Annotated in this window: 107 protein-coding genes and 2 tRNA genes (1 of these 109 only partly in view); 56 read left to right on the top strand and 53 right to left on the bottom strand. The window is 70.2% G+C overall.

Features of this window, described 5'->3' with window-relative positions:
* Window positions 1–479, top strand: partial view of a carboxylesterase/lipase family protein gene (locus ACFSKW_RS36630; RefSeq protein ID WP_379577807.1) — the final stretch only. It extends 904 nt beyond the left edge of the window; 479 of the gene's 1,383 nt are visible here — the last part of the coding sequence; its start codon lies off the left edge, out of view; its stop codon occupies window positions 477–479.
* On the opposite strand, the gene ACFSKW_RS36625 is transcribed toward ACFSKW_RS36630, so the two are convergent.
* Window positions 457–1,383 carry an alpha/beta hydrolase gene (locus ACFSKW_RS36625; protein WP_379577805.1) on the bottom strand — a complete coding sequence of 309 codons (927 nt, stop codon included), beginning with the start codon at window positions 1,381–1,383 and terminating at the stop codon, window positions 457–459. The two genes, ACFSKW_RS36630 and ACFSKW_RS36625, sit on opposite strands and share 23 nt — an antisense overlap.
* Window positions 1,384–1,429: 46 nt before the next feature.
* Here ACFSKW_RS36625 and ACFSKW_RS36620 point away from each other — a divergent pair, with 46 nt between their 5' ends.
* The 6 genes from ACFSKW_RS36620 to ACFSKW_RS36595 all read left to right on the top strand — a co-directional run bounded on the left by ACFSKW_RS36620 (window position 1,430) and on the right by ACFSKW_RS36595 (window position 10,696).
* Window positions 1,430–1,999, top strand: a complete 570-nt coding sequence (locus ACFSKW_RS36620) for a TetR/AcrR family transcriptional regulator (protein ID WP_379577803.1) — start codon at window positions 1,430–1,432, stop codon at window positions 1,997–1,999.
* Window positions 1,996–4,314: a glycoside hydrolase family 3 C-terminal domain-containing protein gene (locus tag ACFSKW_RS36615; RefSeq protein WP_379577801.1), complete on the top strand. Its 2,319-nt coding sequence runs from the start codon at window positions 1,996–1,998 to the stop codon at window positions 4,312–4,314. Before ACFSKW_RS36620 ends, ACFSKW_RS36615 begins: the two co-directional genes overlap by 4 nt.
* A complete protein-coding gene (locus ACFSKW_RS36610; protein ID WP_379577799.1) occupies window positions 4,301–6,367 on the top strand; it encodes a hypothetical protein in 2,067 nt (688 codons plus the stop codon). The genes ACFSKW_RS36615 and ACFSKW_RS36610 overlap by 14 nt, the downstream gene beginning before the upstream one ends.
* 9 nt (window positions 6,368–6,376) lie before the next feature.
* A complete protein-coding gene (locus ACFSKW_RS36605; protein WP_379577797.1) occupies window positions 6,377–7,486 on the top strand; it encodes a PucR family transcriptional regulator in 1,110 nt (369 codons plus the stop codon).
* 95 nt (window positions 7,487–7,581) lie between these two features.
* Window positions 7,582–8,982, top strand: a complete 1,401-nt coding sequence (locus tag ACFSKW_RS36600; RefSeq protein WP_379577795.1) for a carboxylesterase/lipase family protein — start codon at window positions 7,582–7,584, stop codon at window positions 8,980–8,982.
* Window position 8,983: 1 nt separating this feature from the next.
* Window positions 8,984–10,696: a glycoside hydrolase family 3 protein gene (locus ACFSKW_RS36595; RefSeq protein ID WP_379577793.1), complete on the top strand. Its 1,713-nt coding sequence runs from the start codon at window positions 8,984–8,986 to the stop codon at window positions 10,694–10,696.
* A 41-nt stretch (window positions 10,697–10,737) separates the two neighbouring features.
* Here ACFSKW_RS36595 and ACFSKW_RS36590 read toward each other — a convergent pair whose 3' ends face one another.
* Both ACFSKW_RS36590 and ACFSKW_RS36585 read right to left on the bottom strand, forming a co-directional pair.
* Window positions 10,738–11,697 (bottom strand): alpha/beta hydrolase, encoded by a 960-nt coding sequence (locus ACFSKW_RS36590; RefSeq protein WP_379577791.1) that lies wholly within the window; start codon window positions 11,695–11,697, stop codon window positions 10,738–10,740.
* Between the two features lie 20 nt (window positions 11,698–11,717).
* Complete coding sequence (locus tag ACFSKW_RS36585; RefSeq protein WP_379577789.1) at window positions 11,718–12,326, bottom strand: TetR/AcrR family transcriptional regulator; 609 nt, start codon at window positions 12,324–12,326, stop codon at window positions 11,718–11,720.
* A gap of 50 nt (window positions 12,327–12,376) precedes the next feature.
* Between ACFSKW_RS36585 and ACFSKW_RS36580 the strand changes: the two genes are divergently transcribed.
* A complete protein-coding gene (locus ACFSKW_RS36580) occupies window positions 12,377–14,836 on the top strand; it encodes a family 78 glycoside hydrolase catalytic domain (protein ID WP_379577787.1) in 2,460 nt (819 codons plus the stop codon).
* A 24-nt stretch (window positions 14,837–14,860) separates the two neighbouring features.
* On the opposite strand, the gene ACFSKW_RS36575 is transcribed toward ACFSKW_RS36580, so the two are convergent.
* Both ACFSKW_RS36575 and ACFSKW_RS36570 read right to left on the bottom strand, forming a co-directional pair.
* Window positions 14,861–15,238: a hypothetical protein gene (locus tag ACFSKW_RS36575; RefSeq protein ID WP_379577786.1), complete on the bottom strand. Its 378-nt coding sequence runs from the start codon at window positions 15,236–15,238 to the stop codon at window positions 14,861–14,863.
* Window positions 15,239–15,276: 38 nt separating this feature from the next.
* Window positions 15,277–15,675 carry a winged helix-turn-helix transcriptional regulator gene (locus tag ACFSKW_RS36570; protein ID WP_379577784.1) on the bottom strand — a complete coding sequence of 133 codons (399 nt, stop codon included), beginning with the start codon at window positions 15,673–15,675 and terminating at the stop codon, window positions 15,277–15,279.
* A gap of 121 nt (window positions 15,676–15,796) precedes the next feature.
* On the opposite strand from ACFSKW_RS36570, the gene ACFSKW_RS36565 reads away from it, so the two are divergent.
* Both ACFSKW_RS36565 and ACFSKW_RS36560 read left to right on the top strand, forming a co-directional pair.
* Window positions 15,797–17,182: an MFS transporter gene (locus ACFSKW_RS36565; RefSeq protein ID WP_379577783.1), complete on the top strand. Its 1,386-nt coding sequence runs from the start codon at window positions 15,797–15,799 to the stop codon at window positions 17,180–17,182.
* The gene (locus ACFSKW_RS36560) at window positions 17,179–17,658 is read left to right on the top strand and encodes a pyridoxamine 5'-phosphate oxidase family protein (protein WP_379577781.1); all 480 of its coding nucleotides are present in this window, start codon (window positions 17,179–17,181) and stop codon (window positions 17,656–17,658) included. Before ACFSKW_RS36565 ends, ACFSKW_RS36560 begins: the two co-directional genes overlap by 4 nt.
* Before the next feature lie 220 nt (window positions 17,659–17,878).
* Here the strand turns inward: ACFSKW_RS36560 and ACFSKW_RS36555 are convergent, their stop codons facing one another.
* Window positions 17,879–18,610, bottom strand: a complete 732-nt coding sequence (locus tag ACFSKW_RS36555; RefSeq protein ID WP_379577780.1) for a hypothetical protein — start codon at window positions 18,608–18,610, stop codon at window positions 17,879–17,881.
* A 161-nt stretch (window positions 18,611–18,771) separates the two neighbouring features.
* Here ACFSKW_RS36555 and ACFSKW_RS36550 point away from each other — a divergent pair, with 161 nt between their 5' ends.
* Window positions 18,772–19,596, top strand: a complete 825-nt coding sequence (locus ACFSKW_RS36550) for an NAD(P)H-binding protein (protein WP_379577778.1) — start codon at window positions 18,772–18,774, stop codon at window positions 19,594–19,596.
* Here ACFSKW_RS36550 and ACFSKW_RS36545 read toward each other — a convergent pair.
* The 5 genes from ACFSKW_RS36545 to ACFSKW_RS36525 are packed head-to-tail and all read right to left on the bottom strand — an operon-like array spanning window position 19,593 to window position 23,925.
* Complete coding sequence (locus ACFSKW_RS36545) at window positions 19,593–20,189, bottom strand: energy-coupling factor transporter transmembrane component T family protein (protein ID WP_379577776.1); 597 nt, start codon at window positions 20,187–20,189, stop codon at window positions 19,593–19,595. The two genes, ACFSKW_RS36550 and ACFSKW_RS36545, sit on opposite strands and share 4 nt — an antisense overlap.
* Window positions 20,186–20,860: an energy-coupling factor ABC transporter ATP-binding protein gene (locus tag ACFSKW_RS36540; protein ID WP_379577775.1), complete on the bottom strand. Its 675-nt coding sequence runs from the start codon at window positions 20,858–20,860 to the stop codon at window positions 20,186–20,188. The genes ACFSKW_RS36545 and ACFSKW_RS36540 overlap by 4 nt, the downstream gene beginning before the upstream one ends.
* A complete protein-coding gene (locus ACFSKW_RS36535) occupies window positions 20,861–21,964 on the bottom strand; it encodes a thiolase family protein (RefSeq protein WP_379577773.1) in 1,104 nt (367 codons plus the stop codon). It lies immediately after the preceding gene.
* A gap of 1 nt (window position 21,965) precedes the next feature.
* Window positions 21,966–23,315 carry a class I adenylate-forming enzyme family protein gene (locus ACFSKW_RS36530; protein WP_379577772.1) on the bottom strand — a complete coding sequence of 450 codons (1,350 nt, stop codon included), beginning with the start codon at window positions 23,313–23,315 and terminating at the stop codon, window positions 21,966–21,968.
* Between the two features lie 7 nt (window positions 23,316–23,322).
* Complete coding sequence (locus ACFSKW_RS36525; RefSeq protein WP_379577770.1) at window positions 23,323–23,925, bottom strand: biotin transporter BioY; 603 nt, start codon at window positions 23,923–23,925, stop codon at window positions 23,323–23,325.
* A 171-nt stretch (window positions 23,926–24,096) separates the two neighbouring features.
* Between ACFSKW_RS36525 and ACFSKW_RS36520 the strand changes: the two genes are divergently transcribed.
* On the top strand, window positions 24,097–24,456 hold the full coding sequence (locus ACFSKW_RS36520) for a hypothetical protein (RefSeq protein ID WP_379577768.1): 360 nt from the start codon (window positions 24,097–24,099) through the stop codon (window positions 24,454–24,456).
* 243 nt (window positions 24,457–24,699) lie between these two features.
* Here the strand turns inward: ACFSKW_RS36520 and ACFSKW_RS36515 are convergent, their stop codons facing one another.
* The 3 genes from ACFSKW_RS36515 to ACFSKW_RS36505 form a co-directional block, all read right to left on the bottom strand.
* Window positions 24,700–25,086, bottom strand: a complete 387-nt coding sequence (locus ACFSKW_RS36515; RefSeq protein WP_379577766.1) for a hypothetical protein — start codon at window positions 25,084–25,086, stop codon at window positions 24,700–24,702.
* Window positions 25,087–25,188: 102 nt separating this feature from the next.
* Window positions 25,189–25,593 (bottom strand): DUF4267 domain-containing protein, encoded by a 405-nt coding sequence (locus tag ACFSKW_RS36510; protein ID WP_379577764.1) that lies wholly within the window; start codon window positions 25,591–25,593, stop codon window positions 25,189–25,191.
* A gap of 80 nt (window positions 25,594–25,673) precedes the next feature.
* A complete protein-coding gene (locus ACFSKW_RS36505) occupies window positions 25,674–26,189 on the bottom strand; it encodes a TetR/AcrR family transcriptional regulator (RefSeq protein WP_379577762.1) in 516 nt (171 codons plus the stop codon).
* Between the two features lie 74 nt (window positions 26,190–26,263).
* Between ACFSKW_RS36505 and lpdA the strand changes: the two genes are divergently transcribed.
* The 6 genes from lpdA (at window position 26,264) to ACFSKW_RS36475 (ending at window position 30,812) form a co-directional block, all read left to right on the top strand.
* A complete protein-coding gene (gene lpdA / locus ACFSKW_RS36500; RefSeq protein ID WP_379577760.1) occupies window positions 26,264–27,643 on the top strand; it encodes a dihydrolipoyl dehydrogenase in 1,380 nt (459 codons plus the stop codon).
* 114 nt (window positions 27,644–27,757) lie between these two features.
* Window positions 27,758–28,090, top strand: a complete 333-nt coding sequence (locus tag ACFSKW_RS36495; RefSeq protein WP_379577758.1) for an MmcQ/YjbR family DNA-binding protein — start codon at window positions 27,758–27,760, stop codon at window positions 28,088–28,090.
* 179 nt (window positions 28,091–28,269) lie between these two features.
* Window positions 28,270–29,067: a phosphotransferase gene (locus ACFSKW_RS36490; RefSeq protein WP_379577756.1), complete on the top strand. Its 798-nt coding sequence runs from the start codon at window positions 28,270–28,272 to the stop codon at window positions 29,065–29,067.
* Window positions 29,064–29,924, top strand: a complete 861-nt coding sequence (locus ACFSKW_RS36485) for a phosphotransferase enzyme family protein (protein WP_379577754.1) — start codon at window positions 29,064–29,066, stop codon at window positions 29,922–29,924. Before ACFSKW_RS36490 ends, ACFSKW_RS36485 begins: the two co-directional genes overlap by 4 nt.
* Window positions 29,921–30,397, top strand: a complete 477-nt coding sequence (locus tag ACFSKW_RS36480; protein ID WP_379577752.1) for a GNAT family N-acetyltransferase — start codon at window positions 29,921–29,923, stop codon at window positions 30,395–30,397. Before ACFSKW_RS36485 ends, ACFSKW_RS36480 begins: the two co-directional genes overlap by 4 nt.
* Window positions 30,398–30,419: 22 nt before the next feature.
* Window positions 30,420–30,812, top strand: a complete 393-nt coding sequence (locus tag ACFSKW_RS36475; RefSeq protein ID WP_379577750.1) for a hypothetical protein — start codon at window positions 30,420–30,422, stop codon at window positions 30,810–30,812.
* A 36-nt stretch (window positions 30,813–30,848) separates the two neighbouring features.
* On the opposite strand, the gene ACFSKW_RS36470 is transcribed toward ACFSKW_RS36475, so the two are convergent.
* The 3 genes from ACFSKW_RS36470 to ACFSKW_RS36460 form a co-directional block, all read right to left on the bottom strand.
* A complete protein-coding gene (locus tag ACFSKW_RS36470; protein WP_379577748.1) occupies window positions 30,849–31,175 on the bottom strand; it encodes a DUF742 domain-containing protein in 327 nt (108 codons plus the stop codon).
* 89 nt (window positions 31,176–31,264) lie between these two features.
* Entirely contained in the window at window positions 31,265–31,567 is a 303-nt protein-coding gene (locus tag ACFSKW_RS36465; protein WP_379577746.1) for a barstar family protein, read from the bottom strand.
* Window positions 31,564–31,983 carry a guanyl-specific ribonuclease gene (locus tag ACFSKW_RS36460; RefSeq protein ID WP_379577745.1) on the bottom strand — a complete coding sequence of 140 codons (420 nt, stop codon included), beginning with the start codon at window positions 31,981–31,983 and terminating at the stop codon, window positions 31,564–31,566. The genes ACFSKW_RS36465 and ACFSKW_RS36460 overlap by 4 nt, the downstream gene beginning before the upstream one ends.
* Window positions 31,984–32,034: 51 nt before the next feature.
* Here ACFSKW_RS36460 and ACFSKW_RS36455 point away from each other — a divergent pair, with 51 nt between their 5' ends.
* On the top strand, window positions 32,035–32,922 hold the full coding sequence (locus tag ACFSKW_RS36455; RefSeq protein WP_379577743.1) for an EamA family transporter: 888 nt from the start codon (window positions 32,035–32,037) through the stop codon (window positions 32,920–32,922).
* Window positions 32,885–33,496 (top strand): GntR family transcriptional regulator, encoded by a 612-nt coding sequence (locus tag ACFSKW_RS36450; protein ID WP_379577742.1) that lies wholly within the window; start codon window positions 32,885–32,887, stop codon window positions 33,494–33,496. Before ACFSKW_RS36455 ends, ACFSKW_RS36450 begins: the two co-directional genes overlap by 38 nt.
* On the opposite strand, the gene ACFSKW_RS36445 is transcribed toward ACFSKW_RS36450, so the two are convergent.
* Window positions 33,493–35,667 (bottom strand): right-handed parallel beta-helix repeat-containing protein, encoded by a 2,175-nt coding sequence (locus ACFSKW_RS36445; protein WP_379577740.1) that lies wholly within the window; start codon window positions 35,665–35,667, stop codon window positions 33,493–33,495. The genes ACFSKW_RS36450 and ACFSKW_RS36445 overlap by 4 nt on opposite strands.
* 259 nt (window positions 35,668–35,926) lie before the next feature.
* On the opposite strand from ACFSKW_RS36445, the gene ACFSKW_RS36440 reads away from it, so the two are divergent.
* From ACFSKW_RS36440 to rfbD, 5 genes are all read left to right on the top strand, one after another.
* Window positions 35,927–36,277, top strand: a complete 351-nt coding sequence (locus ACFSKW_RS36440) for a hypothetical protein (protein WP_379577738.1) — start codon at window positions 35,927–35,929, stop codon at window positions 36,275–36,277.
* Window positions 36,278–36,518: 241 nt separating this feature from the next.
* Window positions 36,519–38,057 (top strand): sugar transferase, encoded by a 1,539-nt coding sequence (locus ACFSKW_RS36435; RefSeq protein ID WP_379577737.1) that lies wholly within the window; start codon window positions 36,519–36,521, stop codon window positions 38,055–38,057.
* Window positions 38,057–39,124: a glucose-1-phosphate thymidylyltransferase gene (locus tag ACFSKW_RS36430; protein ID WP_379577735.1), complete on the top strand. Its 1,068-nt coding sequence runs from the start codon at window positions 38,057–38,059 to the stop codon at window positions 39,122–39,124. The genes ACFSKW_RS36435 and ACFSKW_RS36430 overlap by 1 nt, the downstream gene beginning before the upstream one ends.
* Entirely contained in the window at window positions 39,121–40,089 is a 969-nt protein-coding gene (rfbB, locus tag ACFSKW_RS36425) for a dTDP-glucose 4,6-dehydratase (RefSeq protein WP_379577733.1), read from the top strand. Before ACFSKW_RS36430 ends, rfbB begins: the two co-directional genes overlap by 4 nt.
* Window positions 40,086–40,943 (top strand): dTDP-4-dehydrorhamnose reductase, encoded by an 858-nt coding sequence (rfbD, locus tag ACFSKW_RS36420; protein WP_379577731.1) that lies wholly within the window; start codon window positions 40,086–40,088, stop codon window positions 40,941–40,943. The genes rfbB and rfbD overlap by 4 nt, the downstream gene beginning before the upstream one ends.
* Here the strand turns inward: rfbD and ACFSKW_RS36415 are convergent.
* The 6 genes from ACFSKW_RS36415 to ACFSKW_RS36390 all read right to left on the bottom strand — a co-directional run bounded on the left by ACFSKW_RS36415 (window position 40,933) and on the right by ACFSKW_RS36390 (window position 48,258).
* Window positions 40,933–41,679 (bottom strand): FkbM family methyltransferase, encoded by a 747-nt coding sequence (locus tag ACFSKW_RS36415; protein WP_379577729.1) that lies wholly within the window; start codon window positions 41,677–41,679, stop codon window positions 40,933–40,935. The two genes, rfbD and ACFSKW_RS36415, sit on opposite strands and share 11 nt — an antisense overlap.
* Window positions 41,680–41,995: 316 nt before the next feature.
* Complete coding sequence (locus ACFSKW_RS36410) at window positions 41,996–43,630, bottom strand: outer membrane protein assembly factor BamB family protein (RefSeq protein ID WP_379577727.1); 1,635 nt, start codon at window positions 43,628–43,630, stop codon at window positions 41,996–41,998.
* A gap of 61 nt (window positions 43,631–43,691) precedes the next feature.
* Window positions 43,692–44,813: a hypothetical protein gene (locus ACFSKW_RS36405; RefSeq protein WP_379577725.1), complete on the bottom strand. Its 1,122-nt coding sequence runs from the start codon at window positions 44,811–44,813 to the stop codon at window positions 43,692–43,694.
* Entirely contained in the window at window positions 44,773–45,999 is a 1,227-nt protein-coding gene (locus ACFSKW_RS36400) for an MATE family efflux transporter (protein WP_379577723.1), read from the bottom strand. Before ACFSKW_RS36400 ends, ACFSKW_RS36405 begins: the two co-directional genes overlap by 41 nt.
* A gap of 65 nt (window positions 46,000–46,064) precedes the next feature.
* Window positions 46,065–47,087, bottom strand: coding sequence for a hypothetical protein (locus ACFSKW_RS36395; RefSeq protein ID WP_379577721.1), 1,023 nt, complete (start codon window positions 47,085–47,087; stop codon window positions 46,065–46,067).
* Between the two features lie 61 nt (window positions 47,088–47,148).
* Window positions 47,149–48,258, bottom strand: a complete 1,110-nt coding sequence (locus ACFSKW_RS36390; RefSeq protein WP_379577719.1) for a glycosyltransferase family 4 protein — start codon at window positions 48,256–48,258, stop codon at window positions 47,149–47,151.
* 94 nt (window positions 48,259–48,352) lie between these two features.
* Between ACFSKW_RS36390 and ACFSKW_RS36385 the strand changes: the two genes are divergently transcribed.
* Together ACFSKW_RS36385 and ACFSKW_RS36380 are read left to right on the top strand one after the other, a co-directional pair.
* A complete protein-coding gene (locus tag ACFSKW_RS36385) occupies window positions 48,353–49,438 on the top strand; it encodes a DUF1972 domain-containing protein (protein ID WP_379577717.1) in 1,086 nt (361 codons plus the stop codon).
* Window positions 49,435–50,310 carry a phosphotransferase gene (locus ACFSKW_RS36380; protein ID WP_379577716.1) on the top strand — a complete coding sequence of 292 codons (876 nt, stop codon included), beginning with the start codon at window positions 49,435–49,437 and terminating at the stop codon, window positions 50,308–50,310. Before ACFSKW_RS36385 ends, ACFSKW_RS36380 begins: the two co-directional genes overlap by 4 nt.
* Here ACFSKW_RS36380 and ACFSKW_RS36375 read toward each other — a convergent pair whose 3' ends face one another.
* Entirely contained in the window at window positions 50,311–51,219 is a 909-nt protein-coding gene (locus ACFSKW_RS36375; RefSeq protein ID WP_379577714.1) for a sulfotransferase, read from the bottom strand.
* Window positions 51,220–51,362: 143 nt separating this feature from the next.
* On the opposite strand from ACFSKW_RS36375, the gene ACFSKW_RS36370 reads away from it, so the two are divergent.
* The 4 genes from ACFSKW_RS36370 (at window position 51,363) to rfbC (ending at window position 59,439) form a co-directional block, all read left to right on the top strand.
* Window positions 51,363–52,586: an O-antigen ligase family protein gene (locus ACFSKW_RS36370; RefSeq protein WP_379577712.1), complete on the top strand. Its 1,224-nt coding sequence runs from the start codon at window positions 51,363–51,365 to the stop codon at window positions 52,584–52,586.
* A gap of 148 nt (window positions 52,587–52,734) precedes the next feature.
* Window positions 52,735–54,303, top strand: coding sequence for a PQQ-binding-like beta-propeller repeat protein (locus tag ACFSKW_RS36365; protein WP_379577710.1), 1,569 nt, complete (start codon window positions 52,735–52,737; stop codon window positions 54,301–54,303).
* A gap of 320 nt (window positions 54,304–54,623) precedes the next feature.
* Complete coding sequence (locus tag ACFSKW_RS36360; RefSeq protein WP_379577708.1) at window positions 54,624–58,760, top strand: LamG-like jellyroll fold domain-containing protein; 4,137 nt, start codon at window positions 54,624–54,626, stop codon at window positions 58,758–58,760.
* A gap of 82 nt (window positions 58,761–58,842) precedes the next feature.
* A complete protein-coding gene (gene rfbC / locus ACFSKW_RS36355; protein ID WP_379577706.1) occupies window positions 58,843–59,439 on the top strand; it encodes a dTDP-4-dehydrorhamnose 3,5-epimerase in 597 nt (198 codons plus the stop codon).
* 51 nt (window positions 59,440–59,490) lie between these two features.
* Here rfbC and ACFSKW_RS36350 read toward each other — a convergent pair whose 3' ends face one another.
* From ACFSKW_RS36350 to ACFSKW_RS36340, 3 genes are all read right to left on the bottom strand, one after another.
* Window positions 59,491–60,534: a 2-oxoacid:ferredoxin oxidoreductase subunit beta gene (locus tag ACFSKW_RS36350; RefSeq protein ID WP_379577704.1), complete on the bottom strand. Its 1,044-nt coding sequence runs from the start codon at window positions 60,532–60,534 to the stop codon at window positions 59,491–59,493.
* Window positions 60,527–62,362, bottom strand: coding sequence for a 2-oxoacid:acceptor oxidoreductase subunit alpha (locus tag ACFSKW_RS36345; protein WP_379577702.1), 1,836 nt, complete (start codon window positions 62,360–62,362; stop codon window positions 60,527–60,529). Before ACFSKW_RS36345 ends, ACFSKW_RS36350 begins: the two co-directional genes overlap by 8 nt.
* A 236-nt stretch (window positions 62,363–62,598) precedes the next feature.
* Entirely contained in the window at window positions 62,599–63,975 is a 1,377-nt protein-coding gene (locus ACFSKW_RS36340; RefSeq protein ID WP_379577700.1) for a polysaccharide deacetylase family protein, read from the bottom strand.
* A 150-nt stretch (window positions 63,976–64,125) separates the two neighbouring features.
* Here ACFSKW_RS36340 and ACFSKW_RS36335 point away from each other — a divergent pair, with 150 nt between their 5' ends.
* The 9 genes from ACFSKW_RS36335 (at window position 64,126) to nuoH (ending at window position 72,694) form a co-directional block, all read left to right on the top strand.
* A complete protein-coding gene (locus tag ACFSKW_RS36335) occupies window positions 64,126–64,497 on the top strand; it encodes an NADH-quinone oxidoreductase subunit A (RefSeq protein WP_379577698.1) in 372 nt (123 codons plus the stop codon).
* Between the two features lie 130 nt (window positions 64,498–64,627).
* Window positions 64,628–65,377, top strand: a complete 750-nt coding sequence (locus ACFSKW_RS36330) for a LuxR C-terminal-related transcriptional regulator (RefSeq protein WP_379577696.1) — start codon at window positions 64,628–64,630, stop codon at window positions 65,375–65,377.
* Between the two features lie 319 nt (window positions 65,378–65,696).
* Window positions 65,697–66,593: a LysR family transcriptional regulator gene (locus ACFSKW_RS36325; RefSeq protein WP_379577694.1), complete on the top strand. Its 897-nt coding sequence runs from the start codon at window positions 65,697–65,699 to the stop codon at window positions 66,591–66,593.
* Window positions 66,594–66,814: 221 nt separating this feature from the next.
* Window positions 66,815–67,270, top strand: a complete 456-nt coding sequence (locus tag ACFSKW_RS36320) for a carboxymuconolactone decarboxylase family protein (RefSeq protein WP_379577692.1) — start codon at window positions 66,815–66,817, stop codon at window positions 67,268–67,270.
* Between the two features lie 193 nt (window positions 67,271–67,463).
* Window positions 67,464–68,228, top strand: a complete 765-nt coding sequence (locus ACFSKW_RS36315; RefSeq protein WP_379577690.1) for an SDR family oxidoreductase — start codon at window positions 67,464–67,466, stop codon at window positions 68,226–68,228.
* Window positions 68,229–68,239: 11 nt separating this feature from the next.
* Entirely contained in the window at window positions 68,240–69,550 is a 1,311-nt protein-coding gene (locus tag ACFSKW_RS36310) for an FAD-binding oxidoreductase (protein ID WP_379577688.1), read from the top strand.
* Window positions 69,551–70,411: 861 nt separating this feature from the next.
* Window positions 70,412–70,936: an NADH-quinone oxidoreductase subunit B gene (locus tag ACFSKW_RS36305; protein WP_431903358.1), complete on the top strand. Its 525-nt coding sequence runs from the start codon at window positions 70,412–70,414 to the stop codon at window positions 70,934–70,936.
* Window positions 70,933–71,748 carry an NADH-quinone oxidoreductase subunit C gene (locus ACFSKW_RS36300; protein ID WP_379577686.1) on the top strand — a complete coding sequence of 272 codons (816 nt, stop codon included), beginning with the start codon at window positions 70,933–70,935 and terminating at the stop codon, window positions 71,746–71,748. The genes ACFSKW_RS36305 and ACFSKW_RS36300 overlap by 4 nt, the downstream gene beginning before the upstream one ends.
* Window positions 71,741–72,694 carry an NADH-quinone oxidoreductase subunit NuoH gene (gene nuoH / locus ACFSKW_RS36295; RefSeq protein ID WP_379577684.1) on the top strand — a complete coding sequence of 318 codons (954 nt, stop codon included), beginning with the start codon at window positions 71,741–71,743 and terminating at the stop codon, window positions 72,692–72,694. Before ACFSKW_RS36300 ends, nuoH begins: the two co-directional genes overlap by 8 nt.
* Before the next feature lie 206 nt (window positions 72,695–72,900).
* Here the strand turns inward: nuoH and ACFSKW_RS36290 are convergent, their stop codons facing one another.
* Window positions 72,901–74,082, bottom strand: coding sequence for a serine/threonine-protein kinase (locus ACFSKW_RS36290; protein ID WP_379577682.1), 1,182 nt, complete (start codon window positions 74,080–74,082; stop codon window positions 72,901–72,903).
* 208 nt (window positions 74,083–74,290) lie between these two features.
* On the opposite strand from ACFSKW_RS36290, the gene ACFSKW_RS36285 reads away from it, so the two are divergent.
* From ACFSKW_RS36285 to htpX, 7 genes are all read left to right on the top strand, one after another.
* The gene (locus ACFSKW_RS36285; RefSeq protein WP_379577680.1) at window positions 74,291–75,388 is read left to right on the top strand and encodes a 4Fe-4S binding protein; all 1,098 of its coding nucleotides are present in this window, start codon (window positions 74,291–74,293) and stop codon (window positions 75,386–75,388) included.
* Window positions 75,388–75,957 (top strand): NADH-quinone oxidoreductase subunit J family protein, encoded by a 570-nt coding sequence (locus tag ACFSKW_RS36280; protein ID WP_379577678.1) that lies wholly within the window; start codon window positions 75,388–75,390, stop codon window positions 75,955–75,957. Before ACFSKW_RS36285 ends, ACFSKW_RS36280 begins: the two co-directional genes overlap by 1 nt.
* A complete protein-coding gene (gene nuoK / locus ACFSKW_RS55020; protein WP_435192856.1) occupies window positions 75,957–76,421 on the top strand; it encodes an NADH-quinone oxidoreductase subunit NuoK in 465 nt (154 codons plus the stop codon). Before ACFSKW_RS36280 ends, nuoK begins: the two co-directional genes overlap by 1 nt.
* Window positions 76,418–78,454: an NADH-quinone oxidoreductase subunit 5 family protein gene (locus ACFSKW_RS36270; protein WP_379577676.1), complete on the top strand. Its 2,037-nt coding sequence runs from the start codon at window positions 76,418–76,420 to the stop codon at window positions 78,452–78,454. The genes nuoK and ACFSKW_RS36270 overlap by 4 nt, the downstream gene beginning before the upstream one ends.
* Entirely contained in the window at window positions 78,451–79,986 is a 1,536-nt protein-coding gene (locus ACFSKW_RS36265) for a complex I subunit 4 family protein (RefSeq protein ID WP_379577674.1), read from the top strand. The genes ACFSKW_RS36270 and ACFSKW_RS36265 overlap by 4 nt, the downstream gene beginning before the upstream one ends.
* Before the next feature lie 217 nt (window positions 79,987–80,203).
* Entirely contained in the window at window positions 80,204–81,778 is a 1,575-nt protein-coding gene (locus tag ACFSKW_RS36260; RefSeq protein ID WP_379577672.1) for an NADH-quinone oxidoreductase subunit N, read from the top strand.
* 94 nt (window positions 81,779–81,872) lie between these two features.
* The gene (gene htpX, locus ACFSKW_RS36255) at window positions 81,873–82,724 is read left to right on the top strand and encodes a zinc metalloprotease HtpX (protein ID WP_379577670.1); all 852 of its coding nucleotides are present in this window, start codon (window positions 81,873–81,875) and stop codon (window positions 82,722–82,724) included.
* Window positions 82,725–82,773: 49 nt separating this feature from the next.
* On the opposite strand, the gene ACFSKW_RS36250 is transcribed toward htpX, so the two are convergent.
* The 3 genes from ACFSKW_RS36250 to ACFSKW_RS36240 all read right to left on the bottom strand — a co-directional run bounded on the left by ACFSKW_RS36250 (window position 82,774) and on the right by ACFSKW_RS36240 (window position 86,151).
* The gene (locus ACFSKW_RS36250; protein WP_379577668.1) at window positions 82,774–83,331 is read right to left on the bottom strand and encodes a hypothetical protein; all 558 of its coding nucleotides are present in this window, start codon (window positions 83,329–83,331) and stop codon (window positions 82,774–82,776) included.
* A gap of 1,227 nt (window positions 83,332–84,558) precedes the next feature.
* The gene (locus ACFSKW_RS36245) at window positions 84,559–85,134 is read right to left on the bottom strand and encodes a pyridoxamine 5'-phosphate oxidase family protein (RefSeq protein ID WP_379577666.1); all 576 of its coding nucleotides are present in this window, start codon (window positions 85,132–85,134) and stop codon (window positions 84,559–84,561) included.
* Window positions 85,135–85,152: 18 nt separating this feature from the next.
* Window positions 85,153–86,151, bottom strand: a complete 999-nt coding sequence (locus ACFSKW_RS36240; RefSeq protein WP_379577664.1) for a TolB family protein — start codon at window positions 86,149–86,151, stop codon at window positions 85,153–85,155.
* Between the two features lie 64 nt (window positions 86,152–86,215).
* On the opposite strand from ACFSKW_RS36240, the gene ACFSKW_RS36235 reads away from it, so the two are divergent.
* Entirely contained in the window at window positions 86,216–87,703 is a 1,488-nt protein-coding gene (locus ACFSKW_RS36235) for a hypothetical protein (RefSeq protein ID WP_379577663.1), read from the top strand.
* Between the two features lie 202 nt (window positions 87,704–87,905).
* On the opposite strand, the gene ACFSKW_RS36230 is transcribed toward ACFSKW_RS36235, so the two are convergent.
* The 10 genes from ACFSKW_RS36230 to ACFSKW_RS36185 form a co-directional block, all read right to left on the bottom strand.
* Window positions 87,906–88,334: a MaoC family dehydratase gene (locus tag ACFSKW_RS36230; RefSeq protein WP_379577661.1), complete on the bottom strand. Its 429-nt coding sequence runs from the start codon at window positions 88,332–88,334 to the stop codon at window positions 87,906–87,908.
* A gap of 1 nt (window position 88,335) precedes the next feature.
* Complete coding sequence (locus ACFSKW_RS36225) at window positions 88,336–88,785, bottom strand: MaoC family dehydratase N-terminal domain-containing protein (protein WP_379577659.1); 450 nt, start codon at window positions 88,783–88,785, stop codon at window positions 88,336–88,338.
* 466 nt (window positions 88,786–89,251) lie between these two features.
* On the bottom strand, window positions 89,252–89,416 hold the full coding sequence (gene rpmG / locus ACFSKW_RS36220; RefSeq protein ID WP_106397297.1) for a 50S ribosomal protein L33: 165 nt from the start codon (window positions 89,414–89,416) through the stop codon (window positions 89,252–89,254).
* Between the two features lie 70 nt (window positions 89,417–89,486).
* Window positions 89,487–89,560: transfer RNA gene (locus tag ACFSKW_RS36215), tRNA-Met, on the bottom strand.
* 179 nt (window positions 89,561–89,739) lie between these two features.
* Window positions 89,740–89,812, bottom strand: a tRNA-Thr gene (locus tag ACFSKW_RS36210).
* Between the two features lie 51 nt (window positions 89,813–89,863).
* Complete coding sequence (locus ACFSKW_RS36205; protein WP_379577656.1) at window positions 89,864–90,064, bottom strand: transposase; 201 nt, start codon at window positions 90,062–90,064, stop codon at window positions 89,864–89,866.
* Window positions 90,065–90,422: 358 nt separating this feature from the next.
* Complete coding sequence (locus tag ACFSKW_RS36200; protein WP_379577655.1) at window positions 90,423–90,866, bottom strand: C40 family peptidase; 444 nt, start codon at window positions 90,864–90,866, stop codon at window positions 90,423–90,425.
* A gap of 29 nt (window positions 90,867–90,895) precedes the next feature.
* The gene (locus ACFSKW_RS36195) at window positions 90,896–91,909 is read right to left on the bottom strand and encodes a GH25 family lysozyme (protein ID WP_379577653.1); all 1,014 of its coding nucleotides are present in this window, start codon (window positions 91,907–91,909) and stop codon (window positions 90,896–90,898) included.
* 166 nt (window positions 91,910–92,075) lie between these two features.
* The gene (locus ACFSKW_RS36190; RefSeq protein ID WP_379577651.1) at window positions 92,076–92,738 is read right to left on the bottom strand and encodes a response regulator; all 663 of its coding nucleotides are present in this window, start codon (window positions 92,736–92,738) and stop codon (window positions 92,076–92,078) included.
* Window positions 92,735–93,943 carry a sensor histidine kinase gene (locus ACFSKW_RS36185; protein ID WP_379577649.1) on the bottom strand — a complete coding sequence of 403 codons (1,209 nt, stop codon included), beginning with the start codon at window positions 93,941–93,943 and terminating at the stop codon, window positions 92,735–92,737. Before ACFSKW_RS36185 ends, ACFSKW_RS36190 begins: the two co-directional genes overlap by 4 nt.
* A gap of 318 nt (window positions 93,944–94,261) precedes the next feature.
* Between ACFSKW_RS36185 and ACFSKW_RS36180 the strand changes: the two genes are divergently transcribed.
* Window positions 94,262–95,800, top strand: a complete 1,539-nt coding sequence (locus ACFSKW_RS36180) for an alpha/beta hydrolase (protein ID WP_379577648.1) — start codon at window positions 94,262–94,264, stop codon at window positions 95,798–95,800.
* Between the two features lie 35 nt (window positions 95,801–95,835).
* Here ACFSKW_RS36180 and ACFSKW_RS36175 read toward each other — a convergent pair whose 3' ends face one another.
* From ACFSKW_RS36175 to ACFSKW_RS36165, 3 genes are all read right to left on the bottom strand, one after another.
* Entirely contained in the window at window positions 95,836–96,090 is a 255-nt protein-coding gene (locus ACFSKW_RS36175) for a GNAT family N-acetyltransferase (RefSeq protein WP_379577647.1), read from the bottom strand.
* Window positions 96,087–96,377, bottom strand: coding sequence for a GNAT family N-acetyltransferase (locus ACFSKW_RS36170; RefSeq protein WP_379577645.1), 291 nt, complete (start codon window positions 96,375–96,377; stop codon window positions 96,087–96,089). The genes ACFSKW_RS36175 and ACFSKW_RS36170 overlap by 4 nt, the downstream gene beginning before the upstream one ends.
* 165 nt (window positions 96,378–96,542) lie before the next feature.
* Window positions 96,543–97,358 (bottom strand): alpha/beta fold hydrolase, encoded by an 816-nt coding sequence (locus ACFSKW_RS36165; RefSeq protein WP_379577643.1) that lies wholly within the window; start codon window positions 97,356–97,358, stop codon window positions 96,543–96,545.
* Between the two features lie 264 nt (window positions 97,359–97,622).
* Between ACFSKW_RS36165 and ACFSKW_RS36160 the strand changes: the two genes are divergently transcribed.
* Window positions 97,623–98,984, top strand: coding sequence for an SUKH-4 family immunity protein (locus tag ACFSKW_RS36160; protein WP_379577641.1), 1,362 nt, complete (start codon window positions 97,623–97,625; stop codon window positions 98,982–98,984).
* 63 nt (window positions 98,985–99,047) lie between these two features.
* Here the strand turns inward: ACFSKW_RS36160 and ACFSKW_RS36155 are convergent, their stop codons facing one another.
* Together ACFSKW_RS36155 and ACFSKW_RS36150 are read right to left on the bottom strand one after the other, a co-directional pair.
* Window positions 99,048–100,067, bottom strand: coding sequence for an FAD-dependent oxidoreductase (locus ACFSKW_RS36155; protein ID WP_379577640.1), 1,020 nt, complete (start codon window positions 100,065–100,067; stop codon window positions 99,048–99,050).
* A gap of 15 nt (window positions 100,068–100,082) precedes the next feature.
* Entirely contained in the window at window positions 100,083–100,547 is a 465-nt protein-coding gene (locus ACFSKW_RS36150; RefSeq protein WP_379577638.1) for an SAM-dependent methyltransferase, read from the bottom strand.
* Between the two features lie 124 nt (window positions 100,548–100,671).
* Between ACFSKW_RS36150 and ACFSKW_RS36145 the strand changes: the two genes are divergently transcribed.
* Complete coding sequence (locus tag ACFSKW_RS36145) at window positions 100,672–103,491, top strand: helix-turn-helix transcriptional regulator (RefSeq protein ID WP_379577636.1); 2,820 nt, start codon at window positions 100,672–100,674, stop codon at window positions 103,489–103,491.
* Here ACFSKW_RS36145 and ACFSKW_RS36140 read toward each other — a convergent pair.
* Window positions 103,488–104,210 (bottom strand): hypothetical protein, encoded by a 723-nt coding sequence (locus ACFSKW_RS36140; RefSeq protein WP_379577634.1) that lies wholly within the window; start codon window positions 104,208–104,210, stop codon window positions 103,488–103,490. The two genes, ACFSKW_RS36145 and ACFSKW_RS36140, sit on opposite strands and share 4 nt — an antisense overlap.
* 294 nt (window positions 104,211–104,504) lie before the next feature.
* On the opposite strand from ACFSKW_RS36140, the gene ACFSKW_RS36135 reads away from it, so the two are divergent.
* Entirely contained in the window at window positions 104,505–105,161 is a 657-nt protein-coding gene (locus ACFSKW_RS36135; protein ID WP_379577632.1) for a class I SAM-dependent methyltransferase, read from the top strand.
* 10 nt (window positions 105,162–105,171) lie between these two features.
* On the opposite strand, the gene ACFSKW_RS36130 is transcribed toward ACFSKW_RS36135, so the two are convergent.
* A complete protein-coding gene (locus ACFSKW_RS36130) occupies window positions 105,172–105,912 on the bottom strand; it encodes a GbsR/MarR family transcriptional regulator (RefSeq protein ID WP_379577630.1) in 741 nt (246 codons plus the stop codon).
* 255 nt (window positions 105,913–106,167) lie between these two features.
* Here ACFSKW_RS36130 and ACFSKW_RS36125 point away from each other — a divergent pair, with 255 nt between their 5' ends.
* Together ACFSKW_RS36125 and ACFSKW_RS36120 are read left to right on the top strand one after the other, a co-directional pair.
* Window positions 106,168–107,154, top strand: coding sequence for a hypothetical protein (locus ACFSKW_RS36125; RefSeq protein ID WP_379577628.1), 987 nt, complete (start codon window positions 106,168–106,170; stop codon window positions 107,152–107,154).
* Between the two features lie 46 nt (window positions 107,155–107,200).
* Window positions 107,201–108,376 (top strand): serine hydrolase domain-containing protein, encoded by a 1,176-nt coding sequence (locus ACFSKW_RS36120; RefSeq protein ID WP_379577626.1) that lies wholly within the window; start codon window positions 107,201–107,203, stop codon window positions 108,374–108,376.
* 97 nt (window positions 108,377–108,473) lie between these two features.
* On the opposite strand, the gene ACFSKW_RS36115 is transcribed toward ACFSKW_RS36120, so the two are convergent.
* Entirely contained in the window at window positions 108,474–108,935 is a 462-nt protein-coding gene (locus ACFSKW_RS36115; RefSeq protein WP_379577624.1) for a VOC family protein, read from the bottom strand.
* Window positions 108,932–109,519 carry a DinB family protein gene (locus ACFSKW_RS36110; protein ID WP_379577622.1) on the bottom strand — a complete coding sequence of 196 codons (588 nt, stop codon included), beginning with the start codon at window positions 109,517–109,519 and terminating at the stop codon, window positions 108,932–108,934. The genes ACFSKW_RS36115 and ACFSKW_RS36110 overlap by 4 nt, the downstream gene beginning before the upstream one ends.
* 62 nt (window positions 109,520–109,581) lie before the next feature.
* On the opposite strand from ACFSKW_RS36110, the gene ACFSKW_RS36105 reads away from it, so the two are divergent.
* Window positions 109,582–110,580: a helix-turn-helix transcriptional regulator gene (locus ACFSKW_RS36105; RefSeq protein WP_379577620.1), complete on the top strand. Its 999-nt coding sequence runs from the start codon at window positions 109,582–109,584 to the stop codon at window positions 110,578–110,580.
* Window positions 110,581–110,767: 187 nt separating this feature from the next.
* Here ACFSKW_RS36105 and ACFSKW_RS36100 read toward each other — a convergent pair whose 3' ends face one another.
* Both ACFSKW_RS36100 and ACFSKW_RS36095 read right to left on the bottom strand, forming a co-directional pair.
* Window positions 110,768–111,064: a winged helix-turn-helix domain-containing protein gene (locus tag ACFSKW_RS36100; RefSeq protein WP_379577618.1), complete on the bottom strand. Its 297-nt coding sequence runs from the start codon at window positions 111,062–111,064 to the stop codon at window positions 110,768–110,770.
* Window positions 111,064–111,501 carry a hypothetical protein gene (locus ACFSKW_RS36095; RefSeq protein WP_379577616.1) on the bottom strand — a complete coding sequence of 146 codons (438 nt, stop codon included), beginning with the start codon at window positions 111,499–111,501 and terminating at the stop codon, window positions 111,064–111,066. Before ACFSKW_RS36095 ends, ACFSKW_RS36100 begins: the two co-directional genes overlap by 1 nt.
* A gap of 60 nt (window positions 111,502–111,561) precedes the next feature.
* On the opposite strand from ACFSKW_RS36095, the gene ACFSKW_RS36090 reads away from it, so the two are divergent.
* Window positions 111,562–111,801 (top strand): hypothetical protein, encoded by a 240-nt coding sequence (locus ACFSKW_RS36090; protein WP_379577615.1) that lies wholly within the window; start codon window positions 111,562–111,564, stop codon window positions 111,799–111,801.
* The last annotated feature ends 207 nt before the right edge of the window (window positions 111,802–112,008 follow it).

Raw genomic sequence — 112,008 nt, 5'->3', positions numbered from 1 at the left:
CGCCCACGGGGAAGCTCGAAAAGATCACCTGGCTGCACCTGCTGGCCGCCCGGCTGAGGTTCAAGGTGCCGCGCAAGGAGGTGGCGGCTCTCCGCCGCGCCCGTCCGGGGGCGGGAAGCGGGGAGCTCCTCGGCGAGCTGACCACGGACCTGCTCCTGCGCAGGCCGATGCGCGCCCTGGCCGACGCCCGCGGCGCCCGGACCTGGATGTACGAGTTCGCGTGGCGCTCGCCTGTCCACGACCTCGGCGCGGCGCACGCGGTGGAGCTCAACTACGTCTTCGACACGCTCGGCACCCCGGAGGCGGAGGCGATCTGCGGGGCTGACCGCCCGCAGGAGCTCGCCGATCTGATGCACGGGGCGTGGGTGCGCTTCGTCAGGGAAGGCGAGCCAGGCTGGCCCGCCTGGGACGAGGGCCGCCCGGTGATGGTCTTCGACTCGCCGGGCGGCGGCGTGCTCAGGCCTTCAGACTCGCCCTGACGGAGTCGAGCAGCGTCTCCCGCCACTCGCGGGCGATGGGCAGGAGCGCGGTGAGCCCGTGCGAGCCGTGCACCTGCCCCTCGAACTCCCTGTACGTCACGGACACGCCGAAGGACCGGAGCCGTTCGGCGTAGCGGCCGCCGTCGTCGGCCAGCGGGTCGCACTCGGCCGTCAGGATGACCGCGGGCGGCAGCCCTGTGAGGTCGCCGGCGTGCAGCGGGGAGACGAGCGGGTCGGTGGGGTCGTGGTCGCCGAGATAGTTCTCGACGCACCAGCGGATCTCCTTACTGGTCAGCACGTATCCCTCGGCGTACGTGCCGATCGAAGGGGAGGACAGCGTGAGGTCGAGCGCGGGGATCTCCATGATCTGCAGGTCCAGTGCGGGGCCACCGCGCTCTCGCGCCAGCAGGGCGACGGCGGCGGCGAGGTTGCCGCCCGCGCTCTCGCCCGCGACACCCAGCCAGCCGGGGCCGAAGCCCTGCGCTGCCGCCCACTCCAGGGCGCGGTAGCAGTCGTCGACATGGGCGGGGAAGCGGTGCTCGGGCGCCAGCCGATAGTCGACGCTGACCACGGTGACGCCGGTGCCCGCGGCGATGGTCCTGCAGCGCGTGTCGGTGTCGTCGGGGTGCCCCGACCACCAGCCGCCGCCGTGGTAGAAGACCAGCGTGCCGGTGCTGTCCCGCGCCGGGCGGTAGATCCGAGCGCCGATGCCGTCCGGCGGGATGGTCACGTCGCGGACCTCCGCCACGGCGGGCGCGGGTTCGACGTAGCGGGTGTAGGGGCGTTCCTCGGCGGACCTCTCGCGCTGGGCGCGCCGCCGCTCGGCGACGGCGATCTCGCGGTCGGGCGCGGGCAGCGAGGCGTACATCTCGAGCAGGGGGGCGAGCAGTGGATCGAGTGCCATAACAAAAACCTACCAACTGATAGGTGGTTTTGTTAGCCTGGATTTCATGGCCGCACGAAAGCCCTCCACCGCGGGCGTCGCCCGCAGGGAGCAGATCCTCGCCTCAGCCCGCGAGCTGTTCAGCCGCAAGGGCTACAGAGGGGCCTCCCTGCGCGACGTGGCCGCCCAGGTGGGGCTGACGCTCGCGGGTGTCCTGCACTACTTCCCCTCCAAGGAGGACCTCCTGGCCGCCGTACTGCAGCAGCGCGACGACATCGACATTCCCTGGTTCGAGGCGAGATGGGAGGAGATGGGCAGCTTCCGCGAGGCGACCCGCGAGCTGATGATCCGCAACATGGAGACGGCGGGCGTCATGCGGCTGTTCGTGACCCTCTCCGCCGAGGCCGGCGACCCCGAGCACCCCGCCCACGACTTCTTCAAGCAGCGCTACCGCACCAGCCGTGAGCTGTTCTCCGCCAAGCTCGCCCAGGCCAAGAGCAGAGGCGAGGTCGACGCCAGGGCCACGGGGCCCGTGCTCATCGCCGTACTCGACGGGCTGCAGACCCAGTGGCTGCTCGAACCCGACTTCGACCTGCTCGCCTCTCTCGACGCCTACCTGGACACGATCGCGCCGTGAACGACCTGACCATCGCCGAAAAGGCGTCGCTGACCTCCGGCGCCTCCCTCTGGACCACCAAGACCGTCGACCGCGTCGGCCTCCCCTCGATCACGCTGAGCGACGGCCCCCACGGGGTGCGCCGCCAGATCGTCGGCGGAGACCATCTCGGCATCGGCCAGAGCATCCCCGCCACGTGCATGCCGCCCGCCGTCGCCCTCGGCTCCTCATGGGACGCCGATTTGCTGCGCGGGGTGGGCGCCGCCCTCGGGACCGAGGCCCGCTCGCTGGGCGTGCAGGTACTGCTCGGCCCCGGCATCAACATCAAGCGCTCCCCGCTGTGCGGCCGCAACTTCGAGTACCTGTCGGAGGACCCGCTGGTCAGCGGCGTGCTCGGGGCAGCGCTCGTCGACGGCCTGCAGTCGCGGGGCGTCGGCGCGGCGCTGAAGCACTTCGCCGCCAACAACCAGGAGACCAACAGGCTGCGGGTCAGCGCCGAGGTGGACGAGCGCACACTGCGCGAGATCTACCTCGCCGGATTCGAGCATGTGGTGAGGCACGCCAGGCCGTGGACCGTGATGTGCGCCTACAACAAGGTCAACGGCGAGTACGCCTCCCAGAACCACTGGCTGCTCACCGAGGTCCTGCGCGAGGAGTGGGGGTTCGACGGCCTGGTCATGTCCGACTGGGGCGCGGTCGACGACCGGGTCGCGGGGGTGCGGGCGGGGCTCGACCTCGAGATGCCCACCTCGGGAGGCATCACCGACGCGCAGCTCGTCGAGGCGGTGCGGGACGGGCGGCTCGATCCCGAACTGCTGGACCTCGCGGCCCGGCGGGTGATCGCCCTCGTCGAGCGGGCACGCGAAGCCCAGCCCGACGCGGTACGGCCGGCACCCGCGGGCGCCTCCCGGTTCCCGCACGCGGGCACGCCGGCCTTCACGAAGGCCTACGCTGACGCGCAGGCGGGAGGCGGCGTCGCGATCGCCGTCGAAGGCGCGGAGGAGCATCACCGGCTGGCGCGCGAGGTCGCGGGACAGTGCGCGGTCCTGCTGAAGAACGACGGCGTGCTGCCGCTCACCCCCTCCGCCTCCGTGGCGGTCGTCGGCGAGCTCGCCCGCACCCCCCGCTACCAGGGCGCGGGCAGCTCGCAGATCATCCCCACCAGGCTCGACGACGCGCTGACCGAGCTGCGCGCCCTCGCCCGGACCGACCTCCCCTTCGCCCCCGGCTACCGCCTCGACGGGGGCGAACCCGACCAGGCGCTCCTGGACGAGGCGCGTGCTGTGGCGGAGGCGGCCGACGTCACCGTGGTCTTCCTCGGCCTGCCCGAGGGCGAGGAGTCGGAAGGCTACGACCGCACCCACCTCGACCTGCCCGCGGGCCAGCGCGCGGTGCTCGACGCGGTGACCGCTACGGCCACCAGGACGGTCGTCGTGCTGTCCAACGGCGGCGTGGTGGCGGTGTCGGAGTGGGACGCGAACGTGGCCGCGATCCTGGAGGGCTGGCTGCTCGGCCAGGCGGGCGGCGGCGCCGTCGCCGACATCCTGTTCGGCGTCGTCAACCCGTCGGGACGGCTCGCCGAGACGATCCCGCTGCGCCTGGAGGACACTCCCAGCTATCTGAACTTCCCCGGCGACCCAGACGAGGTGAGGTACGGCGAAGGCGTCTTCGTCGGCTACCGCTACCACGACGCCGTCAACGGCGAGGTCAGCTACCCGTTCGGCCACGGCCTGTCCTACACGAGCTTCGCCTACTCCGATCTCGCGGTCTCGGTGCGGGGAACCGACGAGGAGATCGAGGTCGAGGTCGCGGCGCTCGTCACCAACACGGGCGGCAGGCATGGGCGCGAGGTGGCGCAGCTGTACGTGTCGGCGCCGAGCGCGACGGTGCGGCGACCGGTGCGCGAGCTGCGCGGGTTCACGAAGGTCGCCCTTGAGCCGGGGGAGAGCGCAGAGGTCCGCTTCACCCTGACGTACCGTGACTTCTCCTTCTTCGACGTCGTCGGGGGCCGGTGGGTGGCCGAGCCGGGCACGGCGCGCGTCCACGTGGGCGCCTCCTCCAGGGACCTGCGGCTGTCGGCCGAGGTCACGCTGGACGTGGCGGGCAGGCGCCCGGTGCTCACGCCCGACTCGCCCCTCGGCGACTGGTTCGCCGACGCGGCCGGCCGTACGGCGCTGCTGGGCTGGATGCGGGAGCCCTCGCGCTTCCTCACCGACGACTACGTCAAGACGATCGGCTCGATCCCGCTGAGCCGGCTGGCCAGGTTCCCCGGCTCGAAGATCGACCCCGACGGCCTCGACGAGCTGGCGGCGAGGGTGCGCGATGATCGACCGTGAACGCCTGGTGCGCGGACACAACGTCGTCGTGACCGCGTGGCACCCCTCGTCCACGCTCAGCGTGGGCAACGGCGACTTCGCCTTCAACGTGGACGTCACGGGGTTGCAGACCTTTCCCCGCGAGCACGAGCTGCTGCCGAGGCCGGCCATGGTGACCGACGAGCAGGGGGTCAGGCGGCTGCCGGTGCGGGAGTTCGATCTGGACGACTTCCCCGTTCCGCTGGGCACCCGGTCCACCTGGGGCTGGTACTCCACGGAGCCCGGCGGGCCGTACACGCTGGAGGAGGCTTCCACCGGCTACCGGACCAGGCGCGGCGAGGTGCGCTACCCCGATGGCCTCGGGCCGCGGCCGGAGGCGGCGGCCTGGCTGTACGCCAACCCGCGCAGGCTCGACCTCGGCAGGCTGGGCCTCGACTTCGCCGGCAGGCGAGTGGGGCTCGAGGATCTGGAGGCCACGCGGGTCGAGCTCGACCTGTGGACGGGGTGCGTGCACGCCCGCTTCGAGGTCTTCGGCAGCCCTGTCGAGGTGTGGACGGTCGTCCACCCCGGCCGTGACGTGGTGGCCACCAGGGTGGAGTCGCCGCTGCTGCGTGACGGGGGGCTACGGCTCAGGGTGTCCTTCCCCGAGCAGGGCGACCCGCTGGTGAAGGGCGAGCGGCTGGTCGAGAAGACCGTGTACGGCCGGGCGTCGGCCGAGCGGACGGTCGGCGACGCCCGCTACGTCGTGCGGGTGGCGACGGACGGCGAGGTCGGGCCCGAGCTCGTGATCGGCGCCCAGGGCCCCGCGCTCACCGCCACGGTCGCCTTCGGCACCACGCGCGCCGGCCGTCCGCCCGCCTTCGAGGAGGTCCGGGAGTCGGCCGCCGCGCACTGGCGCGACTTCTGGTCCCGCGGCGCCGCCGTCACCTTCGAGGGCAGCGCCGACCCACGCGCGCACGAGCTGGAGCGCAGGATCATCCTGTCGAGGTACCTCACCGCCGTCCACTGCGCGGGAGTGATGCCGCCGCAGGAGTCGGGACTGGTCCACAACTCGTGGGGCGGCAAGTTCCACCTGGAGATGCACTGGTGGCACGCCGCGCACTTCGCCGTGTGGGGCAGGCCCGACCTGCTCGAAAGGAGCCTCGGCTGGTACGGGGAGATCCTGGGCGCGGCCCGTGGGACCGCGCGGCGGCAGGGTTACGCGGGAGCCAGATGGCCCAAGCAGGTCGGTCCGGACGGCCGCGAGTCGCCGAGCGACATCGGCGCGTTCATCATCTGGCAGCAGCCGCACCCCATCTACTACGCCGAGCTGCTCAGGCTGAACGGCGACGACCCCGGCGTGCTCGAGCGGTACAAGGAGATCGTCTTCGAGACCGCCGCTTTCATGGCCGACTTCGCCGAGGAGGACGGCGGTGCCTACCATCTGGGCCCTCCGGTCGTGCCCGCGCAGGAGACCTACTACCCGGGCAGGGCCCGCACCGCCGACCCGACGTTCGAGCTGGCCTACTGGCACTGGGCGCTGGGCGTCGCGCAGCGCTGGAGGGAGCGGCTCGGCATGGACAGAAGCCCCGAGTGGGACGCCGTCATCAACGACCTGGCCAGGCCGACGGTGCGCGACGGGGTCTACGCGGCGGTGGCCGTCGAGCCGTACACGGTCACCGACGACCATCCCTCGATGCTGATGGCGCTCGGCTTCGTCCCGTGGACCCCGCTGATCGATCGGGAGACGATGGCCGCGACCTACGACGACGTGCTCGCGCGCTGGGACTTCTCCAGCACCTGGGGCTGGGACTACCCGGTGCTCGCCATGTGCGCCGCCAAGCTCGGACGGCCCGCGGCGGCGGTCGACGCCCTGCTCATGGACACCTACAAGAACCACACGCCGGCCGGCGGGCACGTGCCGCAGTTCCCCGGAGGGCTGAGCGTCTACCTGCCCGCCAACGGCGGCCTGCTCGCCGCCGTGGCGATGATGGTGAAGGAGGACGGCTTTCCACGCGACGGCACCTGGCGGGTGCTCCACGAGGGGTTCGGCGGCTTCCCCGCCGACGCGGCGCCCTGTGCCCCCGCACAGTAGCTCCCCGCCATGGCGTACCCGTTGATGGCACGGCTCGCCACCGAGCTGTTGCGGGACGTGCCTGGACTGACCGACAGGGTCTTCGCCGCCATCGTGGCCGAGGACGAGACCTACGCCGCCCTCGCGCCCGAACGGCTGGCCGAGGTCAAGGAGCACAACAGGCGCAACATCCTGGCGCAGCTCACGGACCTGATCGAGCAGCGCCCGCCGTGCACGGAGGCGTCGAGGGAGACCGCCCGGCTGCGCGCGGCGCAGGGCTTCCCGCTCGGCGCGCTGCTGCACGCCTACAGGATCGGGTTCAGGGTGCTCTGGGAGAGCCTGGTCGAGCGGGCCACGGCCGACCCCGGCTACCCGGTGGACACGCTGGCCACCTCGATGACCACGATCTGGACGCTCGTCGACGCCTACTCGGTGGCCGTGACCGAGAGCTACAGAGAGACCATGGTCGAGCTGACCAGGCACGACGAGAGGCAGCGGCTCGTCCTGCTCGACGTGCTCATCGAGGGAAGGGTGAACGACTGGACGGCGCTCGACGGCAGCGCGCAGGCGCTCGGCCTGCCGGCCAGGGGCCCCTACCTGTGCGTGGTGGCCGACCTGGGCACCACGATGCCGAGGGGGAGCGCGTGGCGGCTGCGCACCGACGACCAGGTGGGCGTGCTGTCGGCGCGCTCGTTCGAGGGGCTGAAGGGCAGGGTGGGGGTCAGCCCGCCGTACGAGCGGCTGACCGAGACGGCGGCGGCGCTGCGGCTGGCCATGCTGGCGCGGGCCAGCCTGCCCGAGGGCGTCGCGGGCGTGGCGACCGTGGACGCACGGCCCGTCGGCGCGCTCCTTGCCGCCAGCCCTGACCTGGCCGAACGGCTGGCCGGCACCGTCCTGGGGCCGCTGCTCGGCAGGCGTGACACCACCCGGCTGCTGGAGGCGCTCGAGACGTGGCTGGAGACCGGCGAGTCCACCGCCGACCTCGCCAGGCGCCTGTACTGCCACCGCAACACCGTGCGCAACAGGCTGGACAGGGTCGAGCAGCTCACCGGCAGGTCGCTGGAGCGTCCCGAAGACGTGGCGGCCCTGTACACGGGCGTGCTCGCGCTGCGGCTGAGCGGTTGTGCCGCCGCACAATAGGGCGGCCGGAAGCTGCGTCGCGCGCCTAGTGACTCCAGAACATCATTTCAGCAGGATCTGGGGCATACCCACGTCCACCGACCGAGGCGCGTCTGATGATCGTTGACACCAGGTACGGCAAGCTGCGCGGGCGGATCGAGGGCGACGTCGCGGTCTTCCGCGGCGTGCCGTACGCGGCGCCGCCCTTCGGCGACCTGCGCTTTCGCGCGCCCCAGCGGCCCGAGCCCTGGGAGGGGGTGCGGGACGCGCTGGAGGACGGCCCGACCGCGCCCAAGCGCCCCTACCCGCCGCCGCTCGACGCGATCCTCCCCGAGGTCCGGATCGAGGGCGAGGACTGCCTCAACCTGAACGTCTGGACCCCCGACCTTTCCGGGCGGCGGCCGGTCATGGTGTGGGTGCACGGCGGGTCCAACCGCAACGGCTCCAACTCCGTGCCCGTCTACGACGGCGGCGCGTTCGCCCGCAGCGGCGTCGTGCTGGTGTCGATCAACTACCGGCTGGGCGTGGAGGGGTTCTGCAGCTTTCCCGACGCGCCGGAGAACCGCGGCCTGCTCGATCAGGTGGCGGCGCTGGAGTGGGTGCGCGACAACATCGCGGCGTTCGGCGGGGACCCCGGCAACGTGACGCTGTTCGGCGAGTCGGCGGGGGCGATCGACATCGCGGCGCTGCTGGCCGCGCCGTCGGTCGCCGGGCTGTTCAGCCGCGCGATTCTGCAGAGCGGCCCGCCCGCGGCCGGCACCCGGGAGGAGGCCAGGAAGACCACCGCGATGATCGCCAAACGGCTCGGCGTGCCTGCCACGGCCGCCGCCTTCGCCGCCGTCGACCTCGAGCGGCTGCTCGACGCGCAGGTGGAGGTGGCGCGCAAGAGCTCGTTGATGGGCGGGCCAGGGTTCGGCCCCGTGCTGGACGGCGAGCTGCTCACCGGGCTCGACCTCGACCCGGACAAGCCAGTGATCTTCGGGCAGACCAGCGAGGAGTACCGGCTCTGGTTCGTGCCGACGGGCCTGGCCGCCCGGCTCAAGCCGTACATGGTGCGATTGGCGCTGCTGAAGCTGCGGGTGCGCGGTGGGGTGCTCAAGGGCTACCGGGCGCTGCACCCGCGGCTGTCGCCCGGCGAGGCCTTCGGCCTGCTCCTGACCGACCACCTGCTGCGCGTGCCGCTCAGGAAGCTGGCCGAGACCCGGCCCGAGGGCCGCACCTGGCTGTACGAGTTCGCCTGGCGCTCGCCGGCCCACGAGCTCGGGGCCGCGCACGCGATGGAGCTGCCCTTCGTGTTCGCCACGACGGACACGCCCGAGGCGCAGCTCATGACCGGACGCGAGACGCCGTCCTCGCTGACCGACGCCATGCACGGGGCGTGGGTGCGCTTCGCCGAGACCGGCGACCCCGGATGGCCCTCCTGGTCCGAGCCGGCCAGGCCGACGATGGTGTTCGACGAGGACAGCCGCGTGGTCGGGGACCACGCGGCCGACGTGCACGCGCTGTGGAGGCGATGAGATGCGTTACAGGGACCCCGACCTCTCGGTCGAGGAGCGGGTCGCCGACCTCCTGCCCAGGATGACGCTGGAGGAGAAGGCAGGGCTCATGTTCCACACGCTCGCGGTCATCGGCGACTATCCCGACGGCGCCCACTTCCCCTCGCTGGAGGAGATGGTCGGCGAGCGGCACATGAACCACTTCAACCTGTACGGCACGCACGCCGCCGGTGACATCGCCCGCTGGCACAACCTGCTGCAGGAACGGGCAAGGGCCACCAGGCTCGGCATCCCCGTGACGCTGTCGACCGACCCCAGGCACGCCTTCACCCAGAGCGCGGCCGCGTCGATGCGGGCGGGCGCGTTCTCGCAGTGGCCCGAGCCGCTCGGCCTGGCCGCGATCGGCGACGCCGCCCTGGTGCGCAGGCACGCCGACATCGTGCGCAGGGAGTACTGCGCGGTGGGCATCAGGGTCGCTCTGCACCCGCAGATCGACCTGGCCACCGAGCCTCGCTGGTCGCGCATCTCCGGCACGTTCGGTGAGGACGCCGCGCTCACCTCCACACTGGTCACCGCCTACCTGGAGGGTCTGCGCGGCGGGCCGCGCCTCGGCCCGCGCAGCGTGGCGGCGATGGTGAAGCACTTTCCTGGAGGCGGCCCGCAGAAGGACGGTCTCGACCCGCACTACGCCGACGGCCGCGAGCAGGTGTATCCGGGTGGCAGGTTCGACCACCACCTGGAGCCGTTCCGCGTCGCGCTGGCGGCGGGCGCGACCCAGGTCATGCCCTACTACGGCATGCCGGTCGGCACCGACTACGAGGAGGTCGGCTTCGGCTTCAACCGCGGCGTCGTCACCGGGCTGCTCAGGGAGCGGCTCGGGTTCGACGGCATCGTCTGCACCGACTGGACGCTGGTCACCGACAGGGTCGTCTTCGGCGAGGCGGTGCCGGCGCGGGCCTGGGGCGTGGAACACCTGAGTCCCGCGGAGCGCGCGCTGAAGATCATCGAAGCGGGCGCCGACCAGCTCGGTGGCGAGCACTGCACAGAGCTGGTCGTCGAGCTGGTCAGGAGCGGCAGGGTCGGCGAGGACAGGATCGACGCCTCGGTACGGCGGTTGCTGCGCGAGAAGTTCACGCTCGGCCTGTTCGACCACCCCTACGTGGACCCGGACGCGGCCGAGGAGATCGTCGGCAACGCCGTCTACCGGGCGGAGGGCGCGGCGGCGCAGCGCGCCGCCGCGACGCTGCTCAAGGGGCCGCTCCCGACCGGCGGGGCGAGCAAGGTCTACGCCGAGGGGCTGGCGGCCGACCTCGCGTCATGGGGTGTGGAGGCGGCCGGGAGTCCCGGCGCGGCCGACCTGGCGGTGCTCAGGCTCGACGCACCGTACGAGCGGCGCTCCGGCTGGTACGAGTCGCTGTTCCGCGGCGGCCGGCTGGACTTCCCCGCGGAGCGGCTGGCCGAGATCCTGGCGCTGCTCGACGCGGTGCCGACCGTGGTCGTGATCGGCCTGGACCGGCCCGCGGTCATCCCCGAGATCGCCGAGCGGGCGGCCGCGCTGGTGGCGGTCTACGGAGCAGGCGACGACGCCGTGCTCGACGTCGTCTTCGGGCGGGCCACACCGAGGGGGCGCCTGCCGTTCCAGCTTCCGCGCTCGATGGCGGAGGTGGAGGCGGGCCGCCCTGACGTGCCCCAGGAGAGCGCGGATCCGCTGTTCCCCTTCGGCGCGGGCCTGTAGAGGTACCGGGGAGGGACGCCCCGCCCTCCCCGGTACCGGTCCTAACCGGGGACGGGCGCGATCAGCGTGCCCGCGAACGCCCTCCTGAGCACCCCCGCCCGCATCTCGTGCACCAGCGTGGCGGACACGGTGCCGGGCGCCATCCAGCCGCCGTGCGGATGGGCGAGCAGCCGTACGGCGGCCGCCGCCACGCCCGCCTTGTGCAGCCTGGCCAGGTACCGCTCCCCGTGCGCCCGCACCGGGTCGTGCTCGCACACCACCAGGACGGCGGGCGGCAGCCCCGACAGGTCGGGGGCGTGCAGCGGTGAGACGTAGGGATCGCGCGGATCGCCGTCGGCGCCCAGGTAGTAGGCGGCGAACCGCAGCAGGTCCTCGCTCGTCAGGTTCGCGAGCCCGCCGTCCTCCTTGTTGCCCTCGGGCGTGAGGTCGAGCGCGGGCGCGTCGAGCTGCTGGAAGATCGGCAGGGGCAGCCCCCTGTCCCTGAGCAGGAGGCAGAGCGCGGCCGTCAGGTTGCCGCCCGCGCTGGCGCCGCCGAGCGCGACCCTGCGCGCGTCGAGCCCGAGCTCGCTCGCGTGGTCGAGCAGCCACAGGTAGGCCGCCAGGCAGTCCTCCAGCGGGATCGGGTAGGGGTGCTCGGGAGCCAGCCGGTAGTCCACCGACGCCACCGCGCACGGCACCAGGCTCGCCAGCGGGCCGCACTCGACCTCACCGGTGTCGATGTCGCCCTTGAACCAGCCGCCGCCGTGCAGGAACACCAGCAGCGGAGCGGGCTCGGCCAGGCCCTTCGGCCTGGTCAGCCTGACGGTGATCTCGCCGCCCTCGACCGGCACCCTGTGCTCGTCCACCAGAAGCGAGGGGTCGTGCGGCGGCGCGAGCAGCATCATCGTCGCGTTGGACCCGCGGCGCTGCGCGTCGAGGTCGTCGGGAGCGGCGGGTGGTAGACCGGCCGCGAGCGCGGCCAGCCTGGCGTAGACGTGGAGAAGCGGCGGATCGAGGTGCATGGGGGTGCTCCCGTCGTGGTTCACCGGCCGAGGGGGGTTCCCACGGCCGCCAGGTCGCCCTCCAGCGACCTGGCGTAGGACTCGATGGCGTCGACCAGATCGACCTCGTCGGGGTCGAGCAGCCACTGGGTGGCCAGCCCGTCGAGGGTGGCCAGAATCTCCGCCGCCTTGCGGGCGGGCACGATGTCGGCCCTGATCTCGCCGCGCTCCTGGCCGACCGCGAGCGCGTCGGCGAGAAGCGCGCGCATCTCCCTGTAGCGGTCGCGGAAGAATGCGTGGGCGGGGTCGCCCTCGTCCAGGTTCTCGGCGAGCAGCACGGCGAAGAGTTTGGTCAGCCCGCGTTCCGCCCTGTTCCTGTGGGCGTAGGCGGGCATCTCGCGGATGGTGCCGAGCCCCCCGATCGAGGTCACCTCGCGCGCGTAGTCCATGCTGCGCGAGTCACGCCACTCGATCACCGCTCTGAGCAGGCCTTCCTTGTTGCGGAAATGGTAAAGGAGGCCGGGCTCCGTGATGCCGACGCGGGCCGCGATCTCCGTCATGCCGGTGCCGCGGAAGCCTTTTCTCGCGAACATCTCGGCGGCGACTCCCGCGATTTCCTCGCGTCGCCCCGAACCTCTTCTCTGTGCCATGCAAGGCATCCTAGATTAATCACTTACTAAGTTGTAAGTAAGGAGCAGGTATGAGGGTTTCCCACATCCGCGCCGAGCATCTCGACGAGCCGTTCGGGATCGGCGTGCCCGACCCGAGGCTGTCGTGGACCACCGAGGTGGAGGGTCCGTGGCGGCAGACCGCCTACGAGGTCGAGGCGCGGGGCGAGCGGGTGGCGGTCGAGTCTGACGCGTCGGTGCTCGTGCCGTGGCCGTTCGCGCCGCTGGCGTCGAGGGAGCGGGTGACCGTACGGGTGCGCGTGCGCGGAGGGCACGGCTGGTCGGCGTGGAGCGATGCCCAGGTCGTGGAGGCAGGACTGCTGTCCGCGCGGGACTGGTCGGCGCGGTTCGTCGCTCCCGGAGCGGGGCGGGACCTGCTGAGGTGCGAGTTCGACGCCCGGCCTGGCCTGACGCGTGCCCGCCTCTACGTCACCGCGCTCGGGGTCTACGAGGTGGAGCTCAACGGCGAGCGGGTCGGCGCCGACGTGCTCGCGCCCGGCTGGACCAGCTACGGGCACCGGCTGCGCTACCAGACCTTCGACGTGACGGACCTGCTGGCGGAGGGGCGCAACGCGATCGGCGCGATGCTCGGCGAGGGCTGGTACAAGGGCCGTATCGGCTTCGCAGGAGGGAAGGCCGGCTACGGCGACACGGTGGCGCTGCTGGCCCAGCTCGAGCTCGTCCACCCCGGCGGAGAGGTCGAGCGGGTGGTGACGGGCGCGGACTGGCTGGCCGCGAGCGGGCCGATCACCTTCAGCGGCATCTACGACGGGGAGGTCCACGATGCCGGGCGGGAGCGCGACGGCTGGTCGAAGCCGGGGCACGACACCGAGGGCTGGGCCCCCGCCGAGCTCGTCGAGCGCGACCTGGCCACCCTGACCGCGCCCACGGGCCCCGCCGTCCGCCGCGTCGAGACGCTCGCCGGCGAGCGCGACGGCGTGATCGTCGACTTCGGCCAGAACCTCGTCGGCCGCCTCAGGATCACCGCCGAGGGACGCGCGGGCGAGCGGGTCGTGCTCAGGCACGCCGAGGTGCTGGAGAACGGCGAGCTGTGCACGCGCCCGCTGCGGACCGCCGCGTCCGTCGACACCTACACGCTGCGCGGCGGCGGCCAGGAGACGTGGGAGCCGCGCTTCACCTTCCACGGCTTCCGCTACGCCTCCGTCGAAGGCCCCGTCACCGACGTGCGCGCGGCCGTCTGCCACACCGACATGGCGCGCACGGGCTGGTTCGAGTGCTCGGACCCGCTGCTCAACCGCCTGCACGAGAACGTCGTGTGGAGCATGCGCGGCAACTTCCTCGACCTGCCGACCGACTGCCCGCAGCGCGACGAACGCCTCGGCTGGACCGGTGACCTGCAGGTCTTCGCGCCCACCGCGGCCTTCCTCTACGACTGCGCGGGACCGCTCACCTCGTGGCTCGCCGACCTGGCCGCCGAGCAGGCCGAGGACGGCGCGCTGCCGGTCGTCGTGCCGAACGCGCTCGGCCCGAAGGCCGTCTTCGCCGCCGCGGGCTGGTGCGACGCCGCCGTCATCGTGCCGTGGACGCTGTACGAGAGGTACGGCGACGCCGGCATCCTCCAGACCCGGTTCGACAGCATGCGCCGCTGGGTCGACCACGTGGCGGCCCTGGGCGAGGACTACACGAACGGCTACCAGTTCGGCGACTGGCTCGACCCCTCCGCGCCGCCCGACAGGCCCGGCGACGGCAGGACACCCAAGCGGCTGGTCGCCGCCGCCTACCACGTCCGCTCCGCCGATCTGGTCGCCATGGCCGCCGACGTGCTCGGCCGCGACGCCGAGCAGGACCGCTTCGCCACCATGGCGGCCAGGGCGCGCGAGGCCTTCGTCCAGGAGTTCGTCACCGAGGAGGGGCGTATCCTCGGCGACTCGGCCACGGGCTACGCGCTGGCCGTCCGCTTCGGCCTGCTGCCCACCAGGGGGCAGCGCGACCGGGCCGGGGCGCGGCTCGCCGCGCTCGTCGAGCGGGAAGGGCACAGGATCCCCACGGGCTTCCTCGGCACGCCGCTGCTGTGCGACGCGCTCGCCGACACCGGCCATCTGGACACCGCCTACCGGCTGCTCACCCAGCGGGAGTGCCCGTCGTGGCTGTACCCCGTCACCATGGGGGCCACCACCGTATGGGAGCGCTGGGACAGCATGCTCCCCGACGGGTCGGTCAACCCAGGCGAGATGACCTCCTTCAACCACTACGCGCTCGGGGCGGTCGCCGACTGGATGCACAGGACCGTCGCGGGGCTGGCCCCCGCGGCGCCCGGCTACCGCAGGCTCGCGGTGGCCCCGCGGCCAGGGGGCGGGCTGACGTGGGCGAGGGCCCGGCTGCGCACGCCGTACGGCATGGCGGAGACGGGCTGGTCGCTGGACGGCGGGCGGCTGGTCGTGGAGGCCGTGGTCCCGCCGAACACGACGGCGCTGGTCACCCTGCCGGGCCGGGCGCCCGTCGAGGTCGGCTCGGGGCACCACCGCTGGTGAGCGGGCGCGGGGTGCTCCGCGTGGTCAGGAGGAGGCGCGCTTGTCCTCGACGTGGACGATCGTCAGCTCGTGCCCGTCCTGGTCGCGCTTGCCCCGCCCGAACAGCCCGACCGTGAGGTCGTCGCGGGCGTCGAGCTCGTCCTCCGCGACGTAGGTGAGGATGTCGGGGTGGTGGCTCGTCACGGCCCACCCCGGCGCGTCGTCGAGGTCGATCGTGGTGAAGTTGCCCGCGGGTGTGCCCGCCTGCACGGGGCCGTACCGGCTCAGCAGCTCCTTCGCCTGCTCGGCGAGGTCGTCGGCGGGCTCCATCAGGATCACGCAGGTGCCGTTGGCGAACAGCGCCCAGGACTTGGCGGGGTGCAGGAGCTGCCGCCAGGTCGTGATCACGCTCTCGTGGGTCATGGCGAGCCACACTAGCGATCACCTCCGACAGATTTGATCTAGGAGGCGCCGAGCAGCCGCTCCTCGGCGGCGACCTTCGCGTCGTAGGCGGACCGGGCGGCCGCGATGTGGTTCTGGTGCTCCTCGGTCCAGACGACCAGCGTCTTGATCGCCTCGTGCAGGGTGGTGCCGAGCGGGGTGAGGGCGTAGTCGACGCGCGGCGGGACCACGGGATGGACCGTCCGCTGGACGAGGCCGTCGCGTTCGAGCTGCCGCAGCGTCACGGTCAGCATGCGCTGGCTCACGCCGTCGATCTCGCGGCGGAGCTCGGTGAAGCGCATGGTGCGGCGTTCCAGAAGGGCGATCACGAGCAGCGACCACTTGTCGGCGATCCTGTCGAGGATCTGACGGACCTCGCAGTCGGCCCGCGTGTCCCACTGGATCACCTCGTCGTCCATGGTTCCGCAGCAGTAACTCGGTGCCTTTGAAGTGCCGTCTTCCATGGTTTCCCATGGTGACGCATGATGCTCTCAGTTACAAGAAGGAACCGACATACCTTTCCATACCTAGGGGTTCGTCATGTCTGCCGTCATTCCGTCGCCTCCGCTCGAGCGGATGACACCGCGCGCGTGGGGCATGCTCTTCGTCCTGTGCGGCGCGATCTTCCTTGAAGGCATCAACGTCGCCATGCTCAACGTGGCCCTGCCCGCGATCAGGACCGACCTCGGCCTGTCCACCGGCGAGCTGCAGTGGGTGATGAGCGCCTACGTGCTCGGCTACGGCGGGTTCATGCTGCTGGGCGGGAGAGCCGCCGACCTGTTCGGGCGGCGCAGGATGTTCCTGTCGTGGCTCGCGGTCTTCCTCGTGGTCTCGGCGGTGGGCGGCATGGCCGCCGAGGGGTGGATGCTCATCGCGGCCCGGTTCGTCGCGGGGGTCGCGGCGGCGGTGATGACGCCGGCCGGCTTGTCGATCATCACGACCAGCTTCGAGGAGGGCAGGCAGCGCAACCAGGCGCTGCTGGTCTACTCGGGCACCGCGGCCGGCGGGTTCTCGCTCGGGCTGGTGCTCGGCGGCCTGCTCGCCGAGGTCGACTGGCGGTGGGTGCTGTTCGCGCCTGCCCTGCTGGCGCTGGTGATCCTCGTGGCGGCGGTGCCGATGATCCCGAAGGCCGACCAGCGCAGGCCGCAGGGGCAGCGGGTCGACCTGGCTGGAGCGGTCACGGTCACCGGCGCGATCATGCTGCTGGTCGTCGGCGTCGAGCGCGCCACCCACGTGGGTCCCGGCATGACGGCGGCCACGATCGCCGCGGGGCTGGCGCTGTTCGCGGCCTTCATCGTGATCGAGCGCAGATCCCCCCACCCTCTCGTACGGCTCGGCATCTTCCGCTCGGGGCCGCTGCTGCGCGCCAACCTCGCCGGGCTGCTGTTCTCGGCCGGGTTCTTCGGCTTCCAGTTCGTCGCCGTGCTCTACCTGCAGGAGCTGCGCGGCTGGACCTCGCTCGAGACGAGCCTGGCCATGCTGGCCATCGGCGCCGACGCCGTCCTCGCGCCGACCCTGACGCCCAGGCTGGTCAACCGCTTCGGCAACGCCAAGGTCATCCTGTACGGCCTGCTGCTCGCCGCGCTGTCCTACGCGCTGTTCCTGCCCGTCGGCATGGACTGGACCTACGCCGCCATGTTCCCCACGATGATCATCCTCGGTGTGGCGTTCGCGCTCGCCTACGGCCCGCTGACGATCGTCGCCACCGACGGCATCGACGAGAGCGAGCAGGGACTCGCCGGCGGCCTGCTCTACACCTCCTTCCAGTTCGGGGCCGCGCTCGGCCTGGCCGCCACCACCGCCGTCATCGTCACCTCGCAGGACCTCGCCGACAGCTACAGATCCGCCCTCGTCGTGCCGCTCGTCGCGGCAGGGCTGGCCGCCGCGGTCAGCGCCTTCGGACTCAGGAAGGGAAGCACCCGATGACCACCGCCTTCACCGACATCGAGCAGGAGTTCAACGCCTTCGTCGGCTCGATCGTGTACTCCACCATGGTCACGGTCGACGCCGCCAACCGGCCGCGCACCCGCGTGCTCATCCCCGTCTGGGAGAACGTCGACGGTCAGCCCCTCGGCTGGTTGGCCACCTACAAGACGCCCGTCAAGGCCGCCCACCTGGCGGGGAACCCGAACACGAGCTTCTCCTACTGGTCGCGAGGCAACGACTCCGTCGCCGTCGACGCCGTCGCCGCGTGGGTCGACGACCTGGAGACCAAACGTCACGTGTGGGATCTGTACCGCAGGACCAGTCCCAGGGGAGCGGGCTACGACCTGGGGAACTTCTGGCGCTCGCCGTCCGACCCGAAGCTGCACGTCCTGCGGCTGGAGCCGTACAGGATCCAGGTCATCCGCGGCATGGACCTGCGCGGCAGGATCTGGCGGAAGAGTCCCGCGCTGACCTAGCGCGCGGGTCCTCCACGACGACCTGGGCCCCGTGGTGCGGGCCGCGGGCCGGGGTTCCTCGGGCACGTCGACCCGAGCCCCGTGCGCCCGGGCCGCGGGCCTGGGTTCCTCGGGCACGTCGACCCGAGCCCCGTGCGCCCGGGCCGCGGGCCTGGGTTCCTCGGGATCCCAGGGGATGCGGGCCGGAGCCCTGGTGCACGTCGCGCGGGCCGCGTGGGCGTCAGCCCGAGACGCCCACGAGGAAGGCGACGGGAACCAGCGCGACGGTCAGCACGAGGGCCCACCACTTCGGGGCGGAGGCCTCCCTGAGGACCGTGACGCCGAGAGGGACCAGCGCGACGGCCAGGCCGAGCAGGGCGACCAGGGAGATCGGGTCGCTGCTGCCCTTGAGGACGCCCAGCGGCAGCCCGGCCGCCAGGGCGAGGGCCACGCAGCGGACCATGCCCGCCGCGCCCGCGCCGAACGCCTTCGCCCGGAAGGCGCCGACGGCCAGCACGATCCAGCCGGTCATGATGCAGACGTTGACGGCCTTGAAGACGTGGAAGGCGCCGTAGGTGGTCGCGACCGCCTTCTGGGCGGCGGGCAGGCCCAGCGCGTCGACCAGCTGAAAGGCGAGGTGGCTGACACCGGCATGGAAGACCCGGCCGAACAGGCCGAGGATCACCAGGGCGGCCCCCCAGCGGGCCCAGCCGGGGTGGGCCGTGCCGATCCTGCGGGCCACGGAGGTGACCGCGGGCCACAGCAGCACGGTCCCTGCGGAGAACAGGCTGTAGGAGAGGACCATCCGGCCCGGCTCGGCGGCGTAGGCGGCGAGCTGGCCGGGGAAGAAATCGGTCTCGCCGAGCCGCGCGAGCACGCCGGCGATGAGCAGCGCCGGCCCGAGCAGGAGGCCGGCGGCCTCGACCCAGGGACCGGGGAGCGTCCGACGGGCGGTGTGGTCGGTCGTCGTCATGGTGGATATTGAATCGGCGCAGGCAGCGGGGCACAGGGGCGCTAGGACGAGAGTCGGGGGTAGACCTGGCACTACCCCGCGGTCCTAGGCCGAAAGTCCGACGGCGGGATCGGTCCGGTGGCCAATGCCCTGGCGGGCGCGGGCACGTAGCGTCCACGGCTATGACGTTTCTCGTAACAGGCGCGACCGGCAAGGCCGGCCGGCACGTGGTCGGCCACCTGCTGCGGGAGGGCGTGCGGGTCAGGGCGCTGACCCGCGACCCTTCGAGGGCGAACCTGCCCGAGCAGGTGGAGGTGGTCCGCGGTGACCTCACCGACCCCGCCACCCTCGGGCCCGCGCTGGACGGCGTGACCGGTGTGCACCTGCTGACCGTGGGCGGCGACGACTACGCCACCCTGACGACCGGCCCCGAGATCGTCGAGCTGGTCAGGAAGGCGGGCGTCCGGCGGGTCGCGCTGCTGTGGAACGGGCAGGTGGGCCCGGTGGAGAAGGCGTTCGAGTCGAGCGACCTTGAGTGGACCAGGCTGGAGGCCGTCGACTTCATGAGCAACACGCTCGGCTGGGCCGAGCACATCAGGACAGAGGGCGTCGTGCGGGAGCCGTTCGCGGACGTGCCCGGCGCCATCGTGCACGAGGCGGACGTCGGCGCGGTCTCCGCGAGGGTGCTGGTCGACGGCGGGCACGGCGGCAGGTCCTACACGCTGACGGGCCCCGAGACGTTCACGGCCCGCCAGCGGCTGCGGGCCATAGGCGACGCGCTCGGCAGGGACCTGGAGTTCGTCGAGCTGACCGAGGAGCAGGCGCGCGAACGCTGGCGGCAGGCGGGCTACGGCGAGGAGCTCATCGAACTGCTGGCGAACTGGCAGGGCAATCCGCCGCCGCAGTCGTACACGGTGGTGCCGACGGTCGAGGAGATCACCGGGCGCCCGCCGCGCACGTTCGCCACGTGGGTGGCCGAGCACGCGGCCCGATTCCGGCCGAACTAGTCGTCCAGGCCGCGGGCGCTCAGGGCCTCGCCCAGGGCGTCCGCGTGCCGCAGGGCGCTGACCACCAGGGGGACGGCGAACGCGCGCATGCTCCACGAGACGCCGCGCGCCCGCTGCGCCTCCCGCACCCTGGTGGCGAGCTCCGAGATGACAGGAACGCTGCGCACGGTCAGCGACAGCAGCAGCGAGACGCGGAACGGGTCGATCCCGAGGGCGCGCAGCGGGCCGAAGCAGCGCTCCAGGAAGGACATCATGTCCGCGAACCTGGTGGTGAGCGTGATCAGCCCCGCCAGGGCCACGGCGAGGACGACGCGCAGCGTGGAGGAGACCGCCCCGTAGAGGTCGACCAGCACGAACTGCATCACGAACAGCACCGCCGCGAACCAGCGCAGCGGTTTGATCTGCGCCCACGCGGCCGCGGGGCCCACCCCCGCGACGGCGTAGAGCAGCACGACCAGCGTCGTGAAGGCGCCGAGCGCGACGGGCGCGCCGAGCAGGAGCAGCGTCGTGCACAGCACGGCCAGGCCCAGCAGCTTCGCGCCCGCGGGCAGCCGGTGCAGAAGGGAATCGCCCGGCACGTAGAGCCCGATCAAGACATGAGCTTCCTGTAGTGGTCGATCGCCGCCTGCGGCGGAGAGTCGGCGACGACGCGGCCCTGGTCCAGCACGATGACGCGATCGAAGGAGTCCAGCAGGCCCAGGTCGTGGGTGACGACGACGACCTGCTGGGGAAGGCGGCCCAGCAGGTCGGCGACCTGGCGGGAGTGGCGCAGGTCCAGCAGCGTGGTCGGCTCGTCCATGATCAGAATCTGCGGGTCGAGCACCAGGACCGCGCACAGGGCCAGCAGCTGCTTCTGCCCGCCGGACAGCTGGTGGGCGGGATGGTCGGCGTGGTCGGCCAGGCCGTACCTGGCCAGGACCTCGCGCACCCGCTCCTCGACCTCGGCGCGGGACAGGCCCTTGCGGCGCAGCGAGAACGCGACGTCCTCCGCGACGGTCGGCATCACGATCTGCGCGTCGGGGTCGGTGAACAGGAACCCCACGTCGCGCCTGATGCGGGCGGCGTGGCGGCGCGTGTCGAGGCCGAGGACGGTGACCTCGCCCGAGGAGGGCAGGGCCAGGCCGTTGATCAGGCGGGCGAGCGTGCTCTTGCCCGAGCCGTTCGCGCCGACGACGCCGATCCTGCGCTCAGGCAGCGTCAGCGTCAGGTCGGACAGCACCTCGCGCTCGCCGAGCGTGACGTTGACACCGGTGAACTGGATCATTCACACCACCTCGAACAGGGCCGCGACGCCCATCCCGCCGCCGACCGCCGCGGTCGCCAGTCCCAGAGTCCCCGAGGGCGCGCCCGAACGCACGAGCCTGGTGAACAGCCTGGTCACCACCACCGCGCCGGTCGCGCCCCACGGGTGGCCGAGAGCGAGGGCGCCGCCGTCGGCGCAGACACGGTCCAGGTCGGCCTCCAGAGCGTCGGTCACCGCGAGGACCTGCGCGGCGAACGCCTCCACGATCTCCACTGCGGCGATCTCCTCCATGGTCACTCCGGTACGGCTGAGCACCCGCCGTACGGCGGGCACCGGACCCCAGCCGGGCAGCGCGGGGTCGCACCCGGTGACCGCGCCTGCCTTCAGCCGCAGCCCCGGCATCCCGGCACGCAGCCGCTCCGGCACGACGGCGACGGCCGCCGCGCCGTCGCTGATGGGCGAGGAGTTGCCCGCGGTGACCGTGCCGCCGGGCACGAAGGCGGCCGGCAGCCGCGCGAGCGTCTCCCTGCGCAGGGCGCGGGGCCGCTGGTCGGCGAGCCTGCCGTCGATCTCGACGAGCTCCTGGTCGAAGCGGGCGGCGACGGCTCTGGCGTGGCTGCGGTGGGCGTAGTCGTCCTGCCGCTCCCTCGGCACGCCGCGCGCGGTGGCGAGGGCTTCCGCGGCAGGCCCCATGTCGGGGTCGGGGTGGCCCGCCGGCGCGAACGGCGCCCGCTGGTACGGCTCGGCCGCGCCGCGCATCGTGCGCAGCGGCGCCGTCGACGCGCTCTCCACGCCACCGGCGATGACCAGGTCCGCCTCGCCCGCGCGTACCGCCTGCCCCGCCAGCAGGATCGCGGCCAGGCCGCTGCCGCACTGGCGGTCCACGGTGACACCGGGCACCTCGTGTCCCAGGCCCGCGGCGAGCGCCGACACGCGGGCGAGATTGCCGCCCGCGCCCATGCAGTTGCCGAGCACGACGTCGTCGACCCGCAGGTGCGGGACCTCTCCCGCGACCGCCGCGATCACGGGCGCGGCGAGCTGGTCGGCCGTCAACGACTTGTAGGCGTGTCCCGCGGTGCCGATGGGGGTACGGCGGGCCGCCACGACGACAGGCTGTTCGATCATCTCAGACGAGCCGCCTGATCTGGGGATCGCCGCCGGCCAGCCGGGCGGCGACCAGGCCGCGCGCGGGCTTGCCCGTGGGGGTGCGAGGCAGATCGCCCACCGCGTACCAGCGTCTCGGCCGCTGCGCCGCGTCGAGCCGGCCGCGCGCGACCGCTTCGAGCGCCGCACGCGGGGGCGGCGACCCCTCCAGCACCGCGGTCACGACCGAGCCGAGCTGGGGGTGTGGCGAACCGATGACCACGATGTCCCTGACGCCGGGCACGTCGCGCAGCACGGCCTCCACATCCTCGGGAACCACGGTCGCGCCACCGGTCTGGATCGCGCCGTCGCCGCGCCCGCGCAGCCGCAGCGGCCGCCCAGGCTCGTACGGCTCGGCGAGGTCGCCGACGCTCATCCAGCCCGCGCCGTCCGTCTTCATCGGGCCCTTCGCCCCCGCCACGTACCCTTCGGCCAGCCACGGCGACCGGGCCCACACCTCGCCGTCGCGTACCTGGATCTCGACCTCGGGAAAGGGCCGCAACCCTGTGCCGTCGGCGTCGGCGGCGACGAACGACATCTCCGTCGCGCCGTAGTACGACACGACCCTGACACCGGCGCGCGCGGCCATCTCGCGCGCGTGGGGAGGCAGCGCCGCGCCGCCGACCATCGCGGTGCGCAGCGGGCCGCCGACCTCCTCCAGCACGTCGAGCACGGCGGGCAGCCGGTGGGGGACGAGATGGACGACCGTGGCCCGCCTGAGCTGGACGGTCAGCGAGCCGGGTGACCACCGTCCTGGGACGACGACCGTCGCCCCGGCCGCCAGCGCGTGGACGGCGGCGAAGCCGTACAGAGAGGAGACCAGCGGGCCGGGCACCAGCACCACGTCGTCGGCGCCGATGCCCGCCAGGGCGCTGACGTGCGGGAAAGAACCCGCCCACGACCTGCGGGTACGCACCACGGCGCGGGGGCTTCCTGTGCTGCCCGAGGTCAGGCACGCCCACACCAGGTCGTCGCCGTCGGGCTCCACGGTGATCCCCGGGGTGATTTCCGCGGTGCCCCCCGCGGCCCCGGTGGCCGGCAGGGGCGTGTCGACGTGCAGGTCGACGGGGAGCGTGGCCGCCACCCTCGCGCGCTGGTCCCCGTCGCACAGCAACGGCGTGGCGCCCGCCAGGTCGGCGGCGAGCACGGCGACGAGCTGGTCGACGGGGTCGCTCAGGGTGATCGCGACCAGTCCCTTGCCCTTGACAGGAAGGGGCCTGGCGAGCACTTCCCGCCAGAGCTCGGCGTAGGTGAGGGAACCTCCTGGGCCGCACAGCGCCGGCTGGTGAGGGCGTTCGAGAGCATGGCGCTGGACCTGTGCGGCGACGGGCATGCTGAGCTCAACCGGCCTTGACGCGCTCGCGGTGGACGGCGGGGATCGCGTCGGGGTAGGCCCGCTGTGTGCCGCGTGTCACGATCGACGCGAGAATCGCCTTGGCCACGTCGCCGGGCACGAACGTCAGGCTGAGCAGCGCCGCCTTGCTGAGCGGCAGCCCCGTGATGGCGGCCTGGACCGGGATGCCGAACAGGTAGATCACGCCGACGCCGCCCGCGAGGCACGCGACGAGCAGCCGGAAGATGCCGGGCGACCTGCCGCCGCGCTCGACGATCCACCCGGTGAGGGCCGCCCCTGGAATCCACCCGAGCAGGAAGCCCACCGAGGGGCTGGTGAACACGCCGAGCCCGCCGCGACCGCCCGCCAGCAGCGGCAGGCCCGCGGCCACCAGCAGGATCAGCACCGCGACCGCGAGAGCGCCGCGCCACGACCCGAGGATCGCTCCCGCGAGCATCACGCCGAACGTCTGCAGCGTGATGGGGACGGCGTTGCCGAAGACGTTGAGCGCGCCCGGCAGACCGAGGACGGCGATCAGCGCGGCGAACACGCTGATCCTGGCGAGGTCCCCGGTCGGGAACCTGCGGCGGCTGGGGGATTCATTCATCATGCGTCTGATCCCACACCAGGACGTCTGGGTTCAAGCATGGAGAGATCCCACAACATTCTTGGTGTTCGTCTGAGCAACAAGGACGTGACAACGGTACCTGGCCCACTGACATGCGTGGTTTCCTCCGGCGTGGGTAGTTGCAGGGTCCCGTCGTCTGGAGGTGTCGCCGTCATGTCCGAACCGAACGGACTCGTCGAGTCCCTCAGGGAGCGCATTGGCAAGGAAGCGGACTCCCAGGCGCACCGGGCCGCGCGGGGCATCCGCCAGTGGGCCGACGAACTGGCCGCGGCGACCGCCGACGGCGAGCCCGGCTCGCCCGTGGACGCGGCGGTCCAGGAGATCGCGGACGCGGGGCAGCGGGCGGCCGACTATCTGGATCGGCGGGGATTCGCCGGAATCGCACAGGATGTGGGGGAGTTCGCCAGGAAGCGCCCCGTGCTCTTCGTGGCCGGGGCGGTCGCCCTGGGCTTCCTCGTCCGGAAGCTGCTCAAGCCCTCCCGGGAGAAGACCACGCCTCCCGAGGAGCCCTGAGAGAGCCCCGGGGCGGACCGCGGCGAGAGCAGCGAGGGAGGCGTTCCTCGCCGGGGCGGACCAGTGCGGCGAGCGGTGGGGGAGGCCTTCTTCCGAGGTCGGTTGGTGCGCGAGAGCGGTGAGGGAGGGTTTCCTGCCGAGGTCGACCGGTGCGGCGAGAGGGTTCTCGCTCGCGGAGATCGGTTCTTCCCCGTCGCCTGCCTGCCCGACGACCTGGAGAACGGCCACGCGAAGCTGATCAGGTCAGCGGTCGAACCAGCCCCTGACGCCCCGCAGCGCTAGGAGCACGAGCACCGCGACCGCCATGAACAGGTGAGGGTTCACCACGTCGCTCGCCCGCACGCCGTACAGGAACGGCGGGAGGACCTGCGCGCCGACGGTGAGCACCTCGACGGTGATCGCGGCGATCCACACCCATTTACGCCGGGAGCGCCACTTCGCCACGAGAAGGATCAGCGTGGCGGTCATCACGAGTGACGGGAGGAAGAGGATCAGCCCGATGCCGGTGCCGAGGAGCCCCGCCAGGAACAGCAGGCCGATGCAGCCCAGGGCGGACTGGACGGCCACGATCGCTCTGGTGACGGCCGCCACGGCGGGCATCCGGTCGGCTAACTGATCGGAGTCGGTCACCTCGACAGCTAAGCATGCCGCCGCCCAGTGGGAAACCCGGTGATCTCAGGCGTCGCGCGGCTGGGTGGGACTGTCAGGTGTTGCGCTGGGCGGGAGCGGGCGTCAGGCGCCACGCGGCTGGGTGGGAGCGGGCTGGGGGCGGGTGGCGCGGAGGAGGAGGGCGCCGGTCAGGGCGACGATCACGGCGGTGCCGCCGTGCATGAGGTACGCCAGGGCGGGCACCCCGTGCCGGCTGAGGACCACGACGGCGTCGCCGAGGGGGATGAAGGCCATCGCGAGCATCGTGAAGCCGAGACCGCGACGCTGGCCGGCGATGAGGAGAGTGAAGATCACGAGCCCGCTGCCCAGGTCGCGGACGCCCTTGACCAGGAGGAACGCGCTGTCCGACGGGACGAGGGGGAGGCCGAAGCCGGCGGCGATGGACTGCGGGTCGATGAGGTAGTTGACGCCGATGTAGCTGATGAACAGGCCGCCGAGGATGGCGAGGACGGTGGCGAGACGCGACATGACGGCACTCCGGTTGTTAGTTATTGGTCACTAAGTTTTATGGGCATGTGCCGGCCCTCCCGTGGGAGGCGGACAGGCGATCAGGGGGCGAAGTCGGACCAGACGCGATGGTCGGGGGGGAAGCCGAGCGACACGAGCGTGTTGATGAGCATGCCGTACGACATGAAGAAGGTGGTCTCGTGCACGTCGGCGCCGAGCAGCAGGTGCATGGAGTCCCACCAGTCCTCCCACACCTTGCGGATCTCCGCGCCGAACTCGTCCTCCATCGAGGCGACGGCCACGTAGACCTGCATCTGCATGAGCAGCATGTCGCGGTCCTTGATGAGCTCCTTGTAGGCGCCGGCCATCGACATGTGCGGGTCGCCGGATTCGCCGGCCTCCTCCAGTGTCCTGCGGGTCTCCGACAGGCAGCGGGTGGCGGCGGCCAGGAAGATGGCCTGCTTGCCGGGGAAGAGCCGGAAGAGGTACGGCTGGCTGACCCCGACGCGGCGGGCGATCGCCTCGGTGGAGGTGCCGTGGTAGCCGCCGCGCGCGAACTCGGAGATCGCGGCGCGGATGACGCTCTCTCGCCGTTCCTCGGCGCTCATCCTGACCATGAGAGAAAGTTAGTGGCCAATCACTAACGGGGTCAAGTTCGGCTCATCCCGTGCCGTCCAATAGTGTCCGGGTCATGAGCACTCACTTCGACGTTGTCGTCCTCGGCGCGGGGCCCGGGGGATACACGGCGGCGGTCCGCGCCGCCCAGCTCGGCCTTCGCACGGCCGTCATCGAGGAGAAGTACTGGGGCGGCGTCTGCCTGAACGTGGGCTGCATCCCCTCCAAGGCGCTGCTGCGCAACGCGGAGCTGGCGCACATCTTCACCAAGGAAGCCAAGACCTTCGGCATCAACGGCGAGGTGACCTTCGACTACGGCGCCGCCTTCGACCGCAGCCGCAAGGTCGCCGACGGCCGCGTCAAGGGCGTCCACTTCCTGATGAAGAAGAACGCGATCACCGAGTTCGACGGTCGTGGCACCTTCAGGGACGCCAGCACCATCGAGGTGAACGGCGAGACTGTCACCTTCGACCACTGCATCATCGCCGCCGGCACCACGACCAAGCTCATCCCCGGCACCACCCTGTCGGAGCGCGTGGTCACCTACGAGGAGCAGATCCTCACCGAGGAACTGCCCGGCAGCATCATCATCGCGGGCGCGGGCGCCATCGGCGTCGAGTTCGCCTACGTGCTGCACAACTACGGCGTCCAGGTGACGATCGTGGAGTTCCTCGACCGGATGGTCCCCCTGGAGGACGAGGAGGTGTCGAAGGAGCTGGCCAAGCGCTACCGCAAGCTCGGCATCGACGTGCTCACCTCGACCAGGGTCGACAGCATCGAGGACACCGGCTCCTCCGTGAAGGTGACGGTCACCAAGGACGGCGCGCAGCAGGTGCTCGAGGCCGACAAGGTGCTGCAGGCGATCGGCTTCCAGCCGCGGGTCGAGGGCTACGGCCTGGAGAACACCGGCGTCAAGCTCACCGACCGCGGCGCCATCGAGGTGGACGGGCGCGGCCGTACCAACGTGCCGCACATCTTCGCCATCGGCGACGTGACGGCCAAGCTGATGCTGGCGCACGCGGCCGAGTCCATGGGCGTCATCGCGGCCGAGACGATCGGCGGCGCGGAGACCATGGAGCTCGACTTCGTGATGATCCCGCGCGCGACCTACTGCCAGCCGCAGATCGCCAGCTTCGGCTTCACCGAAGCGCAGGCGCGCGACCTGGGCTACGACGTGAAGGTCGTCAAGTTCCCCTTCACCGCGAACGGCAAGGCCCACGGGCTCGGCGACCCCCAGGGCTTCGTGAAGATCGTCGCCGACGACACGCACGGCGAGCTGCTCGGCGCCCACCTGATCGGGCCCGAGGTCACCGAGCTGCTGCCCGAGCTGACCCTGGCCCAGCAGTGGGACCTCACCGTCCACGAGGTCGCGCGCAACGTCCACGCGCACCCGACGCTGGGCGAGGCGGTCAAGGAGGCGATCCACGGCCTCGCGGGCCACATGATCAACATGTGACGACCGCGCCGGACGCGTCCCGGGGCTCCGAGGGGCGCGTCTCGCGCTTCGAGGGCGCGCCCCTGGCTTTGAGGGCGCGCCCGAACTGTCGGTGCTGTCTGGTTACATCGGAGCATGGGTGTGAGCGTCGAGGAGTTCCTGCGGATCGTCATGCGGCTGCCCGAGGTGTCGCAGTACGAGAGCGCCGGCTACAGCGGCTTCAAGGTGGCGGGCAAGGGGTTCGGCTACCTGTGGGAGGAGACCGAGACGGTCGGGCTCAAGGCCCTCGTGGAGGAGCAGCTCGCGCTGGTGGCCGAGCGGCCCGAAGTGTTCGAGGTCCAGTTCACCGCGGGTCGGTTCGGCTGGGTCGTGGTGCGGCTGGCCGGCATCGAGGCCGACGAGCTGGCCGAGATGGTCCTCGAGGCCTGGTCGCTGTCGGCCCCCAAGCGCCTGCTGACGTCCGTCTGACGAGCACGGCCATGTGAAGGCCGGAGCTCAGGATCCTGTGGCGCCGGCACGGATGTCGAACGCGCGCCCGCAGGCCACGCCGGTCGTAGCGGGGTCGCGTGGGCACCGCGATGCTGGGGGAGCGTGGACATCGGGTGGCGGCACGGCCCCCTAAACCATTCGCCCCGGTTCCTGATCTCGTGATCTACTTCGAGGCCGTGGAAGTGACGCAGGGCTGGGACAGCGTGGCGGCGTTGGTCGACGACAGGTGGATCGAGCGGCGGCCGCGCAGGCCCGAGGTGGTCGAGCTGCTGATGATGGAGACCGCCGTGATGCCGTGGCTGGCTCCACAGCTCCCGATGAAGGTCCCCGTCCCGTGGGTGGTCTCCGCGGATCCGCTGGTCGTCAGGCACGAGGCGGTTTCCGGCGGCCCGGTGGGCGAGCTGACGGCCGCCCATGGCCGCGCGATCGGCGGGTTCCTGAGGGCCCTCCACCGGGTGGACGTGGCGGAGGCGATCGCACGCGGCCTGCCGGGCAGGGCGACGGTGGAGCGTGAGGCCTTCATGGCGCGCTTTCGCGAGGTGGTGCTGCCGATGGTCGCCGACCGGGACCTGGCGACGGCGTTGCTCGACAGTGTCGGCGGGTTGCCCGCCGACACCGTGGTCCACGGGGACCTCGGCCCTGAGCATCTGCTGGCGGAGGAAGGCGAGCTGACCGGCGTGATCGACTTCTCCGACGCCCATGTGGGGGACAGGGCGCTGGACCTGTCCTGGATCCTGTACGGCACGTCCCGCGTCTTCGCCGACGCCGTCGCCGACGAGTACGGCGTGAGCGAGCAGGAGCGTGACCGCGCGCTCGTCTGGCACCGGCTGGGCCCGTGGCACGAGGTCCTGCACGGCCTCGACACCGGCGATCCTTCGAGCGTCGAGGCCGGGTTGAAGGGAGTGGCGGAGCGTCTCGCGCTCGGATCCCGGTCGGCGGGGCGGGGCGCCCTGTGACGGCCGACCACGCCGCGGTCTTCGAGCGGTTCGGCATCCCGGCGCAGGAGTCGGTCTATCCCTACGCGCCGGTCTTCCAGGGCGTGGTCGGCGGGCGTCCCGTGGCGGTGAAGCGCACCCATGACGCCGAGGCGATGGGCCGGTGGGTGCGCAGGCTCAGGGAGCTGGGGGTGCCCGTGGTGACGCCGGTCGCGGGGCCGTACGAGATCGGGGACGCCACGTGGGTGGCCTACCCGTGGGTGGAGGGCCGCGGCTACGAGGGGACGCGGGCCGATGTGGCTGCGGCGGGCGACCTGCTCGGGCGGCTCCACGCGGCGGGCACCAGGGAGGGGCTCAAGGACTTCGAGTGGCCGGACCATGACGCCGCCTCGGTCCAGGAGGACGTCGACGGGCTCGCGCCGTACACGGACCGGTTCGAGCAACTGCTGCGGGACTTCATGACGACGACGCTGCCCGCCGTCCGGGACGCGGACCTGCCGGTGGCCGAGGTCAGCATGGACTTCAAGGCCGCGAACCTCGTCTACTCCGGCGACGGCCCGGTGCTGGTCGACCCGGACAACGGTGAGCGCGCCCCGCGGCTGCTCGACCTGGCGCTGGCGGCGCTGCTATTCCACAACGACCTGGAGGGCGAGCCCGCCCGGCTGTTCACGGAGCAGGAGTGGGCGGTCTTCCGCGACGCCTACCTGGCCAGGGTGGAGCTCACCGAGCGGGAGCGCGCGGTGTGGCCGACGGCGCTGCTGTACATGATGCTGGAGTGGGGCGTGTGGACGGCGATCAACGGTGAGTGGCAGGTCGGCAGGCATGCGCGCTTCCTCGCCGATCTGCTGAGCACGGATCTGGGGAGGTTCACGCTGTGAGGTTGCGCGGGTGGACGAGCGGTGACGCCGCCGCGGTGCTGGAGGCCTTCAGGGCGGAGGACATGCGTACCCAGTCCGCCGAGCCGATCGCGACGGAGGACGACGCGGTCCGCTGGATGGAGAGCTGGGCGGCAAGAGGTCACGCCTTCGCCGTCGTCCTGGACGACGAGGTGGTGGGCAACGTCGCCGTCACCAGGATCGACGGGCACGGCAACGGGTGGGTCTCCTACTGGACCACCGCCCGCGCCCGTGGCAGGGGTGTGGCCGCGCGGGCCGCGAACCTGCTGGCGGAGTGGGCGTTCGAGGAGCGCGGCCTGTACCGGCTGGAGCTGGGGCACCGGGTGACCAACCCCGCCTCGTGCAGGGTCGCGGTCAAGGCGGGCTTCCTGCCCGAGGGGGTGGAGCGCGGAAAGCTCGTCTACGACGGGGTTCGTCACGACGTCGAGCGGCACGCTCGGCTGGCCACCGACTGATCCGCTCCTCTACCCTCAGGCTGTGGACAGCGAGAGCCGGGCGGCGGCCGGCCTGCTGGCGGCCATGAGCCGGGCGGCGGCCGCGTTCGACGAGCTGCGCCATCCCTTCGTCAGGCGCGAGCCGCTGACCTACTTCCAGCCGGGCGGGTGGACGACGGGCGTGCTGTTCACGCTGCCCGACGGGAGAGCGGTGCGTTTCTCGGTGTCCTTCGCCCACTCCGAGACGTTCTTCCACGTCAGCGGCGAGGCGATGGTGGAGGAGCGGGCGCTGGTCGAGCTGCCGACCAGGAGCGCGGAGAACGTCCACGAGGCGTTGGCGATGCTGGAGGAGCAGGTGGGGGAGGTCGTCTCGCCGGCTCGGTGGCTGCTCGAGCAGCTCATGGAGGAGATCGCGGAAGAGGTCACCGAGTTCTGATGGCGGCGGGCGCGTCTCGGCGGATCGCGGAGGTGGTCACAGGGATCTGAGGCCCTGCAGCACGTCACGCAGCACGTCGACGTCCTCGGCGGCGTGTCGTACGGTGACCAGCTGGCGCTCGCGGAGATCGCCGAGCAGGACGCGGACCACGCCGACCGACAGCCCGGTGGCGGAGGCGACCTCGGCGACGGAGACGGGGTTGCGGCAGGCGGCGAGCACTCTGAGGTATTCGGGGGTGAGGCCCGCCGACGGCGAGGGCACACCGGTGGCGGCCACGATGGCGATGAGGTCGAAATCCTCGCCGGTCGGGCGGGTGCGGCCGCGCGTCATCATGTACGGCCGGACTAACCAGTCTTCACTCATTCCTCGCCTCCGGGAAGCGGTCAACAGTAGCAACCTCTGACCCGTCGGGGACAGTATCGGCGGGCCGTCCGCTCGCCGACAAGCAGGGGTCAGCGGGACCGCAGGACGACGGAGAGATGGGCGTCGCCTTCGGCTCCGTCGGCCACCGCGTCGGCCAGCACGACGGCGATGGCGTCGTAGGCGGTGGCGTCGGCGGCGCGCAACGCGCCGGGGTTCGACCAGATGAGCACGTGCTCGCCGGGGGGAAGCCACGACAGGTCGGTGAGGCTGTCGTAGAGCGCGTCGAGGTTGTAGCCGAAGTAGGAGGGGAACTCCAGGGCGGAGGCGATCGCGGTCATCACCCCGTCGGAGCTGTCGAGTCGCGCTCCGTCGATCCGGTGCTCGAATCTCATCGCTTCACGTCCACGGCGACGAAGGACCGGTAGTGGTCGCCCGTGTAGTAGAGCTCGTCGACCCCGGCTCCGGTGACGAGCCGCCGCGCGCCCCTGCCGGGCGAGCCTGGGGTCGGCACCGTGTACTCGTGGTAGTAGCCGCGTTTCTGCTGCGGCAGGATGCGCTCGCGGTTCTGGAAGACCACGCCGTCGCGCCGGTAGGGGAACGGCCCGTCGCTCTGGATGAGCCGCCAGGTCTTGGTCGCCTCAGGGGGGAGCGAGGAGAGCGCCTTCTCTGGCAGCGCCGCCGGGGCGAGCGAGGGCAGGGACTCCTCGGGCGGTGCCGTGGGTGCGGAGGCGGCGCCGCAGCTCCCGATGAACGTTCCGATGGCGAGCGGGACCGCCGCGATGCCCCTGAGATTCACCTCACGTGACATACCCGGACAAATGACTGGACGAACCTTGTCTAGTTGTCAGACAATCCTTCTATGAAGAACGTCCTCGTCGCCGCGGTCCTCTGGGGCACGGCCGGCACGGCAGGATTGCTGATCACCGCCGATCCGATCTCCGTCGCCGCGGCTCGCCTCGTCTTCGGCGGGCTCGTGCTGGCCTTCATGGTCAGAGGAGTGCGGATCACGCCCGCCCTGCTGCTGGGCGCGGTCGCCGTGGCCGCCTACCAGCTGTGCTTCTTCGCCGCGGTCAGCCGTACGGGAGTGGCCATCGGCACGGTCGTCGCGATCGGCAGCGGCCCCGTCTTCACCGGGCTGCTGTCCCGGCAGTTCTCCGCGCGCTGGGCCGCGGCGACGGCCGCCGCCATCGCGGGATGCGCCGCGTTGATCGCCGGCAGCGGTGCCCGGGCGGGCGACCAGGTCGTCGAAGGCGTGCTCCTCGCCCTGCTCGGCGGCCTGATCTACGCCTTCTACGCGGTCACCGCGGCCCGCGCGATCAACGCGGGCGCCCCGTCCGACGGCGTGATGGGCGTCATGTTCGGCGGCGCCGCCGCCGTCATGCTGCCGATCCTGATCGCGACGGGTCCCGGCTGGCTGGCCGAGCCGCGCAGCCTGCTCGCCGCGCTCTACCTCGGCCTCGGCACCACGGCCCTGGCCTACTTCCTGTACGGCAGGGGCCTGCGCACCACCCCCGTGTCCACCGCGGCCACCCTCGCCCTCGCCGAACCCGCGGTGGCCGCGCTGCTCGGCCTGGTCGTGCTGCACGAGACGCTGAGCCCTGTGTCATGGGGCGGGCTGGTGCTCCTGGGCGTTAGCCTCGTGGCGGTGGCCGTCCCGGCGCGTAAGCCGACCAGGGAAGGACGGCCGGTGTCAGAAGGGGAGCCGATCAGTGCTGAGGCCGGTGTCGACGGTCAGCGCGCTCGCTGACGCGCTGCGGCAGCGGGTGCTGTCGGGCGAGATCGATCCGGGCACGCCGCTGCCCGAGCAGGAGCTCGCCGCCCTCTACGGCGTCGCCAGGCCCACGGTCAGGGAGGCGCTGGCCGTGCTCGTGCACGAGGGGCTGCTCAGGCGCGAGCGCAACCGCAGCGCCTACGTCCCCGAGGTGACGATCGACGACCTCGACGACCTGATGTTCGTCCGCAGGCCGCTGGAGGACCTGATGGCGCGCTCGCTCGCGGGTCGCCGGGTGCCCGAGGCGGAGGCGGCGCTGGAGCGGATGGCCGCCCTGCCGGACGACGCGCCGTGGTCGGACGTGGTGGCCGAGCACATGGCACTGCACGCGGCGCTGATCGACGCGGTCGGCAGCCCGCGGCTGGTCAGGCTGTACGGAGCCCTGGCCGCGGAGACGCGGCTGGGGCTCGTCAGGCTGCGCAGGGTGTACGAGGACCGCGACCGGCTGGTGGCCGAGCACCGCGCACTTCTTGACGCGATAGCGGGCGGCGACGCACAGTCTGTTGTCAAGGAGCATCTCGGACATTCCTGGGGCGCCACGACGGACTAGGCGGCGGGTCTCACGTAGAAGGCGATGTCCTCGTAGCGCCAGCCGTCGGCGATCGCGGCGTCGCGAGCGGACGTGTCGGTCGTGTAGTGGTGGTAGGCGCGTTTCTGCAGGCGGTGGACGGCCACGAGTCCGGGTCCTGGCGCGGCCGCGGCGTAGAAGGCGACGGCTCTCGCGTGGTAGCCCCACTGCGCAACCGCGCTCTCACGCTCGGTCGCGCTCGTGGTGAAGAGCAGGTCGCCTGTCGTCGGATGGGCGAGGCGGTAGACCGGAGCGAGCGCGGGTCCGCGCCGGTGGGAGGCGAGGAACCCGACGCCGAGGTCTTCGAACCCCTGGAACGTCGCGGCCTGTTCGGCCTCCTTCCTGTCGAGCGTCATCAGCACGCGGCCATCGTCCGGATGGCTGAGGAGGAGCACCGTCCTGTCCAGCACGCCGGTGCCGGAAGAGGTCCTCCTGCCGGAGGAGGGGTCGGTGGGTTCCGGGGTGGCCTCCGGTCTGGTCTCCTCGCCGTTCGAACCTGGCCATCTGAGCGCGCCGAGAGGCGGTCGAGCGCCCGCCTCCACACCCACGGCGGCGGCGACGTCCTCGGGTAGCGGCAGGCCGCCGGTGGCCGCCGCACTGTCCGGACGGACCCGGTAGCCGTCCTTGCCGATGAAGTAGGTCTGCGCGCCCTCTTGGTAGAGTCCGTGCCTTTCCCGGCCCGTTTCCGCGAACGCCGGCAACGTCGGATAGCCGGCGTCGCCGCCGTCTTGGAGCGCCCATGTGACCAACTGCGACGGGCTTGCCGCGTCCGCCCTGTAGTAGCCGTTGTGGTCCATCTGGCTGACGGGGATCATGCCGTCGGCCCCCACCCGCTTGCCGGACGATCGCTCGTTGGCGTCGATCGTCTCGACAACGGTCTCGCCGCCCGCCCGCGCGGCGAAGATGTTGTTGACGAGGGTGACATCCGTGGTGTCCCACGTCACTCCGCGGTCGAGAGCCTCCTTGCCGGGACAGTTGTCGGAGCTGCACCGGTCGGCGTGTGGCCGGGGATCCTCGGCGATCAGCAGGGTCTGGGCGTTGTCCGCGAGCGTGTTGTTGTAGACGCGGACCTGGTTGGAGCCGCTGATCTTGAGGCCGTACTGCCCGTTGCCCGTCATCAGGTTGGAGGCGATGAGCCCGCGCGAGGAGACCTCGTAGTACAGGCCGTGCTTGCTGTTGTTCCTGGCCAGGTTCCGCACCATCGTGACGTTCTCGCAGGACAGGTCGCACCAGAACCCGGCGCCGAGGTTGCCGTCGAAGACGTTGTCCCTGATGATCGCGTTGCGCAGGTAGGTCGCCTTCACACCGGCGCCTGCGAGGCTGCGCGCCGATTCCAGGCCGGTGCGTTCCAGGTTGTTGCCGATGACGCGGTTGCCGTCGAAGGTGAGATCGCCGGCCTGGTAGGAGAGCACCCCGTTCGAACCGTTGTAGGAGATCTCGTTCCCGCTGAGTCGCATGCCTGAGGCGTTCGCGACGATGCCTGCGGCCGCGTTCAGTGTGATCGTGTTGTCCTCCAGGATGACACCGTCGGCCTGGGCGATGACGGCCGCAGGTTGCTTCCGGTAGTCCTGGCTGGTGGCGTAGTGCGTGAAACCGAGTCCTCGAACGACGGAGTGCTCGGATCCGGGCAGGAACTGGACGGCGTAGCGCCGATCGGAAACCTCTATCGACTGCCCGGCCGGGTCGCTGCCGACGTAGAGCGCGTTGCGCGCGCTGTCGGAGTAGAACGTTCCCACCCGCAGGTGCTCACGGTCGGCTACCTGCCGCATGGGCTTGCCGTTGAGGAACACCATCGCGGGGTCACCGGCCAGCTCGTTGCCCTGCGTGATGTCGGACGGATAGACGCAGGCCTTGAGATCCGCTCCGGGCCGGCAGATGTCCGGGTTCCAGCCGTCCAGCCGCCAGGCATGGCCGTCCTGAACGAACCGGTGCGGCTCTATCACGGAGCTGCCCTTGAGCCAGACCTCCTCACCGGAGTAGGCCTCCAGCGTCACCGGCTTGGAGATGCCGCCGAGCGACTCGCGGTAGTCGCCGGCGCGTAAGACGATCGTCGTCATCGTGCCGGCCTGGGCCCGGCTGAGGGCCTCGGTGGCGGTGCGGAGGGGCCGTTCGACTGTTCCGGAGTTCGAGTCGTCCCCGTCCACGGCGGACACGAAGATCTTGGTGGCGGCAGACGGTGCCGCGCTCGACGTGCCGGCACAGCTGGAGGCCGTCAGTATGGCAAGAAGGCCTATCGCCACTTTTCTATAACAAAGCGTCATGTCACCCTCATACCTATAAAAGCGGTTGGCCGTGCATGGAAGCGCTGAACCTGTCGGCTCGGAGATGGCAAGCGCCGGGCGAGGTGCTTCCAGACATTCTGCGGTGTTGGTCCCTTGCGGGAAACACCCCGATGTCGCAAGAATCGCGCCCATGCACGGCAATGCAGTGCCGGAGTCCTACGTGTACGTCACTGAGGAGGGCGTGGCCCGCCACTATTCCGACGGCAGCGTCGAGGCGCTGGCGTGGGAAGACGTCGTCGAGGTGCGGGTTGCCTCCGAATCGGAGTCCGAGGTCCTCTACATCCTTCTCGATCGCGACGGGGAAGGGTGCGTCGTGCCGCGATCCGCTACCGATGCCAGTTTCCTGGCGCGTCTCCGCTACTTGCCGGATTTCGATCTCGATCGGTTGCTCATCGCATCTGAGGCGGCCAGGGACGGGGTCGTGATCGTCTGGCGGAGTCCTGAGCCGCCCTCGTCGCTGCCGGACCTGGAGTACGACTAGTCACCATCGAGGCGACTCCCCTGTTGTCAAGGGCGATGATTGCCAGGGCCCGTGATAGGCCTTTCGATGGAGATGCGGCCATCACTGTTGCCCCTGTTGCGGCTGCTGCGGGTGAGGTCGGCGCCCTCGGCTGATCACGCGGTGCGTCCGGGATGTCAAGACCATCACTTATCAACGTACATGGCCAGATCTGGACGCCCACGTTGCCTTCCGATTAACACCGAAGGTCTGGATTCTATGGATGATCCGGATTGAGGGGCATTTGCTGTCAACCGGCGTGGTTTCTGGGACGTCTGTTGTGCATGGGGCGGGGCGAGTGCAGCGAGGGGCAATGGAAACGGCCGTATACGGAACAGTGGTCTCGGCAGAACAGGAGCACGGACGTGCATGGTTTCGTCGCTATGTCAGGACGGCGCTGTTCGGTGATCTCGGGTGCGTGGCAGTCGGGCTGAGTAGCGTATCGGCGATCAGAGGACTCGCCGGGCACCTGACGCCCGCGGAAATCGGGTTGGCCGCGCTCCTGATGGCGTGCTGGCCGGTGGCCATCGCGGCCACCGGCGGTTACGACGAACGCTATCTCGGCGACGCGCCCGACGAGTACCGCAAGGTCTTCCAGGCGGCCGCGGCGCTGGCCTCACTCGTCGCGATCATCGCCTATGCCACGCAGACGCCGGTGGCACGCGGGTACGTCATAGCCGGGCTGCCGCTGGCCGCGGGCGCGAACCTCCTCTTCCGCTACCGGATGAGAAAGCGGCTGCACCAGCGCCGTTACGAGGGCGAGTGCATGCGGCGGGTACTCGTCGTCGGACATTGGACGGCCGCGCTCGAACTCCATCGTCAGCTGAGCAGGGAGCGCTATCACGGGATGCGCATCGTCGGCGCATGCGTGCCCACCCTGGCCGAACCGGAGGTGCCGCACCAGTTCGACGGCTTTCCCGTGCTGGGCGACTTCAAGAACGTTCCCGAGGTGGTAGCCCAGGTGGGCGCCGACACCGTGGCCGTGCTCTCGTGCCCCGAATTCGACGGTATCGCGCTGCGGCAGCTGGCGTGGCGTCTCGAGGAGCGGGACACCGATCTCTACGTCGCCTCCGCGCTCATGGAGGTGGCCGGTCCTCGGATCAACATCCGCCCTGTCGCCGGCCTCCCGTTGTTACACGTCGACCACCCCGATCTTCGAGGCGGCCGATGGCTCGTCAAGAGCGCGTTCGACAAGGTGATCGCCGCTTCGGGTCTTCTGCTCCTGATGCCGATCTTCGCGGTCGTCGCGCTGGTCATCAGGGCCGCGAGTAGGGGGCCTGCGCTGTTCCGGCAGACCAGGGTGGGCAAGGACGGCAAGGAGTTCACCGTTCTGAAGTTCAGAACGATGGTTTCCGACGCGGAGAAGATCAAGGCGAGCCTGCGCGAGCTGAACGAGAGCGACGGCCTGCTTTTCAAGATTAGGAACGATCCAAGGATCACCCCCGTCGGCGCGTGGTTACGACGCTGTTCCCTGGACGAACTCCCGCAGCTGGTCAACGTCTTACGCGGGGACATGTCGCTGGTCGGCCCACGCCCTCCCTTGCCGGAGGAAGTGGCCAAGTACGGGGACGATGTCCGACGCCGGCTGCTGGTCAAGCCTGGCATCACCGGCTTATGGCAGGTGAGCGGACGCTCCGATCTCAGCTGGGAGGAGTCGGTACGGCTCGACCTGCGTTACGTGGAGAACTGGTCACTCATCCTCGATCTTCAGATCCTCTGGAAGACCTGGCCCGCGGTCACCCGCGGTGAAGGGGCGTACTGATGAAAGCTCTGGTGCTGGCCGGAGGATCGGGCACTCGGCTGCGGCCGATCACGCACACGTCCGCCAAGCAACTGGTTCCCGTGGCGAACAAGCCTGTTCTCTACTATGCCCTGGAGTCCCTGGCCCAGGCCGGAATAACCGAGGTCGGCATCGTGGTGGGCGACACGCACGCCGAGATCGAGTCCGCGGTCGGTGACGGCTCGCAGTTCGGCCTGTCGGTCACCTACTTGCGGCAGGAAGCGCCGCTGGGGCTGGCGCACGCGGTGATGACCGCTCGCGAATACCTCGGCGGCGACGACTTCGTCATGTATCTCGGCGACAACTTCATCGTGGGCGGCATCGAGGATCTGGTGAGCAGGTTCAGGGAGGAACGGCCCGCGGCGCAGATCATGCTGACCAAGGTGGCCGAGCCCGAGCAGTTCGGCGTGGCCGAACTCGACGTGGACGGCCGTGTCGTCGGCCTGGAGGAGAAGCCCGCCGTGCCGAAGAGTGACCTGGCGCTGGTGGGTGTCTACCTCTTCACTCCGGCGGTGCACGAAGCGGTGGGCGAGCTGAAGCCGTCATGGCGTGGCGAGCTGGAGATCACTGATGCCATCCAATGGCTCCTCGACAGGGGGCACAGGGTCGAGTCCACGATCATCTCCGGCTACTGGAAGGACACAGGTAACGTCACGGACATGCTGGAAGTGAACCGGTTGGTGCTGGAATCTTTGGAACCGGAGGTTGCGGGAAGCGTGGATTCCACCAGCCAGCTCATCGGTCGCGTGGTGGTCGAACCGGGGGCGGTGGTACGCGGATCGCGCATCGTGGGCCCCGTCGTCATCGGGTCGGGCAGCGAGGTGAGCGCCTCCTACATCGGTCCCTACACCTCGATCGCGAGAGACTGCCGGATCTCGAACAGCGAGATCGAGTACTCGATCGTGCTGCCTCGCGCCTCGATCTCAGGAGTGAGACGGATAGAGGCATCGCTCATCGGTCACGACGTCGAGGTCACTCCCGCCCCCCACACCCCCCGAGCGCACCGGCTGGTGCTGGGTGATCACAGCAAGGTGCAGATCAGTTCATGAGAGTTCTCGTCACGGGCGGCGCCGGCTTCATCGGGTCGCACTACGTACGCACGCTTCTGACCGGTGGATATCCGGCCTTCGCCGGCGCCTCGGTGACCGTGCTGGACCGGCTTACCTACGCGGGGAACCCGGCCAACCTGGAGCCGGTCGCGGGAGGCTTCGCGTTCGTGCACGGGGACATCGGGGACGCCGCGCTGCTCGCCGAGACGGTGCCCGGTCATGACCTCGTCGTCAACTTCGCCGCCGAGACACACGTCGACCGATCGATCGACAGCGCGGGGGAGTTCGTCCGTACCAACGTGCTGGGCACACAGGTGCTGCTGCAGGCGTGCCTGGACGCGCGAACGCCCCGAGTCGTCCATGTGTCGACGGACGAGGTCTACGGCTCCATCGCGACGGGTTCGTGGACCGAGGACGCGCCGGTGCGGCCCCGCTCGCCGTACTCCGCGTCGAAGGCCGGTGGCGACCTGATCGCGCAGGCCTTCGCCGTCACGCACGGGCTTGCGGTCAGCATCACCCGATGCGGCAACAACTACGGCCCGTATCAGTTCCCTGAGAAGGTCATCCCGCTGTTCACGACCAACTTGATGGAGGGACGGAACGTCCCTCTCTACGGGGACGGCGAGAACGTCCGCGACTGGATCCACGTGGCCGACCACTGCGCCGGTATCCAGCTCGTCGCGGAGAAGGGGACCGCAGGCGAGATCTACCACATCGCCGGAACGGCAGAGCTGACCAACCGCGAGCTGACCGACCGCCTGCTGCGCGCGTGCGGCGCGGGCTGGGAGCGTGTGGATCGCGTCGAGGACCGCAAGGGCCACGACCGCAGATACTCCCTCGATGACACCAAGTTGAGAAGAATGGGCTACCGGCCCACGGTCGGGTTCGACGAGGGCCTGGCGGCCACGATCCGGTGGTACGCCGACAACCCCTCCTGGTGGAAACCGCTCAAGGAGGGTGCGTGACCACCTGGATGGTGACAGGCGCCACGGGTCTGCTCGGTGCCGAACTCGTGGACCTGCTGAGGGCCGAAGACGAGCATGTCATCCCCGTGAGCAGGTCGGGGCTCGACCTGTGCGACTCCCGCGCGGTGGCCGAGGTCATGAGCCAGGTCAGGCCCTCCGTAGTGATCAACTGCGCCGCGTGGACGGCGGTGGACGACGCGGAGACCCATGAGGAGCAGGCGCGGCAGGTCAACGGTGAGGGACCGAAGGCGCTCGCCCAGGCGTGCGCCGACAGGGGCGCACGGCTCATCCATCTCTCCACCGACTACGTCTTCTCCGGCACGGCGACGCGGCCATACGCGGAAGACGCCCCGCCCGCCCCGCTCAACGCCTATGGCCGTACCAAGCTGGCCGGTGAGCGGGCGGTACTGGAACTGCTGCCGCAGGCGGGCTACGTCGTCAGGACCGCATGGCTGTACGGCGGTGCCGGCGCCAACTTCGTCAAGACCATGGTGAGGCTGGAATCAGAGCGCGAGGTCGTTCCAGTGGTCGACGACCAGCACGGGCAGCCGACCTGGGCAGCCGACCTGGCCAGGCAACTCGTGCTCCTGGCCAGGTCCGAGGCGCCTCCAGGCGTCTATCACGGCACGAATGCCGGACAGACGACCTGGCACGGGCTGGCACGCGAGATCTTCTCGCTGCTGGGAGCCGATCCCGACCGCGTGGCCGCGGTGGGTACCTCGGCTTTTCCCCGACCTGCCGCCAGACCCGCCTACGCGGTTCTCGGACACGCCAGGTGGGAGGAGGCGTCACTGCCGCGCATGCGCGGCTGGCGTGACGCCCTGCGCGCGGCCTGGCCCGAGCTCAAGGGGTGAGACGGCGTATGACGTCGGCCGCGTGCTCGGCCGGAAGCACGACGACGTCGCGGGATCCGTAGCGCGGAAGCGGCGCGTCCGAGGCGAGCTGCTCGTCCGTGACGCGGTGAAGGGCGTCATGGCCGATGGCCCACACCTCGTAGTCTTCTGCGCGCAGATCGAGGAGCACCTTGCGCAGGTCGGGAACGTTCCGCAACACCTCGAGGACGATCGTCGGCCGCCCGGCGAGTATCTGCTGCCACGCGGCCCTCAGGACCTTCGCCTCGTAGCCCTCGATATCGAGTTTGAGCAGGTCCACCCCATCGATGAGGTCGGAGATCCTGACCGTGGGCACGCTGATCGTGCGGGTGGCGGGCCGGTCCGTGATGCCCTCTCCGCCGTGGGTCAGGTAGGCGCCGGTGGGTGCGACGTACTGTTCCTGGTCGGGCAGGGCCAGGTCCAGTGTCTCGGGCGCGTCGTCGCCGACCACCGCGGCCTGGACGACCTTGACGTTGTCGAGGACGTTGGCGGCGATGTTGCGTTCGACGATGGCCGCCGACTCGGGGTTGGCCTCGACGGCCACGTAGCGCGAGGGCCTGGCTGCCCGGGCGCCCTGCACGGTGTAGTAGCCGATATTGGCGCCGAGTTCGAGCACATTGCCGGCGCCGGCGCACAACCGCCGCCAGCATTCCGTTTCCATGCCTTCGTAGCCCCGCTCGCCGTACCAGAAGAGAAGCCGGACCAGTCGCGACTCCACCGCTACCAGTCGAATAGCGGAATTGTCCGGGAGTGAGAACTCCTCGAGGAAATCGAGAGGGCGGTGCCGGAGAAGTCGGACGACCTGCTCGAACGCTTTCCTGGACACGCCACGCGATCGCGCGAATGTGTTTCTGGTCCGCAGCGTGAGGCCGCCGGGAACGACGCGGAGGGATTTCGATAAGGCGATTCGCGCCTTAACGCGCGCGCGCAGGACAGGGGGGAGCGATGAGGTCATGACTTCTCTCGGCTCGGCGCGAATAACGGGAAATAATACACCACGGGTGCGTTCGCCACATATCTCGTTCGGGACGCGCCTAACGCGCGGTGAGCGCCAGGTCGAAGCTGACGTCACTGGAGGTCGGTTGAGCCTGATGCACTTCGACGGCAATGGTGTTCTGACCGGCGTTCAGCCGCTCGGGTGCGACGGCCACCGTCTGCCAGGTGTTCTCCGCGTCGCCGTTGACGGTGCTCGGCGCCAGAGTTCCCGAGGTGATCGTGCCCGAGGGCATGTTGCTTCTCATGACCTCCTGGCCGTTGAGATAGACCACCGCCCCGTCGTCGCGTAGGACGCGGAGTGTCACGTCGTGCAGAGCCGCGGGATCCGCGACGGCGAAGGCGTGGCGGAAGTAATAGGTGATGCGCCCTGAGGCCAGGACTCGGCGCTCGTCGCCGTCCCCGAAACCGAGCTGCGCAGGACCGGACGGCCACGAGGAGTCGTCGTAGGCCGGTTGCGACCAGGAGGTGCCGAGATCGGCTCCACTGTCCTGGTAGCGCCAGGTCGCGCTCGAGGCGATCAGCGTGATGTCCGTACTCGGGGGACGGAGGGGGAACTCGTTGTAGTACGGCCGCGCCTCGTCGTTCAGCCGAGAGTAGGCGCCGCCGGCGCGCAGCGCGTCAGGACCAGCGTCCAGGGCGAATATCTGGCCGTTCGCCGTGGGGGCGAAGTCAGGATCGACGGCGCCGGTGGCCGCGTCGACCGCGGCGAAGTCGCATCGCATGAACCCGGAGAAGTCGGGACAGAAGTGGCCCCCGGCGTAGACGCGGCCGTCGCGGACGGCCACGGACTCGACATCACCGTCGGCGAGTCTCTCCCAGCGCCTCACTCCCGTGTCCAGCTGGTAGGCCGCCAGCCTGCCACCGGGCCCCGCGATGGCGGCGTAAGCACTGTCACCCTCGACCGCGAGGTCGGTCACGATGCACTGGTTGCTGGGGACGAGGCAACCGGGAGGTGGCTGCCAGCCGGTCACCGTTCCTGTGCCGGCGTCCACGCTGCCCAGGTAGTTGCGGGCGCTTCCGCCGAGTGTCGTGAACAGCCCTCCCACGAGAAGGGCGGCTCCGTCGGGCCTGGCAGCCAACGTATAGACGGTGGCGTTGGCCGAGGGCGCCCATCCGGCTCTGAGGGCGCCGCTGCCGACGTCGATCGCGGCCAGGCGGCTGCGGCTGTGGCCCGACACGGAACCGAACTGGCCGCCCGCGTAGAGAGTCGCGCCGATGACGGCCAGTGCGCGCACGGACCCGTTCGCCGACGGGTTCCATCCGCCGATCACGGCGCCGGAGGCCTGGTCGAGGGCCACGATCCTGTTGCGGCCGTGCCCGCTCACGATCGTGAAGTCGCCCCCGGCGAAGACCCGGCCACCGCTGACCGACAGCGCTCGAACCGAGCCGTTCGCCGTGGGCGCCCACGTCCTGACGAGGTCGCCGGTCGCCGCGTCGAGCATGGCGATCCTGCCGCGCGCGACGGACTCTCCGGTTACCGGATTGCGCAGGCTGGTGAAGTCGCCGCCAATGACGATCCGCTCGCCGGTATGGGCGATGGCGAATACCCGAGCATTCGGTAACCAGTTGTCTCTGGGGTGGGTGGAGTAGTCCGCCGCATGTGCGGGTGATATCGACGCCAGGACGAGGGCCGGGCTGAGCAGGAGGGCTCCGAGAAATTTCCGGACGTTCATGATTCCCCCCACATGGGAGTGTTTCCCGCTCAGTATGGAGGGGAATCGAGGCCCCAGCTATTCATCTCCTCCGTTGTGATGGAAGCGCAATGACTTTCGCGGCATCGGGCTCCCGCCGCCGTCGCCTGCGGGAGGCCGCAGCCGCCCCGCTCGCACCGATCAGAACGAGAAGGAGAGCTCCTGTCCCCAGGAGCCACAGCATGGGCAGTTCGGGTTGTGCGGACGGCGTTTCCTGCGTGGCGTTCCCGTCCCCTCTGGGGCCGGGCGTGTTCGTCGGAGAAGCGACCAGGGCCTTGGGAAGGGCAAGGGAATAGACGGCGCTTCCCTTTCCTTCGCTGCCCGCCAGGATGGATTTGCCGTCGGCGCTGATGGTGAGGGACTCTCCCTGGGGCTGCTGTGGAGCGGGAATGGTCTCCAGCAGCTTGCCGGTCACGTCCGCGAAGACGCGGATCTTGTTGTACCCGCGCACGAACATCAGGCCGTCGGCGTTGAGGGCCGCGTCCGAGACGACATGCGGGATGGGGCCGATGTAGTCCAGTCGGTTGTTCACATCGGGTACCAGCGCGGAGGGCAGGCCGTACACCGCTCCGCCCGACGTGCCCTTGGTGATCACGTACAGATTGCCGGTCTGCGGATGAACCAGGAGAGCTTCCGCGTCGTGCGGGCCGTCGGGGTAGACCAGTTGGTAGCGCTGAGCGCTGACCTCGCCGTCCGCAAGCACGGGGGGCTCGACGATGGCGAGCACCGAGATGCCGGATGTTCTCTTGGTGGCGTTGTCGCCGATGTCGGCGAGGAAGAGCATGGAGTTGCCGCGGGAGTCGACAGCGCCTCCGACGGCCTCGGTGTCCATGACCGTGGTGCCCTTGATGGAGATCGCCGCGAGCGTCTTTCCCTTGTCGTCCACCGCGTACAGGGTCGGGACGCCTTCGCCGTCGTTGTGGGTCCAGACGACGCCGGGGTGGAGACGGCTGGCGTAGAGGCCGCTCGATTCCGTGATGCGGTCGTCCTCGAAGGCGAACTGCTTGACCCACGGGGCCGCGCTCGCGGTGGGAGCGGGGTCGACGTCACTCGCGGCCAGTGCCGTGGATACGGGAGCGAATGCCGTGAAGAGCACCGCCGCTAACGCTGACCCGATGCGCAGACTAGATGGCATGGGAGCCTTTCTTGGAATCGATGTGACCACTGCTCGCGCTGTCCCTTGTGTTGCGCAGCCGCCACCAGAGAAGGATCCCAGAGATCACACCCCCTAGGCCTATGCAATAAGGGGCGAACTTTGCCATATCGGGGCGCAGGATGAGCAACGTCAGAACCGCTGCAAGCCCGATCACCGTCTCGGCGCCTCGTACCAGGAACACCAGGCGGGACAATTTGTAGGCGGTCGCCATGGACGCGAGCGGCAGGGTGGCCGAGAAGCTGACGGCGTAGACGGCCCACCCTCCCACGGTCAGGGCGTCGACGGTGAACGCACCACCGGTGATCAGCGGCCCCACGAAACCCACTGTCGCGATGGCCGCCACCCCGCAGGCCATGGAGGCGCCCACGAGGACCAACGAACCCACGAGAGCGTTCCGCGGTCGCAGCGGCAGCCCCGCGTTGCGCTGACGCACGAAGGTCGGCAGGAGGTAGCCGCCCGCTCCCGAGATGAGAGTCAGCGCGGGCGTCATCAGCAGTCGTGCGGCCTCCACCACCGCGAGCACGGTTCTCGAAGCGAGGGTGTCGATCGCGACCCGGGTCGCGAGGAGAGCAAGCGGGCGCAGACTCGACTGGGCGGATCGCCAGGCGGCGAACGAGCTCAGCTCCCGCATGCCTGCCCTGCGGGGCCGTACGAGGGCGTACTCCTGCGGGGGAAGCCGTCGGAGGGTGCGGAGCAGAGCGGCGACGCAGCCCACGCACATCGCCAGCAGGATGTCCTCCAAGCCGAATTCGTTGGTCAGCAGCCAGACGCCGCCCAAGGTCACCAGAGTGGTGATGGCGTAGACAAGGTCGTTGGCGAGAAGCGCGCCGAACTCGAGACGGGCGTGGAGCACACGGCGGAAGGTCTCCTGCGCCAGCCACAACACGATCAGCACCGCGAAGAGGCCGACCCCCACAGGGCTGGTCAGTCTCAGCACGACGGCCAGCACGACTCCGACGATCGAGCCCGTCACCGCGAAGAACAGGGCCGAAGCGACCAGCGCGCCGCGAATGGCCGGGTCGAACCGGTCGAGGACGTTGAGCGAGTCGCCCACCCACGAGGTGTACACCGTGGTGGCGCTCACCAGGATCGCTGAGAGCAGCGCGAACGCACCGAGTGCTACGGGGCCGATGAAGCGGACGGCGACGAGTTGGAGCGCGAGACTGCCGAGCGCGGTCACCGCCTGAGACGCCACCGAGCCTCCGGCGGACGTGGCCAGCCTGCGGACGCGGGATAACCCCGTGGTCAGAAAGCCCATCCTCAGCGCTTGCCCGTCGTGGGGCCGGCTCCGGAATCGACAGGGACACCGTTGTCGCTCGGATGCGTCCTGGGGACGTAACCCAACAACTTGTCCCTGTCGTAGACGGCGGTGACGTCGTCCTCCTCCACGCCGGCGTCTTCCACCACGGGAGCGGGTTCAGGCGGAGGAGAAGGCACGCCGGTCGCCGGCTTCGAGGTTCGCTGTCGCTGTCCGGTGCCCGAGGTCACCCGCTGCGCGGCGGAGATCGGGTTGGTCGCCCGCAGGAAGGCGATCACGATCGCCAGCAGCATGCCGACCGCGAGGCCGATGCCGATGTTCTTGGGCGCTTGGCTGGGCGTGACCCTGAGCGGGTTGGCCTGATCGACGAAGCGGACGCCGGAACCGTACTGCGCCAGATCGATGGCGGCGTCGCCCTCCTTGAGCTGGAGCTGCACCAGGGCCTCGCCGAGGGTGACGGCCGTCGTGCTCCTGGGAGGGGCGCGCTTGAGCTCGGCCTCGATGCGGGCACGAGTGCTTCGCACGCTCTTGAGCAGCTTCTGCTGCTCGCGCTGCGCGTCCGCCTCGGTCAGCATCTGGTAGGCCGCTACCACGGCGTTGGCGATCTGCGCCGCCATCCTGTCCGTGCGGGCGGTGACGGTGACCTCGACGATGCCGCCGTTGGTGCCCGGCTTGGCTTCCACCGCTTTCCTGAGGTCCTCGAGACCGATCTGCTGGGAATGCTCGGCCGCGAGCAGTTGCCTGGCCTTGTCGAGCACGCCGGCCGATTCGGTGAAGGCCGCTCGCTGGCTGGTGTAGGCGATGTAGCTGCTGTCAGAGGAGACGCCTTGACGGAGAAAGGTCGTACTGCGGGGGTCTGTCACGGCGAACTTGGCGGTGGCTTCCACACTGGTGAAGACGAAGACTGTGGCGGCGCCGGCGAGCAGGCCCGCCAGCGCGATGATGAGGAGCGACGACCATTTGTACTGCCATAAGGCCTCAAGGAGGCCGATCTCGCGGTCCTCGTCATTTCTATCTGTCGCCACGAAGCCCGCTCTCCCCGCCTGTTTTGTCCACCTTCATGTGATGAAGCGGCCTACCGGGATTCTAGCCATGAGGCAAGATGTCGAAAATGGCGCTTCTGAGTCGATCCTGGTAGTGGGGTACGGCGAATCTCGCTAATGCGTCGGCCTGGCCCTTGGCCGCCACTGCCTGAGCACGGGGCCAGTCGTCCAGGAGGGACTCGATGGCGTCGGCCAGGGCGACGGGATCGTCGGCCGGGACGAGAAGTCCTGTCTCGCCATGCGTGATGATCTCGTTGAGCCCCTGAACATCGCTGGCCACCACGGGCCTTCCGGCCATCATCCCCTCGACCGCGACCAGGCCGAAGGACTCGCCGTGGGAGGGCATGAGGACGACGTCCGCGTCGGCGAGATGCTCCCAGACGGGGTCGGTGAATCCGGCGAAGATCACGTTAGGGCCTGCGAGTTCGCGAAGCTGCCTGTCGAACCATTCGTAGCCGGGGAAGACATCGCCCACGACCCTCAGCACGACGTCGCGGCCGCGTGAGGACAGGATGGCGGTCGCGCGGACGGCCACATCGCTGCCCTTGCGCGGCGAGAGCCTGCCGATCAGCACCAGCGCGCCTTCGGGATGTTCCCGTGGTGGGCCCATCGCCGGAACGGCGACGCCGTTGTGGATCGTGATCGTCGTGGCAGGCGGGGCTCCGTCGGCCACGACACGGGAACGGCAACTGGCGCTGTTGGCGATGGTGATGTGAGCCAGGCGTGTGGGCAGACACAGCGCGCGTCTGATCGGACCGGGTAACTGCGCTTCCGCCTCGTGGACGTGGCAGGCGACGCGACCAACACGGGAGAGCCTGCCCGCGAGCAGCCACCAGGGGATCGTGAGGGTGTTCACGTACAGGACGTCCGGCCTTCGCCGCCTGAGGAAGGCGACCATCGCGGGCAGTCTCGTGGCCAGAAGGACGGTCAGTCGCGCCAGGCCCCAGGGGGAGAAGTAGGCCTTGCGCAGGACCGGGACGTCCAGCACCTCGACATCGGCTCCCTCGGCGCGGAGCCGGTCGGCCAGAGGGCCCTCGCACGGCAGCGTGACCAGGACTTCTGCCTCATCGACGAGCGCGCGAACGGACTGCAGCAGCATCCGGTCCGAGCCATAGAGGTCTGGCGAGGGGTGAGCCATCACCACGCGTTTCATGCTCTTGATGTCCCCCGCCTTTGATTAGTGTTTAAGTTGGCTCGCTTATTTTGTCACTCTGCATGGCATCTGAAGGGATTCAATGCGTATTGCCATGATTGGTACGCGAGGCGTGCCGGCGCGGTACGGGGGGTTCGAGACGGCGATCGAGGAGATCGGCGCACGGCTGGTAGCCGCGGGCCATGACGTGCGCGTCTATTGCAGAGGCGCGGAGAGTCGTCTCCCCGAGCACAAGGGCATGCGGTTGGTCCACCTGCCCGCCGTCCGGCACAAGACACTGGAGACCCTGAGCCACACCGCCCTGTCGGTGGCTCATCTCCTGCGCAGCCCCACCGACGTCGCACTCGTCTTCAACGCCGCGAACGCCCCGCTGCTTCCTCTCATCCGGATGGCCCGCATCCCCGTCGCCACCCACGTCGACGGGCTGGAGTGGAAACGCGCCAAATGGAACGGTACAGGTCAGCGCTACTACCTCATGGCGGAGCGGCTGGCCGTTCGCTGGTCGAGGGAGCTCATCGCCGACGCGGACGCCATCCAGGACTACTACCAGAAGCGCTACCACGCCCCCAGCGTCATGATCCCGTACGGAGCGCCCATCCAGGAGGGTTGCGACCAGGAGCTGCTGTCCGAGGCGGGCTACAAGGCCGGCGGCTTCCACCTGGTGGTGGCCAGGTTCGAGCCGGAAAATCACGTCGACCTGATCGTCGAGGGCTACCTGCGAAGTCGCGCCACCTTGCCACTGATCGTCGTCGGCTCGGCGCCGTACGCCGAGGAGTACAGCAGGCGGATCGCGACGCTTGCCGCAGGCGACGAGCGCGTCAAGCTGGTCGGCGGGGTCTGGGATCAGGACCTGCTGGACGCCATGTACGCGGGCTGTGCGAGCTACCTGCACGGGCATTCCGTCGGCGGTACCAACCCCTCATTGCTCAGGGCGATGGGAGCAGGGGCTCCCGTGGTGGCCTTCGACGTGGTCTTCAATCACGAGGTGCTCGGCGGCAGCGGCGCCTTCTTCGCCGACGCCGGACAAGTGGCCGACGCGATCGAGGCCGTGGAGGCCGCCCCCGAGGCCGCCCGTGACCGGGGCGACAGGGGAAGAGAGCGGGCCAGGAAGCACTACACCTGGGACGACGTCGCCGCCCGCTACGAACGCCTCTGTCTCGACCTCAAGGCCGCAAGGTGACCGGCGGGTTCGTTCGCTACCCGCCAGGCCGTGGCAACGTCTGGATCCCCCTGACCGACGCGCGCTCCGCGGCGGCGGGGCTTTCCTTGCTGACCTTCTCGAAACCGTTGCCGCTTGCCGCGCAGCGGCTCCTCCACACGGCCACGCGCCTGGTCGGCCCGTGGGTGCTGCCCGGCCGCCGCGAGAGGTGGGAGGCCGGGTCGTGGGCTCCGGTCCTGGAACGCGTGCAGAAGACGGTCGGCTCGTTCGACGGGCACGCTGTCTACCTGCGCCCGCAGGTATCCCGCGAGGGGGCCGCCTTCCTGCTGCTGAGATCGGGCAGGCCGGTGGCGTTCCTCAAGATCCGGGCAGCCGCGGCCGGGCTCGAGCGGGAGTCGGAGGTCCTGCGCCTGCTGGAACGCGGGAGGGGGAGCGGCTTTCGCGTGCCCGAGCTTCTCGGTCACGGCGAAGAGGAGGGCCTGACATGGTTGGCCATGTCGCCGATGGAACCCGTTCCCTGCAGGCCCGCACGGAACGTTCCCGTGGCGGAACTGGCAGGCAGGGTCACCGGCCTGCTGGCGTCACTGCGCCGTCCCGATGGCGTGGCCGCGCACTGGACGCCGATGCACGGTGATCTGACGCCATGGAACCTGCGCCTCACCACGGGCCCCGTCCCCTGGTTGATCGACTGGGAGGACGCCGGATACGGTCCACCCGGTGCCGACGAGGTGTACTACCTGGCCACCCGCGCCGCCGTGTTCGGCGGTCCGGTGGCGCCGACCGGCCATGCGGAGGCGGCGCGGTACTGGCATGCGGTGGTGACAGCTCGCAGGGCCGACGACCACGCCCTCGCGGGCCGCCTGCTCGCCGCGCTCGACCGGCTCGGCGACTAGCTAGGCGGTCGTCCAGTCGGGAAAGGTCCTGCCGAGCATTCGCTCGAGTTCGGCGTTGTGGGGTGCGAAGTGCTCGGCGAGGCGGCGGCGCACCCTCTCGCCCAGGTCAGACTTGGGGGCGGGGTTCCAGACACGCCCTGCGGAGGGAAGCGGGACGGCCGGAAGCCCGAGGAAGGCGGCCGCGTCGTCACACGCCTGCTGCGGGTCCCTGTAGAACTCCTCGCTTGTCAGGATGTGGAAGCGGGACGCGGGGAAGTGCTCGAACCAGCGGCGAAGGCAGCGGGCGTACTCGCTCTGCGCCACGTAGGACTGGTGCTCGTGGGCGTAACTGCAGTACCCGGGCTCGGCCACGATTCTCGCCTCTTCGCCCTCGGTCCTGCCCTTCTCGGCGTCGAGCGCCTCCTCGAAGGTGAGCCTTTCCGCCGCGCTCCTGACCCGTTCCCGGTAGTGGGAGAACGTGCGCTCCACCGGATCGCGCAGGATGAGAAGGATCTTGCTGTCCGGCACGTCGCCGGCCGCCCGCTCGGCGGCCAGCGGGTGATGCAGGTAGTACGGCGAGCCTTCACCGGCGAGGACCTGGCCACCTGCCCTGCGGGCTGCCTTCGACCTGCTGAACCTGCTCGGCAGGTGGGATCGGTACCACCGCATCCCCCGGCCGTAGTTGGAGTCGAAGTAGTGCACACCCTTGGTGTGGTTGGCCTTGGGGATCAGGTTCGCGGACGGGAAGAGCGGGACGACGCGGGGGTGCTCGAGGAGCGCGTAGTAGAACGAGGTAGAGCCGCCTCGCTTGGCGCCGATCAGGAGGAAGTCGGGATCTGGCCGCAAGCCGGCGGTCGCCATGCCGTACAGGCGGAACCCGGCTCTTCCCGCGCCGATTAACGGCTCGGGCAGCAGATCGCGCATCCCCATGTAACGTTCCTCTCCCTACATTTCCCCGCGTTCCACCGGTACCGTCGTATGCTGACACACGCAGTACGGTCGAACGGTCCAATACGGGGTGCCAGGTGGGTACAGCGCGTCACCGTCGATCGCGTACGGCCTGGTGGCCGACCTTGGCCCCGATCGGCCTCATCCTCGCGAGCGAGTACAAGTTACGGTCACGAGGGATCGGCGAAGCCATCGGTGGCGGCGTGGACACCCAGATCCTCCTCGAGATCGGGATCTACGGACTCGTCGCTCTCTACCTCTACCGGAAGTTCGGAATCAGGCCACCGCGCCGGGTGACCTCGGTGCTTCTGGCGCTGGCATGGGTCTTCGCCCTCTACGTCGCCATGTCGGTCCTGTGGACGCCCTATCCACAGTTCGCTGCCGTGCGCGCGGCGCAGCTTCTCGTGACGGCCAGCGTGTGTCAGGTGGTGGCCAGCCGGGCGACCAGGGAGGACATGCACAGGCTTGCCCATGTCTTCATCGGTCTGGTCGTGGTCTCGGTGGGGATCGGGGTCGCGATGCCGCTGCCACGGACCCCGAACACCCAGGACCGGTTCAACTGGCTGTACGTGCATCCCGTGACAGCGGGGATCTTCCTCGGGATCGCGTTGCTGCTGGCCTTCGCCTTTCTGCTGCCCGGCGGTCCTCCACGGCTCTGGCGGAAATCCTTCTACGTCGTCGCGCTGGTCGTCACCGGTGGGGCGCTGGTGGCCACCGGAACCCGCGGGGCCGCGGCGGGCTGCGTCGTCGGCCTGGCGGTACTGCTGTTGTGTTCACGTGGTCCGCGGGGCAGGGCCGAACTGCTCCTCTTCGCGTTGCCGCTCGGCGCTCTCGCGGCGCTCGCGTTCTCTGAGGAGATCATCGGCTTTGCGACCAGAGGCGAGTCCGCCGAGCAGCTCGAATCCCTGAACTCCAGGACGGATCTGTGGACGCTCGCCCTGGACGCCACCATGAAGCAGCCGATCTTCGGTAACGGGGCATCCTCGGCTCGAGGGCTCTTCCTCGAACAGATCGGGCTGGGAGGCGGTCACAACGCCTTCGTAAACGTCATCGTCGAAGGTGGCGCTGTGGGGTTGGTCGCCTTCAGCCTGCTGTGCTTCGTCACCATGACGTTCCAGCTCTCGCTCACCCGGATCAAGGAAGTGCGCGCGGAGGCGGCGCTGCTGCTCTCGTTGATGGCCTTTCTTGTCGTGGACGCGATGACGGCGGACATGATGGCCGCCAGCGCGAATGTGGCGTCGATCTGGTTGTTCCTGATTGTTGCGTGGACTTGTGTGGTCAGCGGTAAACCAGTGCAGCGGCACAAGCGTCATGGTGACGATCAGGTTCCCGTTGCCACGGTGAGCTAGGTCTCGCAGCCGGGAGCTAGGGCCGCCTTGCCGTCTGTGACCATGACCTGCGGTCCAGCCCTGAGGGGGGCACATGCGCAAGCGATTCCTAGCCGCCGCGACGGCGTGCTTAGGACTCTCGGTTCTGCTTACTCCACCCCTGTCGGCCATGGCCGACACCACGCCCGGCGCGGGCGAGCCCGCCACGGTCACCGCCGATCCCCTCCCGACCTGGCAGACCGACGGGGTCGTGCTGGCGATGGAGATCGTCGATGGAGTCGCCTACGTCGGCGGTAACTTCGACCACGTCCGCCCGCCCGGCGTGCCCCGAGGTGGCGCCGGTGAGGTGGAGCGGACGGGCCTGGCGGCCTTCGACGCCGCTACGGGAGCCCTCCTGCCTTGGTCACCGGTCGCCACCAGTCCCGTCTTCACTGACGACGTCGTTCAGACGGAGTGCGACAACCTGGGGAACAACCAGTACCGATGCGACACGGTCTGGGAGATCAAGGCCTCGCCTGACGGTTCCACGCTCTACGTCGCCGGCGACTTCGGCAAGATCGACGGTCAGCGACGCAACCGCATCGCCGCGTTCGACACCGCGACGGGGGCGCTGGACCCGGACTTCGCCCCTTCGCCGAACAGCCGCGTCAGGGCGCTGGCGGTCTCGGCGACCACTGTTTTCGCGGGGGGCCACTTCACCGAGGTCAACGACGTGACCAGGACCAGGCTGGCCGCCTTCAACCGTAGTGACGGCGCGCTGCTGTCATGGGCGCCCACCGCGGACAAGCGCGTCATGGCGATGGTGCTCGCCCCGAGCGGAGGCCGGCTCATCGTGGGGGGCGACTTCAACCGCATCAACAACGTGTGGCAGCACGGCCTGTCCGCCGTGAACGTCAGCGACGGCTCCAAGGGCACGTTCCTCAGCAACGACATCCCCTACAACAACGCCAACAACCGCTCCTGGGTGACCGACCTGGTCTCGGACGGAAGTCGCGTCTACGCCAGCGCTGACGGCGTGGGGACCTTCGACGGCCGTCTCGCCGTGAATCCCGACACCGGCGCACGCATCTGGATCAACAACTGCCAGGGCGCGACCCAGTCGATCTCCGTGATGGACGGTGTCCTCTACAGCGGCAGTCACGCGCATCGCTGTGACATGCAGACGTACTACGAGGGCAACGGCTTCCCCGAGACCCGGCCGCATCGCCGTTTCCTCGCCGAGCCCGCGAACACCGCCGCCGGAACGAAGCAGAAGATCCTTCACTGGTTCCCGAACGCTCAGCCTGGAACGCGCTACCCGTTCGTCCAGGGCCCCTGGACGATGGCGAACGACGGCACGTACCTGTGGGCGGGCGGCGACTTCACCGAGGTCAACGATGTTCCGCAGGAGGGTCTGACCCGGTTCACCACCCATGATGTCAGCCCGGACGTGAACGGCCCCGTCCAGACCAACTTCCAGGCGCCCACAGCGGTGGCCAACGGGGGCGGCAAGGTGACCGTCAAGTGGGGTGCCACCTGGGATCTGGACAACCGTAAGGTCCGCTACGAGGTCGTCCGCAGTGACGGGGCGGTGGTTTGTACGGCAGAGGCCAACACCGTGTTCTGGACGTTGCCGAATATGTCGTGTGTGGACTCCAGCGGAGTACCCGGATCGGTTTACAAGTACCGGGTGCGTGCCATCGACCCGCACAATAACCGAATCTCCAGTCCGAGTTCGCCCGACGTCACTGTGACCTGATGGCCGACTATTTGTCATTCGGGCCAGTGGTATCGCTGTCCGTAATTCGTTTGAGATGACCTGAAGGCGGTCGGTCGCGACGCTGCGGCCGGCCGCCGGTCAGGGCTGGTGGACCATCGACGACCTGGTCAAACGTCGAACGCTTCTGTCAGTGGCAATCCGGTATGGATTGTTATCAAATGCCGCAAGAAGTTTTTGTCTACCTATATTACGATTCGCATCCAGCGTGACCCGTGGGGGGCGCGTTATGTCGTTCGGGATGTAGGTAGCTCGTGATCAAAGCACTCTTATCGAGGACCGCCATCGCGGTTGTCTCACTCATGACCGCGACGCTCGTCGCACTGCCCGGCCACGCTGATATCGATCCTGAGCAGGGGACTCCGGCAACGGTGAGCGCCGACGCCCTGCCGACGTGGCAGATCAACGGCGTCGTATGGAAGATGGCGACCGTCGGCAACACCGTCTACGCCGTCGGCAGCTTCTCCAGGGCCCGACCTCCAGGCACCAGCCCCGGCTCGCCGCAGGAAGTGGTCAGGTCGAACATCCTGGCCTTCGACATCACCACCGGGAACCTTCTGCCCTTCAACCCCGCGCTCAACGCACAGGCCAGGACCATCGCGGTGGCACCCGACCAGTCCAAGATCTACGTCGGTGGCGACTTCACCACGGTGAACGGCCAGCCGCGCAACCGCGTGGCCGCCTTCGACGTCGCCACCGGAGCCTTGGACGCGAGCTTCGCGCCGTCGGTGGGCAATGTGGTCAGGGCACTGGCGGTGTCCGCCTCCACGGTGTACATCGGCGGCGCGTTCTTCAACGTCAACGGTGCGACGAGGTCCCGCCTCGCCGCCGTCTCCCGCGCGAATGGCACGCTCCAACCCTGGGCGCCGACGACCGACGACGAGGTCTTCGCCCTCCTGATGTCCCCTGACTCCAGCCGAGTCATCGTGGGCGGCAAGTTCCAGGCGCTGAACGGCGCCACCCGGGTCGGCATCGGGGCGCTCGACCCGGTCACCGCAACGTCACTGCCGTGGAACAGCAATCCGATCCCCGCGCGCCAAGGCAGCAACTACTCGATGACCTACGACTTGGCGACGGACGGGACCAACGTCTACGCGGCGGCCGACGGCGAAGGCTGGCACTGGTTCGACGGGCGCTTCGCGGTCGAGCCCAACACCGGTGACCTGCTCTGGCTGGACAACTGCTACGGCGCGTCCTATAGCGTCTTCCCGATCGACCAGGTGCTCTACAGCGTGGGCCACGCGCACGACTGCGCATCGCTCAGCGGGTTCCCCGAGGTCTCGCCCACGCGCTGGCAGAGGGCGCTCGCCACGACGATCTATCCCACGGGCAACGACCCCGCGCCGCCGTCGAACAACAGCCAGTACAGCGGCCAGCCGGTGCCGACGCTTTTGCACTGGTATCCCACCGTCAACGCCGGCAGCTACACAGGGATGAACCAGGGCGGGTGGTCGCTGTCGGGCAACTCGCAGTACCTCGTCATGGGCGGCGAATTCACCACCGTCAACGGCACGGCACAGCAGGGTCTGACCCGCTTCGCCCTCAAGGCCAACGCCCCCAAGGACTCCGGCCCCCTCGCCTCGTCCACGCTGACCCCGACCGCCGTCTCGCTCACCGCCGGCTCCGCCAGAGTGAGCTGGCAGGCCACCTGGGACCGTGACCACGAGAAGCTGAAGTACCAGATCCTGCGAGACGGCGGCTCCACCCCCGTCGGCGAGATCGAGCAGAAGTCGAACTTCTGGACGTTGCCCTCGCTCGGATTCATCGACACCGGCCTGACACCCGGATCCACGCACACCTATCGGATCCGCGTCGTCGACCCGTCGGGCAACACCGTGGGCAGCGCCACCTCCGCGCCCGTGACGATCGCCTCGTCAGGCTCCATGAGCGCCTACGCGCAGGAAGTGGTGGCCGACGGCGCCGCCCACTACTGGCGGATGGGCGAGGCCGGCGGCGCACTGGCCTACGATCACGCGGGATTCCTCGACTCCACAAGAGAGGCAGGAGTCGGCCACAACGTCCCGGGCGCGATCAACGGCGACACCGACACGGCCGCGCCCTTCAACGGCTCGGGAACCGGCTTCACCAAGACGCTGTCCATGGAGAACGCGACGACCAGCTTCACCATCGAAGCCTGGGTCAAGACCACCACGACGAGCGGCGGGAAGATCGTCGGATACGGCAACGCGGCAACAGGAGCGAGCTCCAACTACGACCGTCACGTCTACATGGACAACGCCGGCCGCATCTGGTTCGGCGTCTATCCCGGCGGAGTGCGTACCGTCAACAGCACCTCCGCCTACAACGACGGCCAATGGCATCACGTCGTGGCCACGCAGGGGTCGGGCGGCATCGCCCTCTACGTGGACGGTCGTCGGGTCGGCCAGGACGGCGGCACCACGGGCGCGCAGCCGTACGGCGGATACTGGCGCATCGGCGGAGACAATCTGAACGGCTGGCCCGCACAGCCGGCCAGCAGCTATCTCGCCGGCGAGATCGACGAAGTGGCGATCTACCCGGCGGCCCTGTCCATCACCAAGGTCAACGAGCACTACACGCTCAGCGGGCGAACCAGCCCGATCCCCCCGCGACCATCGGACAGCTACGGCAGGGTTGTCTACGACGACGCGCCCAGCCTGTACTGGCGTCTCGGCGAGGCGAACGGCTCGGTGGCGGCCGACGCCGGCCAGAACGTCACCCCGGGCACCTACACCCCGACGGGTGTCAGCTATGGGCAGCCCGGTGCGGTCGCCGGCACGAGCAACACCTCGATCACGGTGAACAACGGCCGGGTCATCTCGACCGCCTCGGTGAGCAACCCGACGACCTACTCGGCCGAACTGTGGTTCAAGACCACCACCACGAGTGGCGGCAAGCTCGTCGGCTTCGGCAACTCGAGCAACGGCACGAGCTCGAATTACGACCGCCACGTCTACATGACGAACAACGGCAAGCTCACCTTCGGCACCTACACCGGCGGGTTCAACCTCATCACCACGCCGGCCGCCTACAACGACGGTCAGTGGCACCATGTGGTCGCCACCCAGGGGTCTGGAGGCATGGTCCTGTACGTCGACGGTGCGTCCGTCGGCACCAATCCGCAGACCAACGCGGAAGGCTACTCCGGCTATTGGCGTGTCGGAGGCGACAACCTGAACGCGTGGCCGTCGCGGCCTTCGAGCGACAACTTCGCCGGTTCCCTGGACGAGGCGGCCGTCTACTCCACGGCGCTCACCGCCGCGCAGGTGGCCGAACACTGGCAGAAGGGGACAGGCTCGGGACCCGCCAACCAGGCGCCAACCGGCTCGTTCACCGTGACCTGCGAAGCCCTGGAGTGCACCTTCGACGGCACCGCATCCAGCGACTCCGACGGCACGGTCGAGGGGTACGCGTGGACCTTCGGCGACGGTCAGAGTGGTACAGGGGCCACCACGACACACACCTATCCGGTCGCGGGCGACTACCCGGTCACGCTCACCGTCACGGACAACGACGGCGCCACCGGACAGGACAGCGATGTGGCGGTTCCCCGCCCAGAGGACAACCCTCCGTCCACTCTCGCCGCTGACGCCTTCACCCGCACGGCCAGCGGCTCGCTGGGCACCGCCGACACCGGAGGCGCCTGGACCCTTCTCGGCGGCACCGCGAACTTCTCGGTCGACGGAACCGCGGCCAAGATCAACCTTCCCGCGACCACGGCAGGTCCCAGGGCCTTCCTCGACGCGGTGTCGAGCGCGGACAGCGATGTCACCTTCAAGGTCGCGGCCGACAAGGCTGGGACCGGCAACGGCACGTACATCTGGGCCGTCGGCAGAAGGGTGAGCGGTCAGGGCGAATATCGAGCCCGCATTCGCCTCCTGCCCACGGGTGTCGGTCTGGCTCTCACGAGAATCGCGGCGCCGAACACGGACAACCTGCTGACCACGGAGCAGACGGTCCCCGGACTGACCTACGCGCCGGGGACCGTGCTGAAGGTCCGTCTCCAGGTGACCGGAACATCGCCCACCACCATCTCGGCGAAGGTCTGGGACCAGGCGACCAGCGAGCCCGGCGCATGGCAGGCGACGGCCACCGATGCCACGGCCGGCATGCAGGCGGCGGGAGGGGTGGGCTTCGCCACCTACCTGTCGGGTACCGCGACGAACCCGCCCGTGCTGCTCACCGTGGACGACTTCTCCGCCGTCAGCACGGCCGCAGCCCCGACCGCGGCGTTCACCGCCGGCTGTACCGGCCTGTCCTGCACGGTCGACGCCTCCGCCTCGACCCAGGGATCTGCGCCCATCAACTCCTACGTCTGGAGCTTCGCCGACGGCCAATCCGGATCAGGAGTCACCGCTCAGCACACCTATGCCCAGGCCGGCACCTACCGGATCACCTTGACGGTGACCGGAACGGACAACCGTACGAGCGTCGCCACACAAACGGTGACCGTCCCCTGACCGACATCCCCGCGTACGGCTTGCGCCTCCGATCGGAGGCGCAAGCCGTACGCGCGCTCACACCTGGATGGTTCCCGTGCCCATGGAACAGCTCACCATCGAAGGAGCTCACGTCTTCACCCCTGTCGTCCACGAAGACGACAGGGGAGCCTTCGCGGAATGGTTTCGTGAAGACGAACTGGCCGCGGCGGCAGGACACCCGCTACGGCTCGCTCAGGCGAACTGCTCGGTGTCCCGCGCCGGCGTGCTTCGCGGGGTGCACTTCGCCGCGGTGCCCCCCGGCCAGGCGAAGTACGTCACGTGCGTCGCGGGGGAGGTCCTCGACGTCGTGGTGGACGTGCGTGTCGGCTCACCGACATTCGGCAGGTGGGAGGCGATCCGCCTCGACGCGCAGGATCGCAAGGCTCTCTACCTGGCCGAAGGACTCGGCCACGCGTTCATGGCCATGACCGACGGCGCCACAGTCGTCTACCTCTGTTCGGAGCCGTATGCGCCTGGACGCGAGTTCGGCATCAACCCGCTCGACCCCGATCTCGCGATCGGCTGGCCCCTGAATCTGGAGCCGCGGCTCTCCCCGAAGGACGCGGCCGCCCCCTCGCTGGCGAAAGCGGCACAGCAGGGTCTGCTGCCGTCCTACGACGACTGCACCGGCTACTACGCCAAGCTGCGCAAGGGGTGAACGCCGTGCGTCGGCCCACCACGGCGTGGCGGGCCGACGCACCCCGTCAGGTCAGCCGATGCGCCAGGTGTCGCCGCCCATGAGCAGGTCGCTGAGGTCGCCGGGGCCCTTCTGCGCCACGGCCTCCTCGAGCTGCTCGGCCATCAGCGTGTCGTAGGCGGGCCTGTCGACCTGCCGGAAGATGCCGATCGGCACGTGCTCGAAGGCCGGCTCGTCCAGGCGCGACAGCGCGAACGCCACCGAGGGGTCGGGGTTGTGCGCGTCGTGCACCAGCACGCGGTCGCCCGCCTCCGCCAGCGGAACCACCTCGATGCCGCCGCTCGCCGCCCTGACCACGGCCTTGCTCGCGCTGACGATCGGCTGGCCGTGCTCCAGCCGCAGCGTGATGTCGTCGCGGACCTCGGGGTCCTTGAGCTGCTCGAAGGCGTTGTCGTTGAAGATGTTGCAGTTCTGGTAGATCTCCACCAGAGACGTGCCGCGGTGCGCGGTGGCCTCGCGCAGCACCGACTGCAGGTGCTTGCGGTCGGAGTCGATGGTGCGGGCCACGAACGACGCCTCGGCGCCGAGGGCCAGCGAGATCGGATTGAACGGCTTGTCCAGCGAGCCCATCGGCGTCGACTTGGTGATCTTGCCGATCTCGGAGGTGGGCGAGTACTGGCCCTTGGTCAGCCCGTAGATCCGGTTGTTGAACAGCAGGATGTTCAGGTTGACGTTACGGCGCAGCGCGTGGATCAGGTGGTTGCCACCGATCGACAGCGCGTCACCGTCACCGGTGATCACCCACACGCTCAGGTCGGGCCGGGAGGCCGCCAGGCCGGTGGCGATGGCAGGGGCACGGCCGTGGATGGAGTGGAAGCCGTAGGTGTCGAGGTAGTACGGGAACCGGCTCGAGCAGCCGATGCCGGAGACGAACACGATGTTCTCTCGCCGCAGCCCCAGCTCGGGCAGGAAACTCTGCACCGCGGCGAGGATGGCGTAGTCGCCGCAGCCGGGGCACCAGCGGACCTCCTGGTCGGACTTGAAGTCCTTCAGGGTCTGCTTGCCCTCGGCCTTGGGGATCAGGGCCAGGCCCTTGCCGTTGACGAGTTCACTCACTGTCGATCACGTCCTGGATGACTCCGGCCAGCTCCTCGGCCTTGAACGGGAGCCCGCGCACGCGGTTGTAGCTGATGATGTCGACGAGGAACCTCGCGCGCAGCAGCAGCGCCAGCTGACCGAGGTTGATCTCGGGCAGGAGCACCTTGTCGTAGCTCTTGAGCACGTCGCCGGTGTTGGCGGGCAGCGGGTTGAGGTGCCGCAGGTGCGCCTGCGCGACCTTCCCTCCGGCCTTCCTGATCCTGCGCACGGCCGCCGCGATCGGCCCGTAGGTCGAACCCCAGCCGAGGACCAGCACCCTGGCGTCACCCGTCGGGTCGTCGACCTCGAGGTCGGGCACGTCAATGCCGTCGATCTTGGCCTGGCGGAGCCTGACCATGCGGTCGTGGTTGTTCGGGTCGTAGGAGATGTTGCCCGAGCCGTCGGCCTTCTCGATGCCGCCGATGCGGTGCTCGAGGCCCGCGGTGCCGGGGATCGCCCACGGGCGGGCCAGGGTCTCGGCGTCGCGCTTGTAGGGCAGGAACTCCTCGTCCGTCACGGTGGCGAACTCGGTGGAGATGTCCGGCAGGTCGGAGACCTCGGGCAGCCGCCACGGCTCGGAGCCGTTGGCCAGGTAGCCGTCGGACAGCAGGTAGACGGGCGTGCGGTACTTCACCGCGATCCGGGCGGCCTCGATCGCCGCGTCGAAGCAGTCGCTCGGCGTGGAGGGGGCCACGATAGGCACCGGCGACTCGCCGTTGCGGCCGAACATCGCCATCAGCAGGTCGGTCTGCTCGGTCTTGGTCGGCATGCCGGTGGAGGGGCCCGCCCGCTGCACGTCGACCAGGATCAGCGGCAGTTCGGTCATGACCGCCAGGCCGATGGTCTCGGCCTTCAGCGCCACACCGGGACCGCTGGTCGTCGTCACGCCGAGCGCACCGCCGAAGGCGGCGCCCAGCGCGGCGCCGACGCCCGCGATCTCGTCCTCCGCCTGGAAGGTACGGATGCCGAAGCGCTTGTGCCTGGACAGCTCGTGGAGGATGTCGCTGGCCGGAGTGATCGGGTAGGAGCCGAGGAACAGCGGCAGCTTCGCCTGCACGCCGGCCGCGATCAGCCCGTAGGCCAGCGCCTGGTTGCCCGAGATGTTGCGGTAGACGCCGGGCGCCAGCTTGGCCGGCTTGACCTCGTAGGAGACCGAGAACGACTCGGTCGTCTCGCCGTAGTTCCAGCCCGCCTGGAAGGCCGCGATGTTGGCCTTGGCGATCTCGGGCTTCTTGGCGAACTTCTGCTCGAGGAAGGTGATCGTGTGCTCGGTCGGCCGGTGGTAGAGCCAGCTCAGCAGCCCGAGGGCGAACATGTTCTTGGAACGCTCGGCGTCCTTCTTCGACAGCTCGAAGCCTTCGAGCGCCTTCACGGTGAGCGAGGTCAGCGGCACGGCATGGACGCGCCACTCGCCGAGCGAGTCGTCCTCGAGCGGGCTGGCGTCGTAGCCCACCTTCTGCAGGTTGCGCTTGGTGAACTCGTCGGTGTTGGCGATGATGTCCGCGCCCTTGGGCAGGTCGCCCAGGTTGGCCTTCAGCGCCGCCGGGTTCATGGCGACCAGGACGTTGGGCGCGTCGCCCGGCGTCAGGATGTCGTGGTCGGCGAAGTGGAGCTGGAAGCTCGACACACCGGGAAGCGTCCCTGCGGGTGCCCGAATCTCGGCAGGGAAGTTGGGCAGGGTGGACAGGTCGTTGCCGAACTCCGCCGTTCCAGCGGTGAAGCGGTCGCCGGTGAGCTGCATTCCGTCGCCGGAGTCGCCGGCGAACCGAATGATCACTCTGTCGAGTTGCTGAACCTGCTTGGTCACAGCGAAGTCCTCCTCGACTGCGCTCGTGGCACGTTCTCAAATTCCATGCTAAGTCCTCGGGGGTCACACGTTTCCGTGATGCGCATCACGGGTACACGCGGTGAAAGTCAGGCAGACGCGAGAGAACGAAAGGGGCGACACAGCCCTGCCGCGAGCCGGCACAGGTCAACGTGCAGGCGGGCGAAGAGGACGGTTCGGGTCACGCTGCCTAACTATATGCGCCCACGAAGGCTTACCTACGTCAGGGGTTGCTTACCCGAGGAGTAGACGCGACCTGGCTTCATCCCGGCCGAGCCGTACAGCTCGGGAACCGTGACAAACGTATAGCCCTTCTTGGTCAACTGCCGCAGAATCTCTGGAACGGCCTCGACCGTCGTGTCGTGGATGTCGTGCATGAGGATGATCGCCCCTGGATGCGCGCTCTGGACCGCGCGCCGCACCACCGCACGCGGGTCGTTGTCGCGTGAGTCGAGGGTGTCGACGTCCCAGTTGACCAAAGAGATCCCCATTTTTCGGGCAATGGCCCTGACGTCCTTGTTCACCGCCCCGTACGGCGCGCGGGCGAGGGTGGGCGTCTGGCCCAGCTCGGCGCTGATCACGCTCTGTGCCCTGACGAGGGCGTCGGCGACCTTGCTGCTCGACAGCTTCGTCAGGTCGCGGTGCGCCCAGGTGTGGTTGCCGACCAGGTGTCCCTGCTCGCGCATGCGGGAGACCAGCTCGGGGCGGGCCGCCACGTTCGTCCCGACGGTGAAGAAGGTGGCCCTCGCGCCCGCGTTCTCCAGCTCGTCCAGCAGCCGGCCAGTGTGGGGTCCCGGCCCGTCGTCGAACGTCAGCGCGATGCACATGGCGTCGTCGCAGTTCACGCTGCCCGCCCTGGAGCTCGTGGTCGGCGGGCTCTTGACGGGCGTCCCGCTGACCGCCGGCGAGGGCGGGGCGTCCCTGGCGGCGGCCCGTGCCCGCCAGCCGGCCGGTGACAGCAGCGACTCGACCCGCTTCGCCGGTACGGCGACCGCCACCCTGCCCAGCGCCCCCGGCCCCACCTGGTAGTCGTCGAACTCCACGACGAGGTCGCCCTCGCGATTGAAGGCCATGGAGTCGAACAGGCCGGGGTCGGCTTTCACGGCGTCGTAGTCGACCTCGGAGCCGCGCTGCCTGAGCTCGGACCTGACGATGGCCGCCAGCGGGTGCAGGGTCGTGACCAGGCCGGGGGAGTCGACGACCTTGCCGGTGACCTTGTCGTACCAGATGGTCCGCAGCGAGTTGGCCCAGCTGGCTCCGGCGAACTCGCCGGTGCGCAGCCGCACGCCGACGATGTCGCCTGTGGCGGCGGTCAGCTGCCAGTCCACGTTGAACTCGGGGCGCGGCTCGAGGGCCGCGGCGCTCGTGGCCTCCACGAAGCGGTGCAGCCGGCTCTGGGCCAGCTCGCCGAGCCTGTGGTTGAGCTCGGTGGCGCCTTTCAGCTCCGGATAGACAATGTGCACATCCCTGTCTCCTGAGTCGCCCAGCGTGAGTGTCCTGGTGGTGAGACCTGGGACCTCAGAGGGGTCGACGAAGCTGATCATCGTGGGCTCGGCGGGTACGTGGAGTTCCCGCTCGGGGGAGGCGGTGGCCATGCCGCAGCCGGTAGTGGCGGCGGCTATAAGCGCGATTCCTCCGAAGAATCGCCTTTTGTGCATGCAGGCCAGGTTATGGGGGATCAATCCTGCTTTGCCCCGATTTGGGATTAAGAGGACAGAGGCTTTGGCCGGGGTTACGATCAGCATATGGGTGGCTACTTCGGCTCCTACGCGCTGGTCTTCGCGCTGCTCGTCATCGGCGTGGCCATCGTCGCCGGTGCCCTCATGGTTAATCGCCTGCTGCGCCCCACACGCCCGACGCCCGAGAAGCTCACCACCTACGAGTGCGGCGTCGACCCTGTCGGCGAGGGATGGGCCCAGTCGCAGATCAGGTACTACGTCTTCATCTACCTGTACGTGGTGTTCGCGGTCGACGCGGTGTTCCTGTTCCCGTGGGCGACCGTGTTCGCGGCGCCCGGCTACGGGATGACGACGCTGGTGGAGATGTTCGTCTTCCTGGGCTTCATCGCGCTCGGCATCGTCTACGCCTGGCGCAAGCGCGTCCTCACCTGGACGTAGCGTCCGACCCGATTCACCCGATCATTGGCGCTATCCCGCAGAGTACGCAGGTCAACGGCCCCTTTCCCTGACTTGCCCGGACGGGCAAGGTGTGCGCAGACTGTGCGCGCCACGATCGCGAAGGGGAGTGATGGACGAGGTCGAAACGAGCGGCAGGCGATTGGAGTCGATCGCGAAGGAGCTCGCCCAGATCGCCGCGTTCCAGGCCGCGCTGCCGGTCACCGCGTACGACGTGGAACGCATCGAGGACAACGGCGCCGTCTGGGAGCTGATCCGCGACCTCACCGAGAAGGCGGAGGAGATCCTCGCCATGCGCGCGAGGGACGCGAGGCGGCGAGACGAGAAGGGCGCCAAGATCATCACCTTCGCCGCCCTCGAACGCGGCACGATCATGCGCACGGTCGTCAGGGCCGACGTGCTCAAGAGCCCCGACCAGGCCGCCAGGATCAGGGAACTGCACGCCGCCGGCGACCTGCACCGCGTCACCGACGAGCAGTTCAGGGAACTGCTGATCTTCGACCGGCGGGTCGCCTTCATGCCGATCGACCCCGACGAGCTCCCTCTGGGCGCGCTGATGGTTCGCCAGCCCAGCATGGTCGCCTCGCTGGTCGACCTCTTCGAACAGTCCTGGGCCAGGGCCAGGGACGTCACGACGCCGTTCGACCGGATGGACCGCCTGACCAGGCGCGAGCGCGAAGTACTGGGGCTCATGGCCGAGGGCAGGTCGAACGGCGCCATCGCCAGGACCCTGTCCATCACCGAAGTGACCGTCGCCAAGCACGTGGCCAACATCTTCTGCAAGCTCGACCTGTCGCCCGCCGAGAGCGATCACCGGCGCGTCCTCGCCGTGCTCGCCTACCTTCGCACCAGCGGAAGGTAGAGCCAGCTATACCCGCGATCTCCGCTCCAGCGCCCATGCGCTCACCGGACGGGCACCGCTTCAATGACCAGCGTGACCCGACCGGGGGAGTACGGGGCGCGAGGGAACACAACCCAGGGAGTACGGCGGAAGCACGCCGTGGCATGACGCCGAGGCGATGACCGTGCTGCGAAGCTCCCGGCTGTTCCTACGTCGTCGACATCCCGCAGGGTCCGCCGCCGGCAGATCGACTCCTCCGACTCTCAGCCACGAGCCGGGTCCTGATCAATGCCGGAATGCGAAAGGACCGATAAGTGTGACAAATCGTCGGAGGTGAGCGGTGGACCAGCGTGACATCGAAACCTTTCTCACGCTCGCTGAAGAGCTCCACTTCGGCCGCACGGCCGAGCGGCTGAGGCTGTCGCAGGGCGCCGTCAGCCAGATCATCAAGAAGCTCGAACGCCAGGTGGGCGCCCCCCTGTTCGAGCGGAGCAGCCGCCACGTCGCGCTCACCGGCATCGGCAGGCGGCTGCGCGACGACATCGAGCCCGCCCACCGCCTGATCAAGGAGGGCGTCGCCAGGGCCACCACCGCGGGCAGGGGCATCGGCGGCGTGCTCACCCTCGGATTCGTCGGAGCCGCGATGGGCGACCTGCTCGTCGAGGTCGGCGAGCTGTTCAGGATCGGCCACGCCGACTGCGAGGTGCGTCTCAGGGAGATCCAGGTCATCGAAGGACTCGGGCCGTTGCGCGCCGGCGAGATCGACATGATGGGCGCCCCGTTCCCGCTCGACGAACCAGACCTGACCACGGGGCCCATGCTCCTGCGCGAGCCGCGCATGCTGGCCGTGCCCGCCTCCCATCGGATGGCCCGCCGCAGCTCCGTCTCGCTCGAGGACCTCGCCCAGCTTCCCGTCCTGAACATGCCGTCCTCATGGTCACCGGTCTTCATCGAGGACAGGACCCCCAGCCGCACGCCCAGCGGCAAGCCGATCACGCGCGGCCCCGACATCAGGACCCTCCAGGAGGCCCTGGCCCTCACCGCGGCGGGGAAGGGCGTCTTCCCCGTCGGCGCCCAGGTCATGCGCTACTACGTCAGGCCCGGCATCGTCTACATCCCCTTCCGCGACGCCCCGCCCCTCGAATGGGGCCTGGTCTGGCGCACCGCCGACGAGACCCATCGCATCAGAGCGTTCGCCGACGTCGCCAAGACGCGGGTGAACGATCGGACTTCGTGATCGATCCATCCGAACCTCGGGATTGTTCGCCTCGCCGGTCCTGGCGATTCTGATGATCGGAGAGCGGCGGCTCTGACCTGCCGCTCCCCGCGCCGCTTCGTCCTCGATCACATTCCGCCCCGGCCCCCAGTCACGTTCCGCCGCCGCGGTCCGTCAGAGGAGCGAAGACCAGGAACCCGGCCGGTCCGGCGCGCGGCGAACGATCCCGAAGGAGAACGATCATGGAAGCACGGATGGGCAACCCCGCCACGGTGGTGCCTGGCGCGATGCAGGGACTGCTGGCCGTGGGCAAGGCCGTCGAGGGCACCGGCCTGCCCAAGAACCTGCTCGAACTCGTCAACCTGCGCGCCAGCCAGATCAACGGGTGCAGCGTCTGCGTCGACATGCACGCCCGGGCCCTGCGGAAGGACGGCGAGAGCGACGAACGCCTCTTCGCGGTGGCCGCATGGCGCGACACGCCGTACTTCACCGACGAGGAGCGGGCCGCGCTGGCCCTCGCCGAGCACCTCACCAGGCTCGCCGACACCCCCGAAGCCGTGCCCGACCCCATCTGGGACGAGGCCGCCGACAGCTTCGACGAAAGGCAGCTGGCGGCGCTGATCCTCGGGATCGCCACCGTCAACCTCTGGAACCGGCTCAACGCGGCCACCAGGCAGGTCGCGGGCGCCTGGGGCTGAGAGCCGCTGAGGCTCAGCGGGCGCCGCCGTTTGAGGTCGAGGGGCGGCCACATCACCTGAGGTTCAGCGGTAGCGGCGCCATCCGAGGTCGAGCGGGAGCCGCCTCCCCTGAGGTTCAGCGGTAGCGGCGCCATCCGAGGTCGAGCGGCGGCCGATCGACGAGTGACACAGATCAGAAGGGGAGATCACGCGCATGACAGCACTCATCAGCGGCGCCAACAAGGGCATCGGCTTCGAGACCGCCCGGCTGCTCGCCGAGAAGGGCATCACCGCGATCGTGGGCGCCCGCGACGAGCAGCGGGGCAAGGCCGCGGCCGAGCGCCTCGGCCAGCCGTACGTGCGGCTCGACGTCACCGACGATTCCAGCGTGCGGGCCGCGGCCACGTGGGTCGAGCAGGAGTACGGCACGCTCGACATCCTCGTGAACAACGCGGGCGTCGTCGCGCCCAAGGACCGGCGGCTGCCGAGCACCTCCTCACTCGAGGTGGTCAGGCGCGTCTTCGAGACGAACGTGTTCGGCGTGATCGCGGTGACCAACGCGATGCTGCCGCTGCTGCGCAACTCGCCCGCGGGCCGGATCGTCAACGTCTCCAGCGAGCTGGCCTCGATGGCCAACGCGCTCGTCAGGGACGGTCCGATCGGGGCGCTCAACGACATGCCGCACAACTCGTCGAAAGCCGCCGTCAACATGATCACGGTGTCGTACGCCAAGGAGCTATGGGACACCCCGATCAAGGTGAACCGCACCGACCCCGGCTGGTGCGCCACCGACATCAACGGCGGCTCCGGATACCGGTCGGCCGAGCAGGGCGCGGCGATCGCCGTCCGGCTCGCGACCCTGGGCGCCGACGGTCCCAGCGGCGCCTTCCTCCAGGACGCGGGGCCCATCCCCTGGCGAGATCCCCTTGCACGATCACCTGGTGAAACCCCCATCGATCGATCAACGATCATCAACTGAGGAGCATGGACATGAGTGACAACAGTTTGCGCGGCGCGGTCAGGGGCCGGGTGCTGCTCCCTGGCGAGGACGGGTTCGACGCGGCGGCCAAGCCGTGGAACCGGGCCGTCCCGCAGCCCGTCGCGGCCGTGGTGGAGGCCGAGGACGCCGACGACGTGGCCTCCCTCGTCAGATACGCCGCCCAGGTCGGGCTGACGGTGACCGCCCAGCCGAGCGGTCACGGCGCCCCCGGCGACACCGACGGCGTGATCCTGCTGCGCACAGGACGGCTGGACACCGTGGACGTCCGGCCCGACGAGCGGGTGGCCAAGGTGGGCGCCGGCGTGAAGTGGGGACAGGTTCAGGCCGCGTCGGGGGCGCACGGGCTGACCGGCCTCGCCGGCAGTTCCCCTGCGGTCACCGTGGCCGGCTACACCCTCGGCGGAGGCGTCAGCTGGTTCGGCCGCAAGTACGGCTGGGCCGCCGACAGCGTGCTGGCCTTCGACGTCGTCGACGCCGACGGCGAGCAGGTCAGGGTCACCGCCGAGTCCGACCCCGACCTGTTCTGGGCGCTGCGAGGCGGGGGCGGCGACTACGCGGTGGTAACCGGCATCGAGTTCGACCTGTACCCCGCGCCGGCCGTCTACGGCGGCCGGGTCATGTGGCCAGGCGACCGCACGCCCGAGGTGTTCGAGGCGTTCCTCGAGCTCACCGCGCAGGCGCCGCGCGAACTGTCCATCTGGATCAACCGCTTCCAGTTCCCCGGCGGACCGCCCATGGTCGCCCTGGACCTCACCTACCTCGGCGAGGCGAGCGAGGCGACGGCGCTGCTCACCCGCCTGAGCAAGATCGACGGCCCCATCTCCGACAGCCGCGGCGTGGTCGCGATCGCCGACCTCGGCGGCATCGCGGCCGAGCCCGTCGACCCCAGCCCCGCCGGCACCAGCGCGGAACTGCTGACCAGCCTCGACGACCTGGCGGTGGCCACCCTGTCGACCGAGCCGATCAACCCCCTGATGAACGTCCAGATCCGCCACCTCGGCGGGGCGCTGGCCGAGCCCGTACCCAGCACCGGCGCCGGCGGCGCGGTGACCGAGCCGTACCTGCTGTACATGCTGGGGCCCGGCCTTCCGCACCTGATCGAGGGCGTGACGGCCAAGCAGGCCCAGCTGGTGGCCGACCTCGACGCCTACGTCAGCGGGCGCAAGCCGTACACCTTCCTGGCGCCGGGAGAGCGGGCGGCGGCGGCCTTCCCCGAAGAGACGCTGACCAGGCTGCGCGCGATCAAGCGGGCTCGCGACCCGCGCAACGTGATCCGCGCCAACTTCCCCATCCTCTCCTGACCTGACTCCGCCGGCTCCGCGGCCCCCACCGCCGCGGAGCCGGACCTCCCCCCACGCCAGACCACCGTTCGCCACGCCGCTCCCGCCCCCTTGGTCACAGGACCAGCCTTTCCCGCCCCGTCCGCCCCGCCTGTCCCGCCTGGGTCTGGCGAGTCTCGTCCCCTCGGCCTGTCCCGCCTGGGTCTGGCGAGTCTCGTCCCCTCGGCCTGTCCGCCCGCCTGGGTCTGGCGAGTCTCGTCCCCTCGGCCTGTCCGCCCGCCTGGGTCTGGCGAGTCTCGTCCCCTCGGCCTGTCCGCCCGCCTCGGTTCGGCCAGCCTCGGCCCCCCGGCCCGTCGCCGAGGGATACACCGCGGCATCGGGGGACGCCCTCACCCTGGCCGACACCGTCGCCGGGACCTTCACCTTCAGCAAGCCGCGCTGAGCCGCACCCGCCCTCCTCCCAGATAGAGCCCACCCCCTCGCAGGTAGTGCCCCCTCCCCTCGCAGAGGTGGACCTGTGCCGCTCCCGCGCCTCGTATGGAAATGCGCACCCCCTGCGGGGAACCCTCGCCCGCATGGAACTCGGGCTCCGCAGGAAACTCATACCCCGTGTGGAACCCGCGCCCCCTGCGGAACCAGCGCCCCGTGCGGAACCGGCGCCCCGTGCGGAACCAGCGCCCCGTGCGGGCCCGGGCGTTCGTTCGGGATTCGCGCCTCGCCTGCGACGAAAGCTCATCGGCTCCGTGGGCCCGTCCACGGGGAGGGCCTCATAGGTTGCGTGGGGGCGCACTTCGCCTCGCACAGCTGCCGGCGTCGGGTGTTCGGGCGAGATGTCGGGGTGGCCCCCTACTCCTCAGGCAGCCGCCGTTGGAGAATGGCGATATGGCCGATCTTCCGATGCCGACGGTGGGGCCGGTCTCCCGGCTGGCGCCGAAGCCGATGCGCTTCGTGCTCAACTGGGGGCGGCGCTACTCCCTGTGGGTCTTCAACTTCGGGCTGGCGTGCTGCGCGATCGAGTTCATCGCCACCTCGATGAGCAGGCACGACTTCATTCGCTTCGGAGTGATCCCGTTCGCGAACGGCCCCAGGCAGGCGGACCTGATGATCGTCTCGGGTACCGTCACCGACAAGATGGCTCCCGCCGTCAAGCGTCTCTACGAGCAGATGCCCGACCCCAAGTACGTCATCTCGTTCGGCGCGTGCTCCAACTCCGGCGGCCCCTACTGGGACTCGTACTGTGTCACCAAGGGCGTCGACCAGATCATTCCCGTCGACGTCTACGTCCCCGGCTGCCCGCCCAGGCCGGAGGCGCTCCTGCACGGCATCATGAAGCTTCAAGAGCAGATCGCCGAGGAACGGCTGAGCGACCGCTACATCTGGTCACGATCCCACGGGGAGGACGCGTGACGCTCAGCGCGCACTTCGGGGACAGGGCGCAGATCAGCGAGTCGTGGGGCGAGCGCACCGTCGACGTGGACGCCGCCGACTGGATCGAACTGCTGACGTTCTGCAGGGACTCGGGCTACGAGTTCTTCGACTGGCTGACCGGCGTGGACGAGCCGCCCGACGTCTTCGGGATCGTCGCGCACGTCTACAACCCGTCCACGCACGACCGGCTGCTGCTGCGGACGACGGTGTCCCACGCCGACCCGCGCCTGCGGTCCGCCGTCGGCGTCTACCGGGGCGCGAACTGGCACGAACGGGAAACGTTCGAGATGTTCGGCGTGGTCTTCGAGGAGCACCCCTACCTGGTGCCGCTGCTGTTGCCGGACGGCTTCGAGGGACACCCGTTGCGCAAGGACTTCGTGCTCGCGGCTCGGGTGGCCAAGCCCTGGCCCGGCGCGAAGGAGCCCGGCGAGTCGGGCCATGGCGCGCCGAGCCGCCGCAAGACGCTCCCGCCCGGCGTTCCCGCCGAGTGGGGCCCCTCCTCGGCCGAGCCGCCGCCACCCGACGCCCCCTCCGCGCAACCGTCGCCCGCCTCGCCCGCGTCACCGCCGCCCGCGTCTCCGGAGTCCCAAGCGTCCGCGCCTCCGGAACCCCAAGCGTCCGCGCCTCCGTCGGCTCCCGCCGCGCCGAGGTCACGGCCACCCGCGCGACCGGAGCCAGGGGAGCCCGCGTCTCCGGCGCCCGCCGCGCCGACGTCATCGCCGGCGCCCGCGCCTCCCGCGTCTCCGTCGGATCCCGCACCGCCCGCGTCCGTGGAGGAGCCCGATGGGTGACGTTCTCGACATCGTCCTGCGCTTCGTCGTCATCCTGCTCGTCTTCCTCCTCCTGCCGCTGATCGTCGGCCAGACCGAGCACAAGGTCATGGCGCACATGCAGTCACGCCTCGGCCCCATGTACGCCGGGGGCTTCCACGGCTGGGCGCAGCTCATCGCCGACGGCGTGAAGTTCGCCCAGAAGGAGGACGTGATCCCCGCCGCGGCCGACCGCCGCGTCTTCCAGATCGCGCCCGGCGTCGCGCTCGTGCCGTACCTGCTCGTGCTGATCGTCATTCCGATCGGCCCGGGGCTCGTGGGCGTGGACCTCGATCTCGGCCTGTTCTACGTGCTCGCGGTCATGGGCATCGGGGTGCTCGGCTCGATCATGGCGGGGTGGGCCTCGGCCAACAAGTACTCGGTGCTGGGCGGAATGCGCGCGGCGGCTCAGCTGATGTCGTACGAGTTGCCGCTCGTCCTGGCGGCCTCCTCGGTGGCGATGGCGGCGGGCACCCTCTCACTTGGCGGGATCGTCGAGGCATGGCAGTGGTGGTGGCTGCCTTGGCAGGCGATCGGCGCGGTGGTCTTCTTCCTGGCGGGGCTCGCGGAGCTGCGCCGCCCGCCGTTCGACATGCCGATCGCCGAGTCCGAGATCATCATGGGCCCGATGACGGAGTACACGGGCATGCGGTTCGCCCTGTTCATGCTGTCGGAGTACGTCGGCATCGTGGTGCTGTCCTTCCTCACGGCGGTGCTGTTCCTGGGCGGCTGGCACGGGCCGCTGCTGCCCGGCGTGGTCTGGACGTTCCTGAAGATGTTCGCGCTGGCGTTCCTGGTGATCTGGATGCGGGTCAGCTTCCCCCGGCTGAGGGAGGACCAGCTGCAGCGGCTCGCGTGGGTCGGGCTGGTCCCGCTCGCCCTGGTGCAGCTCGCCATCACGGGCGTGGTCAAGGTTCTCGTCGGCTGACCCGCTGCCGTCTTGGCGGGGTGCGCGGGCGGGCGTGGCAGGGCCACCGGTACGCCTGGTTCAGGGGCCGGGGAGCGGACGTGGCAGGGCCACCGGTACGCCTGGTTCAGGGAGCCGGAGAGCGGGCGTGGCAGGGCCACCGGTACGCCTCAGGGAGCCGGGGAGCGGGCGCGTACGGCCGGCGGGCAAGGCCGGCGCGGTCGGGCTCAGTGGACGATGGCCAACATGATCTCCGCCGCGGTGGGACGATCAGTGGGTGACTTGGACAGCGCGTTTCCCACGATGCCGCGTAAGGACGGCGGGAGCGGCGACAGGTCGGGGTGCAGGTTGAGGACCCGGTTGAAGACGGCGGGCACCGTGTCCTCGCCGAACGCGGGACGCCCCGTCGCCGCGAAGGTCATCGTCACCGCCCAGCTGAAGACGTCGGACGGCGGGCCGACGGGTGAGCCGGACAGCTGCTCGGGTGACATGTAGGGCGGAGTGCCCGACATCTTCCCTGTCATCGTCGAGTGGTCGAGCGAGCGCGCGATCCCGAAGTCGATCACGCGAGGGCCGTCGGAGCCGATCAGGACGTTGCTGGGTTTGAAGTCGCGGTGGACGATGCCCGCCTTGTGGATGGCGGCCAGCGCCCCTGACGTGGCCAGGGCGAGCCTGGTCAGGCTGTCCTCGTCGCGCGGGCCCTGGTCGCGGACGAGTTGTTCGAGCGAGGGGCCCGCGACGAACTCGCTCACGATGTAGGCCTGGTCTGGCGTGATGTTGACGTCGAGCAGCCTGGCTGTGGAAAACGTGGCGACCCTGCGCGCGGCGTCGACCTCGCGGGCGAACCTGGTCCGCGCGAACTCGTCGCCCAGGTCGTGGAGCACCTTGACGGCCACGTGGGCGCCGTTGGGCGCGACGGCGAGGTAGACCGCGCCCTGCCCGCCGCGGCCGAGGGAGCGCAGCACGCGGTAGTGGCCGATCCATTCGGGCTCGCCCGCCCGGCGCGTCAGGCCTGACGGGTGGGTCGAGCGGTCGTGCACCCGCATCGGGGATGTTCCCGCCGTGGGGACGGCGGGCCGGGGACGGCCCCTGACCATGATGGGGACGAGGATGCCGCTGTGGACGACGCCGCCCAGCCAGCTCACGAGCAGACCCAGCCCTACCAGGCCGAACAGCCAGTCGGGGGCGAGGTTGACGTCCTCGTAGCTGATCACGACGATCATGAATGTGCTGACGCACGCGCCGTAGAGGGCGGCGGAGAGGACGAGCCATTTGCTCTGCAGCCAGAAGGCGGCGAACCCGATGGTGAACGGGGTCGCCAGGCCGCAGGTCAGCAACGGCACCACGGCCCAGGCGACGGCGGCCGTCCAGGCTCCGGCGCTGGGGCGGTGGGGGTGGCTGTGCGGCATGGCGAGAGAGTATCCGGTTAGGGCGACAGAAGCAGGGTGTGGACGAGACCTGTGGATAACCACCGTCTATCCTGTGGATGGCTGTGGAAAACCTGGGGACAACTGGCTGGTGCATTCACCTCCGACGCATAGTGCGACATGATGTTGAGCCATGGCACGGATACCTGGAGTGGGGCTGGTAAAGGGGCTTTCGGTCACCCTTCGCCACATGCTGCGCCGGTCCGTGACCCAGCAGTATCCCGAGGTCCACCCCGACCTTCCGCCCCGCAGCCGCGGTGTCATCGCGCTGGTGGAGGAGAACTGCACCTCCTGCATGCTGTGCGCCCGCGAGTGCCCCGACTGGTGCATCTACATCGACTCGCACAAGGAGACCCTGCCCGCGCCCGAGGGCGGCAGGGCCAGGCAGCGCAACGTGCTCGACAGGTTCGCGATCGACTTCGCGCTGTGCATGTACTGCGGGATCTGCATCGAGGTGTGCCCGTTCGACGCGCTGTTCTGGGCGCCGGAGTTCGAGTACGCCGAGGGGGACATCAGGAACCTCCTGCACGAGAAGGACAGGTTGGCCGGCTGGGTGGAGGCCGTGCCGCCGCCTCCCGCGCATGAGGTGGGGGCCGAACCGCCGAAGGAGCTCGCGGCTCCCGTCCGGCCCGCCCGTACGGCGGGCGCCGGCCGTACAGGCGAGAGTGCCGCCACGCCTGGCCGGGCGGAGAGGGGACCGGGCAGGGCCGACAGGCCCACCAGCACCGACGCTCCCACCAGCACCGACAGCTCCACCACTTCCGCCAGGCCCGCCAGGACCGAGGGACCCGCCAGGACCGCCAGAACCGAAGGACCCGCCAGGACCGCGCCGCCGGAGGGCGGGACGGCAGGCGCGGAGCCGGGGGAGACGCCGGCGGGCGCGCCTGTGGAAACGCCCGCCCGCGAAACAGCGGCGGCACAGCAGAGCGCCCCCGCGCCCGCTCAGGAGAAAGCGTCGGATAAGGCGGAGGAACCGTCCGAACCCAGCGCGACCGAACGGAGGCAGGCACGCGAGCCGCGCGCCCGCCCGACGCGGATGGGCAACGTTCGCGGCATCCGCCCCCCTGGCGCGCTGCCCGCGCGGGAGACCCCACAGCGCGGTTCATCCACAGGCCCGCAGCCTGACGAAGAGTTGTCCACAGGTTCGGGCGCGTCGCCGTCGCCGCCCGAATCGGAGGAGCAGACTTCTGCCACCGAGCCGCGCAGGCGACGGATGGCCGACCCGCGTTCCATCCGTCCGCCTGGCGGGCTGAAGCGTCACGAGACAGCGGAGCCCGAGGAGGACTAGTGACCGCGGCGGTGCCTTCTTACCTGTCCCCCACAGGGCAAGAGATCGTCTTTCTGCTCCTGGGTGCGGTGGCGGTCGGCTCGGCACTGCTCGTCGTGACCACGAGGCAGCTCGTGCACGCGGCCCTCTGGCTCGTGGTCTCCTTCGGCGCGCTCGCCGGGTGCTACCTCATGCTGACCGCCGAGTTCGTCGCGTGGGTCCAGGTGCTCATCTACGTCGGCGCGGTCGTGGTGCTGCTGCTGTTCGGCATCATGCTCACCCGCGCGCCCATCGGGAGGTCCGCCGACCTCGACAGCGGCAACAGGATCGTCGCCGCCGTGGTGGCGCTGGCGACGGCCGGCGTGCTGGTCGCGGTGGTCGTCGACGGCTTCCGCACCGCCTACACGCCGCTGGAGCCGGGCGGCGGGGCGGCGGGCGAGCTCGGCGCCAGCGTCTTCCGCACCTGGGTGCTGCCCTTCGAAGCGCTTTCGGTCCTGCTGCTCGCCGCGTTGATCGGAGCCATCGTGCTGTCGCGCACCGACATCAAGTCAGACGACGCCCCCCCGACCGTTGAGAGCGGGGGGCAGTAGTGCACATCGTCTACCCGGCCGTCGTCTCCGCGCTGCTCTTCTCCATCGGCGTGTACGGCGTGCTCGCCCGGCGCAACACCATCCTGGTGCTGATGTCGGTGGAGCTGATGCTCAACGCGGTCAACCTCAACCTGGTCGCCTTCGACGTCTGGCTCCGCGACAGGCTCCATGGCGGGCAGGTGCTCACCTTGTTCGTCATCGTGATCGCCGCCGCCGAGCTCGGGCTCGGGCTTGCCATCGTCCTGGCCGTCTACCGCAACCGGAAGACGGTCGACATCGACAGGCTCCGCGACCTGGCGGAGCAGGAATACGTGGTGGTCGCCGCCGAGCCCGACGCCCAGGAGCTGGCCGGGCGCGGGCCTGACGAGTCAGGTCCGGCCGGGGGAAGATCGCCGTCCACGGGCAACGGCGCGGCGGGGGCGGCCAGGCCAGGAGAGCGTGCGAGCCGAGGGAGCGCACAGTGAGCCGCACCTACCTCGACGCCTTCCCCGGGCTTGTCATCCTCCTGCCGTTCCTGGCGGCAGCCGCAGGGCTACTGCTCTCCCGCTGGCCCAGGGCCCGCGTCACCGGCGCCGGTGTGGCCGGGACCACGCCCGCTCCCGACCCGCGTACCGACGGCGGTGCGGCGGCCTCGGGCGATCTGCCCCACGGCCCGGCCGTCCACCCGGCCTTGGCGCCCGCGAACGCCAAGGCCAACCGCAGAGCCGCCTGGTTCGCGGTGCTTCCCACCGCCGTCTCGGCTGTGCTGGCCTGCTGGCTGGCGGCGAGCCAAGGTTTCGCCTTCTTCCAGCGCCTGGCTGAGGAGCGGCCGCAGGGCCAGGCCGTCAGCGCCGGCGCAGGCTACGGCACGATCGAGACCGGCGGCGTGCCCATCGCGCTGATCCTGCAGGCCGACCAGCTCTCCTCGATCATCGCCGTCCTGGTCACGATCGTCGCGCTCGCCGTCCAGATCTATTCGGTCGGCTACCTGAGAGACGACCCCCGCTACCCCTCCTACAGCGCGTTCATCAGCCTGTTCACCAGCGCGATGCTGCTGGTCGTCTACGCGGGCGACCTGCTGGTTCTCTACGTCGGCTGGGAGATCATGGGGCTCTGCTCCTACCTGCTGATCGGCCACTGGTGGGAGGACCGCGCCAACTCCCGGGCCGCGGTCAAGGCCTTCCTGGTCACCAGGCTCGGAGACGTAGGGTTCCTGTTCGGCATTTTCGTGCTCGGCCTGTCCGCCGGCAGCTTCAGGATCGACGACGTGATCGCGAAGGTGCCCGAGCTGCCGACCGGCACGGTCGTCACCGCGACGCTGCTGCTGCTGGCAGGCGTCGCGGGCAAGAGCGCGCAGGTGCCGCTGCACACCTGGCTGCCCGACGCGATGGCCGGCCCGACGCCGATCAGCGCGCTCATCCACGCCGCCACGATGGTCGCGGCCGGGATCTTCCTGGTGGCCAGGCTCTTCCCCGTGTTCCTCGCCGCCCCGCCCACCCTCGACGTCCTGGCGGTGCTCGCCGCCCTCGGCATGCTCGGAGCGGCGCTGGCCGCCCTCGCGCAGGACGACCTCAAACGGGTGCTGGCCTACTCCACCATCAGCCAGCTCGCCTACATGGCCGCCGCGCTCGCCGCGGGGTCCGACACCGCGGCGATCTTCCATCTGCTGACGCACGGGGCGTTCAAAGCGCTGCTCTTCCTGTGCGCGGGCGCGGTGATCCACCACGTCGGCTCCAACCTGATGAGCCAGATGGGCGGGCTACGCCGCGAACTGCCCGTCACGTTCGTGACCATGACGATCGGCTTCGCCGCCCTCATGGGCCTGCCGCCCGCCAGCGGGTTCTTCAGCAAGGACGGCGTGCTGGTCGCCGTCGAGCACGCGCTCGGCACCGGCGGGCTGACCGACGCCGCGGGCCTGCTCCTCTACGCGTGCGCGCTCGCGACGGTCGCCGTGACCGGTGCCTACGCCACCCGCGCGTGGCTGCGCACCTTCTTCGGCCGCGAACGACCCGTCGCGCTGCCCGAACCACAGCCGGGCACCGCCAACGTCGTCGACCCGCGCGAGGCGCCCCCCTCCATGCTCGGCCCGATCGTGGTGCTCGCCGTCCCCGCTCTGGGGCTGGGTGCCTTCGGCCTCGGCCACGTCAGCTGGGGCACCGCGGCGATCAGCGTCGCGCTCGCGCTGCTGGGCGCAGGAATCGTCTACGCGGCGTGGCGGGGTGACCCGCTGGCCGATCCCGCCAGGATCCTCGGCCCGCTCAGGGTGCCGAGCGAGCAGGCGTTCTACGTCGACACCGTCTACAGTGCGCTGTTCGTCCGGCCGGTGCTTGCCCTCGCCAGGCTCGTGGTGCGGGCCGACGAGAGGGTGGTCGACGGCGCGGTCCGCGGCTCGGGCCGTACCACCCAGGGGGCCTCTGGCCTGCTACGCCTGGCGCAGAACGGCAACGTGCAGCTCTACGTCAGCGGCGTGCTCGCGGGCATCCTGCTGATCGCGGTGGGGGCGGTGGTGTTCGGATGACCTGGTTGCCTCTCGCGCTGCTCGCGGTGCCGCTCCTCGGCGCCTGCGCGCTGCTGGCGCCCGCCACGGCGGACCGCCTTCGACCCATCGGCCTGTCCGTCTCGGGGTTCACACTCGCGCTGGCGGTGGTGCTCGCGGCGACCTTCGAGTACGGCCGGCCGGCTCAGCCCCAGTTCACGGTCGACCAGCCGTGGATTCCCGCCCTCGGCCTGCGCCTCCATCTGGGCGTCGACGGCATCTCGCTGCCCCTGGTCGTGCTCACGGCGTTGCTGACGTTCCTGTGCTTCGTCTACCTCTGCTGGAGTCCCGGCCGGCTGCCCGTCCGGCCGCGGGCGATGCTGTTCACGCTGTTCGTCCTCGAAGTCGGCATGCTCGGCACGTTCCTCGCGCTCGACCTGCTGCTGTTCTTCGTGTTCTTCGAGGTCGTGCTCATCCCGATGTACTTCCTGATCGCCATCTGGGGCGGCCAGGGCCGTCGGGCCGCCGCGATCAAGTTCATCCTCTACACGCTGCTCGGCTCCGTCGTGCTGCTGCTCGGCCTGCTGCTGATCTGGGCGCAGACCGGCACCCTCGACATCGTGGCCCTCTCGCAGGCTCACGGCGCAGGACTGTCGCGCTCGGTGCAGACCCTCGCCTTCGTCGCGATCGGCATCGGCCTCGCGGTCAAGACCCCGATGTGGCCGCTGCACACCTGGCTGCCCGACGCGCACACCGAGGCGCCCACCGTCGGCTCGGTGCTCCTCGCGGGCGTCCTGCTGAAGATGGGCACCTACGGCTTCGCCAGGATCGCCATCCCCGTGCTGCCCGAGGGCGCCGCCGCCGTCGCCCCGTGGCTGGGAGCGTTCGCCGTGGTCGGCATCATCTACGGGGCGCTGGCCTGTCTCGCCCAGAGCGACCTCAAACGGATGATCGCCTACTCCTCCATCGGTCACATGGGCTTCGTCCTGCTCGGCTTCGCCACGCTGACCACCGTCGGCGTCAACGGCGCCCTGTTCGCCAACGTCGCCCACGGCCTGATCACCGGCCTGCTGTTCTTCCTGGCAGGCGCCATCAAGGAGAGGTACGGCACCGCCGACATGCCCTCGCTCGGCGGCGGCATGCTCGCCCGCTACCCCCACCTCGGCGCGCTGCTCACCTTCGCCTGCATCGCCTCGCTGGGGCTGCCTGGCCTGGCCGGGTTCTGGGGCGAGATGCTGGCTCTCCTGGGCGCCTTCCAGCCGGCACCCGGGCTGCCCAGGGCCCTGTTCCTGGCGTTCATGGCGATCGGCGGGCTTGGCGCGGTGCTGACCGCCGCCTACTTCCTCACCATGCTGTCCAGGGTCACGCACGGCCGCCCGGCGGCGGTCCGCGCGGGGGGCGAGCACGGCACGGCCGTCGCCACGCTCGACCGGGACGGGCTCGACGTGCGCGGGTACGAACTCGTCGCGTGGGTGCCGCTCGTGGTGCTGACCCTCGTGTTCGGGCTCTGGCCGAAGGCGCTGCTGGCGCTGACCACGCCTGCCGTACAGATGCTCCTGGGAGGCACGCCATGATCGCCCTGTCCCTTCCTGCCCACCGGGTCTCGTCCGGAGCGGCTCCGGTCTGCTCGCATGGTGTCTCTTCGGCGCGCGGGACGTCGCCCGGCGTTCGTTCGGCTCGTGGGATGGGGGCTGGCGTTCGTTCGGCTCGCGGGACGTCGGCCGGCGTTCGTTCGGCTCGCGGGACGTCGGCCGGCGTTCGTTCGGCTCGCCAGGGGACGGCAGGCGCGTCATGACGCAGACGATCGACTACTTCGCCATCGCGCCGCCGCTGGTCCTGGCGCTGGTCGCGGGCCTCGTGCTGCTGCTCGACGCCTTCCTGCCGCGTTCGTCGTCGCTGCGGACGGCGCTCGGCCTCGTGTCGCTCGCCGGTGTCGTCGTCGCGTTCGGCTTCGTCATCGCGCAGGCCTTCGCGGGCCGGACACTGCGGACGTTCTGCGTCCCCGGTGACCTGGCGGGGCAGGGGCCCGCGCTCTGCTCGTTCGTGGTCGACAGGTTCACGCTCGTCCTCGCAGGGCTCGCGCTCGTCGCGGGAGCGATCGTGGTGCTGCTGTCGATGACCGAACTGGCGGGCGGCGGCATCCCCGTCGGCGAGTGGTACTTCCTGCTGCTCTGCACGCTGGTCGGAGCCACCACCCTCCCGGCCTCGCGCGACCTGATCATGCTGGTCGTCGCCCTCGAACTGGTGTCGCTGCCGGTCTTCGCGCTCACGGCGCTCAAACGCTACGACGGCAGGGCCTCCGAGGCCGCCGTCAAGCTCTTCCTCGTCTCCGTCGTGTCCACCGCGATCATGCTGTTCGGGGTCTCCCTGCTGTACGGCATGAGCGGCACCGTCCACCTCTCGCGCCTGGGCGAGGCTCTGGGCGCCACGGTGACGGCCGGAGCGCAAGGGACCGCCGGAGCGCAGGGGATCGCCGGGAGCGCCTACTTCTCGACGCTCGACATCGCCACGGACCTGCCCATGGTGGTGACCGTCGGTGTGGTGCTGGTGGTCGCCGGATTCGCCTTCAAGATCGCGGCGGTCCCGTTCCACGCCTGGGCGGGCGACGTCTACCAGGGCGCGCCGATCCCCGTGGCCGCGCTGCTCTCGGTCGTCTCCAAGGCGGCGGGCTTCGCCGGGCTCATCCTCGTCCTGCTGAGCGCTTTGCACGCCCAGGCGCCGACCTGGTCGCCGATGATCGCCGTCGTCTCCGCCCTCACGATGACGGTGGGCAACCTGCTGGCGATGCGCCAGCGCTCCGCCGTACGACTGCTGGCCTGGTCCTCCGTCGCGCAGTCCGGCTACATCCTCGCTCCGCTCGCCGTGCTCACCGAGGCGGGACAGCGCGGGCCTGCCGCCGGAGCGTCCGTGGCCTACCTGGTGTTCTACGCGGCCATGAACCTCGGCGCGTTCGCCGTCGTCATGCTCGTGTCCAGGAGCGATCCACGCAACGAGCTGGACGACTACCGCGGAATGGTGTTCAGGCGTCCGGCCGCCGCGCTGGCGCTCGCATTCAGCCTGATCTGCCTGGCCGGGCTCCCGCCGGGCCTGGCCGGTCTGTTCGCCAAGGTCGTCGTCTTCCGCGAGATCGTCAACGGCGGCCTCGGCTGGCTGGCCGTCGTCATGGCGATCAACACGGTCATCGGCCTGTACTACTACGTCGCGTGGACCGCCCGGCTCTTCACACCCACCGTCGAACCATCCGGCGACGCCCAGCTCCGCGGCGGCCGGCCGACGGCCGTGTGGGTGGCGGTCGGCGCCACGTTCGTCGTGGCGCTGCTGTTCTCCGTCGCCCCCCAACTGGTCCTCGGCATGGCCACGCTGTAACCCCTCCCCTCCCACAGGTCACCGTGACTGGGAACGCTGGACGCGGTCATCGACGTTGGTACAGGTGAGCCCACACCACGGAAGGGGGGAACCCTTGCATCACAACGGCCTGCGCACGGCGCTCCTGCTGGGGCTGCTCTCCGCGTTGATCGTCATGGTGGGGGCGTGGGTGGGCGGCGGCACAGGCGTCCTCTTCGCGGTCGCGGTGGCCCTGGTCGGCAACACCGTCGCCTACTTCTTCTCCGACCGCATCGCGTTGTCCGCCATGCGCGCCAGGCCCGTGAGCGAGGTCGAGCAGCCGACCCTCTACCGGATCGTGCGCGAGCTCTCCACCGAGTCGAGGCAGCCGATGCCACGGCTGTACATGTCGCCGACGGTCCAGCCGAACGCCTTCGCCACCGGGCGCAACCCCCGCAACGCGGTCGTGTGCGTGACGTACGGGCTGACGAAGCTGCTCGACGAGCGGGAACTGCGCGGAGTGATCGGGCACGAGCTGTCCCACGTCTACAACAGGGACATCCTGATCTCGTCCGTCGCCGGAGCACTGGCGACGATGATCACGTGGCTGAGCTACATGTCGGTGTTCTTCGGCGGCTCGGACGACGACGAGGGGCCCGGGTTCCTCGGGGCGGTGCTCATGATGCTGCTCGGACCGGTGGCGGCAGGCATGGTGCACATGGCGATCTCGCGCTCGCGGGAGTTCCAGGCCGACGAGTCGGGGGCGCGGCTGACGGGCGAGCCGCTCGCGTTGGCGTCGGCGCTGCGAAAGATCGAGATGGGAGCTCGGCGGCTGCCGTTGCCGGAGAACAGCCGGCTGGCGTCGGCGTCCCACATGATGATCGCCAACCCGTTCAGCGGGAGCGGGCTGGGCCGGATGTTCTCCACCCACCCGTCCACGGCGGAGCGCGTCGCCCGCCTGGAGCGCATGGCGGGCTACCGGCGCTGACCTCTGACGTGGGTGGCCGGGGGCGGGCCAAGGGATACCGGTAGGGCGGTCAGTCGCCGGCGAGATGAACGTCCCAGGTGTGCCGGCCGAGAGTGAACCGGTCCACGATGCGCGCCGAGCCGGTTCTCGCGCTGACCGAGCGTGCGACGTACGTGCGCGGCTCGTCGTAGGTCAGCAGGGTGAGGCGGGTGGAGGAGTCCCAGGTGAGCATGCGGGGCTCCTCAGGGGAAGAGACCTTCACACGTACGGGTGCCCGCGACTCCATCGCGTTGGCGGTGGCGTAGAACCGTACGACAACCCGCGAACCCTCGCGGGCGGCTCCGGCCAGCGTGGCGCCGTCGGGAGCCAGGGCGCTCCAGCCCGTGACCGTGACCCCACCCGACGGTACGGCGCCGCCAGGACGGTAGACGGCCGTCTCCTCCATGTCGAGCACCACCCGCAGCAGCCGCCCGTCGGGGCTGAACCCCTGCACGCCGACATACGCGGGAAGGGTCCATGCCTTGCCCGTGGCCACCTCGATGACGGAAGGGGTGCGTGTGGTGTTGAGGGTCGGATCGAGGACGAGGAAGCGGCCGTTCGGGCCTGTTCGTAGCTTGACGTCCGACATGCGAAGGCCGGAGGGGAGGCGGCCTGCGTCTCCTGGGACAGGGGTTCGCTTGCCCGACGCGACGTTGCGGACCACCAGGCGGCGGTCAGAAGCCGCGAAATAGGCGACATATCGGCCGTAAGGGTCGACAGCGATAGGAGCCCGCAGCGCCTCCTCACGTCCGTTGGCATCGAGCGAACGAACCTGAGCGTCGGGCAGGGCGACCGTCCCGCCGCCCCGCAACCACAACCGCCACGGACCGCAGACGCGCCGCTTGCCGTTCGCGCCCGGACAGGACGTCAACCCCGCATACCGAACGGCCCCGCGGCCGGCCCCTGGCGACGCGACCTCCGACGGAGCGCGTGATGCGGGAGACGTCGTAGCGGGAGACGCCGGGAAGGCCGCGTCTGGCAGCGCGGTGGATGCCGCAGGCCGCCGCGCAGGAAGTGCCCCGGTGGGCGGTGCAGCCGGAGCCGCGGCGCCCGATGCGTGAGACGCCGTAACAGGAGACGCCGTAGCGGGAGACGTGGGGAACGCCGCGCCGAGCCATGCGGCAGGCAGGGCGGCGGGCCGCGCAGGAAGCGTCTCAGCGGGCGGCGCAGTTGGGGGCACGGCCGGCGACGCGGGGGAGGGCGCAGCGGGAGACACGGGGATGGCCGCAGCGGGCGTCGCGGGCGCTGTGGCTGTGGCTGTGGCTGTGGCTGTGCCGGGTGGCGTGGTGCTGAGGAGGAGCGAGGCGGTGGCCAGGAGGGGGACGAGCATGGCGTCACCCTAACCACAGGGCCTACGCCGGGACCGGGTTTCTCTGCGGCTTCGACCGCTCGGGCGCAGCCGCCGAGGGGTCCGGAGGCGGCGGTGGATCACTTCGGCTCAGCCGCCGAGGGGGCGCGGGCGTCGGCTGGACGCCCAACCGCTGAGGGGCGGGAGCGACGGTGACCGGCTGGCCCCCTTGGCTCAGCCGCAGCGGGGGAGTAGGAAGCGGCCAGTGGGTGAGGGGGACCGACGGACACCGGCTGGACCCGCCTTGGCCCAGCCGCTGAAAGGCCCGACGGGTGGCTGCTGGGCCGTTTCCGGCTCAGCGAGTTGAGGGGTTCGATGGGTGGCTGCTGGGCCGTTTCCGGCTCAGCCGTTGAGGGGCTCGACGGGTGGCCGCTGGGCGGCTCCGACTCAGCCGCTGAAGGGGGGCGAGAGCCGGCCGGGCCCGAGCCGTCGAGGGGCGTCAGAGCGGGTGGTCGTGAGGGCGAGGTGTCAGGAGTGGGTGGATACGGGGTCGGTTTCCGCGGGGTGGAGGGCGGGGATGCCGTCGATGCTCTCCCTGTTGTTCTTGGCCCGGTATGCGCGCTTCTGCAGCACGTCCTTGCGTTCCGACCACTGGTCGAGCAGTGCGCGGTCCTCTTCGAAGGCCATGAAGGGTACGGCGTAGCCGCACGAGTCGGAGATCCGGTCGCAGCCGATCACGATGATCGACCGCACGCCTGGATGCGGTCCGAAGCGTGTGAGCAGGCCGGGGAACTCCGGGTCGCCGTGCGTGACGACGCGGCCGGTGCCGTACAGGCGGACGATCTTGGGTGGGCCCTGGAAGGCGCAGAACATCACCGTGATGCGGCCGTTCTCGCGCAGGTGGGCGATGGTCTCGACGCCGCTGCCGTCGAGGTCGAGGTAGGCGACGGTGAGATCGTCGAGGACGGCGAAGGTGTCGGCGTAGCCTTTGGGCGAGACGTTGACGTGCCCTCCGGATTCGGGGGCTGTGGCCACGAAATAGACCGGCTGCGCGGAAATAAACTCACGCAGCCGATCTGTGAGCTTTTCGTAGATTTTCGCCATAAATCACGATAACTGTGATCAGTCTCCAGGCAACCACCAGGTCCAGATGCCGGACTTGATGCGGAACGAGTCCCGCACCGCCGTGGCCCCCGTCTCGGCGTTGAGCGAGCGCCTGACGGCCTTGGAGGTGTTGCCCTCGGCATCGGACTGGAGCGTCCACAGGGTGACGTCGCCCGAGGTGTTCCACACGAGCTTGGTCGGCGACTCGCCCTTGGGGAGGCGCAGGGTGACGGCGTCGGAGACCGCGTCCGTGGACAGGTCGTAGGTGCGCAGCCGCGTCTTGCCGTTCGTCTGCGGGCTGACGATCACCAGCCCGACCGTGACGCCGTCGTCGGCCAGCCCGATCGGCGCGTTGTTCGCCACGACCTGCGGTACGACCCTGCTCTGCACTTCCGTGCCCGACTCGTCGTAGACGGCCAGCTCCGTGGTGTTGTCGTCGGTGCCGCGCGTGGTGAGCAGGTGCGAGCCGTCGGGGCTGAAGCCCTGAACGGTCTCGTTGCCGGGGATCCGGTGGACGGCGTCGGTCTTGAGGTCGACCAGCAGCGAAGGGAGCTTGGCGTCGTCGTCGTAGTAGTCCATGACGACACGGCGGCCGTCGGGGGAGAAGGTGGGATCGACGTTCAGCATGCCGACGTTCTTGGGCGCCACCGCCGCCTTGCCCGGCAGTACCTTGACCGAGCCCGAAGCCATGTCGCGGACGACGAACGTGCGGTCGCTCGCGCGGAAGTAGCCGACGAACCGGCCGTCGCCGCTGATCGAGATCGGCGCGCTCGACTCCTTGTCGATCTTCCCGCCCGCCGCGGTGGGGTAGACGACCGCGTCCTTGAGCTGGACGTCCTTGCCCCCGCTCAGCGCGAGATGCCACGGGCCGCACGGGACGGAGTAGTCCTTCTTGGCACAGGCGCCGACCCATCCGTACCTGACCTCGGTCTTCGCCGCGGCCTGGGCAGGCGTGACCATCAGTGCCGAGGCGGCGGTAGCCACGGCGAGCAGCGCGAACCCGCGAGAACGGTTCATCGTTCTTCCTTTCGTCACAGGGTAGATGCGCCGGGCCGCCGAAAGGTTGCGTAACAATCAGGCCATGGTCGTTCAGAACGGATTACGCCTGCGCATGACCCAGGCCGAACGCAGGCTCTGGCGAGCGTTCCATGCGGGCACGCAGGTTCAGCTGGGGGACAATCCGGTCGGCATCGGCCGTACCGCGGGGGAGAACGCGCCCGCCGACGGCGCGACGTGGGGCCCCGAGCGGACGGTCAGGGCGCAGGTGATCGTGGCGCTGCTGCTCGGCGCGCGCGAGCCGGGGGTGGGCAGCGTGCCCGCCGTACGGCTGCGCGGCGCGAGGATCACCGGACGTCTGGAGCTGCGCGGCGGCAACGTGGAGTACGAACTGGCGCTGAGCGGCTGCTATCTCGACGAGGCGCCCGACTTCGGCGGAAGCGTCACCAGGACGATGCGTTTCACCGATTGCCACATGCCCGGCTTCAGCGGTGGCGGCATGCGCGTCGCCGGACACCTCAGCCTGTCGGGGGCGCATGTCACCGGCACCGTACGGCTGGCCCGCGCGACGTTCGAGAACGGCCTGTGGATGGGCGGCACCAAGATCGACGGAGGCGTGTACACGGGCGCGCTCACCGTCGACGCCGGCTACTACCTGGAGAACGCCGAGGTCACCGGCGGGCTCAGGCTGGTCGGCGCGCGGCTGAACGGCGGCCTGTTCATGAACGGCGCGACCCTCACCAACCCGGGCGCCGATGCGCTGACCGCCGACAGCATGGTCGTCGAGGACGTCATGCAGGCCGGCAAGGGGTTCACCGCGCTCGGCTGCGTCAGGCTGCGCGGCGCGCGCGTCAACGGCAGCCTGTCGATCAACGGCGTCCTGCGCAGCCCCGACACCCCGTACGCGCTGCACGCCAGCCACCTCGAGGCGCGCGAGGTCCACCTGAAGTACGCCGAGCCGGTCGACGGGGTCGTCAGCCTCGCCCACTCCCGCATCGGCACCCTGAGTGACGACCCTGACACCTGGCCGGAAAGGCTCCGGCTGAACGGCCTCGTCTACGAAACGCTGCGTGGCGGCGGCGTCGGCCGCCGGGTCGAGTGGATCGAGCGTGACCCGTACGGGTTCCTGCCGCAGCCGTACGAGCAGCTCGCCGCCTGGTACCTGCGCGACGGCAACGACACGCTCGCCCGCCGCACCCTGCTGGCCAAGCAACGCGCCCGCCGCCGCACGTTCAGCGCCGGAGGGCGGCTGTGGGGCCGCCTGCTCGACATCACCGTCGGGTACGGCTACCGCCCTTGGCTGGCGGCGCTGTGGTTCGGGCTGCTGCTGGTGGTGGGGACCGTGGTGTACGGCCTGGTGCCGCCCAGGGCGTTGAAACCGGCCGAGAGCCCGGCGTTCGAGTCCTTCGCCTACACCTTCGACCTGCTGCTGCCGTTCCCCACCTTCGGGCAGCGCGAGCTGTTCGACCCGGCGGGATGGACACAGGGGCTGGCCTACGCGTTGATCGCCTCCGGCTGGATCCTGGCGACGGCACTGATCGCGGGCGCCACCCGGGTCCTGCGCCCGTCGTGACCCGGGTCCGTCGTGATCCGGGCCGGTCGTGACCTGGGCCGGTCGTGACCTGGGCCGGTCGTGACCTGGGCCGGTCGTGACCTGGGCCGGTCGTGACCTGGGCCGGTCGTGACCTGGGCCGGTCGTGACCTGGGCCCGTCGTGACCTGGGCCCGTCGTGATCCGGGTCTCGCCGTGACCTGGGGTCAACCGGGTCACGGCGATCAGACGAGCTGGACGATCGCCCTGGCCTTGGACAGCACGCGCGTGTCGCCGGTCTTGGCGGTCAGTCCGATGACCACCCGCTTGTCCTCCAGCTTCTCCTCCACGACGCCGCTGACGGTGAGCGTCGCGCCCGTGTCGTCGTCGGGGACGACGACCATCGAGGAGAAGCGGACCCCGTAGTCGACGACCGCGCCCGGATCGCCCGCCCAGTCGGTGACGAAGCGGCCGCCCTGCGCCATGGTGAACATGCCGTGCGCGATGACGTCCGGCAGGCCGACCGTCTTGGCGAAGCGCTCGTTCCAGTGGATGGGGTTGAAGTCGCCCGACGCGCCCGCGTACATCACCAGGTTGACGCGGCGGACCTGGTAGTCGACGGCGGGAAGTTCCTGGCCGACCTCGACCTCGTCGTACTTCACCGTGGCAGCCATCTCAGCCCGCCCCTCCGCGCTCGACGATCGTGTTGTAGGTGGTGCAGACCGGCTCGCCGGTCACCGTCGTGACGTCGCTTCTGATCGTCAGCAGCTCGTTACGGCCGGCGCTACGGATCTCGGTGATCGTCGAGGTCGTGACGAGCTCGTCGCCCGGGTAGATCGGGCGGGTGTACTCGAAGCGCTGCTCGCCGTGGACCACCATGGCGAAGTTGAGGCCGAGGTCGGGGTCGCCGAGGGCGTCGCCGCCGCTCTGCAGGCTGAACACGATGGGGAAGGTCGGCGGGGCGACCACGTCGGGATGCCCGGCGGCCTGCGCGGCGTCCCTGTCCCTGTAGATGGGATTGTTGTCACCGATAGCCGCGGCGAACTCCTTGATCTTCACCCGGCTGACCTCGTACGAGGTGGTGGACTTGTACGTCCGTCCCACGAAATCACGGTTCAAGGCCATCAGTGCCCGTGCTCCTTAGATGCGTTCTGGGCTGTTGAGCCGACGGTAACAGAACAACATTCGGCTGTCGCTGGTGGATTTCCCTGGGAACGACGAACGGCGCCCTCCGAGGAGGACGCCGTTTGTTCGGTTGCGTCAGGAGCGCCGGGCGGTGAGCCCGGTCACCGTCTGCCGTGCCGTGCGTCTGGGCTGGACTTCCGAACCCCAGCGCGGCTGCCCCTTTCAGGGATCACCGGCGACCCGGCGAGGCCTCGCGGTGCGCCTGGTGACGGCGGCTAGCGGGTCTCGCGGTGCTCGCGGTGCGCCTGGTGGCAGCGGCCCGATTCCGGGGACACAGTGGGCAGTACTTCTGGTGTAGCGCCCACTGGCGCGGATCTAGCGGGTCTCGCGGTGCGCCTGGTGGCAGCGGCCCGATTCCGGGGACACAGTGGGCAGTACTTCTGGTGTAGCGCCCACTGGCGCGGATCTAGCGGGTCTCGCGGTGCGCCTGGTGGCAGCGGCAGTTGGGGCAGTACTTCTTCAGCTCAAGCCGATCCGGGTCGTTACGCCGGTTCTTCCGCGTGATGTAGTTGCGGTGCTTGCACTCCTGGCAGGCCAGCGTGATCTTCGGCCTAACGTCGGTGGCAGCCACGTGGGAGTGCCTTTCTACGTTTGGGACTGGGACACACCCGTGCCCGAGCGTTGGACTCGGGTTTGGGTAGTAGCGGAGGCCGGACTTGAACCGGCGACACAACGATTATGAGCCGTTTGCTCTGCCTGACTGAGCTACTCCGCCTTGCTGCCGGTCGAAACTCCCGGCCAGTGAAGGATACCCGACCCTCGGAGTAGTCACGAACATGCCACGACTTCACCGGGTCGAGTGAGGTGCTTCCCAGTATGCCTCAGGAACCCCCCGCACCTGAAATCCATACAAGAAACGCCCGACCTCAGGGAGGAGCGGGCGTTCGCACTCGGAGCCCCCAAACGGAATCGAACCGTTGACCTTCTCCTTACCATGGAGACGCTCTGCCGACTGAGCTATAGGGGCCTGTCCGTCTCGCCTCTCGGCGCTGCGGACAGGTGTAACCATACACGGCACTCAGCGATGATGCGAACTCGTTCGACCAGCGAAGTCGACCACCTCGCACAGATCCGCGAGATCCACGTGCATCGCGACCGCTTCGACCGAAAAGCAGTCGGCCACGAGCCAGCCGTTCCTCCGGATGCGGAGAACCTGCTGCCCCGCGCGCACCGCGGGAACGATCTCCAGCCCCTCCGGGCCCACCCAGCGCCTGTCCATAGCGGCACAGAGTAGACCTCAGGTCTCTCATTTTTCGGTAGGTGACACCCGTTACAGCCATACCAAGTCGGTACATGTCGTACCGAAGCCGCGAAACGCCTGCGTGCGACCTCCGTGGCCACCCTGCCGCCCCGCGACACGCGGGCATGCGGGCAGGCGGGAAGGGGTCGGCGCGTGGCCCGCGCCCTGACCCGTGCGGCGAGGCGACGCGGGTGACAGGCGCGTGGGACATCGGAGGAGGTGCTCGCGAGCGGTACGCGAAGGCGGCGTGCGAGAGCGCGTGGGACATCGGAGGAGGTGCTCGCGAGCGGCACGCGAAGGCGCCGTGCGAGAAGGGGGTGCGGCAGTGGCGGGCTGTTCAGAAGCGGTAGTAGCCGACGAGGTCGTCGCGGCGGTCGACGTCGTCCACGCGTACGACGGCCCCCGTCTCGGGGGCGTTCATCATGCGCCCGCTCCCGATGTAGATCCCCACGTGCTTGGTGCGCGGCCTGCCGAAGAACACCAGGTCCCCGGGCTTGGGCTCCTCGACTCTACGCATCCTCCGCAGATGCTCGTCGGTGTTCCCCGGGCCGAGCACGTCCTCTCCGTACGCCCGCGCGTACACCGCGCGCGCCAGCCCCGAGCAGTCCAGCCCCCGCGTCCGCTTCGCCGGACAGGGTTTGATCTTGCCGGTGTACCCCTGGCACGTTCCAGTCGACGGCCCCGGGTCCTCCTTGTGCCCGCCGCCCCACGAGTACGGGATGCCCTGGTAGAGGTAGGCCAGCAGCACGATGCGCGGCATGGCGAGCTGGCGGAGCGGCATGGACGCCGGCACCGCCAGGAGAAGGACGGCTAACGCGCCGAGAGCGAGAGCTCGACCGATCCGACCGTGACGTTGACTCCGACCGTGCCCCTGGTCTTCGCGGGCTTGGTCGCGATGGTGATCCGCAACGAGTGTCCTGGGTTGACCTTGGGGATGAGGCATCGCACCGCCGTACCGCTGAACGAGCATCCGGGACCCGCCTTGACCACCTTCTGTCCGCCGAACGTGCGGCCCGCGAGCCTGACGTCGGTGACGGGGTGGACACCGGTGTTCTTCAGCGTGATCGTGTAGAGCTTCCTACTCTTGGCGGCACCGGTCACCGTCACCTCGGCAGGCGGGTTGGCCAGCGCCTTGAGCTGTGACTCCGTGCCGTTGAACTCGTTCTGACCGCCGACGATGGGGCCTTTGTCGGCCGACTGCCAGAAGGAGTGCTTCTTCCATCCTGAAGGGAGTTCGCCAGGTTCGGTGCCCCAGCGGGCGAGCCAGAGAGGATTCTTCGCGAACTTGGTGGAATCGCCCGTGCAGGTCTTCCACCAGCTCGTGGTGGTGTAGATGATCGCGTGGCGCCTGGTGCGCTCGCGGTAGCGCCTGGTGAAGTCGCCGATCCAGGTGACCATGTCTTCGGGGGACAGGTCGTAGCAGTTGTTCTTGCCGTTCTTGTCCTTGTACGGGTTGTCCTCGACGTCGAGCACGCCAGGCAGCGTCACGCCGTCCGCGGCCCAGTTGCCGCCGTTGTCGACGAAGAAGTCGGCCTGGGCGGCGCCGTCCGTTTCGTGCGGCTGGGCGAAGTGGTAGGCGCCCCTGAGCAGTCCCGCCGCCGAGGCTCCGCCGAACTGCGCGTCGAACCGCTGGTTGCGGTAGTCGACGCCCTCGCTGGCCTGCACGAACGCGAACTTGGCGCCGCCGTCCCTGGCCTTGTTCCAGTCGATGTCGCCGGTCCAGTTGCTCACGTCGACTCCCTGGACCCCGTCCGCCGCGTGGGCGGTTCCCGGGGATAAGAGCCCGGCCACCGAGATGGCGGCCACCAGCGTCAGGCGTCTCACGCGCGTCCTTCCGGGGGGTGACAGGAGACGATGATCCTCTCGAAACACCACAGATCGCCGCAACCGTTTCCCGATGAGTTCGCCCGACAGGGCGAGCCGCTTCGCCTCGTTGATCGAGCCGCACCCGCGCGAGCCGCACGGGGGATGACGCGGTGCCGGCCGCCGCTCACGGCGGCCGGACGAGCCGGTTCTCGTACGCGTAGACCACAACCTGCACGCGGTCGCGCAGGTCCAGTTTCAGCAGGATCCGGCCCAGATGGGTCTTCACGGTGGCCTCCGCGAGATGCAGGCTCGCGGCGATCTCGGAGTTGGACAGCCCGCGGGCCACCTCGACGAGCACCTCCCGCTCGCGGGGCGTGAGCAGGCGCAGCCGTTCGTCGCTCGCCGGGGTGGTCCCGGTGGGCAGTTGGTGGGCGAAGTTCTCCAGCAGGCGCCGGGTGATGCGAGGGGAGACCACCGCGTCGCCCGCGGCGACGCTCCTGATCGCGGCGAGCAGTTCCTCGGGTCTGGCGTTCTTCAGAAGGAAGCCGGACGCCCCGGCTTTCAGCCCGGCGAAGGCGTACTCGTCGAGGTCGAAGGTGGTCAGGATGAGGACGCGGGTCCGGCCGCCGCCCCTGGTGATCCGTTTGGTGGCCTCGATCCCGTCGGTCCCCGGCATGCGGACGTCCATGAGGACCACGTCAGGACGCAGCCGGCGGGCGAGCCGTACGGCCTCGGCGCCGTCGCCTGCCTCCCCGACCGCCGCCATGTCGGGCTGGGCGTCCAGGACCATCGTGAACGCCATGCGGAGCAGCGGCTCGTCGTCGACGAGCAGGACCCGGATCGTCACCTGGCACCGTCCACCGTCGTGCCGAGGTCGAGGGTGGCCGAGACCCGCCAGCCGCGTCCAGGAAGCGGCCCCGCCTCCAGGGTCGCGCCGTAGGCGGCGGCGCGTTCGCGCATGCCGAGGATGCCGTGGCCGTCGTGTGGATCGGGGCTGTTCGTGGCGCGGCCGTCGTCGGTGACGTCGACGGTGACGCCGCCGGGTGAGCAGCGCACCCGGACCTCGGCCGTGCTGCCGCCGGGTGCGTGTTTGAGGGTGTTGGTCAAGGCTTCCTGCGCCAGGCGGTAGACGGTGAGCTGGGCGGCGGCGGGCACGACCGAGGGATCACCCTCCAGGTCGAGGCGGGTCGGCAGCCCTGCCGCATGCATCTGGCCGGCGAGGGACTCCAGTTGCGCGATGCCGGGCGCCGGCTGCCGCAGCGCTTCGGGCTCGTCGGCCCGAAGGACGCCGAGCGAGCGCCGCATGTCGGTGAGCGCCTGCCGTCCGGTGCCGGAGATCTGGTGCATGGCGGCGGTCGCCCTGTCGGGTGTGCGGGTCTGCGCGAAGACCGCGCCGTCGGCGAGCGCGACCATGACGGACAGGTTGTGGGTGACGATGTCGTGCATCTCGCGGGAGATGCGGGCCCGCTCGTCGGCCACCGCGAGCCTGGCCCGCTGGTCGCGTTCGCGCTCCAGCCGGACCGCGCGGTCCTCCAGCGACGCCAGGTAGGCCCGCCTGATCCGGGTGTTCATGCCGGTGACGGCGACGGCGGCGGCCACGGCCGTCATGAAGACGGTCGAGGGGAGGAAGCTGCCGTAGGGTGCCGCCCAGCGGGCGGCGGCCAGCAGAATGCCGGCTTCGAGTACGGCTCCCGCCAGGAGCGTGTGCCGCCAGGTGGAGCGCGCGGCCACCGTGTACAGCGCCACGAGCAGCGCCACGTCGGTCAGCAGCTGGACGTCGGCCAGCCACTGGACGAACGCCACGGCCGCCACCGCGCAGAACGCCGCCAGCGGCGCCCGCCGCCGCCACATCAGCGGCAGCACCAGGGCGGCGTGGAGGATCAGAGGCCCGGCGGGGCCCCGGTAGACCTGGTTGTTGAGCCCGACGCACGCCAAGAGGAGGACGGCCGCGAGCAGCGCGTCGAAGGCCGCCGACGGGACCCGGCCGCCGAGCCGCAGCAGCGCCCGAACCGGCCGCGCCGCCTGCGCGGAGGCGAAGGCGGCGTACCTCACGAGCCGCCCGGCCCGCGTCGCCCGGCGAGCCGGATCATGGTGCCGGGGTTCATGCCGCCAACCTAGTGGGCCTGCCAGGGAAACCGGCGGACAGAACAGGCGATATCAGCCTGTGGTCGTACACGGGCCGGGCGGGGCATGGAAGAAATCCCTGTTCAGAGGCAGCGTGACGGTCTGTTTCCCGCCTCGCGGGAGGGCCGGGGAAGCCCGACCGGGAGCGGACGCGCCCGGCCGTCCGCGCGCCCTACCTTCGACACGGCTCGTGATCCCACGGGCCGTGATCGAGCAGGACAGATCGAGCAGGACAGGGAGACCGCGATGCGTGGACGAAGGACGGCCGTGGCCGGGACCGTGACAGCGGTCCTGGCATGCGCCGCCGTGATCGGTGTACGGCCGGCGTCGGCCGACGGGATGACCCGGTTCCACCAGCAGGAGATCGCCTGGCACCGCTGCCAGAGCGGTCCCGGCGACACGACCGGCAAGGAACTCGACGACGCGAAGGCCCAGTGCGCCGAGGTCACCGTGCCGCTCGACTACAGCCGTCCGGGCGGGCGGACCATCAAGGTCGCGATGTCCAGGCTGACGGCCACCGACCCCGCCCGCCGTCGCGGGACGTTGCTGTACAACCCCGGAGGTCCCGGCGTCCCCGCGATGTCCCTCACGCTCCTGGTCAAGAAGGCCGCCCCCGCCGTCGCGGCCCGCTACGACCTGATCGGGATGGACCCGCGCTTCGTCGGCCGCAGCACCCCGCTGAACTGCGCGTGGCCCACCATCGCCGTCGGCTCGGCGGGTCCCGACCGGCGCACCTTCGACAGGGGCGTCGCGCTGGCCAGGGACCTGGCGGCCCGGTGCGGCCGCCACAGGGACGCGCTGCCGTACGCCTCCACCCGCAACACCGCCAGGGACATGGACGTGATCAGGGCCGCCCTCGGCGAGCCGAGACTCTCCTACCTCGGCTCCTCGTACGGCACCTACCTGGGCGCGGTCTACCTGCAGTTGTTCCCCCGCCGTGCCGACCGGGTCGTCCTCGACAGCGCCGTGAACACCGACCTGTTCGGCCCCGACCTGACGAGCACGCAGGGCCCTGCCCTGGCCGCCGTCCTGGAGAACTGGGCCGCCTGGACCGCTCGCCACCACCGCCGCTACCGCCTGGGGGACAGCGTCACCGCCGTCCTGGCCGCCGTGAACCGGATCGACCACGCCGTCACCCGCGCCCCGCTGAAGGTCGGCCGCCACCGCGTCGACGCACGCGTCCTGCCGGTGATCCTGTTCGGCGTCACCGCGGGGGACAGTGAGGAGTCGTACGCCGGGTTCGCCGCCGACCTGCGGGTCCTGCACGACGCGGCCCGCGGCCTCACGGTCACCCCCACCCCGACCCTGGACGCGGTCCTGACCGGCCTGTCCTCCCCGGACGCGGACGGATCGGTCAGCGCCCAGACCGCCATCATGTGCGCCGATCGGGCGGCGCCTCGCGACCCGGAGACGTACTACCGCGACATCCAGGCACATCGCGCCGACGAGCCCCTGTTCGGCCCGCTGATCCGCAACATCAGCCCGTGCTCGTTCTGGCCGGCCGTCCCCGCCGAACCTCCCACCGCGGTCCGCAACTCCGTCCCCGTCCTGATGGTCGGCACCACCGGCGACCCGGGAACCCCCTACGAGGGCCAGCTCGTCACGCACCGCGCCCTGACAGGATCCCGGCTGGTCACGTTGCGCGGCGCCTTCCGCCACACCGTGTACGGCGGGCTGTTCGCCCCCAGGAACGCCTGCATCGACACGGCCGTCAACCGCTACCTGATCGAAGGCGTCCTGCCGGCCCGCGACACGACCTGCCCCGACAGCCCCGCGGGAACCTGAGGCGCCGGGCCTGCCGGCGGATCCCGCGGCCGGGGTCAGCGGGCGGGCAGGCTCGGGTGCGGCTCGTAGGACAGTCCGTCGACCATCGTGCTGGTGATCGCCCACCGCTCGTGGTCCCGCCACTCGCCGTCGATGAACAGCAGGCCGGGCGAGTAGCCCTCGTAGCGGAAACCGAGACGCCGGACCAGCTTCAGGGAGGCGTCGTTGCCCGGCTGGATCTGGGCCTCCAGCCGGTGGAGGCGCAACTCCTCGAACGCGTGGCGCAGCACGAGGCCGAGGCCTTCGGTCATGTACCCCTGGCCGGCGGTGGGGCGAAGGCCGCGTAGCCGAGGGAGGCGCCCTGGAGGCGCCCGCGGATGATGCTGTTGATGTTGACCATGCCCGCGATGGCACCGGTCTCGCGCACGCACACCAGCAGGCCCTCGGACGAGCGCGGGTCGTCGAACCGTTCGAGGTAGGCCTTGAACTCCTGCGGTGTGGCGGGCAGGGACATCCACGGATGGTGCAGGTCCACGCTGTCACGGACCCGTTCGAGGAACTCGTCCTGATCGTGGACGGCGATCGGACGCAAGCTCACGCGGGACAACAGGCTCCCCTTTCCTGTCCGTTTTCCTGTCCGTTCCGGACGCCGGGTCAGCCGGAGCCCGGTGGCCCCGGCACCAGATCCACCACCGTATCCCCCACCGCCATCAGCACCGTCATCCCATCCGCCGGCACCGGTCACATACCCGCGGCGTGGTCGTCACGGTGTGCCGAGTTCGGCGAGGAAGGAGAGCAGCAGTCGCGAGGTTTCCGCCGGCCGTTCGAGGGCGATCAGATGGCCGGTGTGAGGCAGCCGTTCCAGGCGGGCCTGGGGGAGCGTCACGGCCAGCCGTTCGGCGATGTCCTGGAAGTCCCGAACATCGTCATTCCCCACCGCCACCAGTGCCGGAACGCTGATCTCGCCGAGCACCTCGACCAGGCCCGGCTTCCCGCTCTCCTCCCACTCGTCGGAGAGGTGCTGGTTGGCCAGGGAAACGCGGAGGGCCTCCCGTACCGACGCGGCATGATCGCGCAGCCGTTCGTCCCACGCGCGCGACGGCCCGCGTACCCACATGTCGAGGTTGATCTGCACGGCGGCGTCGAGGTCGCCGCTCTCCAGCGCGGCCTCCTCGGCCTGGCCATAGCCGCGCATCACCGCGGACCAGTCGTATCCGGGCAGCGGCGGGGCGAGCAGCGCCAGCCCGGCGACCCTGCCGGGATGCGAGGCGGTGAACTCCAGAGCCACCCGGCCGCCGTACGAGGCTCCGACCAGCACGGCGCGCCCGACCTCCAGCGCGTCCATCACGGACAGCAGATCGTCGGTATGCCGGTACGGCGCCGCGGCCGGCGCTGAGGCGCCGTAGCCGCGCAGGTCGTAGTGCACCACTCGGTGGCTCTCCAGCAGGGCGGGCACGACCCCGTCCCACATCGCGCGATCGGTCACGCCCGAGTGGAGCAGCACCACCGTGGTCTCGCCCGCACCGGCCGTCTCGACGACGAGCCGCCCACCGGCGACACCGACGTGGTCGATCGTCATTGTTCTCCTTCGTCTCCGCGCGAACGGCGCGGCATGTGATCATCCATGAATTCCGGGGGGAGTGACCTGTGAGGGTGTTCCGCGGCGCGGCGCCCCGGCCGGTGGTCATGACATCAGCAGTCATGGCCACGCGCAACACGAATATCGGCAGCTAGAGGCTTCCGCTCAAGTCCGTGATCGTTCTTCAGTACGCTTTACGCGAACTTGATCTTCAGGCCCGGCGTCGGACACCGCGGGCCGCCCGCAACGACAAGGTGCCGCATCGTGGTCACACGCGAACAGATGATCAAAGCATTCGGTGACGAGGGCCTGCTGCTGATGGACGGCGAGTGGTGCCGCGAGACAGGGCTCTCCGACGAGGACGCGCGAATCCTCTGCGAGGTCGGGCTGCCGGTACGCGCCGACCTGGCATTCACCACCTCCGTCGCCGACGAGCCGCGGGTGGGTTCACTCGTGGTGTTCCGGACGGGCGGCGGGGACGTCGACGTCCTCACGCTCGGCGGGACGTCGGGGGACACGGGCATGCGCTACTTCCTCGACATCGGGAACGGCGTCGTCGGCCTGCTCTCGTTCGACGACGAGCCACAGGCGGAGAAGGTCAACAGCTCACTGGAGCACTTCGTCGAGTTCCTCTACCGGCTCAGGCTGCGCCAGCAGGAACTGAACGGCGAGTCTCCGGACGTCGCCAAGCCGTACACGGAGAAGCTGTGGCTCTCGTTGAAGGAGCTGGACCCTGACGCCTTCCGCGGCGCCGAATCCTGGTGGTCGATGGTGATGGACACGCTGATGGACCGGGGCTTCATCGCCGAGACCCGCGCGTTCCTCGCGCAGCGCCGTGCCGAGGTCGCCGGCGCGCCGTCCGGGCAGGCCACCGCGCCCGCGTCCGTCCCGTCCCACCGGTCGCACCGCGAGGGCTTCGACCAGGCGCTCAGCCGGTTGGAGGACGAGGGCTGGCAGATCGTCGACGCGGAGCGGTTCGCGTCCGCCACGGAGACCAGCGGCCTGCTCAGCCCGCCCGCGGACCTCGCCGACCATTTCGCTCCGGACGGCGCGCTCGTCAAGGACGTCACGATCGCGTGGAGAGGCGGGCTCCCCTCGAGGATCCAGTCGGTGTTCGCCCGGGAGGCCCTCGTGCTCTCCGTTCCCTGGCAGGCCGACCAGGGCGACGACGACGCGCTGATGGACATGGACGCCGACGAACTGAGCAGGCAGGCGGACGCCGCGATGGACGCGCTGTTCGCCGCGGTCCACGGCCTCAACAAGCCGGAGGAAGGAATCGTGACCTGCCTGGCCACCGACCGGCCCTCCGACCTCTGCCGGATCGTGCGAGCCTTCGACCGGCTGGCGGCGCACGGCTACCTCGCCGAGCCGGACCTGTGGCCGACCTCCTCCGGAGGCTGGCAGCAGGTCCACGACGTGACCAGGGCAGGGGAACCGCCCAAGGCCGTCTTCTGGACCACCCAGGCGCACACGTCGTGCTTCGACGCCAGGGGCGACCTGGTCGACGTCCTCGCGCTGCAGTGGGCCGGCGACAGGGAGCTGATCGCGGAGGTGCTGGCCGACACGGGACTCGTGGTGGAGAAGCCCGGCCACGAGGGCGTCACGTTCCTCCTCCGCCCGGCCTAGCAGGGCGACGGGCAGGGCAGGCGTCTCCCGGTGAGCTCCTGCAGCCGGCCCTGCCCGGCCGTCTCAGTGCCTGTCCGCGGTCGCCGGCTCCGACAGGTTCATCGCCATCGTGCGGTGGACGGCGGGAATCCAGTCCAGAGCCCTCAGCGCCGTGTTGCGCAGGGAGCGGAGCGGGCCGCTGCCCACCGTGGCGATCCTCGTCATCTTGTGCGTGAAGGCCACCACCTCCTCGGCGACCGGGCGGCGCTCGGCCTCGTACTCGTCCAGCACCGTCTCGGGCGCGCCGTCGCGCAGGACGGCGCTGAGCTTGCCCGCCAGGTTCAGCGCGTCCTGGATGCCGGTGTTCATGCCCTGCCCGCCCGCCGGGCTGTGCACGTGGGCCGCGTCCCCTGCCAGGAAGAACCGGCCCGACCGGTAGTGGTCGGCCAGCCGGTGGTGGACGCGGAACCGGGAGCTCCACACGAGGTCGGTGACCGTGGCCGGATGAGCCCGCGGGCCACGACCGTCGAGGAGCGCCTGGATGTCGGGGACGCCTGGGTGCTCGGGAGCCTCCTCGACCGTCGCGACGATCCGGTGGCGGCCGCCAGGCAGCGGGGCGATCACGGTCACCCCCTCCGGGGCGAAGTACAGGGCCACCTCGTCACAGGCTCCCGCCCAGTCGAGCCGGACGTCGGCGAGGACGAACGACTGCGCGTAGGTGTCGCCCGTGAAGGGGATCCCGGCGTGCTCGCGCACCGTGCTGTGCATGCCGTCGGCGCCCACGGCGTAGGAGGCGCGGATCAGCCGGCCGTCCGCCGTCGTGGCGGTGACCCCCGAGGAGTCCTGCTCGACGGCCCTCACCTCGTACGGGCGGTGCACCGTACAGCCGGCGGCCCGCAGCCGGTCCAGCAGCACCCGCTCGGTGACGTCCTGGGGCACCAGCAGCGTGTACGGAAAATCGGTCGGCAACGTGTCGAACGCCACCGTCAGCAGGACCCGGTCGCGGTCCCGGACCGTGAACCGCGGCACGGTGATGCCGCGCGCCACCAGCTCGTCGCTCGCCGAGCCGACGATCAGCACGTCCGTGCGCGCAGGAAGCTCCATCGACATCCCCTCGGCTCAGTAGTAGTTGCGCATCAGTTCGGTCGCCCACGCGGGCTGCACGACCTCGCCCTGCGGGCCGAACTCCGCCATGTACGGCTTGAGGTCGAGGACCGGGCTCCCGTCGATGGCGTCCAGGCCGCGCACGCGCACGTCGAGACCATCCACGGCGAGCAGGCGGCAGCGGGAGACGCCCAGCCGGTTCGGCCGGTTCTTCCCCCGCTGCGCGAAGATGCCCACCAGGGGCCAGTCAGGGTTGCCCCGGGGACGACGGGCCGCCGTCTGGACCGAGGCCGGATCCACGAGGTGGAACTGGAACACCACCTCCAGGTGCGAAAACGCGTCGAGACCCGCGAGCGAGTCCGGCCCGAAGCGTGTCCCGTCCAGGCGGATCAGCGCCTCCTCGGTGTTCCAGTCGTCGTCGAACGCCTCGGTGCGCCCGCCGACGACGGTTCCCACGGGCTCTGCGAATATGTCGCTCACGGGCTTCCTCCTGAGGTCAGGGCGACTGCTCACGACCGTAGCGGCGGGCCTCGGGAGCCGGATAAGTCACGGCGACCGGGCTCCTGCCGGGGATCGGTCACCGCTTAGGTAGGGTCAGGGCATCATGATCGGCCGAGACGCGGAGATCGCCGCCCTGAAGAGGCTGATCGCCGAGTCCCGCGAGGGGCGGGGCCACGCGGTCGTCGTGCACGGCGAGGCAGGGATCGGCAAGTCGGCGCTGCTGGCAGAAGCGGTTCAGGGCGCCGGCGACGACCTGCTGGTGCTGCGGGTCACCGGCGTCGAGGCCGAGGCCGAACTGCCCTTCGCGGCCCTGCACCTGCTGCTGCGGCCGGCTCGGCATCTCGTCGAGGGGCTTCCGGAGGCGCAGCGGCAGGCGCTGCTCGGCGCGTTCGGCGAAGGCAGGACCGGCGCCCAGGACCGCTTCCTCGTGGGGCTCGCGGTACTGACCCTGCTGGCGGACCTCTCCGACGAACGCCCGCTGCTGTGCCTCGTCGACGACGTGCAGTGGCTGGACCGCGCCTCGGTGGACGCGCTGGTGTTCGCGGCCCGCCGGCTGGGGGCCGAGCGCATCACCATGATCTTCGCCGTGCGCGACGACGGCGCGGAGTCGCCCTGCCAAGGCGTCGCCGAGCTGCGGCTCGCCGGCCTCGCCCGGACCGACTGCGAGACGCTGCTCGCCGAGGCGGCCGCCGACCTGGTACCTGACGTGCGCGATCGGGTGATCGAGGAGGCCGAGGGCAATCCGCTGGCGCTCCTGGAGTTCGCGGGGACGCTCACGCCCGAGCAGCGGTCGGGACAGCTCGATCCGCTGCCCCTGCAACCGCCAGGACTCTCCCTGTCCGGGCGGCTGGAGCAGTCGCTGCGGACGGCGATCCGGCGGCTGCCCCGGCGTACACAGGTGCTGCTCCTGATCGCCGCTGCGGAGGGCAGCGGCAGCCTGGAGCTGGTACTGCGGGCGGCGGAGGGCTTCGAGGCCGGGCCGCAGGACCTGGAGCCCGGCGAGCGCGCGCACCGGCTGGAGGACCTGGAGCCCGGCGAGCGCGCCCACCTGGTGGGAGTCGCCGGCGGCCGGCTGCGGTTCCGCCATCCCCTGGTCAAGACCGCGGCCTACCATGAGGCGCCCGTCGCCCAGCGGGTGGCCGCCCATCGCGCGCTGGCCGCCGCCCTCGACGACGACGAGCACGCCGACCGCAGGGCCTGGCACCTGTCGGCCGCGGCCTTGGGGCCGGACGAGGAGATCTCGGCCGTGCTCGCCGCAGCCGGGGAGCGGGCGCGGCGGCGGGGCAGCCACGCCTCGGCTGCCGGTGCCTACGAGCGTGCCGCGCAGCTCACCGTGGACCGGCTGCGGCGGGCGCGGTGGCTGGCCGACGCCGCCGAGGCGGCCATCGGGGCCGGGCAGCTGGCCCGCGCCGGCGCGGCGGCCGACCGGGGCCGGCGCCTGACCGGCGATCCCGCGGTCGTGGCCCGGCTGGCCGCGGTACGCGCCGCGGTCGACGCCGAGCACGCGGGCCCTGCGTCACCCGCGCGCACGCCGGTCGACGCCGAGCATGCGGGCCTTGCGTCACCCGCGCGCACGCTGATCGACGCCGCCGCCGGCATCGCCGCGAACGCGCCGGACGACGCCACGTCCCTGCTCGCGACCGCCGCAGGCGAGGCGTGGTTCGCCGGCGACCACGCCGCGCTGGGGCAGGCCGCGGAGCAGCTCGAATCCCTCAGGCCCGGCCCCCGGCTGGCGCCACTGACGCAGGCGGTACGAGGTATGGAACGGGTCGCCTCGGGCGACCCCGAAGCGGGGCTGCCCCTCCTGCGCGCCGTCATCCCCTCGCTGCGCACGGCCGCGGATCGGGTCGTCGGGACGTACGCCGTGTTCTGCGCTCTGATGACCGGCGACGACGCCGCGGCGTGCGAGCTGGCGGCTGCCCGCGTCCACACCTGCCGCGAGCAGGGACAGATCGGGGCGCTGCCGCACGCGCTGCAACTGCTCACCCAGGCGCAGATCCTGCGCGGCAGGTACGCGGAGGCGGCGCGGTCGGGCGCCGAGGCGTGGCAGATCGCGCACGACACCGGGCAGGCGGGACGGCTGCGGCACCTGCAAGGCGTCCTGGCGCGGCTCGCCGCCCTTCGGGGCGAGGACGAGACGTGCCTGCGGCTGGCCGGGGAGGCGGAGGGCGCGGCCCAGGAGCGGGGCGGCTCGGGATGGGGCGGTTGCGCGCTGACCCTGCTCGATCTCGTACGGGCGCGGCACGAGGCGGTGACCGAGCGGATGGCGCGAGTCCTCGACGGGCCGCTCGGCCACACCGTGATCGTCACCTTCGCCCTTCCCGACCAGGTCGAGGCCTGTGTCCGGACGGGCGAGCCGGAGCGCGCGGCTGAGGCGTTCGCCCGGTTCGAGGCCTGGGCCTCGGCCAGCGGGCAGCCATGGGCGGCCGCGGTCGCCCACCGCTGCCGCGCCCTCCTCGCGCCGCGCGGCGAGGCCGAGCCGCACTACCGGGCGGCGCTGGAGTGGCACGCCAGGGAAGGGCGGCCGTTCGAGCAGGCCAGGACGGAGTTGCTGTACGGCGAATGGCTGCGGCGGGAACGCCGGCGGGCCGACGCGGGAGCGCGGCTGCGCGCCGCGATGCGCCGCTTCGCCGCGCTGGGGGCCGCGCCCTGGGCCGAGCGGGCCCGCACGGAGCTGGCCGCGACGGGCTCCCGCGCCGACCTGCCGGAACTCGGCGCCGAGGTCCGGCCGCTGGACGCGCTGACCCCGCAGGAACTGCAGGTCGTACGGCTGGCGGCGACCGGCGCGACCAACCGGCAGATCGGCGCCCAGCTGTTCCTGAGCCCGCGGACGGTGGGCTTCCACCTGTACAAGGCGTTCCCGAAGCTGGGCATCTCGTCGCGCGCCGAGTTGCCGGGCATCGACCTCGGCCGTCAGGACTAGCGGCCCGCGGGGCCGATCCGCGGTCCCGCCGGAGTGGCCGGATGGGGCTGGAGTCCGGCGCCGTCGTCCTTGACCACCGCTCGCCTTCGCAGTTCCGCGACCAGTGCCAGGGACTCGCGCGCCTGCTCGACCTCGTCCCAGGAGACCGAGCCCGCACCCCGGTTCCACGGACGGTGCACCTCCTCCTCCAGCGAGCGGAGGGAGGCGGCGTGTTCCTCGTACAGGACCGCGAGCATGGACTCGCCGCAGCGCACCGCCTCACCCTCGCGCACCTGCCCGCTGGGGTAGGCCTCCGCCCCGAGGCAGAAGACCGTGGGACGGCCCGCCCTGAGCTCCTCCAGCCGGTAGCACACGATGCGGTCCTCCTCGTGGGCCTGGGCGGCGGGAATCTGCAGGAGCGGCATCAGGTCGGGGTCGCGGGCCACGATGAGCGACTCGGTGTCGGCCATGGAGCCGGGCGTGTCCGCAGGGCCGCCCCGGTCGGGTGGGATGGCCAGTTCCCAGGGCTGGTCGGTGAAGTACGCCAGCAGGTCCAGGGACCACAGCCCGGCGTCGACGACCACGAAGAGCTCCTCGGGAAAGGTGACGCCGTAGCATTCGCGCAGCACCTCGCGCGGGCCGAGCCCTGTCTCGTACAGCGCCCGCGCCAGCCGGGCCATCGACGGGTAGTCCGCGCGTGACGCCTCCATCCGCAGCCGGGCGACAGCCTCGGAGTTCATCGCCGCTCCCCTACGCTCGACGGTGCGTCTCTCGTGACCTTCACGGTGTCCCTCCCCAGAGGCCGTCGAGCCATGCTGATCTCCCAGGCCTCGACTCGCGGCGCGATCCGGCCGTCCGCGGAAGGCGGTGAGGGTCAGCGGGCCGCTCCCGGGCGCGATCCTCGTCGAATGCGTGTCGGACACCCTATGCCGTGGGGTGAGCCGGGCTCGCATACTGAAGGAGAGCTGACGGACACGTGCCGCGAGGGTCGCCGAACTCCGGGACACGAGAGCGGCGTGGCGTGGAGGTATCGGATGAACCACTGGCGTCGGGCCCGCCTCACCGCGATGGTCTACGACTTCGGGATCACGCACGAACCGATCGGCAGGCTCGGCGGCAGGGTGCTGTGGGGCACGGACATGCGGCGCTTCTACCGCGATCTCGACCGTCTCCACAAGGCGGCGGACGGCGAACGGATCCTCGACGTCCCCTGCGGAGGCGGGACCGCCTTCAGGAGGCTGAAGCCCGGGGCCGGTGGCTACGTCGCGCTGGATCTGTCCCCGCTGATGCTGCGCATGGCCAAGGAGCGCGCGCGGCGGCGAGGGCTGCACGGCATCCGCCTCCTCCAGGCGGACGTGACCGGGCTGCCGTTCGGGGATGGCGAGTTCGACCGGTGCCTGAGCTACTTCGGCCTGCACTGCTTCGCCGATCCTGCGACGGCGCTCGCCGAGATGGCACGCGTCCTGCGCCCCGCGGGCCGGCTGCGGGGGAACGCGATCGTGCGGGGCAGCGGCCTGCGCCAGGACACGTGGATCCGGGTCATGCGCCGTATCGGCGCCTTCGCCACCGTGGGTACGACCGGTGACCTGTCACGCTGGCTGGAAGAGGCGGGCTTCGACCGTGTCGAGCTCGACCACGACGGCGCGGTCGCCTACTTCTCGGCCTGCCGTGCCCCGACGGGTCCGGCGTGATCCGACGGATTCACGGTCCCGTCGGATCGGGTGGCGTTCGCCGCGCGGCATGCTCCCGCCGCCATTCCTCGGCCGCCTGGATCATGGCCGTGCCGACGTGCTCGAAGAACTGGCCGATGTCCTGCATCCGGGTGCCTGCGGGTGTGGTCGCGCCGAGGATCTGAGCGCCTCGACGGGTGAAGTCGGCCAGCATGGTGTTCTGGCGGGCGCTGGCCATCCAGCCGCGGAACCAGGCGTCGGCGTCGATGACGTACCGGTCGCGCCGCCGGCGGGGGTCGCGCTCGCGCCTGATGAGCTCCTGCTGTTCGAGTTCGCCGACGGCCTTGGAGATGGAGGCGGGGCTGACCTGGAGGCGCTGGACGAGCTCGGCGGCGGTCAGGCTGCCGCCGTCGGTGACGTACAGGCAGGTCAGCACTCTGGCCGTCATCCGCGGCAGACCCGTGCCGACCAGCATCGTGGTGAACTGTTCCTCCAGCTCGTTCACCGCCTGCGGGTCGCGCCCGTGGTCCGTGGCGGCGGGTGCGGGCGAGGCCTTGACCGGGCTCGCTTTGCGGCGGCGGGCCCGTCCTTGGGTCGCCTGCTGTGCCCGCCCGGCCCGGTAGTCGCCGGGGCCGCCGTTGCGGGCCACCTCCCTGGTGATGGTGGAGATGGGCCTGCCCAGACCGCCGGCGATCTCGGTGTAGGTGAGTCCTGCGGCCAGTCCCTCGGCGATCTTCTGCCGGTCCTGGTGGGTCAGCCTGCCTCCGGGCATCGGTTCTGCCTTCCGTATCGGTCTTGCGGTGCGGCCAGTATTGCGTTCGCCGTCACACCATTGCAAGTCGCCCGTACTTGCTTTTGCGCTCACCTTCATCGTCATTGCAAGAATATGTGGGTTTTCACCTGGGAATATGTGAGCAGTTCGCCTATCTGACATTGACTGATCTGTGAAAGCAAATTAGCTTTTAGGTATTCGCAAACAAGCGAACGGACCTGTTCGCAAACTGGCGAGCTGTGATCGGAGCCCCCTATGTCGTCCTTCCTCACCCCCGTGCGCACCTGGCACCGTCCCCTGGTGGCCTGTGCGCTCCTCATGCTGGCTCTGGTGCTCGCGGCCGGTGTCGGGCTCGTCGTGGACGGCCGGACCCTGCTGGACGAGTCGGTGTGGGTCAAGCCGCTGAAGTTCGGCTTCGCCTTCGCCCTCTACGCCGGCACGCTGGCCTGGCTGCTGACCAAGCTGCGCAAGGGCAGGCGGCTGGGCTGGTGGGTCGGCAGCGTCTTCGCGCTGGCCGCGACCGTCGAGGTCGGCGCCATCACCGCACAGGCGGCGCGCGGCACCTTCAGCCACTTCAACGCCGACCAGACCGATCCGGTCACCGTGGCCCTGGTCCCCATCCTCACCTTCGGCGTGATGATCATCCTCGTCACGCAACTGATCCTGGCGATCGTCCTGCTGATCCAGCGCACCGGCGGGGCCGCGTTGAACCGAGCGATCCGCGCCGGGCTGGGGCTGGCCGTCTTCGGCATGCTCGTGCCGGTCTACTGGCTGGTCGCCGAGATCACCCCCCGCACGGTGACCGACGCCAACGGCCATCAGGTGCCGATGTACCAGGGCCACGGCATCGGCGACCCGGACGGCCACGGCATGCCGCTCACCGGCTGGAGCGTGACCGGCGGCGACTTCCGGGTACCGCACTTCTTCGCTCTGCACGGCATCCAGGTGCTCCTCGTACTCGCCGCGGTACTGGCCGCGCTGGCCGCCAAGCACGCCTGGCTGCGCGCCGAGAAGGTCCGCGCCCGCCTGGTCGGCAGCGCCGCCCTCGGCTACACCGGGCTGGTCGCGGTCGTGACCTGGCAGGCCGTGCGCGGCCAGTCCCTGATCCACCCGGACGCCCGCACCCTCCTCGCCCTGGCCGCGGTGCTGCTGCTCACGGCGGCGACCACCGCAGGGGTGATCGTCAGCGCCAGGCGCGCGAGCGCCGTGCAGGCCCCCCGGCACCACCAGATGACGCACTGACCAGCTCTCTTGACCTTGAAGAACCGACCCCTGAAGGAAGACTGACATGACCGCGTCCTACTCCGCCAAGGCGGGACTGCTCCTCGCCACCGTGATGATCACCGGGGGCGCCGTGGCGGCCCCCGCGGCAGCCACACCCTCCGCTCCCGACCACGCCGAGGTGCAACGCGCTCTTGACAGCGCCGTCGCCGGCGGTGCTCCCGGCATGGTCGCCGAGGTCCGCGACCGCCGCGGCAGATGGTTCGGCTCGGCGGGTGTGTCCGACACCGAAACCGGACAGAAGCGCCGGCCGTACGAGAGGTTCCGGATCGGGAGCGCCACCAAGGCGTTCACCGCCACCGTGATCCTGCGGCTGGCGGCCGAGGACAAGCTGAGCCTCGACGACACGGTGGAGGAGTGGCTGCCCGGTCTGGTGCAGGGCAACGGTTACGACGGCCGCGAGATCACCGTCCGGCAGCTGCTCAACCACACCAGCGGCATCTTCAACTACGGCAACGACCCGGAATTCTTCGCCAAGGGCGTGGGCGCCGCCTGGTTCGAGCACCGCTACGACACCTACACCCCCGAGCAGCTGGTGAGGATCGGCCTGGCCACCCCGCCGCCCTTCAAGCCGGGCGAGGCGTTCCTCTACTCCAACACCAACTACTTCCTGGCCGCCTTGATCGTCGAAAAGGCGACGGGCAGGACTTTCGCCCAGGAACTCACCAGGACCGTCCTGCGCCCCCTCGGCCTGACCGGCACCTCGCTGCCCGGAACCGACCCCAAGATCGACGGCCCTCACCCGGCGCACTACTCCACCCTGTTCTCCGCCGATGCCACGCCCAAGATCTACGACGCGACCGAGATGGACCAGTCCTTCGCCTGGGCGGCGGGCGGCATCATCTCGACCACCGGCGACCTGCAGCGCTTCTTCGGCGCGCTGCTCGGCGGCCGCCTGCTGCCTGCCGACCAGCAGCGCGAGATGTTCACCACCGTCCCGACCACCGGCCCCGTCCCCTGGATCCCTGACACCCGCTACGGCCTGGGCGTCTTCTCCCAGAAGCTGCCCTGCGGCGTCACCGTCTGGGGCAACGCCGGCGCGACCTACGGATCGTGGACCTACGCCATGGGCTCCCGCGACGGCGAGCACCTGCTCACCAGCCAGCTCAACGGCGACTGGAGCGGCCTGAGCGTCTTCACCGACGTGCTGTCGGCCGAGTTCTGCCCGACCGCGTCCCGATAACGCCGCAGGGTTCGGGGGCGGCGCAGGAAGGCGCCGCCCCCGAACCCATGCCCGTCCCTCGAAGACCCGAGGTTTCGGCGACCACGGCCGAGCCGGGTCAGTCCAGGCAGAACTCGTTGCCCTCGGGGTCGGCCATCACGATGAAGCCGGCGCTCATCGGGGGAGCGGGCTCGTGGCGAGCTATCCGCTTCGCTCCCAGCGCGACGAGCCGGTCGCACTCGGCCTCCAGCGCCGCCATCCGCTCCTCTCCCTGCAGTCCGGGAGCCGCACGGACGTCGAGGTGGACGCGGTTCTTGGCGACCTTGTCCTCCGGCACCTGCTGGAAGAACAGCCGCGGGCCGTGCCCGTCAGGGTCCTCGATGGCCGATCTCGTGTTGCGCTGCTCCTCCGGTACGCCGACCCGCGCGAGGAAGTCGTCCCACGCGGCAAGCGGGTCGGCGCCCTCGGGCAGGTCTACTCCGGGCGGGCCGGGGTGGACGTAGCCCAGTACGTCGCGCCAGAAGGACGACAGCGCCCGCGGGTCGTGGGCGTCGAAGGTGATCTGGATGTGGCGGCTCATCGGGTCGCTCGTTTCGTGGCGGGGTCGGTGTGCAGGTAGAGGTCGCGCAGCAGGCAGACCTCGGACAGATGATGGATCAGCTCGCGGTGGATGTGCAGGACCAGATCGGCCATGGACGCCTCGGAATACGGCTCCTTCGCGCCGACCGGGACCCGGAGCCCGGCCTCGCCGAGGTCGCGCACCCCGGCCAGCCAGACGTCGAGCTGGGCATCGAGCTGGTCGAGCGCGGTGGCCGCGCTGCCGGCGTACTCCCAGGTCTCGTACGACGCCGCAGGCGCGCCGAAGTGCGCCGCGTTGCGCGCGGCGAGCACGCCGACGATGACGTGACCGAGTCGCCAGGCGATCGTGGTGAAGGCCGGGGGGACCGGCTCGGTGAAGGCGTAGTCCACCGTGAAGTCCCCGGCACCGGCCTGCACGGGCGCTGTCGAGCTGCCGCGCGGCCGCACGCTCCAGGCGTCCGGCACCGGCGACCAGAAGTACTCGTCATCGGTGAGGCCGTCGAGCCGGGCTCGGAGCTGACGGTCCCAGTGGGACTCCCACTGTTCGCGCAGCGTCCGGTTCCAGTCGAGTTCGTCTGCATCCATGGAGCCACTCTGACACCGCTAGCGGACAGGATCGGTCCGCTATCTATGGCAGGGTGGGCGGCATGGACGGGGCGAGCGGTGAGGAGCGGGGGACGACGGAGCGGGTGCTCACCCTCCTCGGGTTGCTGCAGCAGCGCCAGGTCTGGACCGGCCCCGAACTCGCCGACCGGCTCGGGGTCACGCCGCGCACGGTACGGCGTGACGTGGAGCGGCTGCGCGCGCTCGGCTATCCGGTACATGCCAGCCAGGGTGTCGGCGGCGGCTACCAGCTCGGCCCTGGGCAGGACCTGCCGCCGCTACTTCTCGACGACGAGGAGGCGATCGCCACCGCCGTCTCGCTGCTCGCGGGCGCGGGTGGCGCGGTCGCCGGCGCCGGCGACGCCGCGCTGCGGGCGCTGACCAAGCTCGACCGGGTGCTGCCCACCAGGCTGCGGCACGAGGTGCGCGCGCTCTCCGGCTCGGTGGAGTCCTTCGGCGGAGGCCGCACCCCGGTCGACCCGGAGGTGCTCATGAACCTGGCCAGAGCCTGCCGCGACGAGGTCGAGGCGGGCTTCGACTACCCGTCCGGTGGCGAGGTACGACCGCGACGGGTCGAGCCCTACCGCCTGGTCGCCTCCGACCGGCGCTGGTACCTGCTCGCCTACGACCTCGATCGCGACGACTGGCGCAGCTTCCGCGTCGACCGGATGTCCGACGTGTGCGCACGGACCTGGCGCTTCCGCCCGCGCGCGGCGCCCGACGCGGCGCCGTACGTGCAGGAGGCCGTGGCGAGCCGCGTCTACCCGCACCAGGCGCGCTTCCTCGTGCACGCGCCGGCCGACACGGTGCGCGCGCAGATTCCGGCGTCGGCCGCCGTCGTGCGACGGCGAGGGAGCGAGCGGTGCGAGGTGCTCAGTGGCGCGGTCAGCCTCGACTTCGTGCTCATGCACGTGCTCCTGCTGGGGCACGACTTCGAGGTGCTCGACCCTCCGGAGCTCGCGAACCGCTGTCGCGTGCTGGCGGAGAGACTGCTGTCGGCCGGTGCCACGACCGCTCCGGCGCCGGACACGGAGGAGTCATGAGCCGCGACCGCGGCCTCTCGGGTGAAGGTCGGCGCTTCACGGCGGGTGCCAGGTCATGGTGATGCCGGAGGAGGCCTGCCTGTCCCCGTCCTCGGTGTCGTGCGCATCTCGGCCGACCGGGCCTGGCCGATCAGCCGGCCGGTGAGCACTGCCTGGTGGAAGCGGTTGAGGTCCTCCGGCAGCGAGGTCAGGCACCTGTGATCCTCCGTAGGACGGCTGTGTAGGTGGCGAACGCGGCCCTGCCCTCGTCGGTGAGGGACAGCGACGTGCGGGGCCGTTTTCCCACGAAGCCCTTGGACACCTTCACGTAGCCGGCCTCCTCGAGGATGAGCATGTGCTTGGACAGCAGCGAGTCGCTGACCTCGATCGTCTCCTTGAGGAAACGGAAGTCGGCCCGGTCGGCGGCGGCGAGCGCCGCCATGATCGACAGGCGGACGGGGGCGTGGATGATCTCGTCGAGTTCGTGCCGTGGATGTGCGCTCATCACGCCCTCGTCAGCCGTCGGGCGGCGTAGAGCATCGGCAGCCCGCTGGCCACGCAGAGCGCGACGCCGGCCACCGTCCACGATGAGGGGAGAGGCGCGGGCCCGTAGAGGAAGAACAGCGCCGCGGGGAGAAGGAACAGGACGAGGTCGCCGCCTGCCACCCAGTACGCGATCTGGGTGAGGCGCCGGCCCGTGACGCCGATGCGCAGCATGAGGCCGCACAGCACCAGGGTGAGCAGCATCCAGGCGAGCGTGGCCGGAGTGCGGAACGTGGGGGCGAACAGCATCCCGGCCCAGTACAGCGGTGCGCCGATGCCGCTCGCGAGGCAGATCGCGCCGAAACGGCGCTCGGCGGCGCGCACGCGGCCCTCGACGCGCTGGATCTCCTGCAGTGCCTGAGCCGGTGAAGGGGCGTTCATCATTCCTCCCTTGATCATGTACTCGCCAAGCTAGCATGTACTCAACTATCGTTCAAGTAGATGCTTTGCGGTTGAGAAGTGCGCGACCACAAGGTGGAGCCGCTGCTGTGGGACACCTGGGGGACGGGAAGGGGCGCCGACGGCGAGGTGACAGACGCGATCCGCGACCTGTACGACCACGCCTTCCTGGTGGCATGTGACGACGTCCCCTTCGACGCGGCGCGGAAGCTGTTCGCGGAGAACGAGGGGCTGCGGCCCTCGAAGAGGGTGCTGTCGCTGGCGCCGTTCAACGGCCCGCGCGAAGTCGCACTCCGCTGACAGTGCCCGTGCCCGGTCGCGGTTCCAGGGTGGCCGTCTGGCCACGGGAGGCCGCGGGATCCAGACCTTGCCGGCCCGGTCGGTCTCCATCTCAGCGTTCGCCTCGGCGACCAAAGAAGCTCACCGATTTTCTCTGCTCCTGGCTTGACCTTGCCCCAGGGGCAAGCTTCGACGATGGCTTCATGACCAACAACGCGCTGCACACCG

Source organism: Nonomuraea mangrovi (assembly GCF_042681425.1).
Classification (GTDB): Bacteria; Actinomycetota; Actinomycetes; order Streptosporangiales; family Streptosporangiaceae; genus Nonomuraea; species Nonomuraea mangrovi.
Note: the sequence above shows the minus strand (reverse complement) of the source record. Positions and strands in the feature narration are given on the sequence as shown.

Coding starts and splice junctions, on each gene's coding strand:
- ACFSKW_RS36625 (WP_379577805.1), bottom strand. CDS start 1,383: ATGGCACTCGATCCACTGCTCGCCCCCCTGCTCGAGATGTACGCCTCG.
- ACFSKW_RS36100 (WP_379577618.1), bottom strand. CDS start 111,064: ATGAGCGCACATCCACGGCACGAACTCGACGAGATCATCCACGCCCCC.
- ACFSKW_RS36200 (WP_379577655.1), bottom strand. CDS start 90,866: ATGCCGCTCCGCCAGCTCGCCATGCCGCGCATCGTGCTGCTGGCCTAC.
- ACFSKW_RS36595 (WP_379577793.1), top strand. CDS start 8,984: ATGCGTTACAGGGACCCCGACCTCTCGGTCGAGGAGCGGGTCGCCGAC.
- ACFSKW_RS36620 (WP_379577803.1), top strand. CDS start 1,430: ATGGCCGCACGAAAGCCCTCCACCGCGGGCGTCGCCCGCAGGGAGCAG.
- ACFSKW_RS36430 (WP_379577735.1), top strand. CDS start 38,057: ATGAAAGCTCTGGTGCTGGCCGGAGGATCGGGCACTCGGCTGCGGCCG.
- ACFSKW_RS36410 (WP_379577727.1), bottom strand. CDS start 43,630: ATGAACGTCCGGAAATTTCTCGGAGCCCTCCTGCTCAGCCCGGCCCTC.
- ACFSKW_RS36230 (WP_379577661.1), bottom strand. CDS start 88,334: ATGGCTGCCACGGTGAAGTACGACGAGGTCGAGGTCGGCCAGGAACTT.
- ACFSKW_RS36205 (WP_379577656.1), bottom strand. CDS start 90,064: ATGGACAGGCGCTGGGTGGGCCCGGAGGGGCTGGAGATCGTTCCCGCG.
- ACFSKW_RS36115 (WP_379577624.1), bottom strand. CDS start 108,935: ATGAGCCGCCACATCCAGATCACCTTCGACGCCCACGACCCGCGGGCG.
- rfbB (WP_379577733.1), top strand. CDS start 39,121: ATGAGAGTTCTCGTCACGGGCGGCGCCGGCTTCATCGGGTCGCACTAC.
- ACFSKW_RS36120 (WP_379577626.1), top strand. CDS start 107,201: ATGACCGCGTCCTACTCCGCCAAGGCGGGACTGCTCCTCGCCACCGTG.
- ACFSKW_RS36390 (WP_379577719.1), bottom strand. CDS start 48,258: ATGAAACGCGTGGTGATGGCTCACCCCTCGCCAGACCTCTATGGCTCG.
- ACFSKW_RS36375 (WP_379577714.1), bottom strand. CDS start 51,219: ATGGGGATGCGCGATCTGCTGCCCGAGCCGTTAATCGGCGCGGGAAGA.
- ACFSKW_RS36145 (WP_379577636.1), top strand. CDS start 100,672: ATGATCGGCCGAGACGCGGAGATCGCCGCCCTGAAGAGGCTGATCGCC.
- lpdA (WP_379577760.1), top strand. CDS start 26,264: ATGAGCACTCACTTCGACGTTGTCGTCCTCGGCGCGGGGCCCGGGGGA.
- ACFSKW_RS36105 (WP_379577620.1), top strand. CDS start 109,582: ATGGACGGGGCGAGCGGTGAGGAGCGGGGGACGACGGAGCGGGTGCTC.
- ACFSKW_RS36155 (WP_379577640.1), bottom strand. CDS start 100,067: ATGGAGCTTCCTGCGCGCACGGACGTGCTGATCGTCGGCTCGGCGAGC.
- ACFSKW_RS36320 (WP_379577692.1), top strand. CDS start 66,815: ATGGAAGCACGGATGGGCAACCCCGCCACGGTGGTGCCTGGCGCGATG.
- ACFSKW_RS36505 (WP_379577762.1), bottom strand. CDS start 26,189: ATGGTCAGGATGAGCGCCGAGGAACGGCGAGAGAGCGTCATCCGCGCC.
- ACFSKW_RS36135 (WP_379577632.1), top strand. CDS start 104,505: ATGAACCACTGGCGTCGGGCCCGCCTCACCGCGATGGTCTACGACTTC.
- ACFSKW_RS36590 (WP_379577791.1), bottom strand. CDS start 11,697: ATGCACCTCGATCCGCCGCTTCTCCACGTCTACGCCAGGCTGGCCGCG.
- ACFSKW_RS36110 (WP_379577622.1), bottom strand. CDS start 109,519: ATGGATGCAGACGAACTCGACTGGAACCGGACGCTGCGCGAACAGTGG.
- ACFSKW_RS36535 (WP_379577773.1), bottom strand. CDS start 21,964: ATGATCGAACAGCCTGTCGTCGTGGCGGCCCGCCGTACCCCCATCGGC.
- ACFSKW_RS36455 (WP_379577743.1), top strand. CDS start 32,035: ATGAAGAACGTCCTCGTCGCCGCGGTCCTCTGGGGCACGGCCGGCACG.
- ACFSKW_RS36575 (WP_379577786.1), bottom strand. CDS start 15,238: ATGACCCACGAGAGCGTGATCACGACCTGGCGGCAGCTCCTGCACCCC.
- ACFSKW_RS36550 (WP_379577778.1), top strand. CDS start 18,772: ATGACGTTTCTCGTAACAGGCGCGACCGGCAAGGCCGGCCGGCACGTG.
- ACFSKW_RS36365 (WP_379577710.1), top strand. CDS start 52,735: ATGGCCGACACCACGCCCGGCGCGGGCGAGCCCGCCACGGTCACCGCC.
- ACFSKW_RS36570 (WP_379577784.1), bottom strand. CDS start 15,675: ATGGACGACGAGGTGATCCAGTGGGACACGCGGGCCGACTGCGAGGTC.
- ACFSKW_RS36520 (WP_379577768.1), top strand. CDS start 24,097: ATGTCCGAACCGAACGGACTCGTCGAGTCCCTCAGGGAGCGCATTGGC.
- ACFSKW_RS36460 (WP_379577745.1), bottom strand. CDS start 31,983: ATGTCACGTGAGGTGAATCTCAGGGGCATCGCGGCGGTCCCGCTCGCC.
- nuoH (WP_379577684.1), top strand. CDS start 71,741: ATGGGTGACGTTCTCGACATCGTCCTGCGCTTCGTCGTCATCCTGCTC.
- ACFSKW_RS36600 (WP_379577795.1), top strand. CDS start 7,582: ATGATCGTTGACACCAGGTACGGCAAGCTGCGCGGGCGGATCGAGGGC.
- ACFSKW_RS36440 (WP_379577738.1), top strand. CDS start 35,927: ATGCACGGCAATGCAGTGCCGGAGTCCTACGTGTACGTCACTGAGGAG.
- ACFSKW_RS36235 (WP_379577663.1), top strand. CDS start 86,216: ATGGTCGTTCAGAACGGATTACGCCTGCGCATGACCCAGGCCGAACGC.
- ACFSKW_RS36310 (WP_379577688.1), top strand. CDS start 68,240: ATGAGTGACAACAGTTTGCGCGGCGCGGTCAGGGGCCGGGTGCTGCTC.
- ACFSKW_RS36565 (WP_379577783.1), top strand. CDS start 15,797: ATGTCTGCCGTCATTCCGTCGCCTCCGCTCGAGCGGATGACACCGCGC.
- ACFSKW_RS36495 (WP_379577758.1), top strand. CDS start 27,758: ATGGGTGTGAGCGTCGAGGAGTTCCTGCGGATCGTCATGCGGCTGCCC.
- ACFSKW_RS36335 (WP_379577698.1), top strand. CDS start 64,126: ATGGGTGGCTACTTCGGCTCCTACGCGCTGGTCTTCGCGCTGCTCGTC.
- ACFSKW_RS36285 (WP_379577680.1), top strand. CDS start 74,291: ATGCTGCGCCGGTCCGTGACCCAGCAGTATCCCGAGGTCCACCCCGAC.
- ACFSKW_RS36360 (WP_379577708.1), top strand. CDS start 54,624: ATGACCGCGACGCTCGTCGCACTGCCCGGCCACGCTGATATCGATCCT.
- ACFSKW_RS36175 (WP_379577647.1), bottom strand. CDS start 96,090: ATGACCGAAGGCCTCGGCCTCGTGCTGCGCCACGCGTTCGAGGAGTTG.
- ACFSKW_RS36330 (WP_379577696.1), top strand. CDS start 64,628: ATGGACGAGGTCGAAACGAGCGGCAGGCGATTGGAGTCGATCGCGAAG.
- ACFSKW_RS36125 (WP_379577628.1), top strand. CDS start 106,168: ATGTCGTCCTTCCTCACCCCCGTGCGCACCTGGCACCGTCCCCTGGTG.
- ACFSKW_RS36130 (WP_379577630.1), bottom strand. CDS start 105,912: ATGCCCGGAGGCAGGCTGACCCACCAGGACCGGCAGAAGATCGCCGAG.
- ACFSKW_RS36555 (WP_379577780.1), bottom strand. CDS start 18,610: ATGACGACGACCGACCACACCGCCCGTCGGACGCTCCCCGGTCCCTGG.
- ACFSKW_RS36510 (WP_379577764.1), bottom strand. CDS start 25,593: ATGTCGCGTCTCGCCACCGTCCTCGCCATCCTCGGCGGCCTGTTCATC.
- ACFSKW_RS36260 (WP_379577672.1), top strand. CDS start 80,204: ATGACGCAGACGATCGACTACTTCGCCATCGCGCCGCCGCTGGTCCTG.
- ACFSKW_RS36305 (WP_431903358.1), top strand. CDS start 70,412: ATGGCCGATCTTCCGATGCCGACGGTGGGGCCGGTCTCCCGGCTGGCG.
- ACFSKW_RS36580 (WP_379577787.1), top strand. CDS start 12,377: ATGAGGGTTTCCCACATCCGCGCCGAGCATCTCGACGAGCCGTTCGGG.
- ACFSKW_RS36465 (WP_379577746.1), bottom strand. CDS start 31,567: ATGAGATTCGAGCACCGGATCGACGGAGCGCGACTCGACAGCTCCGAC.
- ACFSKW_RS36525 (WP_379577770.1), bottom strand. CDS start 23,925: ATGATGAATGAATCCCCCAGCCGCCGCAGGTTCCCGACCGGGGACCTC.
- ACFSKW_RS36290 (WP_379577682.1), bottom strand. CDS start 74,082: ATGCCGCACAGCCACCCCCACCGCCCCAGCGCCGGAGCCTGGACGGCC.
- ACFSKW_RS36265 (WP_379577674.1), top strand. CDS start 78,451: ATGACCTGGTTGCCTCTCGCGCTGCTCGCGGTGCCGCTCCTCGGCGCC.
- ACFSKW_RS36385 (WP_379577717.1), top strand. CDS start 48,353: ATGATTGGTACGCGAGGCGTGCCGGCGCGGTACGGGGGGTTCGAGACG.
- ACFSKW_RS36225 (WP_379577659.1), bottom strand. CDS start 88,785: ATGGCCTTGAACCGTGATTTCGTGGGACGGACGTACAAGTCCACCACC.
- rfbC (WP_379577706.1), top strand. CDS start 58,843: ATGGAACAGCTCACCATCGAAGGAGCTCACGTCTTCACCCCTGTCGTC.
- ACFSKW_RS36585 (WP_379577789.1), bottom strand. CDS start 12,326: ATGGCACAGAGAAGAGGTTCGGGGCGACGCGAGGAAATCGCGGGAGTC.
- ACFSKW_RS36610 (WP_379577799.1), top strand. CDS start 4,301: ATGATCGACCGTGAACGCCTGGTGCGCGGACACAACGTCGTCGTGACC.
- ACFSKW_RS36245 (WP_379577666.1), bottom strand. CDS start 85,134: ATGGCGAAAATCTACGAAAAGCTCACAGATCGGCTGCGTGAGTTTATT.
- ACFSKW_RS36165 (WP_379577643.1), bottom strand. CDS start 97,358: ATGACGATCGACCACGTCGGTGTCGCCGGTGGGCGGCTCGTCGTCGAG.
- ACFSKW_RS36095 (WP_379577616.1), bottom strand. CDS start 111,501: ATGATCAAGGGAGGAATGATGAACGCCCCTTCACCGGCTCAGGCACTG.
- ACFSKW_RS36470 (WP_379577748.1), bottom strand. CDS start 31,175: ATGAGTGAAGACTGGTTAGTCCGGCCGTACATGATGACGCGCGGCCGC.
- ACFSKW_RS36340 (WP_379577700.1), bottom strand. CDS start 63,975: ATGGCCACCGCCTCCCCCGAGCGGGAACTCCACGTACCCGCCGAGCCC.
- ACFSKW_RS36540 (WP_379577775.1), bottom strand. CDS start 20,860: ATGATCCAGTTCACCGGTGTCAACGTCACGCTCGGCGAGCGCGAGGTG.
- ACFSKW_RS36250 (WP_379577668.1), bottom strand. CDS start 83,331: ATGTCGGACGTCAAGCTACGAACAGGCCCGAACGGCCGCTTCCTCGTC.
- ACFSKW_RS36315 (WP_379577690.1), top strand. CDS start 67,464: ATGACAGCACTCATCAGCGGCGCCAACAAGGGCATCGGCTTCGAGACC.
- ACFSKW_RS36605 (WP_379577797.1), top strand. CDS start 6,377: ATGGCGTACCCGTTGATGGCACGGCTCGCCACCGAGCTGTTGCGGGAC.
- ACFSKW_RS36240 (WP_379577664.1), bottom strand. CDS start 86,151: ATGAACCGTTCTCGCGGGTTCGCGCTGCTCGCCGTGGCTACCGCCGCC.
- ACFSKW_RS36180 (WP_379577648.1), top strand. CDS start 94,262: ATGCGTGGACGAAGGACGGCCGTGGCCGGGACCGTGACAGCGGTCCTG.
- ACFSKW_RS36530 (WP_379577772.1), bottom strand. CDS start 23,315: ATGCCCGTCGCCGCACAGGTCCAGCGCCATGCTCTCGAACGCCCTCAC.
- ACFSKW_RS36435 (WP_379577737.1), top strand. CDS start 36,519: ATGATCCGGATTGAGGGGCATTTGCTGTCAACCGGCGTGGTTTCTGGG.
- ACFSKW_RS36140 (WP_379577634.1), bottom strand. CDS start 104,210: ATGAACTCCGAGGCTGTCGCCCGGCTGCGGATGGAGGCGTCACGCGCG.
- ACFSKW_RS36560 (WP_379577781.1), top strand. CDS start 17,179: ATGACCACCGCCTTCACCGACATCGAGCAGGAGTTCAACGCCTTCGTC.